General features: G+C 42.7%; 70 protein-coding genes, 1 tRNA gene, 2 pseudogenes and 2 CRISPR repeat arrays. Of the genes and pseudogenes, 36 read left to right on the forward strand and 37 right to left on the reverse strand.

What is annotated here, in order from left to right; all coding sequences use genetic code 11:
* Positions 1-98: 98 nt before the first annotated feature.
* Positions 99-1,026: direct repeats of the CRISPR family, unit length 28 nt; unit sequence TTTCTAAGCTGCCTGTGCGGCAGTGCAC.
* A gap of 679 nt (positions 1,027-1,705) precedes the next feature.
* The 4 genes from CKY02_RS09610 to CKY02_RS09625 form a co-directional block, all read right to left on the reverse strand.
* Positions 1,706-2,137, reverse strand: a complete 432-nt coding sequence (locus CKY02_RS09610; protein WP_112895125.1) for a hypothetical protein — start codon at positions 2,135-2,137, stop codon at positions 1,706-1,708.
* Between the two features lie 922 nt (positions 2,138-3,059).
* Complete coding sequence (locus CKY02_RS09615) at positions 3,060-3,956, reverse strand: phage tail protein (protein ID WP_112895126.1); 897 nt, start codon at positions 3,954-3,956, stop codon at positions 3,060-3,062.
* A 317-nt stretch (positions 3,957-4,273) separates the two neighbouring features.
* Entirely contained in the window at positions 4,274-4,414 is a 141-nt protein-coding gene (locus CKY02_RS25660; RefSeq protein WP_238399136.1) for a tail fiber assembly protein, read from the reverse strand.
* A 271-nt stretch (positions 4,415-4,685) separates the two neighbouring features.
* Positions 4,686-4,773, reverse strand: a tRNA-Ser gene (locus CKY02_RS09625).
* 184 nt (positions 4,774-4,957) lie between these two features.
* Here CKY02_RS09625 and tusE point away from each other — a divergent pair.
* Positions 4,958-5,287 (forward strand): sulfurtransferase TusE, encoded by a 330-nt coding sequence (gene tusE / locus CKY02_RS09630; RefSeq protein WP_036783230.1) that lies wholly within the window; start codon positions 4,958-4,960, stop codon positions 5,285-5,287.
* 13 nt (positions 5,288-5,300) lie between these two features.
* On the opposite strand, the gene yccX is transcribed toward tusE, so the two are convergent.
* Positions 5,301-5,579: an acylphosphatase gene (yccX, locus tag CKY02_RS09635; protein WP_112895127.1), complete on the reverse strand. Its 279-nt coding sequence runs from the start codon at positions 5,577-5,579 to the stop codon at positions 5,301-5,303.
* A gap of 222 nt (positions 5,580-5,801) precedes the next feature.
* On the opposite strand from yccX, the gene hspQ reads away from it, so the two are divergent.
* Positions 5,802-6,122, forward strand: coding sequence for a heat shock protein HspQ (gene hspQ / locus CKY02_RS09640; protein WP_011146062.1), 321 nt, complete (start codon positions 5,802-5,804; stop codon positions 6,120-6,122).
* Positions 6,123-6,159: 37 nt separating this feature from the next.
* Positions 6,160-7,808: direct repeats of the CRISPR family, unit length 28 nt; unit sequence TTTCTAAGCTGCCTGTACGGCAGTGCAC.
* A gap of 415 nt (positions 7,809-8,223) precedes the next feature.
* On the opposite strand, the gene CKY02_RS09645 is transcribed toward hspQ, so the two are convergent.
* Positions 8,224-8,637 carry a CoA-binding protein gene (locus CKY02_RS09645; protein ID WP_112895128.1) on the reverse strand — a complete coding sequence of 138 codons (414 nt, stop codon included), beginning with the start codon at positions 8,635-8,637 and terminating at the stop codon, positions 8,224-8,226.
* A 123-nt stretch (positions 8,638-8,760) separates the two neighbouring features.
* Between CKY02_RS09645 and mgsA the strand changes: the two genes are divergently transcribed.
* Positions 8,761-9,219, forward strand: coding sequence for a methylglyoxal synthase (gene mgsA, locus CKY02_RS09650; RefSeq protein WP_112895129.1), 459 nt, complete (start codon positions 8,761-8,763; stop codon positions 9,217-9,219).
* A 250-nt stretch (positions 9,220-9,469) separates the two neighbouring features.
* Here mgsA and helD read toward each other — a convergent pair whose 3' ends face one another.
* The gene (gene helD, locus CKY02_RS09655) at positions 9,470-11,524 is read right to left on the reverse strand and encodes a DNA helicase IV (protein ID WP_112895130.1); all 2,055 of its coding nucleotides are present in this window, start codon (positions 11,522-11,524) and stop codon (positions 9,470-9,472) included.
* 118 nt (positions 11,525-11,642) lie between these two features.
* On the opposite strand from helD, the gene yccS reads away from it, so the two are divergent.
* Positions 11,643-13,778: a YccS family putative transporter gene (yccS, locus tag CKY02_RS09660; protein ID WP_112895131.1), complete on the forward strand. Its 2,136-nt coding sequence runs from the start codon at positions 11,643-11,645 to the stop codon at positions 13,776-13,778.
* A gap of 65 nt (positions 13,779-13,843) precedes the next feature.
* Here yccS and CKY02_RS09665 read toward each other — a convergent pair whose 3' ends face one another.
* On the reverse strand, positions 13,844-14,446 hold the full coding sequence (locus CKY02_RS09665; protein WP_112877856.1) for a TfoX/Sxy family DNA transformation protein: 603 nt from the start codon (positions 14,444-14,446) through the stop codon (positions 13,844-13,846).
* A 247-nt stretch (positions 14,447-14,693) separates the two neighbouring features.
* Between CKY02_RS09665 and sulA the strand changes: the two genes are divergently transcribed.
* Positions 14,694-15,293, forward strand: coding sequence for an SOS-induced cell division inhibitor SulA (gene sulA, locus CKY02_RS09670; protein WP_112895132.1), 600 nt, complete (start codon positions 14,694-14,696; stop codon positions 15,291-15,293).
* A gap of 786 nt (positions 15,294-16,079) precedes the next feature.
* On the forward strand, positions 16,080-17,180 hold the full coding sequence (ompA, locus tag CKY02_RS09675; RefSeq protein ID WP_112895133.1) for a porin OmpA: 1,101 nt from the start codon (positions 16,080-16,082) through the stop codon (positions 17,178-17,180).
* A gap of 148 nt (positions 17,181-17,328) precedes the next feature.
* Here the strand turns inward: ompA and matP are convergent, their stop codons facing one another.
* Positions 17,329-17,784 (reverse strand): macrodomain Ter protein MatP, encoded by a 456-nt coding sequence (matP, locus tag CKY02_RS09680; protein ID WP_112876522.1) that lies wholly within the window; start codon positions 17,782-17,784, stop codon positions 17,329-17,331.
* A gap of 206 nt (positions 17,785-17,990) precedes the next feature.
* Between matP and CKY02_RS09685 the strand changes: the two genes are divergently transcribed.
* From CKY02_RS09685 to fabA, 3 genes are all read left to right on the forward strand, one after another.
* The gene (locus tag CKY02_RS09685; protein ID WP_112895178.1) at positions 17,991-19,721 is read left to right on the forward strand and encodes an AAA family ATPase; all 1,731 of its coding nucleotides are present in this window, start codon (positions 17,991-17,993) and stop codon (positions 19,719-19,721) included.
* 161 nt (positions 19,722-19,882) lie between these two features.
* Positions 19,883-21,052, forward strand: coding sequence for an RNA-guided endonuclease InsQ/TnpB family protein (locus tag CKY02_RS09690; protein WP_112895134.1), 1,170 nt, complete (start codon positions 19,883-19,885; stop codon positions 21,050-21,052).
* A 120-nt stretch (positions 21,053-21,172) separates the two neighbouring features.
* Complete coding sequence (gene fabA, locus CKY02_RS09695) at positions 21,173-21,691, forward strand: bifunctional 3-hydroxydecanoyl-ACP dehydratase/trans-2-decenoyl-ACP isomerase (RefSeq protein WP_112895135.1); 519 nt, start codon at positions 21,173-21,175, stop codon at positions 21,689-21,691.
* Positions 21,692-23,171: 1,480 nt separating this feature from the next.
* Here fabA and rmf read toward each other — a convergent pair.
* The 6 genes from rmf to rlmKL form a co-directional block, all read right to left on the reverse strand.
* Complete coding sequence (rmf, locus tag CKY02_RS09705) at positions 23,172-23,339, reverse strand: ribosome modulation factor (RefSeq protein ID WP_112876661.1); 168 nt, start codon at positions 23,337-23,339, stop codon at positions 23,172-23,174.
* 246 nt (positions 23,340-23,585) lie between these two features.
* Entirely contained in the window at positions 23,586-24,149 is a 564-nt protein-coding gene (gene pqiC / locus CKY02_RS09710; RefSeq protein WP_112895137.1) for a membrane integrity-associated transporter subunit PqiC, read from the reverse strand.
* On the reverse strand, positions 24,146-25,795 hold the full coding sequence (gene pqiB / locus CKY02_RS09715; protein ID WP_112895138.1) for an intermembrane transport protein PqiB: 1,650 nt from the start codon (positions 25,793-25,795) through the stop codon (positions 24,146-24,148). The genes pqiC and pqiB overlap by 4 nt, the downstream gene beginning before the upstream one ends.
* 20 nt (positions 25,796-25,815) lie before the next feature.
* Complete coding sequence (pqiA, locus tag CKY02_RS09720) at positions 25,816-27,063, reverse strand: membrane integrity-associated transporter subunit PqiA (protein ID WP_112895139.1); 1,248 nt, start codon at positions 27,061-27,063, stop codon at positions 25,816-25,818.
* Positions 27,064-27,146: 83 nt separating this feature from the next.
* Positions 27,147-29,063, reverse strand: a complete 1,917-nt coding sequence (locus CKY02_RS09725; RefSeq protein ID WP_112895140.1) for an ABC transporter ATP-binding protein — start codon at positions 29,061-29,063, stop codon at positions 27,147-27,149.
* A gap of 5 nt (positions 29,064-29,068) precedes the next feature.
* The gene (gene rlmKL, locus CKY02_RS09730) at positions 29,069-31,186 is read right to left on the reverse strand and encodes a bifunctional 23S rRNA (guanine(2069)-N(7))-methyltransferase RlmK/23S rRNA (guanine(2445)-N(2))-methyltransferase RlmL (protein WP_112895141.1); all 2,118 of its coding nucleotides are present in this window, start codon (positions 31,184-31,186) and stop codon (positions 29,069-29,071) included.
* 101 nt (positions 31,187-31,287) lie between these two features.
* On the opposite strand from rlmKL, the gene CKY02_RS09735 reads away from it, so the two are divergent.
* From CKY02_RS09735 to CKY02_RS09745, 3 genes are all read left to right on the forward strand, one after another.
* On the forward strand, positions 31,288-32,403 hold the full coding sequence (locus CKY02_RS09735; protein ID WP_112895142.1) for a YcbX family protein: 1,116 nt from the start codon (positions 31,288-31,290) through the stop codon (positions 32,401-32,403).
* Positions 32,404-32,678: 275 nt separating this feature from the next.
* Positions 32,679-33,977 carry a glycosyltransferase gene (locus CKY02_RS09740; protein ID WP_112895143.1) on the forward strand — a complete coding sequence of 433 codons (1,299 nt, stop codon included), beginning with the start codon at positions 32,679-32,681 and terminating at the stop codon, positions 33,975-33,977.
* 225 nt (positions 33,978-34,202) lie between these two features.
* Entirely contained in the window at positions 34,203-35,498 is a 1,296-nt protein-coding gene (locus CKY02_RS09745; RefSeq protein ID WP_112895144.1) for a glycosyltransferase, read from the forward strand.
* Positions 35,499-35,850: 352 nt separating this feature from the next.
* On the opposite strand, the gene CKY02_RS09750 is transcribed toward CKY02_RS09745, so the two are convergent.
* The 4 genes from CKY02_RS09750 to pepN all read right to left on the reverse strand — a co-directional run bounded on the left by CKY02_RS09750 (position 35,851) and on the right by pepN (position 41,074).
* Positions 35,851-36,396, reverse strand: coding sequence for a cell division protein ZapC (locus CKY02_RS09750; protein ID WP_112895145.1), 546 nt, complete (start codon positions 36,394-36,396; stop codon positions 35,851-35,853).
* 191 nt (positions 36,397-36,587) lie between these two features.
* A complete protein-coding gene (gene pyrD, locus CKY02_RS09755) occupies positions 36,588-37,598 on the reverse strand; it encodes a quinone-dependent dihydroorotate dehydrogenase (RefSeq protein WP_112895146.1) in 1,011 nt (336 codons plus the stop codon).
* 367 nt (positions 37,599-37,965) lie between these two features.
* On the reverse strand, positions 37,966-38,235 hold the full coding sequence (locus CKY02_RS09760; RefSeq protein WP_046396460.1) for a CCDC90 family protein: 270 nt from the start codon (positions 38,233-38,235) through the stop codon (positions 37,966-37,968).
* A gap of 226 nt (positions 38,236-38,461) precedes the next feature.
* Positions 38,462-41,074, reverse strand: a complete 2,613-nt coding sequence (gene pepN, locus CKY02_RS09765; RefSeq protein WP_112895147.1) for an aminopeptidase N — start codon at positions 41,072-41,074, stop codon at positions 38,462-38,464.
* Between the two features lie 346 nt (positions 41,075-41,420).
* Here pepN and pncB point away from each other — a divergent pair, with 346 nt between their 5' ends.
* The 6 genes and pseudogenes from pncB (at position 41,421) to CKY02_RS09795 (ending at position 49,243) form a co-directional block, all read left to right on the forward strand.
* Positions 41,421-42,635 carry a nicotinate phosphoribosyltransferase gene (pncB, locus tag CKY02_RS09770; RefSeq protein ID WP_112895148.1) on the forward strand — a complete coding sequence of 405 codons (1,215 nt, stop codon included), beginning with the start codon at positions 41,421-41,423 and terminating at the stop codon, positions 42,633-42,635.
* A gap of 204 nt (positions 42,636-42,839) precedes the next feature.
* The gene (asnS, locus tag CKY02_RS09775) at positions 42,840-44,240 is read left to right on the forward strand and encodes an asparagine--tRNA ligase (protein ID WP_112895149.1); all 1,401 of its coding nucleotides are present in this window, start codon (positions 42,840-42,842) and stop codon (positions 44,238-44,240) included.
* A gap of 337 nt (positions 44,241-44,577) precedes the next feature.
* A complete protein-coding gene (locus CKY02_RS09780) occupies positions 44,578-45,723 on the forward strand; it encodes a porin (protein WP_112895150.1) in 1,146 nt (381 codons plus the stop codon).
* 504 nt (positions 45,724-46,227) lie between these two features.
* Positions 46,228-47,382, forward strand: coding sequence for a porin OmpC (gene ompC, locus CKY02_RS09785; protein ID WP_274382168.1), 1,155 nt, complete (start codon positions 46,228-46,230; stop codon positions 47,380-47,382).
* 234 nt (positions 47,383-47,616) lie between these two features.
* A complete protein-coding gene (locus CKY02_RS09790) occupies positions 47,617-48,807 on the forward strand; it encodes an amino acid aminotransferase (protein ID WP_112895151.1) in 1,191 nt (396 codons plus the stop codon).
* A 109-nt stretch (positions 48,808-48,916) separates the two neighbouring features.
* A pseudogene (locus CKY02_RS09795) lies at positions 48,917-49,243 on the forward strand (VOC family protein).
* Between the two features lie 67 nt (positions 49,244-49,310).
* Here CKY02_RS09795 and CKY02_RS09800 read toward each other — a convergent pair.
* The gene (locus CKY02_RS09800) at positions 49,311-49,958 is read right to left on the reverse strand and encodes an MBL fold metallo-hydrolase (protein WP_112876539.1); all 648 of its coding nucleotides are present in this window, start codon (positions 49,956-49,958) and stop codon (positions 49,311-49,313) included.
* A 45-nt stretch (positions 49,959-50,003) separates the two neighbouring features.
* Positions 50,004-50,552 carry a peptidoglycan L,D-endopeptidase MepK gene (gene mepK, locus CKY02_RS09805; protein ID WP_112895152.1) on the reverse strand — a complete coding sequence of 183 codons (549 nt, stop codon included), beginning with the start codon at positions 50,550-50,552 and terminating at the stop codon, positions 50,004-50,006.
* On the opposite strand from mepK, the gene CKY02_RS26270 reads away from it, so the two are divergent.
* The gene (locus CKY02_RS26270) at positions 50,535-50,660 is read left to right on the forward strand and encodes a hypothetical protein (protein ID WP_275658210.1); all 126 of its coding nucleotides are present in this window, start codon (positions 50,535-50,537) and stop codon (positions 50,658-50,660) included. The two genes, mepK and CKY02_RS26270, sit on opposite strands and share 18 nt — an antisense overlap.
* A 19-nt stretch (positions 50,661-50,679) precedes the next feature.
* Here the strand turns inward: CKY02_RS26270 and ldtD are convergent, their stop codons facing one another.
* Together ldtD and CKY02_RS09815 are read right to left on the reverse strand one after the other, a co-directional pair.
* Complete coding sequence (gene ldtD, locus CKY02_RS09810; RefSeq protein ID WP_112895153.1) at positions 50,680-52,404, reverse strand: L,D-transpeptidase; 1,725 nt, start codon at positions 52,402-52,404, stop codon at positions 50,680-50,682.
* A gap of 316 nt (positions 52,405-52,720) precedes the next feature.
* Positions 52,721-53,395 (reverse strand): TetR/AcrR family transcriptional regulator, encoded by a 675-nt coding sequence (locus CKY02_RS09815; protein ID WP_112876542.1) that lies wholly within the window; start codon positions 53,393-53,395, stop codon positions 52,721-52,723.
* Positions 53,396-53,555: 160 nt separating this feature from the next.
* On the opposite strand from CKY02_RS09815, the gene CKY02_RS09820 reads away from it, so the two are divergent.
* Positions 53,556-54,869, forward strand: coding sequence for an FAD-dependent oxidoreductase (locus CKY02_RS09820; RefSeq protein WP_112895154.1), 1,314 nt, complete (start codon positions 53,556-53,558; stop codon positions 54,867-54,869).
* 679 nt (positions 54,870-55,548) lie between these two features.
* Here CKY02_RS09820 and CKY02_RS09825 read toward each other — a convergent pair.
* From CKY02_RS09825 to CKY02_RS26275, 14 genes and pseudogenes are all read right to left on the reverse strand, one after another.
* Positions 55,549-56,646, reverse strand: coding sequence for an ATPase, T2SS/T4P/T4SS family (locus tag CKY02_RS09825; RefSeq protein ID WP_112895155.1), 1,098 nt, complete (start codon positions 56,644-56,646; stop codon positions 55,549-55,551).
* Positions 56,647-56,661: 15 nt separating this feature from the next.
* Positions 56,662-57,753: a type II secretion system F family protein gene (locus tag CKY02_RS09830; RefSeq protein WP_240002033.1), complete on the reverse strand. Its 1,092-nt coding sequence runs from the start codon at positions 57,751-57,753 to the stop codon at positions 56,662-56,664.
* 12 nt (positions 57,754-57,765) lie between these two features.
* Positions 57,766-59,322, reverse strand: a complete 1,557-nt coding sequence (locus CKY02_RS09835; protein WP_112895157.1) for a GspE/PulE family protein — start codon at positions 59,320-59,322, stop codon at positions 57,766-57,768.
* Between the two features lie 22 nt (positions 59,323-59,344).
* On the reverse strand, positions 59,345-59,887 hold the full coding sequence (pilP, locus tag CKY02_RS09840) for a type IV pilus biogenesis protein PilP (RefSeq protein ID WP_112895158.1): 543 nt from the start codon (positions 59,885-59,887) through the stop codon (positions 59,345-59,347).
* Entirely contained in the window at positions 59,874-61,142 is a 1,269-nt protein-coding gene (gene pilO2, locus CKY02_RS09845; RefSeq protein ID WP_240002034.1) for a type 4b pilus protein PilO2, read from the reverse strand. The genes pilP and pilO2 overlap by 14 nt, the downstream gene beginning before the upstream one ends.
* 51 nt (positions 61,143-61,193) lie before the next feature.
* Positions 61,194-62,804 (reverse strand): PilN family type IVB pilus formation outer membrane protein, encoded by a 1,611-nt coding sequence (gene pilN / locus CKY02_RS09850; RefSeq protein WP_112895160.1) that lies wholly within the window; start codon positions 62,802-62,804, stop codon positions 61,194-61,196.
* 4 nt (positions 62,805-62,808) lie between these two features.
* A complete protein-coding gene (locus CKY02_RS09855) occupies positions 62,809-63,150 on the reverse strand; it encodes a toxin co-regulated pilus biosynthesis Q family protein (RefSeq protein WP_036778921.1) in 342 nt (113 codons plus the stop codon).
* A gap of 119 nt (positions 63,151-63,269) precedes the next feature.
* Positions 63,270-63,794 carry a hypothetical protein gene (locus CKY02_RS09860; protein WP_105395977.1) on the reverse strand — a complete coding sequence of 175 codons (525 nt, stop codon included), beginning with the start codon at positions 63,792-63,794 and terminating at the stop codon, positions 63,270-63,272.
* A 64-nt stretch (positions 63,795-63,858) separates the two neighbouring features.
* On the reverse strand, positions 63,859-65,445 hold the full coding sequence (locus CKY02_RS09865) for a prepilin-type N-terminal cleavage/methylation domain-containing protein (RefSeq protein ID WP_112895161.1): 1,587 nt from the start codon (positions 65,443-65,445) through the stop codon (positions 63,859-63,861).
* A 49-nt stretch (positions 65,446-65,494) separates the two neighbouring features.
* Positions 65,495-65,659 (reverse strand): hypothetical protein, encoded by a 165-nt coding sequence (locus CKY02_RS24495; protein ID WP_162120289.1) that lies wholly within the window; start codon positions 65,657-65,659, stop codon positions 65,495-65,497.
* Between the two features lie 8 nt (positions 65,660-65,667).
* Entirely contained in the window at positions 65,668-66,465 is a 798-nt protein-coding gene (locus CKY02_RS09870; RefSeq protein WP_112895162.1) for a prepilin peptidase, read from the reverse strand.
* 174 nt (positions 66,466-66,639) lie between these two features.
* Positions 66,640-67,206 carry a type 4 pilus major pilin gene (locus CKY02_RS09875; RefSeq protein ID WP_112895163.1) on the reverse strand — a complete coding sequence of 189 codons (567 nt, stop codon included), beginning with the start codon at positions 67,204-67,206 and terminating at the stop codon, positions 66,640-66,642.
* Positions 67,207-67,972: 766 nt separating this feature from the next.
* Positions 67,973-68,798, reverse strand: a pseudogene (locus tag CKY02_RS26870) (IS110 family RNA-guided transposase).
* 166 nt (positions 68,799-68,964) lie between these two features.
* Positions 68,965-69,087, reverse strand: coding sequence for a hypothetical protein (locus CKY02_RS26275; protein WP_275658211.1), 123 nt, complete (start codon positions 69,085-69,087; stop codon positions 68,965-68,967).
* A 40-nt stretch (positions 69,088-69,127) separates the two neighbouring features.
* Between CKY02_RS26275 and CKY02_RS09885 the strand changes: the two genes are divergently transcribed.
* The 16 genes from CKY02_RS09885 (at position 69,128) to CKY02_RS09955 (ending at position 86,807) form a co-directional block, all read left to right on the forward strand.
* The gene (locus CKY02_RS09885) at positions 69,128-70,054 is read left to right on the forward strand and encodes an Rpn family recombination-promoting nuclease/putative transposase (RefSeq protein WP_112895164.1); all 927 of its coding nucleotides are present in this window, start codon (positions 69,128-69,130) and stop codon (positions 70,052-70,054) included.
* Between the two features lie 24 nt (positions 70,055-70,078).
* Positions 70,079-70,255: a hypothetical protein gene (locus CKY02_RS24500; protein WP_162120288.1), complete on the forward strand. Its 177-nt coding sequence runs from the start codon at positions 70,079-70,081 to the stop codon at positions 70,253-70,255.
* A 455-nt stretch (positions 70,256-70,710) separates the two neighbouring features.
* Positions 70,711-71,160, forward strand: a complete 450-nt coding sequence (locus CKY02_RS09890) for a phage tail protein (RefSeq protein WP_112895165.1) — start codon at positions 70,711-70,713, stop codon at positions 71,158-71,160.
* 53 nt (positions 71,161-71,213) lie between these two features.
* Positions 71,214-72,293, forward strand: a complete 1,080-nt coding sequence (locus CKY02_RS09895; protein WP_112895166.1) for a phage tail sheath family protein — start codon at positions 71,214-71,216, stop codon at positions 72,291-72,293.
* 11 nt (positions 72,294-72,304) lie between these two features.
* Positions 72,305-73,786, forward strand: a complete 1,482-nt coding sequence (locus CKY02_RS09900; protein WP_112895167.1) for a phage tail sheath family protein — start codon at positions 72,305-72,307, stop codon at positions 73,784-73,786.
* A gap of 48 nt (positions 73,787-73,834) precedes the next feature.
* Positions 73,835-75,028, forward strand: coding sequence for a phage tail sheath C-terminal domain-containing protein (locus CKY02_RS09905; RefSeq protein ID WP_112895168.1), 1,194 nt, complete (start codon positions 73,835-73,837; stop codon positions 75,026-75,028).
* Positions 75,029-75,041: 13 nt separating this feature from the next.
* Positions 75,042-75,500 carry a phage tail protein gene (locus CKY02_RS09910; protein ID WP_112895169.1) on the forward strand — a complete coding sequence of 153 codons (459 nt, stop codon included), beginning with the start codon at positions 75,042-75,044 and terminating at the stop codon, positions 75,498-75,500.
* On the forward strand, positions 75,497-75,676 hold the full coding sequence (locus tag CKY02_RS09915) for a DUF5908 family protein (protein WP_112895170.1): 180 nt from the start codon (positions 75,497-75,499) through the stop codon (positions 75,674-75,676). The genes CKY02_RS09910 and CKY02_RS09915 overlap by 4 nt, the downstream gene beginning before the upstream one ends.
* Positions 75,663-76,346, forward strand: coding sequence for a CIS tube protein (locus tag CKY02_RS09920; protein WP_112895171.1), 684 nt, complete (start codon positions 75,663-75,665; stop codon positions 76,344-76,346). Before CKY02_RS09915 ends, CKY02_RS09920 begins: the two co-directional genes overlap by 14 nt.
* Positions 76,343-77,944, forward strand: coding sequence for a phage baseplate assembly protein V (locus CKY02_RS09925; protein ID WP_112895172.1), 1,602 nt, complete (start codon positions 76,343-76,345; stop codon positions 77,942-77,944). Before CKY02_RS09920 ends, CKY02_RS09925 begins: the two co-directional genes overlap by 4 nt.
* 12 nt (positions 77,945-77,956) lie before the next feature.
* On the forward strand, positions 77,957-78,448 hold the full coding sequence (locus tag CKY02_RS09930) for a GPW/gp25 family protein (protein ID WP_112895173.1): 492 nt from the start codon (positions 77,957-77,959) through the stop codon (positions 78,446-78,448).
* The gene (locus tag CKY02_RS09935; RefSeq protein WP_112895174.1) at positions 78,445-78,861 is read left to right on the forward strand and encodes a hypothetical protein; all 417 of its coding nucleotides are present in this window, start codon (positions 78,445-78,447) and stop codon (positions 78,859-78,861) included. The genes CKY02_RS09930 and CKY02_RS09935 overlap by 4 nt, the downstream gene beginning before the upstream one ends.
* Before the next feature lie 96 nt (positions 78,862-78,957).
* Positions 78,958-80,784 carry a hypothetical protein gene (locus tag CKY02_RS09940; RefSeq protein WP_112895175.1) on the forward strand — a complete coding sequence of 609 codons (1,827 nt, stop codon included), beginning with the start codon at positions 78,958-78,960 and terminating at the stop codon, positions 80,782-80,784.
* Positions 80,781-83,750 carry a hypothetical protein gene (locus CKY02_RS09945; RefSeq protein WP_112895176.1) on the forward strand — a complete coding sequence of 990 codons (2,970 nt, stop codon included), beginning with the start codon at positions 80,781-80,783 and terminating at the stop codon, positions 83,748-83,750. Before CKY02_RS09940 ends, CKY02_RS09945 begins: the two co-directional genes overlap by 4 nt.
* A 270-nt stretch (positions 83,751-84,020) precedes the next feature.
* On the forward strand, positions 84,021-85,322 hold the full coding sequence (locus CKY02_RS09950) for a tail fiber protein (protein WP_112895177.1): 1,302 nt from the start codon (positions 84,021-84,023) through the stop codon (positions 85,320-85,322).
* 63 nt (positions 85,323-85,385) lie between these two features.
* Entirely contained in the window at positions 85,386-86,807 is a 1,422-nt protein-coding gene (locus CKY02_RS09955; protein WP_240002035.1) for a contractile injection system tape measure protein, read from the forward strand.
* The last annotated feature ends 123 nt before the right edge of the window (positions 86,808-86,930 follow it).

The raw sequence follows: 86,930 nt of genomic DNA on the forward strand, positions 1-86,930 counted from the left end.
TTCACAGCATAGTGCCTTCCCAAAACAGGAATAATTATGCTCTAAGCTATCTGTATGGCAGCATACTCGATAGTTTAGAGAATAAAGAAAACTTTCTATTTTTAAACTGCCTGTGCGGCAGTGCACGCGGTAAATCTCCCCATGGGTCAATTTTACTGTTTCTAAGCTGCCTGTACGGCAGTGCACTTGAACTCATGATCACACAAACACTAAGTAATTTTCTAAGCTGCCTGTGCGGCAGTGCACGGCAGGTGTAAAACAGAGGATAAAAATTCATGTTTCTAAGCTGCCTGTGTGGCAGTGCACGCTCTGATGGCGGTAATGCGGTTGCCTGAGAATTTCTAAGCTGCCTGTGCGGCAGTGCACCCTTTGGCTTGCAACTGATCCTGGGGATGTCATTTCTAAGCTGCCTGTGCGGCAGTGCACTACTCATAACGTAAAGCAACACAACTGACAGCTTTCTAAGCTGCCTGTGCGGCAGTGCACAAGATAATCTGGAATTTCAGAAATAAAAGAACTTTCTAAGCTGCCTGTGCGGCAGTGCACCTTTTCCATCCTCAGTAAATACATGAAATACTTTTCTAAGCTGCCTGTGCGGCAGTGCACGTAATACCATGATTAATGTTGTCAGTTTTTCTTTTCTAAGCTGCCTGTGCGGCAGTGCACCGGGTGGCAAAGGAAGCTGCCAACAAGCAACTTTTCTAAGCTGCCTGTGCGGCAGTGCACCTTTCCGAATTGTTCCAACAGCCCCGCCAGCCTTTCTAAGCTGCCTGTGCGGCAGTGCACCGAAGATTACGGTAACCCTTTGATTTTCCCGTTTTCTAAGCTGCCTGTGCGGCAGTGCACGACTTTCTAATTCAGTTAAAAACAGATGTTTGTTTCTAAGCTGCCTGTGCGGCAGTGCACTTTACTTTTGTCAATGGGGGTAAATGCTGCATTTTCTAAGCTGCCTGTGCGGCAGTGCACCTTCAGCGCCTGAGCTATTTTGTGGTGCTGAATTTCTAAGCTGCCTGTGCGGCAGTGCACCGTTACATATTAACTTTAACATGCTGATTTTTAAATAGCATAGCTATTAAAAAGTGAAAAACCCTTTTTATAAGGCATAATTAATTTATCTATAAAATCAATCAATTACAACTCCCTTCAAAAAAAGGGTAAAAATAAGGTAGCAGCAAAAATACCATCACATACTTAAGTCGCCTGTCCTAAGCCTAAGATCTATGCAGTAAGTGAGAATTGTTGCCTGTAAAATGTTCAATGATGATGGAGCCATTCACTGATCTCTGTCATCAACAAAAATTATCACCTTTTATCTCACAGCCCTTTTCAATAATGACATCATTCAACACACCAACAGTTGCATTAATTTCACCATGCATTTAAATATTGAAAAGTTCAGTGTTATCCAATTTACCAAGTTTCCAATTCAATCAAATTCCTCTACTCATGAATTATTTTATTTTCATTCACCTGTTTTATTAACTAATAAGCCTATAATGACTCACTTCCAGAATATACCTCTATTATATCAATCATTGATATAAACCATTTCAGCAGCCATTCCCATCATTAAATAAAAATATTAGGTTATTTTCTCATGTATCTCACATTCCACTCTATCTGAACAATGGTGGATTATCTCTATAATTAAGAAAATGCCCTGAAAATATCAGAGCATTTTTTAAATTAAACGCATTGCTTGCTATTATCGCCGTAGTATGGTGTAAGAAAATATCATGTTACGAAGATAATCGTTGTCAATTTTATTATCAATGATTTCATCGGTCTCAAGAATCAATCGATGAGTTGGCTCTTTTGAGCAAAGAATCATAAGTCGCATTTTGTCTTTTATAAGCCAGCTATCATTGCTTGCCGGACTAAACCAGTAAGACTTAATCAAGATATTACCCTGACTATCACAAGGCATTTCATTAAATTTCACTGTCCAGTTAGCATCAACTTCCATTTCTTTATCGATAGGCCCGTTCTCACCTTTAATATCAACAGAACCATAAAATAGGAAATCACCATCAACAAGGTGAACTTTACCGTCACTCCATCTCGAATATCCTAACCCAATATTTTTAGGAATATTTACCAACGTTTGATATTGAACACCTTTAACTGAATACATCATGTTTCAATCCCCTTTGGTATAATTACTGTATGAAAATAGAATTCAACCACTCCGGATTTAACTAACAAATGCAATATTATTACTCTATGAATAAATAATTTCATATTCCTTTAAATAATTCATTAGTTTTTCCATTCCATATTTTATAGTCAATTATTTAACCTGATTATAAATAAATTTATCCATCAACAAAAAACTTTACTAAATCCTGATATTTTAAAAAGACAACTTTAAATCACTCATATTATTGCAAAAAAAATCATTTAAATAAATTAATTTTTCATATGAAATCAAATTAATCCTTTGCATTAAAAAACCTATAAACCATTATTTTTAATTCTAAAAAATCACATGCATTCCAATTAAAAATTAATTATAAAAATATTATTTGATATTTATCGCATATAAAAATGAATAGAATAAACAGTTATCAAACACCAATTTATCATTATTATTCATTATGAGGTAACTCAGCATTAACCACTTTTGTATACAACGTACATATTTCAATATTAAATTAAATTTTACAGATAAAATCGCTTGTAATCTATAGTACCAAATGACTGAAATAATAAGGAAAAAATAGAATAAAGCTTATATAAACCCTGACCAAGTTTTTGAAATTTAAAATAATAGTGAATTTAACACCCCTACCTTATCATTTCACTCCAATATAATTATAAAAATAAAACGGGCTAACAAAAACTTGAGTGAAATTATTATAAAAACCCATTCAGAGATTATAACCCACATTAATAAATAACAATTAAATTAATTCCAAAAATAAAACCATACACATCTCCACACATAAAAAAATATTATCATGAAATTACAACTATCTGAAAGAAAAAGGAGAAATTATTGAACAATGGGAAAGTAAGCTGCTATCACTGTGGTCAATAAGGGCCAAATGGCCCTATCATTATGCAGCCCTTACAATGTAGTTAAATGCGATATTACGAGGGCGATTCTCTGGGGCTACAGGAACAACCCTTGATGCCAGGAATCCAAAGCCATATGGAGTATCCGTGTCAGAAATATTTACTGATTTGAAACTGCCATCTGTGGCTATTCCAAGAACTTGACTAGCATAAATAGCCCCTCTTGTTGCCAAATGATAGTTTGGTGTTACCATGCCGGCGAATGAACCCTCAATATTTCTAATGGCATCCCCCTGAGAAGTTAAAATTCTACGGCCACTATCAACACCTCGTTTATCATCCCAACCTCGAATAAATTCCCCTCTTAAATCGGGCAATTTACCGTCAGGATAAGCTTCTGCTAACTTTGGGTACTGTAATTTATCGAAAGCTGAACCGTTACAAGTGAAATAGCCAACAGGTGGATTGGGCAATGGCCAGGGAATAGGAGAACCAACAGGAACTTCATTGACTGTTTTAATTCGATTATCTGTATATTCACGCAATGAATTTACTATTTCCTGAGCAAGCTTTTGTGTAACTACCAATGTGTCACTATCGCCAATCACATTTGTGAGCTGGGCAGCACCTTTTTGTGTTAATGAAGCACAAGGAATGTTTGTTGCAATTTTTTGTTCTAACGCTCGATTTAATTGTGCAGTAAGTTTGGCTATGCCCCCATTATCCAAAACATCAGCGCCAGATTGTTCCGCAATAAAATTAGCTACAACAGATGATATTATTGAAGATTGGCGTAATACCTTATTTAACACATGAGTAGAAACATTCTCTGGTGGAAACCCCGTCTGTAAACTCTGACTTTCTTCATATTTTTCTTGATTCACTATATTAGCATCATCACTAATAGAAAAAGCTTTAAAATCATTTCTTTGGTTCATATACCTTCCTTAAATTAAATAACATTATTTCACAATCAGTATACTTAAATCATTGTAAAAACAATCCCCTTGCAACTCATGCCAATCAAAGTCTAGTTTAGAAAAATAATAATGTGTTGTTCTTATTCCTTATAAGGTTAACTAATTTTGTATAATTGGTTACAATAAGCAATTCAATATCAAGCAGTTACTATTATCTCTCTTCTTTCATTTCTTACTATAATTTTTCTATTTCAGGTTATAGACTGAATCTCTTTTAATATCCTAATTCAAACATCAACAAAACCATTGTATGAACGACCTGTTTATTCAGGCTATTAGCTGTTCCAGCCACGGAACATCAGACAATTGCAGAACGTCAACACGAATAAAAGTAATAGCCGGTATTTTTTCCATTCGAATAGAGAAGCTTTCCCTGTTTCTGTGGCGATTTCTAAATCAACAGAGTGTTGTAGCAATGAGAGTGTTTCATTTGCTTGTTGTGTAACAATTCTGCTTGCTGTTGTTTTGCATCGTTGATTTGATGAGATTTCAAGAGGTCTTTATCTTGAGGTTTTATTGTTTCAACTTATCGAGCTGTTAGTTCCATATTTCTAGCATCCTTGCCCATCACAGCTATGGGGTACATTGAATAGATGCCAATAAACAATAATGGAGATTTTGGTCAGGGATCTTTCTTTGATTTTATTGGAAAAAGTAGAATTTATAAGACGTGATGAGAAGTAGAAGTGGCGGAGGAGGAGAGATTCGAACTCTCGGATGGTTTCCCATCGGCGGTTTTCAAGACCGCTGCCTTAAGCCGCTCGGCCACCCCTCCGCAATGGCGTGCACTATAAACAGCACCGAGAAAGATGTAAAGTATCCTTCTGTTCGATTGCCGTAAATTTACCCTTTTTCATGGTTGTTGGCTTATTTTATCCGCACATATGCATACCATCCTTGGGTATGGAAGTGATTTTTGCTAAATTACGGCTACTTTTCTTTAATGGTTATTAATGATTATGCTGGTATTCGAAGGTCAAGAAATCGAAACCGATGCGCAAGGTTATCTGAAAAACAGTAGTGACTGGCAGGAAGCAATAGCTTTACTCCTCGCCGAACAGGAAGAAATCACTTTGACTGAACAGCATTGGGAAGTCATTCGTTTTATCCGGGAATTTTATAAGGAGTTTAATACATCCCCGGCTATCCGTATGTTAGTAAAAGCGATCGCACAAAAGTATGGCGAAGAAAAAGGCAACAGCCGCTACCTTTATCGTCTGTTTCCCAAAGGGCCAGCAAAGCAGGCAACTAAGATTGCCGGTCTGCCAAAACCGGTAAAATGTATCTAATCAATAAACTAGCTCAGTGGCGGACTCTAAAATCCACAATATCCTCCACTGCGCAGGATTGAGATGAAAAGTTATCTATTCGTGCTCCCGGTGGACCACCCTGCTCCAACCAATGGGTTAATTTATTTAATTGTTCACTATCGCCATAAGCTACGATTTTGACACTACCGTCATGCAAATTACAGACATAACCTGTCAACCTATTAAGTTTCGCCCAACGAAAAGTTTGATAACGAAACCCAACTCCCTGAACCCGACCATAAACATAAATTGTTACCCCATATTTAATCATAATTACCCCCTAATCAACCACTCACCTTGCGGTATCGCTCACATATATAGTTAAGCACGCGACTCTTGGTTGTGTTTTATATTTACTACAGCTAACCTGAAATAGATGAAGTCACATTTGCAATTTAAAACAAAAAATGACTTCAACCACCGGGTACGGCTCTTGTAATTCACCTTACTGCCCTTATATCAATGTCAATACAAGACTTCTTTGGAGGTGACTATGATTATCGCCAGCAAATTCGGTATCGGCCAACAAGTACGTCACAAACTTCTGGGTTATTTGGGAGTCATCGTGGATATTGATGTGGAATACTCGCTGGAACAACCCCAAGAGGATGACATTGCATCCAATGCTACCCTGCGTTCCGCTCCCTGGTATCACGTTGTGATGGAAGACGACAATGGTCAACCTGTACATACTTATCTGGCCGAAGCACAATTAGCCTATGAAACATCCGATGAACATCCAGAGCAACCTTCTCTCGATGAGCTAGCAGAATCCATCCGCCATCAACTACTGGCCCCAAGACTGCGCAATTAATCCTCTATTTATACCAAACAACCTAGGCAGTTATCGTGTTTTAAGCTGCCTGTACGGCAGTGCACAAAGAATCAGTGTCTAAATTAAATGAATCCACTTTCTAAGCTGCCTGTACGGCAGTGCACTCAGTCCCTCACTGGACCAAATTTATAGCAACTTTCTAAGCTGCCTGTACGGCAGTGCACCATGACTGAGGGAAACCGTTGGTTGAGTCTCTTTTCTAAGCTGCCTGTACGGCAGTGCACTTACAGTCATACCCTTCGTAGTAGGCGTAGTATTTCTAAGCTGCCTGTACGGCAGTGCACGTGAGTTAATAAATAAAAGGTGATTGTTATGATTTCTAAGCTGCCTGTACGGCAGTGCACTCGCAGATTTGCGCCGGGCCATGCGTCTGGACATTTCTAAGCTGCCTGTACGGCAGTGCACAATGCCAGAGCGCCCCATGATTCTGTTTAAGCTTTCTAAGCTGCCTGTACGGCAGTGCACAGCATCAGTCGTCTTTGTTTTGCGCATGTCACTTTCTAAGCTGCCTGTACGGCAATGCACATTCAGAAAACAAAAAATACTCCAGCTAAATCTTTCTAAGCTGCCTGTACGGCAGTGCACTTTATTTGAAATATAAACTTTTGAGCCATTTGTTTCTAAGCTGCCTGTACGGCAGTGCACACTGGCAAGTGTCGTTTAATGAACCTGCGGATTTTCTAAGCTGCCTGTACGGCAGTGCACGGGGTTGCGATGTTCTCGGTCACCTTTGTGCCTTTCTAAGCTGCCTGTACGGCAGTGCACCTGCGGCATCAAAAATTTCCCAAAGCTCATACTTTCTAAGCTGCCTGTACGGCAGTGCAAAGAACGCAATATTGCATCTAGGAATTTATTGTTTTCTAAGCTGCCTGTACGGCAGTGCACTCATGCGAAGTTGCAAGGTATTTAATTTTCCGTTTCTAAGCTGCCTGTACGGCAGTGCACTCATAAAGTTAGATACGAATACTAAAACATCATTTCTAAGCTGCCTGTACGGCAGTGCACCACTTGACGGAGTACTCTATCCCGAAGTGACCTTTCTAAGCTGCCTGTACGGCAGTGCACCTGAATTTGGCTTCTCTTCTGCATTGCCTCCTTTTCTAAGCTGCCTGTACGGCAGTGCACTCGCCGGCATTCCTGTACCGATTGATCTGAATTTTCTAAGCTGCCTGTACGGCAGTGCACTCAGATATTACTAGTCGATTAGTTGCTGCGGCTTTCTAAGCTGCCTGTACGGCAGTGCACCCAATTTAAATGAATCGGTTACAACTACTGTGTTTCTAAGCTGCCTGTACGGCAGTGCACGTTAGCGTCCTCTTGCCTTCTGGCACGTAAGATTTCTAAGCTGCCTGTACGGCAGTGCACGATTCCAATCCACACTGTATGCGTGTTAACTGTTTCTAAGCTGCCTGTACGGCAGTGCACTTTTAAATGCATTTATGTCAGCCATGCACTCGTTTCTAAGCTGCCTGTACGGCAGTGCACATTGAAGTTCGAATCGGCTGAACACCTCACCGTTTCTAAGCTGCCTGTACGGCAGTGCACGTTCGTAAGTATCGAAAACGATCTAACGCAGTTTTCTAAGCTGCCTGTACGGCAGTGCACTTATTGGAAAGAGCGGACGGTGAAGATATTGATTTCTAAGCTGCCTGTACGGCAGTGCACTGTTACATATTAACCTTAAGTTGCTGACTGTTAAAGAATATAGTGATAAAAAATGAAAAAACCCTTTTTTCAGGAGATATTTTATTTTTCTTTTAAATCAATAGGTTGTTTTTTGATGATAAAAAAGGGTCAAAACTGGGGCACAACAAAAGCACCATATCTTATAGCAATAAAAGTGTAGATTCTGGCAAAATTTAACAGACATAAGAGCAACTAAACTTGCCTTAAGATATTGTAAAAATAGATTTTATAAGATGTCTAGAAAAGTAAACTCAATATCCAATTCAAACATTATTTTGAACACTTTGAACCCGGACACCGCTTCTCATCCAACGCCTTAAGTTTGTATTAGATATTGGTGTCAGGATCCCTTCATCTATTGATTAGAAACCAAATAACTACAAGCTGACAAATATTATTTTTCGAGTCCCAATCTTGGAATTTCAATTTTTGGGCAGCGATCCATAACAACATCCAGACCTGCTTCCTCTGCCAATATTTTTGCTTGCTCATTAATAACACCAAGTTGCAACCAGAGCACTTTTGCTTTGATATCTATAGCTTCTTGCGCAATGTCATATGCAGCGTCAGCATTACGGAATACATCAACCATATCAACAGCCTGTGGAATATCTGCCAGTTGTGCATACACTCGTTGCCCAAGCAGTGTTTGTCCGGCAAGCTTCGGGCTGACAGGAATCACCTGATAGCCTTGTTCCAGTAAATAAGCCATAACTTTATAACTTGGACGAGCAGTCTTTTCACTCGCACCTACCAACGCGATAGTTTTTACTCGTTTCAATATGTCCGCAATTTGCTGATCACTCATTTTTTACTCCTTAAAATCCGATATTTTCACTTTGTTTATTTATTGCAATGTATATGATAAACGTTGTTATCAATTGAGCTCACTACGATCGAAAACACAATAACGATTATCAAAGGTATCTTCATGGAATTAACAACCCGCACGCTGTTACCCTATAAAAATATAGCGCTTATTGCACATGACCACTGTAAAACTTCGCTGCTAGCCTGGTCCAAAAAACATAAAAGTTTACTCAAGAAACATCATTTATACGCTACCGGCACAACCGGTAATCTGATTCAGAACGAAACCGGATTATCTGTTACCAATATGCTTAGTGGTCCAATGGGTGGAGATCAACAAATTGGTTCTCTAATCTCAGAAGGGAAAATTGATGTGTTGATATTTTTCTGGGATCCACTTAATTCCGTGCCTCATGATCCTGATGTAAAAGCACTTCTACGCCTTGCTACAGTATGGAATATCCCTGTTGCAACTAATCTAGCGTCTGCGGATTTTATTGTTAGTTCTCCTCTATTTTCTGACTCAGTAGATATTCAAATGCCTGATTATCAACATTATCTGAATGAACGTCTGAAATAAGTCTTTATACCCGTCATCTTTCAAGTTGCCTCTTTGTTGGCTGCACTCACTCACCCCGGTCACATCGTTACCTATGCTCCCGGGGATTCGCTCCCTTGCCGTCGCGATCCATCTTGAAATCCATTGGGTATATAATATATATACCTGTAACTATGTGCTCTCTCCAAGTCAGATCCTTAGAAAAAACAGAGTGGGATTTCCAGGAAAGGTATCCCATGATGGCACTGAATATTTCAGCCAACGCAAAATCTCAAGGTTTACGTTGAACAGGCACACTTAACTGCTCTAACTGACGTACAAACACCGATGGATTCTTCTTGTCTTGCATCAGCCATACCTGCTTCTTCGCCCGTGTTAATGCAACATACAAAAGGCGACGCTCCTCCGCATCCGAAAAATCTTCTGGCTGTGGCAATAAAACCCACTCCATCACAGATTCTCTTACTGGTGCAGGAAAACCATCTTGCCCCTGATGCAAACCAAGAATAATCACATAATCCGCTTGTTGTCCTTTGGATGCATGGATAGCCATAAACTCTATTTTCAATTTAGGCCAGCGAGTTGCTGCTTTTTTCAATAATTCAGGTTTCAAATAGTGATAACGCGCCAGCAATAAAATCGTTTCCCGCTCAGTGATATAGCCACTCATTTTATTCAACAAAGGTTCAAGCTGGTCTTCTGGCAGGATAACAATTGATTTTTTATTACCTTTAGTCAAACCATTTAGTGACTTCCTTAACTGATTCGGATTTTGTTGCACAAACGCGTTAGCAATCTCACCAATCCTATCATTAAACCGATAAGAGATATCCAGTACACATTCAGCACCTTTGCCAAAATAATTAGCAAATGCGGTAGTCAACATCGGCTCCGCGCCACTGAAACGATAAATTGCCTGCCAGTCATCCCCTACGGCAAACAGACAGTTTCGGCTATTTTTGGTTCGCATTGCAGTGAGCAATTTGGCCCCTAATGGTGAGATATCCTGAAACTCATCGACCAGAATATGCTTCCACGGGCTGATAAATCGCCCTTTATCCAGAATATTCACTGCCTGATGGATTAACCCTGAGTAATCAACAGCACCTTCTGTTTTCAATTCAGATTTCCACGCTTTTAATAAAGGCCCCATCAGGCGAATACATTTTTGAAACCGATCCAGGTACTCTTCCTGAACTTGCTCTATCATTGCTTTCTGACTACCACCATGTATACGCATCAACCCCAACCAACGCTCAAGCCGATCTGACAAACGGTTAACAAGCTGTTTATCGTGCCAAAATTCACCTTCCGGCACTTCCCATTTCAACTCCTCTGTCAGCCATTCCCGCCAACCTTTGGCCTGTGCTTTCTTCTCGCTGCATTGTTGTTGCCAGTGCTTAATCAGAAAATCTTTTCTTTTTTGTCCATCTGTTTCCAACACGCTGATTTTTAGCGCTTTATTATTCCCTTGCTGAATGATATGCAACGCCAAAGTGTGAAACGTTTTTACTTTAATATCATTCACACCAAGACGAGTCTGAATCCTTTCATTCATCTCATTTACGGCTTGATGATTAAAGGCTAACAATAATATTTGTTCGGGAATCGCCTGTTGGAGAAGTAATAACCAACCCGCTCTCGCTACTAACACCGATGTTTTTCCACTACCCGCGCCAGCAAGAACCAGAACTGAATTTTCACCATTAATAACAGCCAGACTCTGAGAACGGTTTAAAGGAGATGTTTCTACCCGCTGAAAAAAGTCACGGTGTTGCTCCAATATACGTTCTGTCCATTGCAGATTGATTTTTTCAACGCACTTTTCGCCATTCTCAAGCCAACGCAAACAAATTTGATACCCATCACGGCAATGATCAAATTGTTCCAGACGTTGTAATGGCAACGGTAAAGCTTGAAATGTTGCTTTAATTTGTTGTTGTAATTGGAACAAATCAGCTTTTTTCAACCAGCGATTCTGTTGTCCAATTCTGTTGATTTCACTAACCTGAGCTGTCAGTACATTAGCACTAATATCACTCATTTCCTGGCTCCATTTCTGCCATTCACCAAGCAGATAATGGTAAAAACGCTGAGTTTGCTGCCATTCAGTACCATGAAGGCGAACCGCTTGTCCATCGGATAGTTCAAACTCTAACTCACCCCAGATGATACCCCGTTTACACTGAATATTAGTTAACTGGTTAAATGGGATCAGGTATTGATGCTTTTCACCACTGACTTCAATACCTGCATTCAGCAAGCGCACCCGATTATAAGGATGCTGAGCAAGGCGTTGGCCAATTTGTGTTGCTTTAAGTTCCATTATCGAGCGCCGTACCTAAAAAATAGTTGAATTATGTCTTATAAGAGTTTTTTATCACCAATAAACCTTTTATCATAATAGTTATTTATGGCCGTTATTATTACCTCAGAGGTATCTTGTGCTAACTGTTTTCTCCGGTCTGCGCCGTTTTCTTTATAACAGTCATTTTCTCTACTATAACCGTATCCTAATCGCCTTGGCTGGAACAACACTAGTGCCTTGGCTTCTGAATAAAGAGCCTAAAATAACTATCTCATTGACCTTGGGCGTTGTTGCCGCAGCACTCGCTGATCTTGATGATCGTCTAACTGGACGTTTACGTAATCTAGTGATCACGCTGATTTCTTTCTTTATCGCTTCAGCCTCTATTGAATTACTGTTCCCTTATCCTTGGCTTTTTACCATTGGACTGGCGTTATCCACTTGCAGTTTTATCTTACTGGGAGCCCTCGGACAACGTTATGCCACTATTGCATTTGGTGCGTTGCTGATCGCAATTTATACTATGCTTGGCTCGTCTATTTTCCCACTATGGTATCAACAACCCCTATTACTGCTGACAGGTGCAATCTGGTATAACCTGCTAACTCTAACGGGCCATTTACTGTTCCCTATTCGCCCATTACAAGACAATCTAGCACGTTGTTACCAACAACTCGCAGTTTACCTTGATGCTAAAGCTAATCTGTTTGATCCCGATATAATAGAAGAAGGATATCAGCAATCCGTCATTAATGTGGCAATGGCAAACAGTGTCTTAGTTAACACGCTAAATCAAGCCAAAACCTCCCTATTGACCCGTCTGAAAGGCGATAGCCGCCAACGCGGAACTCACCACACTCTGCATTATTACTTTGTTGCACAAGATATTCACGAACGGGCAAGTTCATCTCATGTGCAATATCAGAGCCTACTACATATTTTCCGTTACAGCGATATTCTGTTCCGTTTTCAACGTCTTCTCTCTGTGCAAGCCCGTGTATGTGAACAGATTGCTCAATCGATACTTTGGCACAAACCATACCAGCACAATCCACGTATCGAACGTGCATTTAACTATTTGGAAAGTTCCCTACAACAACTCAGTAAACAACAGAAACATAACCTCAAGATTACCGCCTTATATAATTTGCTGAAAAACCTGCGCGCGATTGATGCACAATTAGCAAGCATGAGTTCTGGACGATATAATCTTTCCAAAGACAGAGAAGATGAGACTCAACTATCTGACGAAACTTTGACTGGCTGGCGTGATATTTGTCTAAGACTCGACCGCCATCTAACCCCACAATCAGCCCTGTTCCGCCATGCAATCCGTATGTCTGTTCTGCTATGTAGTGGCTACACCATGATCCAGTTGTTGGATTTACAACATGGGTATTGGATTTTACTAACCAGTCTATTCGTTTGCCAACCCAACTACAGCGCTACTCACCGCCGTTTGACACTGAGAATAATAGGAACCGTTGCCGGGGTATTGATTGGCTTACCAATCCTTTACTTTGTGCCGTCTATTGAGGGGCAACTGGTGTTAATTGTCATTTCTGGTGTATTGTTCTTCGTCTTCCGTAACACCCAATATGCACATGCAACCCTGTTTATCACATTACTGGTATTATTATGCTTCAATTTGTTAGATGAAGGCTTTGAAGTCGCATTACCAAGAATTATTGACACATTAATCGGTTGTGGTAGCGCCTGGTTAGCCGTAAATTTCATTTGGCCAGACTGGAAATTCCGCCAGTTATCACAAGTGATAAACCGGACGATGAATACCAACTGTCGCTACCTTGATGCCATTTTAGTTCAATATTATCAGGGAAAAGATAATGGATTGACCTATCGAATTGCCCGCCGTGATGCCCATAATAGTGATGCAGAACTGGTATCCGTTATTTCAAACATGTCTGCCGAGCCGAAAAGTGACCAGACTTCTCAAGAAAAAGCATTCCGGCTATTGTGCCTAAATCACACTATGCTAAGTTACATCTCTGCGCTGGGAGCACATCGAGATAAATTGGATAATACAGCTATTTTGGATATTCTTAATGATGCTGTTTGTTATGTCGATACAGCATTAAAATCGATATTAATAGACGATGATAGAATTAAGCAAATACCTGTCAACATAGTGAAAAGAATTGAGCAAGCGCCGGCAGAAAGAAATAGTAAAGAACAGCTGGTATTGCAACAAATCAGTTTATTAATAGAATTGCTACCTAAAATCGCCAATATCATTAAAACAATTAATTAATTATAACCAGATTGACATACTGGGGCAGTTGACTGCCCCTTTCTTTAGCTGTTCACGATAAAGATCTAACAAGCCAATTCCTTGTGCCAGCGTAATAAATCATTACGAATCTGTACCGGTAAAACGGCTGAATGACATCCTTCAATCGCACCAGCCAAAGCAAGTAATAAACTAACATTAGAATTTCTTTTATATTGATGCAATTTTAAATAACTGGCTTTCGCACCTAACAACCGCAAATCTTCAACTTTACATATTCCGACTTTCCATAACTGACGTTCCAAAGACATTCCAAGATTAGGCAAATCCTTCAAACGCTCTGGCATCTTCTTTTTACCCGCCATTTCAATAAATGAGTAATGATAAGCCAAATACGCATATTGAGATAACAACTCTTGATCTTGCCAAAGTGACTCAACAACTTGATAATAACGCAAAGTTACAGGCACTCCTTTTTTCGAGTAAATATAGTTTTTCATTCCTCTGGCTTTAAATAATACTTCAGCATGGCCATTTCCTCTTAAATATAATTCTCCATCAGCAATAATAGCGAACATAATCCCATCAGCTAACAGGCTGTAACCACCAAACTGTGGCTTCCTTGTCAATGCCCCAAACGAAGAAAAACCATTTTTGAGTTGAGTAAAACGTACCTCAGACAAAAACATACAGATCACTCCATGAGTTTTGTGCAAATAAATCTCTTATCCATAGATTTGTCCCAATTATTAGTAAAATAAATAACAGGAACAAGCAATTAAAAACATACGCAATCCAATTTTATCTGCCAATGGTTAAATGAGTTTACAGCCATTTACAGTCAATATTTGCGAAGCTCTTTGAAAAAATAGACTTGATCTTAGCTTGGTATGAAGATACTGTATATTAATACAGTTAATTGTGGCGAGGTTCATTATGGGCATTCAATCACCCTGGGTTTACCCTTCTAAACATCAGTCAACCAAAAAACGGCTATCACCCTCTTCACCTGCACAAGATAATTCAGCCAAAAGAGAGGGTATAGCGAAAGAAGGTAAAGAAGGTAAAGAAGGTAAAGAAGGTAAAGAAGGTAAAGAAGGTATAGTGAGTGAATTGATTTATAGTGATAACCAATATAGCGATAACCAAGCGGTCATTAATCGTATATTGCTACCTTTGTTACGCCAATCAGGAAATGAAGCCCGCTGGTTGCTATGGGTTAGTCCTCATAAAAAACTGAGTCGCCAATGGTTAATTAACTCTGGATTACCTTTAGATAAGATTATCCAATTAAATCGCATTAGCTCCATTACAACGGTAGAGGCAATGGAAAGAGCATTAGCGAGTGGTAATTACAGCGTGGTACTTGGCTGGCTACCAAAGTTATCGGAAAAAGATACCGTAAGATTACAGGCTGCGGCACAAAAAGGTAATGCACTGGGCTTTATTATGCGCCCACAAGATGTAAGTAAAGAAACCAACCATGCTGAATCGCGATCAAATTTACTAAAAATCCACTCCATTCACTACCATTGACCAAAACCAAGCATTATCGCAATATTCATAACACAAAATAACCAATTCAGACCAAGAATCATTGATCACAATTAAAATCAATTAATTAAGGTAAGATTAGTTGTAAAGAATAGTAAAGTTTTTTTGAAATCATGCATTATCTTTTAAATTTTTTACTCTATTAATCAAGGGGCACTTGTAACTTTTTAACTTCGTTGTAGACTTTACACCATTAAAGGTTACTGCACTTAGTACCCTTGTATTGTTTTAGTCCATCGGTTTTATGAAAGTGCAGTATTCCTAACTGAGTTTTTTAATCAATATGGCTCAACAGCTTATCTTAGAGCCTATCCCAATAGACGTAATTGTTGCAGGCCGTACTTATAAATGAACAGTGAACACGGACAGCGCGGAAAAACTGGAGCGTACACGTAGTACATGAGGATGACTCGCTTCGCTCGCCCTTCGGGCCGCACTAAAGTGCGTTCAAAAGCTAATGCTTTTGTCTGAGCACTGCCCAGGTTCGCTCTTTATGGCAAAGAAGGGCAAATAAAATAGCGCTATTGGGATAGGTAGTTAGTAGATATTAAATTAGTGCAGGCCATTCTTACGGATAAATAGTGAACACGGAAATGCGTAAAATTCAAAGCGTACACACAATAACGGTACCGAAGAATTTGAACACAACTCAGTGTTCGCTTTTATTACAAAGAATGGCAAATGAAATAGCCTAATGGGGTAGGCAGTAAGTAAAAAGGCTCCCAAAGCCAATTGCCTATTGGGTGATGATAATAACGAGGCGTTAAAATGAAAAAGATAGCTATCGCGGTAGCAGTGGCAGTGGCCGCTTTCACAACTGCAACGCAAGCAGCTCCAAAAGACAACACTTGGTATACTGGTGGTAAGTTGGGTTGGTCCCAATACCATGACGTGAATTTCTACGGTAACGGTTATACCAGTGCAATCGGTAATGGCCCTACTCACAAAAACCAATTGGGTGCGGGTGCTTTCTTAGGTTATCAAGCCAATCCGTACCTAGGTTTTGAAATAGGTTACGACTGGTTAGGTCGTATGTCTTACAAAGGCAGCGTCAATAATGGTGCCTTCAAAGCCCACGGTTTCCAAATGGCAACCAAACTGAGCTATCCAATTATGGATGACTTGGATATCTATACTCGCCTGGGTGGTATGGTTTGGCGGGCAGACTCCAAAGCAACTTACAGCGCAACCAATACTCACCGGAAAAATCATGACACCGGTGTTTCTCCACTGGCAGCTATCGGTGTTGAGTATGCGATAACTAAAGACTGGGCTACTCGTCTGGATTACCAGTGGGTTAACAATGTCGGGGATGCAGGTTCAGTAGGTGCACGTCCTGATAACGGTCTGTTGAGCGTAGGTGTTTCTTACCGCTTCGGCCAAGATGAAGCAGCAGCCCCAATTGTTGCTCCAGCTCCGATTGTTGCTCCAACACCAGCTCCAGCACCCGTTGTTGAAAATAAACGTTTTACCCTGCGTTCTGATGTGCTGTTCGAATTTGCAAGTTCTGAGCTGAAAGCCGAAGGTAAGCACAATCTGGATCAACTCTATACTGAGTTAGCAAATATCGACCCAAATCAGGGCAAAGTACTGGTTTTAGGCTACACTGACCGTATCGGTAAAGATGTTTACAATCAGAAACTTTCTCAGAAACGCGCTCAAAGCGTAGTTGACTATCTGGTATCTAAAGGTATCCCTGCCGGCAGCATCAGCGCGGAAGGTCACGGTAAAGCAAACCCAGTCACTGGTTCTACTTGTGATAAAGTTCGCAAACCTAACCTAATCAACTGCCTGGCACCAGATCGTCGTGTAGAGATCGAAATTCAAGGTACTAAAGAGGTTGTTACTCAAGCACAATCTGCTCAATAATAGCCTTTCTTGGTTATAATTAATCATCAAAAGCTCAGAAAGCCCCATTGTCAGATGGGGTTTTCTTTTACCGATAGTGAAATTTTATATCAAACTTATTAAGGAGCTGGTTGCGATACCAACCTATACCAGCCTATCACAACTGAAATTACTCTTTCTTACCCAGAATAGCTTCCAAGTCGTGTTTCAAGCTGGACATCTGATTGGCATACTTTTCTTTCCGCTCAGCATCTTCAATTAACTGGATAATAGTTTCAGACAGTGTATTGCCCCGTCGCTGAGAAAGTGCAGATAAGCGATGCCACACAGGAAAATCTAAGTCGATGGATTTCTTGCGAGTATGCTGATGTTCCGCATTAAAATGCCGTTTACGCCGAGCGCGGATAGTTTGTTTCATCCGGTTGGATAAATCAGGATTCATATGCTGCTCAATCCATTTCAGTACCCTTACCGGTTCACTCTCAAGTTCAATGAGTTTATCAACGGCTGCATGAGCTGCACTGTTTTCAATATATTTAGTAATTGGCTCGCCTTCTTGATGTTTTTTCATCAGATAAGCCCACTTCCAGCCACATTCCAAATTTTCCAGTTGTTGATATTTCATCTTACTTTCTCAGTGACAGCGTAACTAAAAATAAGCATAACAACTATTTTAGTAAATTGCTTATAGCCAAATTGATTAATATCTGTTTTTTGAAAAAATTATTTTTTACATGAAGTGCCTACAATAGCAAACATTCAAGCATGTTGGTTTATATCTTAATCTTGTATAATCGACGCTTTCCTACTTTACAACATACAGCGATCACTTTGACCACTAACAAACTAGACTGGCAGGCATTACTGCCGAATTGCGTTCCTTATGATGCGCTTTTTCATTCTGCTTCCCAACAGGCGTCCGCCAGCATGGAAGCCGTTCAATCACGGCTACATAGTGGTTTACAGCTTTTTTGCCGGATGGATTCCCGCCAGCCTTTTATGCTATTGAAAGCCGAAGAATGTGATATTTATTTGTCAGCGTTAGCTGAGTTTATCCGTCCATTACTCACGAAAGAACTTCCCCAAATTGGTGGCAATTATCACATACAGCAACAGAAAATTAGCTGGCAACCATCAACAGCAGGCTATTTCACACCTGAGTTACGCGTCGCCTATCGTGAATGGATAGAAGCAGAGCAACTATTTGGCCGCTTCCATTCTCACAACGGAGAAATTCAATTACAACCCGGTCTGATTCATCAGGTAAATGGCGGTGTACTTATTCTACCGTTACGTACCCTACTGTCTCAGCCCTTAATGTGGGTTCGTCTGAAGCAGATGATTATTCAGCAACGCTTTGAATGGTTGTCTCCGGATGGCAGCAAACCGTTACCATTACCTATCCCTTCTATGCCATTAAAGCTACGTCTGATCCTGGTTGGAGATCGTCTAAGCCTTGAAGAGTTTCAGGCTACAGAACCTGAATTAGCAAAAAGCGCTCTATATGGCGAATTTGAGCTGGATATGCCATTTCATAATGAGCGGGATTTAAGCCTGTGGTGCAATTATATCAATGGGCTCATTCAACAATGGCAATTACCTCCATTGAGTCATAATGCTTGGCCTGAGCTTGTCCAACAAGCAATCCGCCATGTAGAAGATCAACACCACCTGCCTTTAGATATTCTCTGGCTACAACGGCAACTGACTACTGCGGCACTCTATCAGAAAGAAAATCAGATTACAGCTCAATCAATTAAACAAACAGAGGAAAATCGCCGCTGGCGTCACAATTATCTGCCTGAACGTGGTTTAGAGGAAATTCACACAGGCCAAATTCTTATCCGCACCCAAGGCATGGTCATTGGTCAAATTAATGGATTATCTGTGCTAGAGTATCCCGGCCATCCTGATCCAGTAGGAGAACCATCCCGTATCACTTGCGTGGCCCATATGGGAGATGGGGAATTTGTTGATGTTGAACGCAAAGTTGAGTTAGGTGGCAATATCCATGCGAAAGGCATGATGATTATGCAAGCATTTTTAATTTCCGAGCTAAAATTGGATCAACCACAACCTTTCTCTGCGTCTATTGTATTTGAACAGTCCTATGGTGAAGTTGACGGCGACAGCGCTTCTCTTGCCGAATTATGCGCATTGATAAGTGCTCTTTCCCTGCAACCCATTGATCAACAACTGGCCGTCACAGGTGCAGTAGATCAATTTGGTTATGTTCAACCCATCGGTGGTATTAACGAAAAAATCGAAGGTTTCTTTGAAGTATGCCACCGCAGAGGGCTAACTGGTCAACAGGGAGTCATCCTACCAGCAGCGAACATCCATCATTTATGTCTTAATCAAGCCATTGTAGATGCGGTAAAAGCGCAAAAATTTCATTTATGGTCAGTAAAACATGTTTCTGAAGCGCTGCCTTTATTGACAGGTATCCCTTATTATGATCAACAAGAAACACACTTGTTAGCTATGATACAAGAACGTATAACACAGGCGAATAATCAGGAACGACCTAAATTCCCGTGGTTTCTTCGCTGGTTGGGTTAATTTAGCAAAAACCGCCGTAAACCCTTGCCCAGTGCGGGCAGGGATATCAGGCGAAAAGCCCAAAGGGCTTTAGGGCTGGCTACTGCGACGTCTCCTGGCTGAATGGATATCTGCCTGTAAAACAGGCTAAAATGAATGCACTTTATCAATGAGCGCTGAATATGTTAAGAGCCACCAAAGTCCGCATCTACCCCACATCAGAGCAGGCGGAGTATCTTAACGCCCAGTTCGGTGCGGTCCGTTTCGCGTACAACAAGGCGCTGCACATCAAAAAACACGCTTATAAGCGTTACGGCGTAAATTTAAACCCGCGTAAAGACCTGAAGCCTTTGCTGGCAGTAGCAAAAAAATCCCGTCAATATGCCTGGCTTAAAGAATATGATTCTATCGCCTTGCAGCGGGCGGTGATTAACCTGAATACCGCGTTTGATAACTTCTTTAATCCGAAGTTGAAAGCGCGTTTCCCGGCATTTAAACGTAAGCACGGTAAGCAATCCAGCTATCATTGTGTTGGGGTAAAAGTGCTTGACGGTGCAATCAAAATACCGAAATTACCGCCGGTAGAAGCCCGGCTGCATCGTGAAATTAACGGGGAAGTGAAAAGCATCACAATCACTCGCACTGCGACAGGCAAGTATTACGCCTCAATACTCTGCAATGACGGCATGGAAGCGCCAGTAAAGCCATCTCTGGTAACCCGCGTAGCCGGGCTGGATATGGGGTTGTCTCACTATGCGATCAAATCCAGTGGGGATAAGATGGCTAATCCACGCCACCTTATCAATGCCAGCCGCAACCTGCGGCGTAAACAGAAGGCGTTATCCCGTAAGAACAAGGGGAGTGCCAATCGTCGCAAAGCGCGTATACAGCTTGCATGCGTACATGAACGGGTCGCCAATGCCCGTGCCGATTTTCAACACAAACTGTCTCGTTCAATTGTTGACGAAAACCAAGCAGTAATTGTGGAGACACTGAAATCGGCCAACATGATGAAAAATCACAAGCTGGCTCGCGCTATCGGTGATGCAGGCTGGCACGGATTCATCACGAAACTGGAATACAAAGCGGAAGCGGCAGGCATCCACCTGGTGAAACTGGATCAATGGTTCGCCAGTTCGAAAACCTGTCACTGCTGCCACCATAAAGTGCCGGAAATGCCGCTGAACAAGCGGATCTGGCAATGTCCTTGCTGTGGTGTCGAACATGATCGTGATATCAACGCGGCGATCAACATCCAGCACAAGGGCATACTGGAATTACAGGCGGCGGGACTCGTCGTTTCTGCCCACGGAGGCCAGCGTAAATCCGTTGCATCGACGGTGGCGGCCTGAGAAGTGGGAAGCCTCGCCGTTTTTACGGCGGGGAGCAGTCACAATGTCTGATCGGAGTTGTTCAGCGTACAAGTGTACTCTATTATTTACCCTACACTAAATATAAGGCTATCTGATAATATGGTTGATAAACGTAAATCCTACACAAAAGAAGATCTTATCGCATCTGGACGCAGTGAGCTGTTCGGAGAAAATGGGCCGCCATTGCCATCTGGTAATATGCTAATGATGGATCGCATCATTGAAATGACAGAAAACGGTGGTACCTACGATAAAGGTTACATAGAAGCCGAACTGGATATTACCCCTAATTTATGGTTTTTCGACTGCCATTTTATTGATGATCCGGTAATGCCCGGCTGCCTTGGCCTTGATGCCATGTGGCAATTGGTTGGATTCTTCCTTGGCTGGTTAGGTGGTAAAGGTAAAGGCCGTGCCCTTGGCGTTGGCGAAGTTAAGTTCACCGGCCAAGTATTACCAACGGCTAAAAAAGTCACTTACCGTATCAACTTTAAACGTGTCATTAACCGTAAATTGATTATGGGACTGGCTGATGGTGAAGTGTTAGTAGATGGAAAAATCATCTATACGGCAACGGATTTGAAAGTAGGCTTGTTTAAAGATACCAGCGCTTTCTAATCAATAATCAGTAACATATCGAAAAGGAAGGTGACTGGCTAATTGCTTTTCACCTTTTTTCACTAAAAGCCCACCACCAAGTAACCAATATCTTAAAAAAATACTTGGTGCTATTTTTGCTCGCTCAAAGGTAATTCCGGTTATATCTCAGAGTATAAGATTCAATATCTATACCCGTCATCTTTCAAGTTGCCTCTTTGTTGGCTGCACTCACTCACCCCGGTCACATAGTTACCTATGCTCCCGGGGATTCGCTCCCTTGCCGTCGCGATCCATCTTGAAATCCATTGGGTATATACCCGTCATCTTTCAAGTTGCCTCTTTGTTGACTGCACTCACTCACCCCGGTCACATCGTTATCTATGCTCCCGGGGATTCGCTCCCTTGCCGCCGCGATTCATCTTGAAATCCATAGGGTATATACAGAAAAAAATCAAATCAAGTTCTAACTTTGGCCTACCTCGACTAGGAATAACACAAATCCACACCTGGATATCCGCATGACAAACACCTAATTGTCGCTGACCAATCAGTATACAATTGGCAAATTGTGCTATGATCAAATTGACCTGATATATCAAACAAGCTCACCAAAGCATACTGATAACAGGTAAAAACATTAATAATAATTAAGATTGATGATTAATATTAACAAACACACCGAGGTAATATTATATGAACATCAGAAAAATACTGCTCATAATCATAACATTGACTCTTACACCAACTGCCATTGCAAAACTCGATAGGATTGACGGTACCGTCGAAATGCTAAAAGCGCCTAACACAAATGGAGATTGCTATGGAAAAATAGCGACTCCTACCCGTGTCCAAGGATTTAGGTGGGTATGTACGATTAATGGCGGATCGACGCTATTATCATTGCTTCAAACAGCCTATACAAGTCATGAAACTATAACCATATCAGTCGATGGGATTGAAGAATATAGCCGTCTCTTTTGGGTTGAATTACATCATAAATGTTTATCAAACCCATCTTACTGCAATTATTGAATTACAATCTTCTCTCGTATTTACCAAATAGATTACTTAATGGCCGCAATTTCAGTCGTCATGTTGAATAGGTTAAATAGGATATGTCACCTAGCGGCCACTCATTCACATGTTACCGAATTCTCAAATAACAGCACAACAACATGAAAGAATTGTAATCCTGACATTGCTAATGCTTACCGATTTATTACATGCGATACATCAAGGGTTTCATCACACGATGCTTTAATAATTTAACAAATAGTTGGTAAGCCATTGACGCTAGGAAAAACTTATTTTACACAGCACGGGCATTTTTACTTTAGTCACAACCAAAGGGAAATCTGGACAGAGAAAACTTACAGGATTCAATCTGACAGATATCTGTATAAACAATCAGTCACTGTCAGATTAAATTTGGGATATATATCACGTTGATAAGGAATGGAGGTCTTTCTCACCTAACCTATATCATCAGTTTGGCAGACTAAGCCATCATCGACCTGTCTTCCATCGCCTGACGCCATCCACCTAACCAATGAGAACGGGCATCTAATGAATAATAGGGACAATGCTCCCTTGGACGCCCCAAAATACCTGCATGGTACCCTCTCGACAATGCTCGTGCTAAACGATCTCGTTTCTGTCTCTTCATGCTTTTATTTACCTCATAAGCTAGATCAGTAGAAAGAAAACAGTGGTCATCATTCATCCAACCACAATTTAGAAATACCCCTATAAATTTTGAAAATCAAGTCAAGAAATTCATATTAATGTAATATTTGTTATATCAGTACAAAAAAAACAATAACGTATTAATAATAAAGAGAAATTTTTATCCTACTGATAATACCAATTTTCTCCGAGTGCAAAAGTTTTACACTCGGAGAATGACAGAGGGTTACGATTGGGAAATTAATTGACTGGCAATAGTTTGCGCCAACTGACTCCATCCTTTTGCCAATGTGCGGACTAAATCATCGTAACCATCTTCTTCCTGTTTTAGCGCCAGATTAAAGGGCTGTTTGACGACATTCTCCTGATGCGTTAATGTCCAGTAACCTTGCAAAATCACCTTACCATCATAACGACCATGAAAACTGGTGACTGTCACGTCTAGTGTATCTGGCTTATTAACCAATGGTTGAGCAGAAACTAAACGCTGAGGCAATGCCATAGTTAACTCAGCTACCAGCACTTGCTGTAACTGTTGTTCAAGTGGACTTGCCCACAAGTGATTCGCCGCACTGACATAACTAACATCACTACTTTGATACACCACACCGGAGGAGGACAGATAATCGGACAACATAACCCGTTGTACCCATAATTGGCGATCATGCTGCACAATAGCACTCTTTTGTGATGCTATTGCTACTACCGGCAATTGATAGTAAGTTTTTTCTGGCTGACGGCTACAAGCAGAAATAAAAATCACTAAAATTAATGCCAATCTTCTCATCATTTTTTAGCCTTTTTCGGTTCTGGATCTTCAATTGGCTTAGACTCAAAAACTAACGCATTGCTCTTATTATTCAACGTCCTCAGAACAGGTCGCAGTTCACTCAACACTTGATCTAATCGCTGCATATTATCCAACATCTTGTTATAAGCCGGTGAACCAGGCTGGAAACCTTGCATACTGCGGCTAAACTCCTGCAATGTTTTCTGTATATCTTTTGGCAGATCCTTGGTTTCAGGATTCGCCAGCACCTTATTCAATTCATCAAGGGTCTGTTGTGCTTTTCTGATCGCTTTCTGACTCTCTTCCAAAGTGCGAATAGCCTGATTAAACATTGGCTCAACCGGCATATTATTAATTTTGTCTAACGCTGCAATAACCTTATGTTGAATTTGAGCAAGGCCACCACTGATTGTCGGCAATAGCGGATAACCTGCAATTTCATACGGACCGGACCACCCTTTTTCATTTGGATAGAAATCCAAATCAATAAACAGTGCCCCTGTCAGCAAGTTACCTGACTTGAGGGACGCCCGCAGACCACGTTTAGTTATGCTATTCAGCTCTTTCTCAACATCAAACCCTTCTCCTAGCTCCTTCTGAAAGCGCTCCGGTTCAATGGAGATAAGTACTGGGATACGAAAATCGTTATCTAACCGCTGTCTCATTCCCTCTGAATAGAATGGTACTTTTGCCACAGTCCCCATACGGATACCACGGAACTCTACTGGCGCACCCGGCTGTAGCCCTCGAACAGAATCAGAGAAGAGCAACAGATAATCTTTATGTTCGGTATATAAAGAATCCTGAATGCTTCTTTGGTTGTCAAAAAGTTTGTAAGTGGCTTTTTCTTTAATTGGCTCACCCAATTCCCAACCCTTAGGCACATCAAAACTGACACCACCACCAAACAGCGTTGATAACGAAGCCATTTCAACACGTACCCCCTGAGAAGACATATCAAAGGTAATACCACTCTCTTTCCAAAAGCGGACATTGGTTGTCAACAAACCATCATAAGGTGCATTAATAAATAGCTGATATCTCATCAGATGAGATTTCGGTTCAAACTCGCTGGTTTCAACAGAACCAACCCGATAACCACGAAACAACACCGGATCACCCGGATTGAGCTGACCCGCTTTATCACTGACCAAGATGACACGAATACCTTTTGCATCAGGTGAAGCCAATGGTGGTGAATCCAACAAATTAAATTCATCTTCTTCATCACCATTCGTTCCCGGTTGAAGCTCAATAAAAGCCCCGGACAGAAGAGTACCAAGACCAGATATTCCATCACGGCCAATCTGCGGTTTCACTACCCAGAAAGCGCTGTCACTACACAATAGATTTTCCATGCCATCATTCAGCCGAGCCTTAATAATAACTTGACTAAGATCATCACTCAGCATGACCCTCTCAACCACGCCGACATCCACACTACGGCTTTTAATTTTAGTTTTTCCGGCTTCAATGCCCTCCGCGTTGAAGGTAATCAACGTCACTTCCGGCCCTTGGTGGTTGAAATGGTAAAACAATATCCAAGCACCTATAAGCACTGTCACAATCGGTACAATCCAGACTGGCGACCAACTTTTAATTTTATCGATTTTAGCCTGACTCTGGTCTTCAACTTTATCCGTCACCTTGACACCCCTTCATTGCCTTATAACGAATGTTTAACGTTGGCCCTATCCCAAATTAAACGCGGATCAAATGTCATTGCCGCAAACATAGTCAGGATCACAACTAAAGTAAAAATAACTGCCCCCATAGCAGGGTAGACACTCATCAATTTCCCCATACGTACCAGTGATGACAATATTGCGATAACAAATACATCAATCATTGACCAACGGCCAACAAATTCGACAACTTCATAAATAAAATGCATTCGGGCGGAATCCCGTTTACCGTGGCCTTTGGCATCCCAACACAACCAGCTAATTGCCAGCATTTTCAAGGATGGCACCATAATACTAGCAATAAAAATGACTAAAGCGACCGGGTACGAACCTACACTCCATAGTAATATCACTCCAGCCATAATAGTGGAGTCACTCCGATTACCTAACGATTCTGTCACCATCATTGGCATAATATTAGCAGGAATATACAGCATTAAAGCTGTCACTATCAGTGCCATTGTCCATTGTAGACTGTTGCGACGACGGGCATGCCCACGAGTATAACAACGTGTACATACCAATTGGTCTGCCGGTAAAATAGCCGTACAACACTGGCATAATCGAACACCCTGCACTAACCCCGATCTTCCTGCCTGTAACGGTATATTCACCCTAGGTGCGAGGGTTATCTGATTCCATAACCAGTGGCGATCCAGACATTGAAATGCTCTCACCTGGAGAAGACAGAACAGACAATATGGCAAAAAACTTAAACCTAACCCAATATCACCATAAGCCATTAACTTAACGAAGCTGACTAACACCCCTGCTAGAAAGATTTCAACCATACACCAGCTTTTCATCTGGAATAAAACCCTGGCCAACCAGACTTTTATCTTCTGAGAAGTAACAACACCCTGGCACAAGAGAATAACCGCTACCATACAAAACGCAGGCACCAGTTGAACACAGAGCAAAAAGAATGTTCCCACACTGACGTAATTTTCATTAAACATCACCTGAGGGATTTGAGATAAAGTAATTTCACTGCCAATTCCCGCCACACTCATGCTGACAAACGGAAACAGGCAAGCCATTAACAGCATAAATAATGCACTGACTGCATAACCTGTTGGCTGATGTTTAGGTTCTTTCCACCATGTGACTAATGTCGTCTTACAACGAGGACAAACTGCCTTCGTTCCCTGAACCCATTCTGGCAATGTCACCAGCAAATCACATTGAGGGCACAATACCATTTCATGATGATGGTTACCGGAACACAAGATCTTTCTCCCTGTTAAGGAAATCGGGAATATCCACAGAATCATACTCAGAAGAATTTCGCGGTATGATTCTGCTAATTATGTTAACTATTAACTGTTTTCAATGTTTCCAATTCCTGCCAGCGATCAAAAGCCGCTTCTAATGCTTGCTCTTTTTGAGACAGTTCAGTCAATATTTTTTGGGTTATTACATGAGGCTGATTAAAAAAGTCAGGATCACTCACTTGAGATTGTAACTGATCAAGCTCTTCTTCCAGTTTCTCCAACAATGATGGTAATTGCTCTAACTCTCGTAATAAATGGTAACTCATTTTGTTACGAGAATTTTTTGGCGGTTCCTTAATCTTTTCTACTTTAACTTCCGTTTGAAGTTTTTTCTTATTTTGCTGGCGCAACGATACAACCTGTTCGCGCTGTTGCTGAGCATCGTAATAACCACCAACATAATTATTGATCGCACCATTACCTTCAAAAATCCAACATTCTGTCACGGAGTTATCAACAAATTGACGATCATGACTCACCAGCAATACAGTACCTGTATAATTGTCTACCAGCTCCTCCAGCAACTCTAATGTTTCCACATCCAGATCGTTGGTTGGCTCATCAAGTACCAACAAATTACTGGGTTTCAGGAATAGACGCGCTAGTAACAATCGGTTCCTTTCACCACCAGAAAGCGCTTTAACAGGTGTCATTGCCCGTTTGGGATGAAACAGAAAATCCTGCAAATAACCCAGAACATGACGAGGACGACCATTCACCATCACTTCCTGTTTACCTTCAGCTAGGTTATCCATTACGGTTCTTTCCGGATCAAGTGCTATCCGATGCTGATCAAAATAAGCAATTTCTAGTTTAGTACCACAATGAACACGGCCACTATCAGATTGCAGCTCACCTAACATCAGTTTCAGTAAAGTTGTTTTGCCACAACCATTTGGTCCTACCAGTGCAATCTTATCCCCACGCTGAATTTGCACACTGAAATTATTGACCAGTTTCCTTTCACCAATTTGATAATTAACATTTTCCAGTTCAAAGACAATTTTGCCGGAACGACTCGCTTCTCCCATCTGTATTTTAGCGGTTCCCATTACTTCACGGCGTTGTGAACGCTCAATACGTAATGCCTTCAATGCCCTGACACGCCCTTCATTACGAGTACGACGCGCTTTAATCCCCTGGCGTATCCACACTTCTTCCTGAGCCAACTTACGATCAAATTCAGCATTTTGCATCTCTTCCACACGCAACGCGTCTTCTTTGCCTTCAAGAAACTTATCGTAATTACCCGGCCACGATACTAACTTACCCCGATCCAAATCGACGATACGGGTTGCCATATTGCGAATAAATGAACGGTCATGAGAAATGAAAACAAGGCTACCCTGAAAATCTTTCAGGAAATTCTCTAGCCATTCAATCGTATCAATATCCAAGTGGTTAGTTGGTTCATCAAGAAGCAAGACTTTTGGCAAACTAACCAACGCCCTTCCCAATGCTGCCTTACGCAACCAACCACCTGAAAGAGAAGAGAGCTTCGCTTCCGCAGGTAAAGAGAGCTGTTTCAATACGTCATTAATGCGGCTATCCAGTGACCATAACCCACGAATATCCAGCACCTCCTGCAATTCTGCCAGGCGGTTAAGGTTTTTCTCATTTGGATCCTGCTCCACCAAGCGGGAGACCAGATGAAAAGATTTAATATATTCGGCCTGCTCCTGAACGCCTTCGGCAACAAAATCAAAAACCGTCCCTTCTATATTACGGGGGGGATCCTGCTGTAAGCGGGCGACAACCAGATCCTGTTCGTAAATAACCTGACCATCATCCAACGGCTGCTCTTTTGCTAATACCCGTAACAAAGTAGATTTTCCAGCACCGTTACGGCCAACCAGACAAACCCTTTCATTTTCTTCTATATGCAATTCTGCATTATCAAGTAATGGTGCATCACTGAACGACAACCACGCACCAGATAAATTTATCAATGACATAGTAATTATTTTTCCTCACCAGCATGACGTAATAGCCAGCAGTTGTGAATCTGACGATTGCGGGCAAAATCCTGCGACTGGGTTTTACTGGTGATTTCTTCTGCCACCAAGCCAGCTTTTTCCAGCTCAGCAAAATCCATTTTAAAACCACGTTTATTATTAGAGAACATCAGCGTTCCTCCACGACGCAACAAGCGCTTAAGCTGTCTCATCAACATGATATGGTCGCGTTGTACATCAAATGTATCTTCCATCCGTTTAGAATTGGAAAAAGTCGGCGGATCAATAAAAATCAAATCAAACTGTTCATTGGCCCGTGCCAACCAAGTGAGACAATCTGCCTGAATCAACCGATGCTGACGCCCGGTTAATTCATTAGCCTGTAAGTTCCGTTCAGCCCATTCAAGATAAGTGCGAGACATATCAACCGTCGTTGTTGAACGCGCGCCTCCTAATCCAGCATGTACCGTCGCTGCTCCTGTATAGGCAAACAGATTCAGAAAATCTTTTCCTTCACTCATTTTACCTAGCATTTTTCGGGCAATACGATGATCAAGGAACAAGCCAGTGTCCAAATAGTCAGTTAAATTGACCCAGAATTTTGCGTCATACTCATTTACCAGAAAGAATTCCTGTTTTTCTGCCATTTTTTCATACTGGCTTTTGCCTTTCTGACGCTGACGAGTTTTAAGTACTAATTGATTTGATGAGAGTCCAAGAATTTGCATCGTTGCACTGATAGCATCAAATAAACGCTGACGCGCTTTATTAGCATCAACACTTTTTGGCGGAGCATATTCCTGAATCACTACTTTATCCGCATAACGGTCAACAGCCACATTGTATTCTGGCAAATCAGCATCATACAGACGATAACAATTAATCCCTTGCTGTTTTGCCCAGTGAGTTAATTTCTTTTCATTTTTGCGCAGGCGGTTGGCATAATCTTCCGCCACATTCACCTCTGATGAGTGCGGTTTATCTGACAACTGATAATTTTTCTGTACGCAATCCAGTGGACCATTTTTAGCTTTAAACTCACGTTCAGCCCGTAATTGCAAGCAGCTCAGCAATTCAGGTGACGCACTAAATAGAGACAGACGCCAGCTAGGGAAACGGCTTTTCATTATCCGCCCAAACAAACTGTGTAGTGCAATCAATGCCGGCTCACTTTCCAAACGCTCACCATAAGGTGGATTACTTAATACTGTTCCAGCTGGGCCTTCTGGTAACGGATTTTCCAGACGACTGGCATCACCTTGCTGGAACGTTATCAACTGCGCAACCCCGGCTCTACGAGCATTTGACCGAGCCATATCCAGCACTCTGCGATCAATATCAGAACCAACAAAACGGGAAGCTGTCTCCTGAAGACCTTTACAAAAGCGGATCTGCGCTTCTGTGATTACCTCACGCCAAATTTCTTCATCATGTTGCAACCAAGCAATAAAGCCCCAGTGGTTACGATGAAGCCCAGGAGCACGATCAGCCGCCATCATTGCGGCTTCAATCAATAATGTGCCAGAACCACACATAGGATCGACCATCGGAGTACCAATCCGCCAGCCTGAACGTAGAATAATCGCAGCAGCCAGATTTTCTTTCAGTGGGGCTTGACCAGCAAGATCGCGATAACCTCGGATATGCAAACCATCACCACTCAAATCCAATGCAACACTGGCTTTCTCTTTATTCAAAAAAACATTAATGCGAACATCCGGCTGTTGCTTTGCCACATTGGGGCGTTGATCCAACTTACGAGTAAAGCTATCGACAATGGCGTCTTTAACCTTGAGTGCGCCATATTGCGTGTTACGTATCTCTTCATTTGTGCCACTGAAATGCACAGAGAAAGTACTTTCTACAGAAAAAATCTGGCTCCAATCAATAGACTGAACTCCAAGATAGAGATCTAAATCGCTATAAACATTAAATTCGTTTAGCGGTAGCAAAATACGTGATGCCAGCCTGCTCCACATCAGACTTTTATACATCACTCTACCATCACCTTGAAAATGAACTCCGCCTTGCACAATTTTGCATGATTGCGCACCCAGCATTTCCAGTTCGTTCTTCAATAATTCTTCTAATCCACGCGCCGTGCTGGCAAACAGAGAGTTCATGTTACATATCACCAAGAAAGAAAATTGTTACGCATTATAGCTAATCTAAGTGACATGTCATAAAGTTGCGCATGTAAAAAATGTTTCATGGAGATTAACGGATGATAGCTCTGTCTCGCCTGTATACCCACCCGGTAAAGTCTATGCGTGGTTTGCAACTCTCCCATGCCTTAGTCAGTGAAAGCGGCCTTATATTTGATCGCAATTTTATGATCACAATGACAGACGGGACTTTTATTACCGCCCGTAAATATCCTCAGATGTTGTTATTTACTCCGGCTATGTTAAATAACGGTATTTATCTGCGTGCGCCCAACGGAGAAAATGCCACCGTACTTTACAGTGATTTCCTACCTGAACAACAACCTACGGAAGTATGGGGCAACCATTTTACGGCTCTCATTGCACCAGAAACCGTTAACCAATGGCTAAGTCGTTTCTTTGACATTCCGGTGCAATTACGCTGGTTAAGCCATGAATTAACCCGCAGAGTAAAAAAACACCCCGAAATTCCATTATCATTTGCGGATGGTTATCCATTTTTACTGATTAATGAATCCTCATTTCGTTTATTACAACAACGTTGCCCGGCCAGTATTAAATTAGAGCAATTTCGTCCAAATATTGTTATTACCGGTGCAGAAGCATTTGCAGAAGACAGTTGGCAATCAATTCAGATTGGCGAGGTTATTTTTGATTTACCCAAACCGTGTAGTCGCTGTATTCTGACAACCGTCAGCATTGATAAAGGCATTAAAAATCCTAACGGAGAGCCATTAGCGACATTGCAATCATTCCGTACAGCAGAAAATGGTGATGTCGATTTTGGTCAGAATCTCATTGCCCGTTCAAGTGGTATTATTAGAATCGGAGATAATGTCACTATATTAGCTAAAAAAGATCCGCGTAAATATGGCAGTAGCGAAAAAATCGAAAATATTGATTTACCAAAAATAAATGAGCAATCTGTCACTATTGAATATAACGGAAAAACCTTTACAGGTAATAATCAACAAATCATTTTAGAACAACTGGAACAACAAAAAATTAGAGTACCCTATTCATGTCGAGCGGGAATATGTGGATGCTGTAAAATATCTTTAGTTAAGGGAGAGGTTTCTCCTTTAAAAGCCACGGCGATTAAAAATGACGGCCATATTTTAGCTTGCTGTTGTGTTCCAAAGAGCAATCTTATTCTTAATAATAGCGAAGAATAGATCTTTAAATTAGAATCAAACTAACGTGCCATAAGTTGGCACGTTGAACTCCAATTTCTCTCCCCTTCCTTCCCATTTTGGCGCTAACACCGCTTAAAAGGGAGAAAAAATCAATAAATTTTATAAATAAATCACAATGGTGATTGTTATAACGAATTTATTATTACAATAATGAATTAATTATTACCATAATGAATTTATAACTACTGTCATAAAATGATTACACTCTAATCAGGAGCTTAAGTCACTCAGACAAAACACCAAAGGAGTAAGTCATGGCACGTATCATCATTGCAGCGCTCGCAACCCCTGGACATGTCTATCCAATGTTAAAGATCACTCAATCGCTAATAGCACAAGGACATCAGGTAACTGTGTTTACCGGTGCATTATTTCGCCAACAGGTAGAAGCTTTAAGCGCACAATTTGTTCCTTTTGATCAACAGGTAGATTTTGACTACCGCCATTTAGAACAGCATTTTCCCGACCGTGCTCAACTTCCTCCGGGAAATGTACAAATGGCACTAGCATTCAAGAATTTCTTCTCCACCCCAATCCCAGTTCTTGACCGCCAATTACGGCAAATTATCCGTGAACAACAAGCAGATCTACTTATAGCCGAGAACTGCTTTTATGGCATATTACCCCTGCTGCAAGAAGAAAAAACCCATCGTCTTCCAGTGATAGTCATTGGCATAACACCTCTGGCTTACTCTTCGAAAGATTCAATTTTCTGGGGGCCACGTATCCCACCTGCGGTATTACCACCAGAATTGACACATGAACAGCTCGTCGATAAAGCCAACCAACAACTCATAGCCGAAGTGCAGGATAGTTTCAATAATTCATTAGTCCAGTCAGGAGGCTCTGCATTAACCAGATTTTTCAACGATGAAGTCATCTTTGGTGCTGATCGCTTTTTGCAACTCTCAACTCTGGCATTTGAATATCCACGGGAAGGATTGCCTGATACCGTCCATTTTATTGGGCCACTTCCTAACCCTGCACCGACCACAACATCACCTCAATTATGGGAAGAAGATGATCCACGTCCATTGGTTATAGTTACTCAGGGTACTATTTCCAATACCGATTTAAATCAGTTGATTCTCCCTACATTGCGTGCACTGACTACATTACCGGTACGTATATTGGCAACCACCGGTGGCAGATCGGTAGAAACACTGAGTAAAGATCTACCTGAAAACGTGCGCGTCGAAGAATTTATTTCATTTGAACACTGGCTGCCGAAAGCTTCATTGCTGATATCCAACGGGGGCTACGGAACCATCAATTATGCTCTCAGCCACGGAACACCATTACTTATTGCCGATGCAGGAGAAGGCAAGCAGGAAGCAGCGTTTCGTGTTGTATGGGCTGGATGCGGTACTAATCTGGATACAGCACATCCCACTGAATCTCAACTTAAGCAAACAGTGGAAAATATGCTGAGTACAGACTTGTTTAAACAACGTGCGCAAATTGTCCAAAAAGATTACGCAAAACATGATGCATTAGCGGCAATATCCCGTCACGTAGAACAATTAATTCTCGAACAAAACCACATTAACTAAACCCTAGATACCTTCTTCTTTCCTCTCCGTTTTGGTGCTAACACAGACCGACAGGGAGAGGAAATCGGCATATTTCATTACATCATAAAAAATAAATCAAAGTTATTATTGTAATAATTAATTATTATTTCTGTAATTAATTTATAATAGTAGTCATAAAATAATCACCCCTGAGTCAGGAGCTAACTAGCGTAATTAAATCAAAACAGTACAAAGGAGCAAATTATGGCACGAATTGTCATTGCAGCGGTTGCAACACCCGGGCATGTCTATCCGATGTTAAAGGTAACTCAATCACTGATAACACAAGGGCATCAAGTAACTGTCTTCACTGGCGCATTATTTCGCCAACAAGTAGAGGCTTTAAACGCACAATTTATCCCTTTTGATGAGCAGATAGACTTTGATTACCGCCACTTAAAGCAACGTTTTCCTGACCGAGCGCACCTGCCGCCAGGAAATCTGCAAATGGCACTAGCGTTTAAAGATTTCTTCTGTAGCCCAATCCCATTCCTCGACCGCCAACTACAACAAATCATCCATGAGCAGCAAGCAGAATTACTGATAGCCGAGAATTGCTTTTATGGCATATTGCCACTACTGCAAAAAGAAAAAGCTCATCGCCTTCCCGTGATCATAATTGGCATAACGCCTCTGGCTTACTCTTCGAAAGATTCAATTTTCTGGGGGCCACGTATCCCACCCGCACTATTACCATCAGAATTGACACATGAACAACTCGTAGATGAGGAAACCCGACAACTCATAACCGAAGTACAGGATAGCTTTAATGATGCGTTAGCTCAGTCAGGATGCGCTACGTTAACCAGATTTTTCAACGATGAAGTCATTTTGGGTTCTGACCGCTTTTTGCAACTTTCAACCCTGGCATTTGAATACCCACGAGAAGGATTACCTAATACAGTCCATTTTATTGGCCCACTCCCCAACCCCGCACCGATAACAGAATCACCTCAATTATGGGAAGAAGGTGATCCACGCCCATTGGTTATAGTCACTCAAGGTACTATGTCTAATACCGATCTAAACCAGTTAGTTTTCCCCACATTGCGTGCACTGGCTACATTACCCGTGCGTGTATTAGCAACTACTGGTGGTAGATCAGTAGAAATACGGCCAGAGAACATCCCCGACAACGCACATATCGAAGAATTTATCTCATTTGAGCACTGGCTACCAAAAGCTTCATTGCTAATATCCAACGGAGGTTACGGAACCATTAATTATGCCCTTAACCACGGTACACCAGTGCTCATTGCCGATACAGGAGAAGGCAAACAGGAAACAGCATTTCGCGTCGTATGGGCTGGATGCGGTATTAATCTGGATACAGCACAACCTACTGAATCTCAGCTTAAGCAAACAGTGGAAAATATGCTACGTACAAACTTGTTTAAACAACGCGCACAAATCGTCCAAGACGATTACTCCAATCACGACGCATTAGCAGCAATATCCCATCACGCAGAACAATTAATCTTCGAAAATCGTGCTAATTAACTTCATTATCTCTCCTCCCCATCTCGGAACTAATGTTATCCAGAGGGGAGGAAATTATAAAAGCGCTTCTTATCTATTTTTCATGCCTGCTTCAAATGAGTGAGCTGTAGCTATTACATATAATAGGCAAATTTCTGTGATAATAGCCAACAGGAGATTTTAGAACACAAGACAAGAAAAGAGTGACTTACTCATAATCAGATGGGAAGATGTGAATGAGATAAAATTTCCTCAAATGATAAAGAACAATTTTCTTAATTAAAAACAGTGATTATCTTCTGACTTGTCGTTCTATTTTCAAAAAGTGTCTTTACTCTTGGAAATCACAGAACAATGGGATCTTAAACCCAAATCAAATCGCAGTGCCATAAATTGGCGTATAAATAGGTTCCACAAATGGCATCAATCGATCATTCATAATCTTAATTGGATCACAAAAATTCATTACCCGATCGGATAATTTTAATTGCGATTGAGCTAGCAGACAAAGGCTCGCACTATCCCCGGCCTCTACTACTAAGAATATAGCATCTGTCCCGCAATCCTGGAGCCGTACCTGAATCAGTTCTCCTTGTATCGGCTTCTCTATCATGGCAAAACGAGAAAAATACCAGCTTCTTGGCATTTGTGGCTTAATAAAGCGGAACGCCACTAATGCATTAAGAACTAATTCAGCCCTGGATTCATCTGAAATATTAATTCGGCGTGTCTGCTCTTCAAAACAATAATAAAGCGTCGCATCTTCTACAGAAAATGAAGTTTCTCCCATTGCATAGGGTATCAGCATCTTAGCAGGAAAACAGGAACGAAAAACCATACCATTAGACAGATCGAGCATTATACGGTCATGGTCAGCATCAAAATACCAGCGCCATTGATCATCAGGTTTAATGTTCATGAATTACCCTTTTATGCCAAGAAAGTTTACATCGTCAAACAGATTGTAAATAACTTGCCCGCTATTCAGTAAAATAAATCCTGCCATAATTAAAAGATATGCAAAGATACAGATAAAATTTAGGCGATCAGAGTGAATATAGACGAGTTGGGGGCAAAAATAAACCCCCAATGATAAATTAACAGAAAGATCTAGATATGATTGACGATATCTTTGATTAATTTTGGACCATGATAGATAAATCCAGAGAAAATCTGTATTAAAGAAGCCCCTGCCGCTATTTTTTCTCTGGCAGAGACAAGTGAATCTATTCCACCAACACCGATAACAGGAATTTTACCTCTTAATTCTTGAGAGAGCTGACGAATAACCTCTGTACTACGTAACTGAACCGGCCGACCACTTAGCCCACCAGCTTGTTGGCAATAGTTAAGCCCTTCAACTAATCTCTTGTCTAACGTTGTATTAGTTGCAATAGCACCATCGATATTATGACGAATTAAACTATCTGCAATTTGAATCAACTCTTCTTGAGAAAGATCTGGCGCGATTTTTACCGCAACAGGGACATATTTCTGGTATTTTTGTTGAAGTTCACTCTGTTTATTTTTAATCGCCGATAATAGATCATCCAACGCTTCGCCGTATTGAAGCGCTCTTAAGCCAGGTGTGTTAGGTGAAGAGATATTAATTGTGATATAGCCAGCATGAGGATAGACTTTATCCATGCAGATTAAATAATCATCTTTTCCATGCTCTACTGGCGTATCTTTATTTTTGCCAATATTGATCCCAATAACTCCGCCATATTTTGCCTTTTTGACATTTTCTACCAGGTTATCAACACCAAGATTATTGAAGCCCATACGGTTAATTAACCCTTCTGCTTCAACGATACGGAATAATCTCGGCTTATCATTTCCTGCCTGAGCGCGTGGGGTTACGGTGCCAATTTCAATAAAACCAAATCCCATTGCACCAAATGCATCAATACAATCGCCATCTTTATCAAGGCCCGCGGCCAGACCGAGGGGATTTTTAAATGACAGGCCCATACAAGTAACAGGCTTCGTCGCAACTGACTGGCGGATCAGAAACTCGAAAGGACTACCGGTAATACGCTTGAGCTGGCGGAAGGTTAATTCGTGTGCCCGTTCCGGATCAAGCTGGAACAACGCTTTCCTGACTAGTGGGTAGCACATAATTCTAAACCCATTAATTAATTTATAAACATTAAACTACACATGTCTCTATACACACTCAGATACCATTTGAAGATTTTTGAGCTAAAAAACACTCATTTTTAATCCCCAAAAATATTTCGGCAAGTAGAGTAACCGAATGACATGGGCTGAATCTACAGAAATATGCTAATTAGAAGCAAATCTCTCCCAGATGTTGCGCGTGAGAGTCGGGAAAATGCATTGGTATAACAATAATACACTAGTGACGACAATCGTTGACGTCTTTGCCCAAGATACTTTGCTTCCCTCGAACAACTCAAAGGAGAGCAAACCAATGAATGTTCTTTAATATCTTGAGCAATTTTCATACTATAGGTATCAAGCATCAACCAATAAAAATGTATTTCAATGCTGCAATAACAACAGCAATACCAACTGCTAATGTCAGTTTCTTAATCCAATCTAAATCTGTTTTTATAGTACCAATATCGGTTTTAATGCTCTCAGTAGCAACTGTTAGATCTGCTTTGGTGACAACGCTTATGTTTTGCAGTTCTGTAATAACTTCAACGATTTTTTCAGACTGCTCATCGTTAAAACCAGACGCTTTGAGTGCCTTAACTGCTGTATGTGTATCCATTGTAAGTAAAGCCATTCTTTTATCCTCTAAAGTTACTGGTTGACCACCCTTAAATTAACGATAATACCATAGAGACATAAAAATTAACCACATATCAGTTTTACCATAAGATACTGACCACTGCATTTTACTTCCAACCCAATGCTTGCAAGAAGAAATTTATTATCCAGAAGATAAATTGGAAAAAATATCGGGCTAAATAACCATTAGCCCGATAACTCGATAACCCAATAAATAGTTATCAGCTTTCTAATGCCTTGGTAATTTTTTCAAACAGATCACCAGATAGATTTTCCAATCCTTTTAACTGCTCCAACGCACTACGCATCATGTTTTGACGTTTTTCATCATAACGTTTCAGACGAATCAGCGGTTCAATTAAACGGGAAGCAATCTGTGGGTTACGGCTGTTAAGATCAGTCAAAATTTCCATCAAGAATTGATAACCACTGCCATTTTCAGCATGGAATGCAACCGGATTGTTAACAAATGCCCCAATCAGAGCACGCACCCGGTTTGGGTTACTCATACTAAATGAACGATGATTCAGAAGATGGCGTACATTAGCCAAAACATCTACCGCCGGGCTACTTGCCTGTAAGCTGAACCATTTATCCATCACCAGGCCGTCCTGATACCATCTACCATCAAATTCCGCCATGAGTTGATCACAGCAAGGCAACTCTGCCAGCACCGCGCCAGATAATGCCGCCAGTGCATCAGTCATATTGTCAGATTGATGATATTGATTTGATACCACTTTATCAGCCTGCTCTTGATGACCAAAAGCCAAATAATATAGACAGATATTACGCAGAGAGCGCTTAGCAATATCCTGATGAGCGACGCGATATGCACCGATCTTGATAGCGTTATAAACCACCGCAAATTCATCAGCCATTTCCTGAGCCAAAGTACGGGTGATGGTATCCAAAACTTCATGAATCGCTTTAGGATCAATAATCGTAAACAGTTCTGCTATCTCACTCTCTGATGGTAAAGCCAGAATATGAGCAGCCAGAGCCGGATCAATCTCTTTATCCAATAACACCGCGCGGAAAGCATCCACCACATGCATTGGCAGTTCGATCGGCTGCTTCTGTTGGTAACGGATAATATTCAGTTTGATATAGTTTGCCATCAACGACTGAGCCGCATCCCAACGTGAAAACGCATTGCGAGCGTGTTTCATCAAGAATGCCAATTGCTGATCACTGAATTTGTAATCCAGTTTCACTGGTGCTGAGAATTCCCGTAATAAAGAGGGAACCGGCAGTGATGGCACATCATCAAATACAAACGTCTGTTCTGCATTAGTCACATTCAATACATTGTGAACCGGTTGACCATCATAACGTAACGGAATCACATGACCTTTGCTGTCATAAAGTTCAATATCCAGGGGAATATGCAGAGGCTGCTTCTCTTTTTGATCGGCGGTAGTTGGTGTCATCTGGCTGACATGCAACTTATATTGCTGCTTTTCTGCATCATATTCATCGCGGACTGTTAATACTGGTGTACCAGACTGGCTATACCAGCGACGGAAAAGTGACAAATCCACATTTGATGCATCTTCCATTGCCTGAACAAAATCATCACATGTTGCGGCACTACCATCATGACGATGGATATAAAGCTGCATCCCTGCCTGGAATTGCTCTTCACCTAGCAGGGTATGAATCATACGGATAACTTCCGCGCCCTTTTCATACACAGTCAGGGTATAGAAATTATTCATCTCAATCACTTTATCCGGGCGAATTGGATGGGCCATTGGACTGGCATCTTCCGCAAACTGTGCCGAACGCATAACACGCACATTATTAATACGATTAACAGAACGAAAGCCAAGATCAGAGCTAAATTCCTGATCACGGAATACCGTCAATCCCTCTTTTAAACTCAGTTGGAACCAATCGCGACAAGTAATGCGATTCCCAGTCCAGTTATGGAAATATTCGTGGCCGATCACAGCTTCTATATTAAGGTAATCTTTATCCGTCGCAGTTTCAGATTTTGCCAGCACATATTTGGAGTTAAAGACATTCAGCCCTTTATTCTCCATAGCGCCCATATTAAAGAAATCCACCGCAACAATCATATAAATATCGAGGTCATACTCAAGGCCAAAACGGGTTTCATCCCACTTCATAGCATTTTTCAGGGAGGTCATTGCCCAATCAGCCCGATCGAGATTGCCACGATCAACAAACAGCTCCAATGCAACTTCACGGCCACTACGCGTCGTAAAAATATCGCGCAATACATCAAAATCACCTGCGACCAGAGCAAACAGATAACATGGTTTTGGGAATGGATCTTGCCATTTCACCCAATGACGTCCATCATCGGTTTCTCCCTGCTCAACCCGGTTACCGTTTGAAAGCAGATACGGATACTTGGCTTTATCGGCTGTGATACGTGTTGTAAAACGAGCCAATACATCAGGCCGATCGAGATAATAAGTAATGTGGCGAAACCCTTCTGCTTCACACTGAGTACAAAGTGCATCACCAGAAACATACAAGCCTTCCAGCGCCGTATTTTTCGATGGATGGATCTCATTGACAATTTTCAAAGTGAACTGAGCCGGCAACTGCTCAATGACTAGCGCCCCCTCCTGTTCACGGTAATGCGCCCACGGTTGACCATTCACATGAAGACTTTTCAGTATCAAGTCTTCACCATCCAACACTAATGGCGTTATTTCGTGACTCAGACGTTTTATCTGGCTGATTGCGGTGATTTCCGTGTTATCGGCATCAAGATTAAAATCGAGTTCAATATCAGAAATCGTATAGTCGGGAGCGCGATAATCCCGGCGGTACTTAGCTTGTCGCTGTTGTGTCATAAGAAACCTTTTTGTTTCATGCCTGATGGAATTAATTCAATACTAGGCCTTACGCTGCCATAGAAAGAGGTTGAATTTCAAGAGTGAATAACGCACCTTCTGGCGTTTAACATTCATTAAGAACGAGTATGATGTTATGTAAGGAATATGTTTACTCTTTGGTGCTTGTTATCACTTAATGATCAAATAACATGATAACATTTAACCAAAGACCCTTTTTAGCTTCGATATTTTGGTGAACTATATGACGTTATGTGACTTCAATAACAAAATAATCCCGGTATACTCTTCCAACTTTATCGATTTAGCTAATACGAATACGCTCCGTGAGGATGCATAACGCGCTATGACACTAGACGCTACCCCAATTATTAAATCACTGCTTGATACTGACGCTTATAAACTTCATATGCAACAAGCAGTGTACCACCGCTACAGCCACATTCCTGTTGTTGCAGAGTTTCGCTGCCGCGGCGACGAACTGCTAGGTGAATATGCCACAGAATTACGTCATCAAGTTAATATGATGGCTAATCTGGCATTAACCGATGCTGAATTTAATTACCTTTCCAGTCTGCCTTTTTTCAAGGCTGATTATCTGGGCTGGTTAAAAACCTTTCGTTTTAACCCACAGCAAGTCAATATTTCTGTTACAAATGGCGGCCAATTAGCTATCCATATTTCAGGATTATGGCATGAAGTGATTATGTGGGAAGTCCCATTACTGGCGTTAATCAGTGAATTAATTCATCGTCATCACTTACCAGATAACGCGGTGGAAAATGCAGTCAACCAGCTACACAAGTTAATCAAACTGTTCTATCAACATGCTGAAAATGAAGGAATCGATCTCTCCAGTTTTAAACTGATGGATTTCGGTACACGCCGTCGTTTCTCACACCGAGTTCAACACGCTGTCGTCAGTGAGCTGCAACAGCATTTCCCTTATCTGATTGGCACTAGCAATTACCAACTTGCACAACAGCTTGGGCTCCCTCCTGTTGGAACACAAGCGCATGAGTGGTTTCAAGCTCATCAGCAAATCAGCCCGGATCTGGCTAGCAGTCAACGAGAAGCATTACAGAGTTGGCTGAAAGAATATCCTAACCAATTAGGTATTGCCTTGACTGACTGCATTACAATGGACGCGTTTCTGCGGGACTTTGATGCCCAGTTTGCCAAAAATTATCAAGGCTTACGACATGATTCGGGTGATCCTGTTCAATGGGGTGAAAAAGCGATCGCCCACTATCAAAAACTGGGTATCGACCCAATGACGAAAACCCTCGTGTTCTCTGACAGCCTAGACTTCCAAAAAGCACTAGCGCTCTATCGTCATTTCCACAACAGAATAAACCTGATTTTCGGTATCGGTACACAGCTTACCTGCAATATCCCAGGGGTTAAGCCACTGAACATCGTCATCAAACTTGTCGAGTGTAATGGCAAACCAGTCGCAAAGCTTTCAGACAGCCCTGGCAAAACCATTTGTGAAGATAACGAGTTTGTTAACAGGCTACGCGCCGCTTTTGATATACCCCAGGTTAAACAAGCTTGTTAACTCAAGTTTCATTAAAAAATATCACTGTGCTGCTGGCAGATAAGGCAGCAGCACATCTGAAAAGTGCGCTTTCCCCTCTATTTCACCGTTTAAATTAATGATTTCCCCTTGTTTCCTGAAACAGGGCAAGTAACATAGAATAAGTTGCCCCTTGTGGGGATATTCATTTTCATAAACTTGAACTGATAAAGAAGAGAGAAATCTATGAGCGTAGCGCCTGTAGTCGACGTACTGCAAGGCCGGGTTGCGGTTGATAGTGAAGTCACCGTTCGCGGCTGGATACGTACAAGGAGAGATTCTAAAGCTGGCATCTCTTTCCTCGCCGTCTATGACGGTTCCTGCTTTAATCCATTACAGGCCGTCGTTAATAATAATTTGCCCAATTATCAGGATGAAGTTCTGCATTTAACTACCGGTTGTTCTGTCGAAGTAACAGGAACAGTCGTTGCTTCCCTTGGTCAAGGGCAGAACTTTGAACTGCAAGCGACGAAAATCGTCGTGATCGGTATGGTTGAAGATCCTGACACCTATCCCATGGCCGCTAAACGCCACAGCATTGAATACCTGCGCGAAGTGGCTCACCTGCGCCCACGTACCAACCTGATTGGTGCCGTTGCTCGTATGCGCCATACCCTTGCTCAAGCACTACACCGTTTCTTCCATGAAAATGGTTACTTCTGGGTTTCCACCCCATTGATAACGGCTGCTGATACAGAAGGTGCTGGCGAAATGTTCCGCGTTTCTACGCTGGATCTACAAAATCTGCCTTTAACTGACAAAGGTGAAGTGGATTTCAACCAAGATTTTTTCGGCCGCGAAGCTTTTCTGACCGTATCCGGACAATTGAACGGTGAAGCATACGCTTGTGCATTAAGCAAAGTTTACACATTCGGCCCGACTTTTCGTGCTGAAAACTCTAACACCAGCCGCCATCTGGCAGAATTCTGGATGCTTGAACCAGAAATCGCCTTCGCTAACCTCAATGATGCCGCCACATTAGCTGAAAATATGCTGAAATATGTTTTCAAAGCCGCATTGGCAGAGCGTGCTGATGATCTGCAATTCTTCGCTGAACGCGTAGATAAAGATGTTATCACCCGCCTGGAAAAATTTATCAATTCTGACTTTGCTCAGATTGATTACACCAGTGCCATTGAAATTCTGCAAAACTGCGGCCAGAAATTTGAAAATCCAGTCTTCTGGGGAGTTGACCTTTCTTCGGAACATGAACGTTATCTGGCAGAGAAACATTTCCAAGCTCCGGTCGTCGTGAAAAACTATCCAAAAGATATTAAAGCCTTCTATATGCGAATGAACGACGACGGTAAAACTGTCGCGGCAATGGATGTACTTGCACCAGGCATTGGCGAAATTATCGGTGGCTCACAGCGTGAAGAGCGTCTGGATATGCTGGATAAGCGTATGGAAGAGATGGAGCTTAATAAAGAAGATTACTGGTGGTACCGTGATCTGCGTCGTTATGGCACCGTACCTCACGCCGGGTTCGGGCTGGGCTTTGAACGCCTGGTTGCTTACGTGACTGGTGTATCAAATGTACGTGATGTCATCCCATTTCCACGGACACCAAGAAGCGCAAACTTCTAATGATTGCGTAAAACAAACATTAAAAAATCATTATGTATAAAGCCAGCAAAAGCTGGCTTTTTTTATGCTTCCAATTCAAGACACGATCAAAAATCCTATTTCATTTACATTTTGCAATATATTATTTTCACTTTATTACAAAAATCGTCACTTTGTATCAATTAAATGATAGATAAAATCCACAGCTAATGAAAAACTGTGCCCCGACTCGGACAGCACGATATTTTCATAAATAATTTCAACGAGTTTCTTAAAGGAATTATTTCTGTCAGTAACAGATGTCCGAATAACGCCAATGATGGTCATTAACAATAGTAATTAAATGAAGGTAACAATAATGAAGGGTAGTATCTTTTCCGTGGTCATCCCAGTGCTGTTGACTGCTGGTGTAGCAAATGCCGCTGAAATTTATAACAAAAACGGTAATAAACTGGATTTTTATGGCAAAGTTGATGTACGTCATCAATTCGCTAAAATTACCCAAAAATCAGATACATATCCTATATATAGTGAAGATGGTGATGCAAGCTACGTTCGTCTGGGTTTCAGGGGTGAAACCCAAATCAATGACCAACTGACTGGTTATGGCCGCTGGGAATACAATATTCAGGCTAACAAAGCCGAGGCAAACGATTCCGAAGGTAATCAAACCCGTCTGGGCTTTGCTGGTCTAAAATTGGCTAAATATGGTTCTCTAGACTACGGTCGTAATTATGGTGTTCTCTATGACGTCAATGCCTGGACCGATGTACTGCCAGTATTCGGTGCTGACTCCATGTCGCAGGCTGACACCTACATGACTAATCGTGCTACCGGTGTCCTGACTTACCGTAATACGGATTTCTTTGGCCTGGTTGATGGTCTGAACTTCGCCCTGCAATACCAAGGTAAGAACGACGAAGACAGTAAAAACGGCCGTAACTCACATCGTAAGCGCGGTGATATCACCAAGCCCAACGGTGGTAGTAACGGTGACGGTTTCGGCCTCTCCGCTACTTATGATATCGGTAATGGTATCAGCGTAGGAGGAGCCTACTCCAATTCTGACCGCCCTATTACACATGAAAGGCTCGTTACCTCTGTCGCTCGTGGTGAAAGGGCTGAGGCATGGAACGTTGGTGCCAAATATGATGCAAACAACCTATATCTGGCTGCCATGTATGGCGAAACTCACAATATGACCTCTTTCGGCTACCAAGATATTGTCTCTGCAAAAACTCGTAATATCGAATTAACTGCCCAATATCAGTTGGATTCTGGTCTGCGCCCATCTCTGGCATATGTTCAATCCAGGGGAACAACTTTTTTCACTCATCAAGACTGGGTAAAATATATCTCTATTGGTTCTTATTATAACTTTAACAAAAATTTGTCTGCCTATGTTGATTACAAAATCAACTTAGTACATGACACCCCTTTCACCAAATATCTCGATGTCAATACGAATAACGCTGTGGGTATAGGTTTGGTATATCAATTCTAACAGTCTGAAATAAATTAGGTAGATTAATAGAAAATCCAATTAACGTGCTATGGTGCTCACTTAAAGTGGGCACTACTTCTTCCAAGAAGAATCATTATCAGGCATCTGTTAAAAAATGATATGCAACACATCGACAAGCATATCAGTAAGTTACATATAAGAAATATGATTGATGAAATAAACACCACATTTTACTCTTTTTATTAAGATCAACAGGTAATTTTCTTCCGCCACTAACCGCGAGTCATTTTTCACTTTTTTGATCAACTGGACCAACCAGAGATTAAAAAACAATCTCTCATTTACATTTTGAAACACTTTATTTCACATTTTTACTAAATTTTCTTTTTTATAGCATTTTGTGAGTGGATAAAAATAACAACCAATGAAACACTTGACAGCGAAACAGACGACACTAAACTCTCACAAATAGTTCCGTAGATTTTTAAAGAATTATTTTTGGCAGTGGCAGGTGTCCGAATAACACCAATGAGGGTAATAATAATGATGAAACGCAATGTTCTTGCAGTAGTAATCCCAGCTCTGTTAGCTGCTGGCGCAGCAAATGCAGCTGAAGTTTATAATAAAGACGGCAACAAACTGGACCTATACGGTAAAGTTGAAGTCCAGCACAAATTCGCTAACAACAAAAGCGGCGAAGATGGCGATAACTCCTTCGCCCGTCTGGGTTTCAAAGGTGAAACTCAAGTTAATGACCAACTGACCGGTTTCGGCCGTTGGGAATACAATATCAAAGGCAACCGCGCAGAAGGTACTGACGAAGAAACCAAAACGCGTTTAGCTTTCGCTGGTTTGAAACTCTCTGACTACGGTTCACTGAACTATGGCCGTAACTACGGTGTGGTTTATGATGTCAACGCTTGGACCGATGTGTTGCCAGTATTTGGTGGCGACTCAATGGCGCAGACTGATAACTTCATGACTGGCCGTTCTACTGGTCTGTTGACTTACCGCAATACCGATTTCTTCGGTCTGGTTGATGGCCTGAACTTTGCTCTGCAATATCAGGGTGAAAATAGTGAAAACACGGCTAATGGCCGTATCAACCGTAAAGACAACGGTGATGGTTACGGTTTCGCTGCAACCTATGACGTAGGTTACGGTATCAGCGTCGGTGGTGCATACTCTAATTCTGCTCGTACTTCTGCGCAAAAAACTGCCTATGATATTGATAGCAACGAAGGTTCTGCTGCCTTAGGTGATCGCGCTGAAGCATGGAACATTGGTGCCAAGTACGATGCTAACAATATCTACCTGGCTGCTATGTACGGTGAAACCCGTAACATGACCCGTTTCGGTGGAAAAGTTGGTAGCGTGAATATGGAAAATGTCGCTAACAAAACCCAGAACATCGAATTGACCGCCCAATACCAGTTCGACTTCGGTTTACGTCCATCTCTGGCATACGTTCAATCCAGAGGTAAAAACCTGTTTGGTGACATTGATCATGATGGGAAAGAATCCGACAACCGCGATCTGGTAAAATATATCTCTGTTGGTAGTTACTACTACTTCAACAAAAACTTGACTACCTATGTTGATTACAAAATCAACCTGCTGGATAGCAATGAATTCACCAAAGCAACGGGTATCAGCACTGACAACGTTGTTGGCGTAGGTATGGTTTACCAATTCTAATTACCGTTGGTAAATTAGATTTAGCTGAACAAGTTAAGCATCATTAAGAGAAAGCAGCGCTTAGGTGCTGCTTTTTTAGTCTTATGTTTTCTCTCTACTATTCCAACTTTTTCTCACTCCGCAAACTGCCTCACAAGATTATCTTCTTTTTACGACAAATAGTTGGCAAACTGTTTTAGCAGCGTTAACCTGACTGCCCTTTTGGGCTTAACTCTGAGCTTTGGAATTACAAACATGTTTGAGAAAATCACAGCAGCGCCTGCCGACCCTATTCTTGGCTTAGCCGATAGTTTCCGTTCTGATCCTCGTACAAATAAAATCAACCTTGGTATCGGTGTCTATAAAGACGAAACAGGAAAAACCCCGGTTCTGACCAGTGTTAAAAAAGCTGAACAATATTTACTGGAAAACGAAACAACAAAGAATTATCTGCCGATTAGCGGTTTAGCCGAATTTGGCCGCGTAACTCAAGAATTACTGTTTGGCAAAGATCACCCAGTCGTCACAGATAAACGCGCCCGCACAGCACAAAGCCCTGGAGGTACAGGTGCTTTACGTATTGCTGCGGATTTTATTGCCAAACAGACTAATGCTAAACGCATTTGGATTAGCAACCCAACCTGGCCAAACCATAAAAACGTTTTTTCCGCCGCTGGCCTGGAAGTCTGTGAATATAAATACTATGACGCTGAAAAACACGCGCTGAATTTCGAAGACATGCTAGCAAGCCTGTCTGAAGCTCAGGCAGGTGATGTTGTTCTGTTCCACGGTTGCTGCCACAATCCGACAGGCATCGATCCAACCCCGGCACAATGGGCTAAGCTGGCAGAAATGTCTGCGGAGAAAGGCTGGTTGCCTATTTTTGATTTCGCTTATCAAGGATTTGCCAAGGGCCTGAACGAAGATGCAGAAGGCCTACGTATTTTTGCGAAAAATCATAATGAACTGATTGTTGCCAGCTCTTACTCCAAAAACTTTGGCCTATACAATGAACGTGTCGGTGCCTGTACTATTGTTGCTAGTGACAGTGATACAGCAGAAAAAGCATTTAGCCAAGCTAAAGCGATTATCCGTGCTAACTATTCCAACCCACCCGCTCATGGTGCATCTGTTGTCACTACCATTTTGTCAAATGAAGATCTGAAAGCAACTTGGGAACAGGAACTGACCACCATGCGCGAACGTATTCAGCGTATGCGTCAACTGTTTGTCAATACCTTGCAGGAAAAAGGGGCAAAACAGGATTTCAGCTTTATTATTAGCCAAAATGGTATGTTCTCATTCAGTGGCCTGACAAAAGAACAAGTAGAACGTCTGCGTGAGGAATTTGGTATATACGCTGTCAGTTCCGGTCGTATTAACGTCGCTGGTTTGACGTTGGAAAACATGGCTCCACTATGTGAAGCCATTGTTGCAGTACTCTAAGTTAACATTTACCTCACGATGAAAAGTCGCTGAATTTCAGCGACTTTTATCATTCAGAAGATTCGATGTCCGACACAATTGCGATATTAATCTTACTAGGTACATCAAAGTGAAAATAGAACGGCTTGATCATCTGGTGTTGACAATTAAAGACCTTGAAACCAGTAGCCACTTTTATCAACGCGTTCTTGGCATGTCGATTTCTACATGAATATGGGCATGAATTTGAACCTAAAGCTCAACCGCCACTGCCCGGTTCTGCTGATTTATGTTTTATCAGCTATCATCTATGGATAAAATTATTCAACATCTGCAACAACATAAAGTTGAAATCCTTGAAGGGCCGGTTAAACGTACCAGAGCAAACGGAGCTATTATGTCCATTTATTTCCGTGATCCGGATCAAAATCTAATTGAAGTCTCCAATCAGTTATAGTTGCCATCAAACAACTATCAGCCAGCCCTCAGATTGACACTATATTGAATATAAACGCTACGCCACATCACCAACCTGGTACTTCATCCTGTAAAAATGGATTAGTCTGCCGCTCATGACCTAGCGTCGACATTGGCCCGTGCCCCGGAATAAATTCATAATCATCACCAAGTGGCAGAAGTTTATCTTTAATTGAGTTAATTAACTGCCGGTGATTACCGCGTGGAAAGTCACTACGCCCAACCCCTCCTTTAAATAGAACATCTCCCATATAAATCAGCTTATCTACATGATTCACAAACACAACATGCCCTGGTGTATGTCCCGGACAGTGCAATACAGATAAATCAACGCCCCCCACCCGCAGCTCATCACCTTCATTTAACCAGCGATCAGGTTCAAATGATGGACATTCTTCAATGCCAAACATCCGGCTTTGAGCTTGCAAGCCTTCGATCCAGAAAGCATCTTCCTGCTGTGGCCCGTAGACCGGCACATTAAAATGTTCAGCGACCTCCGCTGTTGCACCAACATGGTCAAAATGACCATGAGTCAATAAAATCTGAGTCAATTTCAGACCACGACGTTCTATCTCGGCGATCAGTTTTTCTGCTTCACCACCCGGATCAACAATTGCCGCTTCCTTACTCTCTTCATTCCAAATAAGGGTACAATTCTGCATAAAAGCAGTAACAGGAATAATTTGGTATTTCATTATTTCATTTACTCCATAGTCAAAACAAAATAGTTACTCACCAGATTACCACGTCCTGACGGGACCTGTATCAATATGAACGAAATTACTATGTGGATAGTATCCTACCCCTCCCGCTTTCATTTTCAGAGCAGCCTTGCAGATACGACTAAGCTCAATACCTTCAATATGAAAATCCATCGCCCGCCCGCGAGTATGGTAACTCTGTTTAGCCACGCCTTTACTTTGCTTGCGCAACTGATTGTTGGTTACCAGTGAACGGTAACCAGAAATGAGTTGTACAGGCTTATTAACCCCTATCATCATTTGCAGCAAATAAATCTGATCAAATAATTTAGGATCAATAGTCTTAACTCTATTTTGACGGTAATCTCGAAACAGATGATCCAAACGGGCCAGCTCTTCTTTGTTGTAACGATAACCGTCAAAAAATTCAGCTTTAATCGTTTCACCCGTATGTAAGTTATCAAAACGTAAAATTCGTGGGCGTGGAGTGGCCAGAGTCGCAAAAGTATGCCCCGGCAACAAACTCAAGCCTAAAGCAGCGGCTCCCGCACTAAGCCACTTGCGGCGATTATGATCGATTATATCCATGAAGAAACATCTACCCAAATTATAGAAAAAATAGGCCAACTGGTCACTGGTCACTGGTCACTGGTCACTGGTCACTGGTCACTGGTCACTGGTCACTATGACAATTAATAACAAAAATTAGTTGCATTTAGTTTTGTAAAGGTAACAACTTTGACAAAAACTGGGCACCTTGTCTCACACTATTGTCGTAGTCATAAATATCGGTACGGTACTGAGGTACCCCCTGCTCATCTACCCAAGCAGTTAAATAATGCAAATAAACTGGAATACGCTGTGGGATGTTAACATAAACGGTATTACCCTGTTTCAGGGTATTATTCACTTTACTCTGATGCCAACCTACATCTTCCAATAACATACTTGCTAATTCTGAAGCCTTGTTAACCCGCACACAACCAGAGCTGATCGCTCTAATGTCTTTGTTAAACAGGTTATGGTTCGGCGTATCATGCAAATAGATAGCATCAGAATTTGGCATATTAAATTTATAACGGCCTAATGAGTTAGTCGGCCCCGGAGCTTGCCATATTCGATAAGGAAAGTTAGCAGGCGTAATCACGTTCCAATCAATAGTGTAAGGGTCGATGACACTGGCATCAGCACGCCAATTTGAAAAGATAACGTATCCTCGCCGTTGAAAATATCCGGGATCATCAACCGCCCGTGGTGCAATATCTTTTCTTGCCAGGCTAGTTGGCACACTCCAGGGAGGATTAATCACCACACTATTCAACACACTACTCATAATGGGTGTCTTACGGCTTGGGCGACCAACGATCACTTTCGAGTCCAATACTTCCTGATCATTAAGATAATAACGCAATGAATAATCGGGAATATTGACCATAATTCCTGTGGACACATATCCTGGGATAATACGTAAACGCTGGATATTAAGCGCCATCAATCCTGCTCTGGTTTGAGGCGAAGTATTTAGCCAATCTCTTGTGCGTTTACCGATTACACCATCCGGTGCCAACCCTTGCCAATGCTGGAAATTTCTTACCGCAGTCACCAGTTCAGGATCGTAGATATTATCTGATTGAGTTGTCAGTTCGCTCAACATACCAAGACGAATAAGTATTTCCTTCAACACAGCGACATCAGCGCTACTCTGTCCCGGTTTTAGCGCACTTTTGTCAGAAAGCTGTGGCCACGGTTTACTATCAGCCAGTTGTTTCATCATCTCCTTGCGCATATTTTCATATTGAGGATGGTGTGGTGCCAGTGCTGCGACATAAGCGGCCACATTGTGATCGATAATAGCTTGCTGCCACTGATCTATAACGACTGGTGAAGGTAATACAATTTTGTATGGTATTTTGTATGGTATAGTGCGATAGAGCCAGCTTTGGCCCTGATAGCCGACATCTGAGACAAATTGTAAATAACCTAGCATAGCATCCGATAAGATGAGATCACGTCCCATCTGACTCAATTGAGCATCATTGAGTTCAATCAGCCATTGACCAAATTGCGGCTGAAACCCAGCCAAAGCCAGTTCTGAAAGTTGTTGTTCAAAGCGCTGAACCGCGAGTTTATCTTGCCACAAAGGTTGCATCTGGTTAGAGGAGTACAAACTAACCAATCGATCAAAGAAAACGGGCTTAATTTGTGCTGGTATCCAACTTCGCAGCATCTCACGGCGTTCTGTTTCTGAAATTGTAGCAGTTTGAATTTGTATTTGTTCAGGTGTTGTTGTCTCAGATATCTTTTCAATCTGCATTTTTGGCAGATTTTGAATATCACCTTCAATAAGCCTATTCTGATGATTAGCTAAAGCATATCCAGCTATTATCGATGTGCTACAAATAACCGAAATACACAGTGGCTTTATCGCTCTTTTTACCATATCAACATACCCACCTTCATAACATTCTCATGAGTTAATTTTAATTATGACAAATTCAAACTCTAATCAAAGAAAAACAACAAGTTATTTACATTGTAAACTATTTACTTACAAAGGGAATACAATAAGCCATCACCAACCAAGCCAAAAAGACGCCAAAGCGTTTCGTCTATATCCAAGGCATTCAAACCGCTTTCTTAATCCAGCAGAAAGACCTACCTGATAACAGGCAGGCCCTTAATTCAACGTTATTCCTATGATAATTTCTGAACGATAATTTCTGATTTACTACATCTGGTTTACTACAGCGCGACTATCATGATGAAGAAGTGCTATCACATGAGGAAGTACCATATGCAGCGAGAAATGACTGAACAGCGATGGCAATTCGCTGAGATTGCTCCTCTGGAGTAGGTAAACCAATGCCCAAAGTAGCCTTAAGCCTTGGCGTTCCAATGATGCCATCGATAAACACCTCTGCGGAGATTTTCGGGTCTACTATGTTCAATTTTCCCTCCTTCATCTTTCGCACCAGATATTCGACAAGAAAATCTACTATCTTTTTGACACCCTTTTCATAATAGATTTTACCTAATTGCGGAAAACGTTGGGCCTCCAGAGTGACCACCCGGTAATTTGCAATCATTGTTTCTGAAAGAATTACCGTGAAAATTTCCTCTGCAAAAATGGTTAACGCTTTCCCAATATCGGGTTCGGGATTCATGGTCTTGTCAAGACCGCCTTCAACTTCTTCTATTCTCTGCTTAACAACAGCGACTAACAGCTCTTCTTTAGAAGGAAATCGACTATAATAGGTTCCCTTCGAAGCATTAGCACGTTTCGCCATCTCATTGATACTGGCACCATCAAAACCCCGTTCTGCAAATACCTGAGCAGCAATCTTTAACAGCTCGTTAACTCGTTCTCCTGAAATTCTAGAGTACGAACGGGTTCTTTTGTGATCTGTTTGGGCTTTAGGTGTATTTGTCATGTAAAAAACCTAAATTTTTATTGGTACCGAACGGTACGGTATACTATTATTAAGACTATAGCAGTAACACAACCGATGGCTGTGATCAAATGGTCCTGGCCAGCTACAGTCACCATGATTCTTTCAGAATCACATCGTACTACTTATGGAGAAAAAAGAAATGAACGTTGGAATAATTGGTTCAGGGATTGGTGGAGCATGCCTGGCACATGGCTTGCGCAAAAACGGAATAAAAGTGAAAGTCTATGAACGAGGCTCTGCTACATCATCCATACTTCCCGGTTATGGAATTTACGTCGATACATTCGGCCAGCAAGCAATGCAGGAATGCCTCCCAGAAACCAACTGGCTAACCTTTAAAAAGATTTCAAAACCTGTTGGTGGACAGACAAGATTCTATGATGAACATCTACGTCTTCTTCTCTCAGCTCAGAGAGATATTCATCAGGAGGATGGACAGATCATTACCGAAGATCGGATGTCAATCAGCAGATCTGAACTTATAGAAGTACTAAACGAGGGGCTCTCAGATACCGTTCAATGGAACAAAACGTTCGAGCGTTATGAACACATGCAAAACGGTAAAGTCAGGCTTTTTTTCACTGATGGAAGTCACGAAGATGTTGATGTTCTTATTGGTGCAGATGGAAGCAATTCAAAAGTACGCAAGCAGTACCTCCCCACGATAAAAAGGCTTGATATTGGTGTCACCCTCATCGTTGGCCGTGTACGCCTTACCCCGGCTCTCGCGGCCTCATTGCCACAATATTTGCTAGATGGATCACCCAACAATATCGTGCCTAAAAGCCCTGGAGGATTGTTTGTCTCCCTATGGCGTGCTCCGATCAATACTCAAGTAAAGGCCACATCGACAGAAATTGGTGATTTTGTCATGTGGGCCTATGCAACAGCAACGAATAGCTATCCGAATGCGATTACTGATTTTCCTGCTGAATCTCTGTGTAATCTGATCCGCTCCCATATTGCTTCATGGGATCCAAACCTGCATACCCTGATTAAGCAGAGTGATATGGAAAACATCTCTGTGATTCCGTTACGCAGTATGGAGCATCTCTTACCCTGGCGTTCCAGTGCTGTCACTCTACTTGGCGACGCTATTCACAACATGACGCCAATGGTAGGAATGGGAGCAAACATAGCGCTTCGAGACGCACTTTTACTCACACAGACGCTAACTCGCGTAGCATCTGGTCATGAAGACTTAATCAAGGCGATTTCAGATTATGAACAACAAATGCGGACATATGCTAATGAGGCCGTTGAGATTTCGTTACGTGCCGCGCTAAATGCAGCCGATCGCTCAATGATCAAGCGAATACTGTTTCGAACTGTACTTCGGGTTGCACAAACTTTACCGCCAATAAAGCGAGTGCTATTCCCGATAACAAAATCTGCGCAACACCAGGGAAAAATAAAATTAGGTACTACACATTCTCTTAGTAGTACGCAATAAAGAGGCTTTCACTTTACCTCCAGATAATTTAAATGAACGATTAGCAAAGAATTTGCGGTAATATTGCGTCGGCTCAAGAATAGAGTCTGGTTTTGGTAAACCGGTGAGAACTTCTTTTTGAAAAATAAAGACTTAATCAGGGAGATACGATTATTTTCTATCGAATCGACCGTAAGATTTTTGTCTAAAAAAATAATAAAAATCCATGCCCGGATTATTTGGCAGATTTTTGCCAAATTTACATAGCCTTAACTCTGTATTATCCGGGCTACAAAATATTAAGGGAATTATGTGTTTTTTAACCTATTAATTCTGTCATTTATAATATCCAGATAATTCATTAGCAATTAATAAAAACAATTAAAATCATACAATAAAATGTAAGTAAATTATTTTAACCAATAAAACAGAACAGAAACCCTTATTAGTTTCATTTCATTACATTTAATTCTCTGAGAGTCTGTACATAATTCACAGTATTTTTACACTTAAAATTCAATTATCATCCTTAGCCACAAACATCAATATTCAACAGCATTTAATTATTTAACCTGGAATATCATCATCTTAAAAATAACGAACATTCAATTAATAGAAGAAAATAATGAATTATAAATAGATTTGTTATCATTATTATATTCTCATCATCATTTCCAGAATTATTTATAACATCACACCTTTAAATACGTGGTTTGAATTCACAATATCCATTACTTTGTAAGCACAAAACATTCATATTGTAACGACCATTCATAAACCCGGAAACTTCACAAATTTCTGTCACCATTCTTCCCGGTTCCATTGCGATCTTTTCTATTACCACCACCAAATTCACACTTTTGGCGATCATCCAACCGATAGTATCAGGAGTAAAACCCTGTGCAGTCTCATCTTCATAAATGTAATGCGCCAGTTTTTGTAGCCCCTCTTCAGATGAATTAGCATGCATGGTTGTTACCCCTCCAGGGTGGCCGGAATTCCAGCTCTTGAGCAAAGTATAAGCTTCACCGCCGCGAATCTCCCCCACTACAATACGATCTGGACGCAAACGCATCGTAGTCCGCAACAAACGACGCATATCCACATCCTTACTAGTGCGTAACAGCGCTCGGTTAGCATTGTTAAGCTGTAATTCCATCGTATCCTCAATCGCCACGATACGGTCATGCGGGCATTGCAGACTAATCTCGTACAAAATAGTATTAGCTAGCGTCGTCTTCCCACTGCTGGTACCCCCAACGATTAGAATATTCTTACGCATAACCACGGCTTCGCGAATTGCTTCAATGGGATGTTCAAAACTGCGTTTATAGCTCGCTATCCCGGATACCAACCGCATGGCGGTAATGCCTATCGGTTTAATAATCCCGCTTTTGCGGTAATCAGACAGCGATAATACCACCGGAGAGTGTTTACGAATGGCAATAGTCGGAGCATTTGCCAACGGAGGCAAGACACCGGCAATACGAGCACTCCCCAACGGAAATTCCCCTTCAATGAGGCCCATATCAGTCCCAATATCCGATTTTTGCAGTGCTACCGAAATCAGTAAAATCCGCTCTGTCGCCTCTGCCGGAAAATCAGATTGTGCTTCACTCATGCCTTGGTTATACGATTCAATCCACAGTTTTCCATCAGGATTAATCATTATTTCCACCACATCCTTGTCATCAAGTGCTTGGAGGATAATCGGTCCGCACGCTGTTCTCAGTTCATCCAGCACTTTCTCGCGACATGTATCACGAGTTTCAGTTTCCATGTCTTGGCGGATTTTCATCAGTTAGCCTCGACATTAAATAGAAGGCAGAGAGAGCGACTGCTCAATGGCATTCTCAATGCCAGACACCGCGGTAACCACCAGCATCAACATACCACCGATCATGAGGATCGAAACGAACAGGAACCCACGCGTCACGATCTGGACTTTAGTGATCGTTTCATCCAGCCAGTGCCGTGCGAACTTTGCCATTGACTGATCAAATCCCTGTAACCGCGACAACAGCCGCAGATAATTGATCGCCTCGTTATCAGGAAAACGGTAACCGGTATCGCGCAACGCCTCACCAAAACCGGCTCCCATTGAGATGTGTTCAAGCGTGGCAGCGATACGCACATACAGCCAGCGTGAACCCGCCTGTTCCAGCAGCAATTCCAGCGCAGATTGCAACATCATCCCTGAGCGGATCAACAACGATACATTCAGTATAAACATACTGCCATGAATGGTTCGGTACAGTGACCACGGTGGAAACCGGTCAAGTCCCGTTCGCAATCGCCCCCCAAGAAAAGGTAACGATAATGCCACTAACATGAGCAATATCACCAGGAATATCAGTGAATACAGCCCATAGTCATTAACAAATATTCCCATCAAATATAGGGTATAAGCCGCCCCATCCCATGTTTCCGGCTTAGAAACAGCAGCCAGTTTGGGCACCAAACTACCTGCCACAATATGCAGCAATACACATATCATCCCAATAAGTATAAGTGGATAAATAGATGTACCAATCACAGCATTGCGGATCTTGCTGCCCGCCTCGATCATGGCGATCGCATCCATAAAAGCGCTACGTATGTCACCGGAGCGCTCACCCGCAGCAATCACCGCGACTTCATTGGGACCAATCCATCGCTGTAAACTCTCCGCCAAAGTACTGCCCTGACTGACAGATTCATAGCAACTACTCAATACCAATGCACAACCATTGTTGGGTTTATGGCCTTCGTTGCTGGCAATATTATACATTTCACGTAATGCATCAATCAGCATGATACGATTTTCCAGCATCATGATCAGATGCCCGTAAAAACGAATCCGTGCTTTCTTACCAAACTGGATCTTCGCTAATCGATAGTTCAGTCTTTCAACAAAATCGGTCATGGACATAGCGTTTCACTCTATTTGATGGATCGCAGGAATAATCGGCCCCATCACACGTTCTGCGGCACGGGGATCGATTATTCCGTCATTTATTTTGCGAATAAGTGCGTCGATCTTACTTAATCCCGCCATCTCGGAGATCCAATATCGAGTCGCTTCGTGATGGTGGCCCATTCGATAAGCTTGCATTAAGCCAGGGGAAGTACGTATCACTTCAGCGACTACTGTTCGGCCCAAGGTGCCGCACTGTTTGCAATGGTCACAACCTTCCCCCTGTAGATAAACCGACTCCGGCTGACAATAAAGATTTAGTCGTTTCAACAGACGCCCGGAGACTTCTTGCTCATGCCCTCGCAGGGGAACTTTACAATGAGGACATAACACCTGAATCAGCGCCTGGCTAACCAAACCAATCACCAGCCGCGAATCCATTAATAGCGACTCCATCACAGCCTCATCCTGCAAGCGGGGCAAGATCGCTAAAGCATCGTTTGCATGTATCGTGGTCCAAATAAGATGGCCGGTCATTGCTGCACGAAATGCCATCTTTGCAGTCACTGCGTCGCGTATCTCACCGACCATAATCACATCAGGATCGAGTCGCATTGCATCAGCAATTGCCATCGCCCATTCCTGTTCGACAATGATGCTATCACCTCGATCTCCGGTGATGGGTGATTGATTAGCGCCTTCAATTTCATATTCGGGTGGATCTTCAAGCGTGAGCAGATGGATGCCAGCTTGCTCAGCTATCATCTTCTGCATCACCACTTTCAAAGTAGTGCTCTTTCCGCTACCGGTCGCACCAGACAAAAGAACCACACCGGCCCGATGCTCCATAAGCTCTTCCAGTATCTGACACTGTTCCGGCAAATAGCCGAGATCGCTTAAGGTGCACACCGTACCGCGGCTGTCCGCATACAACAATCGCAGTACCATCAACATGCCACGATCGAGTGGACGAGTATTAATACGCGCCCCGGAAAGTCCGCATTCGGTCAGAAACTCATCTTTCATTCGCGCACGCTGCGCCTGCATCGGTTTAAAAGTTGGCTCTGCCACGTCACACATACTTTGATAGATAGTCGCGCATAATCGTAACCCTTCTTCTGGCCGCAGTTGTCCTATAGACCGCAAATAACCATTAATACGGCAACGGATTTCACAATAATTACGGCGAGCAACGATATGCAAATCTGACGCACGCTCCTCAGTCGCTTCGCCGATTAAGTGAATGATATAACGCTGAACATCCGATTCAGTCCCTCCCAGTCCATGACTCTCGCTCTTACTGAGACGGTACAACTCCAATATGCTCCCCATGCCACAAGTGACAATCTGATAGATAAGACCATGCCTTTTAACCGTCTCTTCATAGGCCAGCACATGGGGATCAAGCCGATGGGAGGCAGACACGGCAAGTACGCATTGCCCCTTCTGCTGAGGTAACTCAACAAGACATATCAAACTGCGGTTAGCTAACTCTATTTCAAGTGCACCGCTCAAGGCAGATAAAACTTTTGCCCCCTGCCTGACCATACACAACAGATCGGAGCATGTTATTTCCATAAATATCTTCACCCATCAGTCATTAACGGCTTAACGGCAGCGGCGGTGCAACCATCAAGTCAAGGCTATCCAGCAACGATGCATCATTAGTGGCCGTAAGACCTACCTCATAGAATCTCCCCTGTTTGGAGAAAGTCACTCCCCCGGTATCAATGCGGACCACTTTATAACCATTCGGTAACTGTTCACTTGCTTTCACATCCATGATACCGCCTGAACGAAGCCGGAGCGTAGCGGTCAGAGTCCCATTGCGCCCGAAGATTGACTTAACTAGAGGCAGACCATTATTAACGGCATCTCTTTTGTTCACCATTCTGGAAATTTTATCGAATTCAGCCTGAGCATTTGCCCTTGCGGTTTCAGCTTTAAGTAACATCAAATCCGTCTGTAACTTTTCCAGTTGCGCAGCAACGCTGTCAGTCGTTGCCGCTGGCAATGCAGGCTTCTGTGCAACATGGCGCTTCGCCTGAGCTGCCGGTAACTCAGTAGGTGATGTTTGCGCATATGTCGGGGAAAATACCGACACTACAAATAGACTGATTATAAGCTGGCTAATTTTTTGCATAGAAAACTCCACTCAGCTTCCACTCAGGAAAACCATCAGATAACACAATTCTGGCGCTGGTCACTCTCAATCCGGGGAGCGGCTTACCTGAAAACAGTGCATCTGGCGCTAATTGAGAAGTCAGTGTCCAGTTATAAGTCTGCCAATCAGGATTGGCCCACATGCGTGTTTCGCCTTCCGGCAAAGGGGGCGGAGGCGGCGGTAAAATGGAAGCTCCCTCAGTCAACGTTGGCGGTGGCAAACCTAGCGCCTGAAAATAAGACATCAGCTCAACCAGCGCCTGATCCGACGACTGCAACACATCGTCGTTGTTTTCCTGATCATGACTCTGCGACTGCTCAAACGGTATCAATACCTGTGCCTGCTCCCCACCATTGGAAATCACCGGGCCAGCCCGGAAAATATTAATAGCAGCAACCTGGAAGACATTGATCGGCATCCCATCATGACGCTGATAACTCACAGAAACCGCATTAGCATCCAGCATAATGACTTCAATCTGCCAACCCGCGAGCGATAAGGGAACCTTGGCTAAAGCTTTATTCCATGCAGAAAACTGCCATTCCATTGTTGGCTGTGCCAGCCACGGATGCGGCGGTGGAATTTCCACCACCTCATTGGATAAATCCGGTACCCTTATTTCTGTATTCTGCTTATAGATGTGCCACATCCACCAACCACCAGCTAATAAGAACGCAGTACCTGCGGTTATGGCAAAGACCTTAATCTGGTACTTCGACATTTCGCCGGTTAAACTCTCAAGCTGACCAACCGATTTTCTCAATGCGGACTGCGGTAACAGTTGCGCCAATGGTACCTCCAACCACGGCGATTCAAACTCCTTCGGCGCATAAATCGCATTCCACATCCCATTGGCGCTCTCGACCAACTGCACCGTATCACGCAATTTCGCTTCGATCTCTTCACGAGTGCCGATCAAATCACGTCCAGCCATTATCGCGCCCTGATGTACCGCTACCAATGCATAATGTCCATCAGGCAAATGAAACGCACCTATCCAGTTAGGTTTATCCACCGCTTTAGCCAGAACGGCCGCCAATGAATAACAACCCGGTACTCCTGACTCCTTTGGTACATACCCGACCTGTATACTTCGTCCAACACGATGCCGGACAGCCAAGGTAAACCCTGCGGCAATCCCATTTCTGCGTATGTGAGAACGTGTTAACACAGTGACAGGCGGTCGCCAGATGATGCCTGCGACCAACGTCTTACCATATAGTTTGATTTGCATAGCGCGCTCCGCGCCCGTTTCAGTCTGGGTCATTTTTCAATCTACCACCATTCAATCTACCACTATAGGAGTAATCATGACTACGATCACATTATGGTTTCTTTTGCCCTGACGGCTTCCACCCAAGAATTGATTATCCGGGCTACCCAAACCACTACGATCACTGTTATCTGACTGCTGTTCAAATCCTGATAGCACCAGTGTTTCACCTGAATGCAGTCTCACCTTCTGACTGAATGCGCGTAAATCTATTGTCGGCAACTGCACCTGACCGGTCGCTTTCTCGCCAAATTTCTCCAGCCTCTTTAAATCGCTCAAACTAATGTTGTACTGCAACAATATTTGCTTGTCGGCCATTGCATAAGGCAGCATCAACATATTAAAACCCGTCGTCACTGTCGCTGGTTCGATTCCTACTGAAATGCCAACTTGTGGCGTTGAAGTACTAGAAGTTGATGAAACATAACCAGTCTGCGTTGCAACCTGCATCGGTACCGCTTGCAAATTCAGTGTAGTCACCGAAGGTTGAGTCACTATAGAGACTTTACCTTGGGTCGATAATGCCTTTATCAGTAAATTACTGTCACTAAATGGCCCCTTAAGAATATGAATATTGGTACTGATATCACTCCCCTCGGTAACACCGCTGCCCGCACCACCCACTCCGATATGAGCGTCTTTATAGGCCAGTGACCAATCAACGCCATACTGATCAGCCCGATCGAACGTCAGGTTAAGGATCTTGACATTAAGCACCACCTGCGTTGTCAATAATTTGTTCTGCTGATCAATATAATCCTTAATTCTATCAAGTACTTCGGGTGAATCAGTTACCACCAATGATGCCGTCGCCATCGACAAAGTTAACTTACCTTCGCCAGGCGTTAGCATATTTGCCACTGCTTTTTGGATCTCATCCATAACCGAACGGGTCAAAGAAGTCGCGAGAGTTTGGGAACTACCGCTGTTGCCGTTACCGCTATCACTTCCATTTAAGCCCCCGCCGAACGTGGCATTGGTCGTCGCTGTCACGCTGGAAGATAATGCATCCGTACCGGGCAATGCATATATTTGAAACACTCGCGTCTCTGTTTTGAAAATATGCACTGCTCCATTGTGTACTTTCCAATGCAATCCTGATGACAAAATGACCGAATCAAGCAAACCTGCCAAGGAGCCATGCCAATGCACGTTTATTTTCATCTCTTCTGGTTGACCGCCCTCAGATACTGACTGCACGTTCGAATTGACAACAACCTCCTCCTGACCACTTTCTTTCACCTCCGATGCCGAACCGGGTGGAGACACTGTAAATCGTGCATCAGCACTGATCAGCACCGGCACGCCACAGATACGCTTGATCTTTTCCGCAAACTGACTCAGCGTCATCGGCTCAGCTTCCTCCAGAGTCAACATGCAGGAAACAGTCTCCCCCTCCTTCCTTGATGGAATCTCCTTAGTTGATACCCAATAACCATGCTCGTGAACATGCACCGCCGTCATGGCAGCGGTATTGCGTAACTCCTTAATGACAGTGGTAGCATTCGCCATCTCAGCATCTGCCTGCCGATCAACATTAGAGATTGCCGCACAACTTGCCAGGCCAGTCGCTATACAGGGCAACAATATCAATCTGGAAAACGTCAAAAACTGGATATGCATGTTATTACCCCTGAGCCTGTACATGAACAAGCCGCTGTTCCTGATAAATATCGACAACGAAAGGACGATTCGCCATCGTATAGGCTTCGAACAGCTCGCTTACCGCATGGATAAACGTGCCATTAAAACGCAGACCCGCTCGGATAGGGAAATCATAGGAAGCATCCCATACCACTTGGTAGCCAGACCTACTCGCCCATTCTTGTGTAACATCGCGCAGAGTTTGCCCCGGAGTTGCTGTCCACACCGTCGCTACAGGAACGGGTGTACGCATCGGTGCTGCATAAACGGCGACACTTGACATACAGACAAGTACCGTAAAAACATATGTGATTATTTTGTTCATCGATCTTTCCAAAAAGAAAAAAAGTAAGCCAAACAACCTATTAACCAAGACTAGCGACCCAAAGAAAGCCCGCTTGCGAAACAACAGCTAGTATTTCCAACAACTAATATTTCCAACAACTACAGTATTTCCACCAGCGCACCGTCAGATACAAACTTCCGAACATCATCCGGTAATCGTCTGGCAAGCAGACTCTCTACCCGTTTTCCTCTACCGTCGATGAGTCTGGAACCCTGCTTAAAACCAATCTGATCGGGTTCAGCGCTCCATTTAAGTAATTCTCCGAAAGCGCCATGCAACAACCCATTGTCCCCGGAGAGGATATTTTTGCGGAAAATATAGACATGAGTCCCTGAAATAAATCCCCCCCAGAGACACTGACTGGCAACGTTGTCACACCAGGCATCGGTATTCACCCACGTCATATGTAGAGTGGTCAATGCCTGCTGCATCTTGCGACTCTTAATCACGCCGACGGAATGATGATTAAGCAATTGCACACCGGCTGAAGCATAGCTACGAAACAGCGCGGCTACATCAGTCTTGGCGCGCACTGACTGCACACGCACTTCATACAACAACTCACCAAAAATCAGTTGCATGATAAATACGACGGCAATCCCAACAATCGCTAATGGCCACATTTATGTTCTCCTATTACTCTAGATTGATTAACGCCAAATCATCAGATGCACAAGATGCTGCTTATCAGTTATGAATTTTCAAAATATGGGTACTGTTTTTAGAAGAATGGAACACGCTGGCAATGTTATATTTGCGATGTGGTCCAGCAATGAACGACACTATGCAAGTTCTTGTATTCTTTAGATTTACCTTGGAATTCTCTTCTGGATAATCTCCCAGTTCAGATCGTTGAAAAACAAGCGGTAAATCAGATTCTTGGTTGTTGCCATTTTTATCCGCTTCATACACAGCCAACACGCAACGCATACGATGGTTATTAGCAATCGGAGGTGTAGAGACGGTGACTAACACAGGGGCATTTGAATTGTTAAAAAAAGGCTGACGCCGACTGTTTACTTTACCGTCACCGCTAACATAATAGGCATCTCTCTTACTTGTTATTACTGACGACATTCCCGATGCAAGCCAATAACCACTGCTGATTACCGCCTGATTTGCCAATAACCGTCTGCTTCCACTTGCATCTCGCCATTCCAAATCTGATTTATCGACATTAATCCCCTGACACACCAACAGTTCACCCTGCTTGCTCATGGAGAGGTTACCTAACTCAGGGCACTTGCCACCGACAAGATTTCCAGTTTTAGTGTTGATCACTAAATTATTGCCAACAACGACGTTATTATCTGCATGAATATCACCGGCAGCCAAAGTCCCTTTGCTACCGGGATTGGCATTACCATCAAGGATAAACAACGTGCCATGTTCTGGATTGACAACCACTTCACCGTCGCTATTTTGTTCAATATAGGAGGGTTTTCCCTGAGAGCGGGCAGAAAAGGCGATCTTATTCACACCATTAACCATACCGGGGCCTTGCATCGACAGAGTATTCACCTGCTCAAGACTATGACCGCCCATGTTGATGCTGGTTTCCATCCTATTCCACTCTGGATGCCCGCCTATTTTTTGTCGATGAAGCAAGTCGCCCGCCAATGTTCCCGGGCCATAGATTGACGCATCCCGCATGAACGGAGCATAAAAAATACGGCCAATTTCCTTGGGTTGATCATTAAAAAAACCAGAAAAAGATCCAGGCGCATTGACCTGACCATAACTATTCCAATAAGTGGCCGGATTACGATGATCCCGATTTCTATAATCCAGATACAGGCCGCCAACCCCAATCAATTGCGCAATCTTCATCGAATGTTTAGCAACATCGGGCTGTTTTCCATTAGCCATTACCGGAACGCTATAAATCAACGGATCAATGCGTTTTTTGCCATTAGGCAACATGACAACTCGTAATACGCCATCATATTTCTGACCAAGCGGATTAACCGTATTCTGGTCAAGCCCCGGAGGTAAATAGGGAATCAACTCTGCCCAATTAATTGGTGCCGGAGTGGGTCCACGACTTAGAGCGACATAATTATCATTAACATAATCCACCACCGCATCGCCAAGATGTTGGATCTGCCCGGCGACAACCTGATTCACCAGCATGTCACTCTGTCTGTTGAGGTAAACCACGCCAACCACCATCATTGATGCCAGTACTATCAGTGCGACAGTCACTTCCAGCAAAGTGAAACCTGCATCATGGCGGCTTATCATCAATATAGATACAGACTCATCATCATGCATAAATAGTCCTTCTTAATAGTAAGTAAGAAAATCAACTCCATCCGATAAACTATTTATACCCGTCATCTTTCAAGTTGCCTCTTTGTTGGCTGCACTCACTCACCCCGGTCACATAGTTATCTATGCTCCCGGGGATTCGCTCCCTTGCCGCCGCGATGCATCTTGAAATCCATAGGGTATATCCCCATAGCGATCCCGCCCAAGGGAACGACACTGCACTAGCTACCTATTGAAAAGCGCCACAATCAATCCCGCGACTGCCAGACCCGGGCCGAAAGGTATCTGTGGCGCCGTTTTCATGCTGCATAGTCGCCAAATCACCAGATAACTTATTAATGTGAAACTTGCTGCCAGCAAAATCATGAATGGAAGCGCTTCCACCCCCAACCAGGCGCCAAGCGCCGCCAGAAATTTAGCATCTCCCATTCCCAACGCATCACGCTGGACCCATTGCCGGGCAATCCACGCCACCAGCCTGAAAAACAGATATCCACAAACCGCGCCACTGACGGCCAAAGGTAATGCCACAAATCCGGCAGAATGCAGATTGAACAACAACCCTAGCCACAGTAAAGAAAGCGTCAGTTGATCGGGCAGCAGCATATGTTCGAAATCAATGATCGCCAGTGCGATCAACATCGAACTCAACACCAATAACCCCAGCAACCCGTAACTCCACCCCAGATCCAAAGCTAGTAAAGAAAAAAGTAGCGCTACCGCACCTTCAACCAGTGGATAGCGTATAGAAATCGTACCGTTACAATATCGACAAAGCCCTTTCTGGTACAAATAGCTCAACAGGGGAATATTATCGCGGGCCGCTAACACGTGGCTGCAACGTGGACAATGGGAACGGGGAAAACAGAGATTAAAGTCGGCAGCCTCGCTATTGATTTCGGAGAAAATCATCATCGGCAAGCGGCAGATCACCACATTAAGAAAACTTCCGACACACAACCCTAGCAACCCGGATGCCAGAACCAAGCACCCGGTAGAAGATTGCAACCACCCTATCATCATGATGATCTCCCGGCAGATTCAGCACACAACGAACCGCATTGGATAAGAGAACAACAACAAAACCAGCGAAACCAGCTTGTTTCCATCACTAAGAAAATGCAGCTTGAGAAGCCTTCACCAAGCCTGCCAAGCCACATATCACATCAAAACAATCAATGTCTTAAAATCAATGTCCTAACTGGCAGAAACAAGCGTCACGGTATTTGCATCATTGGCATTACATGCTGATTCAATTTGCGCCAAAGTCGAATCTGGTTTAATTTCTATGCCAGATTGTTGTCCTTTCCCACTCCCAACGGTCATTTTCGACCAACCTGCAACCCGCAATTTCAGCGAAAGTTGCTGGCAAGCCTCATCAGGCACATTTTGATACTCAATCTTAAAGGTTTGAGCGGTGGCATCGCCCGGAGAAATGGTTACCTTGCCATTCCAACTATTAAAAATAATCCCGGTCTTACCATCCTGAGTCATATTGGCGGGAACGACTTTGTAATTAATGGCGATCTTATTATCCAAACTGTCATAGCCTTTGGCGCCATTTTTAATTGACTTCAAATTTGCGGCCATCTGAGTAATATTCGACGATTCAGTTGAGATTTCCGAAGCCCGAAACAACTTACCAATCCCGGCTGCGGCTGCGGCCAATATCACAATGCCAACAATCATCACAACCAATGCTTCAATTAGCGTAAAACCCGATTGACACCTGGCGCCACGCAGTACATTGACTTTCTTATTCATGCTAATCACTCCAAAATCAAAATAAGAGACGCATTACCACTCACATACTCACCAAATGAAATAAAACATTAACACAATAATAACATACATAAAAATATTTAAAACATTTTAGTGTTTCATGTTGAAATTAATTCTATAAATTACAATTTTAAAAATAAAATTGTTTAAAACGTTCAAAAATCACACAAACGATCGTTAAAAACTATCAAATATTTTAATTTCAATCGTGAATATCGATTAAAATTGATAATATAGCCTATTAAAAAATCAATGAATTTTATTCTGTCAATTAGCTGCAAGTGACAATAAATAAATATTTTTTATATATTAAATTAATTTGTTGTTAAGACTTACTGTTGTACCGAGCCTGTCACAGATCACATTTTTGTAAAAATGGGGTATGCAACAGTGCTTCTTGCTAAAGAAAAACACCTTTCATTAACCAAGGTTTTTTAAATGCCGACAGAGAATTTTTGCTCGCTATTTATTGAGAAAGGAATAGGTGAGAAAAGAATAGGGAATTAAATACTCAATTAAATACTTATATGGATACCGACTCAATTCAAATGGGTGAGTAAATTTTTCTGACAACGTAGTCGCAAACATATATTCGGCTTCAATGAGTCCTGATGAAAATCCGCACTCTCTGCCCTCATTATTTCAACAGTCTCGATAGACTGGGTTATTTACCAGGTTCACAGAGAGTCGGTTCTACCTGTCAGTACATCAACTTATGGACTTCTACATCATTTACATCATGGGTAACTCATCGTGGTTCATAACTCGATTGTTGGCTAACCAGAGCCAAGCTATTCGGGCATTTTTATTTGCCAGGGCAACTGCCGCTTTATTGAGCCTGCTGCGGGCTATCACGCCTTTTAACCCGCGTTGTAATCCATTACATGGTTCGTCAGGGATTTTTTGCACCCGATAAACAACTGAACGGACACCATGAATCAGTATTCCTCGCAAATAGCCATCCCCGCGTTTCGTGATACCCAATAACCTGACTTTGCCACCACTACCGTGCTCTCTTGGAACCCGCCCCAGATAACTGGCAAAATGGCGGCCATTTTTGAAATCCGTACTCTCTCCCAGCGCTATCATCAAAGCGGGTGCCCCCAGTGGACCAATACCCGGTAGCGTCAGTAGACGGCGAATATCTTCCTCTTGTGCATTCAAATGATGAGGCGTTTATCCAGCACTTTCAGACACTGCTGTTGTTCTTTGAGTTCAAGCAGGAGTTCCTGAAATAATTCACGGCTCATCGGGGTCAGGTCATTTTCCGCGTTCTCCAGATGCTCAGGCAAACATTGCTCAACCTTTTTATCATTCTTGCTGCCCATTCTGAATGGGGCGACATATTGGGGGCTGATTTGCTTCACCTCATGACCAAAGCGTTTAAATTGTCGGCTCCAGTAATTTGCGCTGCCACAAGCCTCCATCACTATTTTGGAAGGGGGTTGTTGAGCAATGAATGTCGTCAGTTTATCGCGCGTTACCACAGTATTTTTAATCATTTTTCCGAGCGGAGACGCAATATGTAATTGAAACACTCGCTTTGCCAGATCAATGCCGATAACTTGTTCCATTGGATACCTCTTCATATTTTTGCTGATGTATTCAGCATGGCTCACTGAATCCGTTTTGGGGAGGTGTCCATTTCATTATTTCAAAATAATAGATCATCTGGAGGGAACTCAGTCCAATTTTTGCGATCTGAACATTCAAGATTAACGGAAATATACCCTATGGATTTCAAGATGCATCGCGGCGGCAAGGGAGCGAATCCCCGGGAGCATAGAGAACTATGTGACCGGGGTGAGTGAGTGCAGCCAACAAAGAGGCAACTTGAAGGATGACAGGTATATACCTTGGCAATGAGTGGTAATGACTAACAGATAAGACAGAGAAACAGATTGTGGCAAAGAAAGAAAAACGGCCTCACCATGACGCGTTATTCAAGCATTTTTTAACGCAGCCTGAAACGGCTAGGGAATTTCTATCCCTTTATCTGCCCGAAGAGATCCAGCTGTTGTGTGATTTAGCCACATTGAAACTGGAGCCCGGCAGTTTTGTGGATCGGCATTTACGTCAACTGCACAGTGATGTGCTCTACTCGGTTAAAACGGCTCGGGGGCAAGGCTATATCTACTGTCTGATTGAACATCAGTCCACCCCTGACCCGTTGATGGCCTGGCGGTTGATGTATTACGCCATGTCAGCGATGGCGGCTCACCTGAAAAAAGGCCATACTGAACTCCCCTTGGTGGTGCCTCTGCTGTTTTATCATGGTGAGGTTCGTCCTTATCCTTACTCAAACCGGTGGCTGGATTGTTTTACGCTCCCTGAACAGGCGGCTCGCTTATACCGCCAGGCGTTTCCGTTGGTGGACGTCAGTGTGCTCAGCGATGAAGAGATCCTGACGCATAAAGGGGTTGCCCTGATGGAGCTGGTGCAAAAACACATCCGCTGCCGGGATATGCAGGAATGGCTCCTCCAATTGGTGGAACTCCTGAATGCAGGGTATAATACAACCGAGCAGCGCAATGTGGTGTTACGCTATATTTTACTGAATGGACATACGCTGGATCTCTCACACTTTGTCCATCAACTGATTGAACAATCTCCGGAGCATGAAACGATGTTGATGACTATTGCAGAACAGCTTGAACAAAAAGGGCTTGAGCGTGGTATTGAACTAGGCCGAGAGGAAGGTATTGAACTAGGCCGAGAGAAAGGTAAAGTGGAAACGGCTCGTGCCTTATTACGGCATGGCGTGAGTTTGGACATTATTGTCACCAGTACCGGGTTGAGCCGGGATAAAATTGAAGCGTTAAAGCATTAAATTAATCTTCTCTTTTACAGTAAAATGCCGATATTCAAGATCGGCATTTTTGTTCTTATTTATACCCTATGGATTTCAAGACGCATCGCGGCAGCAAGAGCGCGAATCCCCGGGAGCATAGATAACTCTGCGACCGGGGTGAGTGAGTACAGCCAACAAAGAGGCAACCTGAAAGATAACGGGTATAAATCCTTGAATTAATGAAGGCCTTATGGTTGCTCCCCTTGTGTTTCATTTATCCTTCAAAAAAGCAAACCATAGGCTCAACACGATCCTCTCTATTCACCCCTTTGATCATCAATTGATCGATGAAAGAAAAATAGCCAAATAACCTCATCCCTGATATTCCTAAAGCTAAATAAAACCGCGTGAATACCCAAAATGAGTAACCAATGCCATACCAATTAATAATTATCACTCACTATTAATTAATATTCCCTCTAAAGATTCATTACTTATAATCATGCCGCTTTATTAAATGCGAGATAAATAATCGCGAAGTAAATTTTTTCAGTATAAATAATAACCCATATGTCAGGTTGCTGCGGTAGCTATACCCATAGCTCAGTGCTAACCAAAACATCAGTACTAACCAAAACAAAGCAATAACACTTTGTTTATCTTTTAAACGTAAATAACCAATAAGGAAAAAAATTATGTCTACAACTCCAGAACAAATCGCTGTTGAATATCCTATTCCTACTTACCGCTTCGTTGTCTCAATCGGTGATGAAAAAGTCCCCTTTAACAGCGTTTCCGGCCTCGATATTTCTCATGACGTCATCGAATATAAAGACGGCACAGGCAATTATTATAAAATGCCCGGTCAACGTCAGGCGATCAATATTACCCTGCGTAGAGGTGTCTTCTCCGGTGATACTAAACTTTTTGATTGGCTTAATTCTATTCAACTTAATCGGGTCGAGAAAAAAGATATTTCAATTAGCCTGACTAACGAAGCCGGTACTGAAATTTTAATGACCTGGAGCGTGGCAAATGCTTTCCCAACTTCATTAACCGCTCCTGCTTTTGATGCCACCAGCAACGAAGTTGCTGTTCAGGAAATTAGCCTGACCGCAGATCGAGTCACCATTCAAGCAGCTTAAGACGCATTTATAAAGCGGTTTACTCAGAATATTGCATAATAATTGGAGGCTACATGCCAACGGTACCAACATATCCCGGCGTTTATATTGAAGAGGACGCTTCACCCGCACTCTCCATTCGTTCCAGTGCAACAGCAGTGCCGATCTTTGCTGTTGCAAACAACGGTTCATCAATATCAGATAAATCCTATATTCGTGTTAGTAGTTGGATGAACTATTTGACACTAAAAGGCGAACCATTTAATCCCAAAAATATCCTTGACGTTTCACTACGTGCCTATTTTATTAACGGCGGTGGATATTGCTATCTCGTCAAAACTAAAGACTTAGAAACACAAGTGCCAAAACTTGACGATGTGACATTACTGGTTGCCGCCGGCGAAGAAATTAAAGATGCCGTAAGTACACTTTGCCAGCCGGGCAAAGGATTATTTGCCATTTTTGATGGCCCACAAAGTGATACCGATATAAAAGAACCAGAAAAAGTCCTCAAATCTTATTCCCCTACTCCTTATGGCGCAGTTTACTACCCTTGGCTAACCGCTGAATGGGGAGAAAATAAAGCCGCCGTTGATATTCCACCCAGTGCAGTGATGGCCGGTATTTATGCCAGTGTCGATAACAACCGGGGGGTCTGGAAAGCGCCTGCTAACGTTCCTATTCAGGGAGGATTACAACCTAAATACCCGGTAACCGACGACCTGCAAACGAAATATAACCAAGGCAGGGCACTGAATATGATCCGTACCTTTCCTAAGAGCGGCACGCTGGTTTGGGGGGCTCGTACACTTGAGGACAACGATAACTGGCGTTATATCCCGGTTCGCCGTCTGTTTAACAGTGCAGAGAAAAATATTAAAAATGCCATGAGTGCCATGGTATTTGAACCCAACAGCCAACCCACCTGGAAAGCGGTTCACCGCGCTATCGATAACTATCTCCATACCCTGTGGCAGCAAGGCGGCTTAATGGGTAACAAAGCCGAACAGGCTTACTTCGTCCAAATCGGTAAAGGTCTCACCATGACCGATGACGATATCAAGCAGGGCAAAATGATTGTCAAAGTGGGTCTGGCGGCAGTTCGTCCAGCCGAATTTATTATCTTGCAATTTACGCAGAATATCGCTCAATAATCGGAGGCAACATGCCAACAACACCAACTTATCCTGGCGTCTATATTGAAGAAGATGCATCACTGGCTCTCTCCGTTAGCCAAGGGAATACGGCAATCCCGGTTTTTATTGGCCGTTTCTCACCGAAAAAAATCAGCGCAACACCACAAATAACACGCGTGAGTAGCTGGTTGGATTTCACTAATCTGTTCAATGTGGGTTGTATTACGTCGGTAACCGTCAAATCAACTGAGTCTACTCCCCCCCCTTCCCTTTCTGTTCCTAAGAAAAGCGAAGGTAATGCAGATACCAAACACAATGTAGAAGACAAACATAATGTAGAAGACAAAAGCAATGCAAAAACCAAACACATTGCAGAAACTAAAGCTAATGCGGAAGTCCAAGACTATGCAGCAGTTGTCCCTGTAACACAGCCTACTCACGTAGACGGTAAAAGCCCCCATTACATTCATCAGATGATTACCGTAACCTACACGACAAGCAGTGATGCTTTAAAACTTTATTTCCAAAATGGTGGCGGTCCCTGCTATATCCTACCAATTGCTGATACCAAAGATATTACGCTGGCATTAATCCCTGAGTTAATTAAGCAGGCTTTAGAAATTACCTTAATCGTCTGCCCTGAACAAGATTCTAATTACCAGAGCAAAATATATAACAATCTGACATCTTCATTATTAAATGAAGGCTATTTCCTTATCGCTGATAATCAGGATAAAGAAACCGCACTCAATGTTATCCCGCAATCACAAACCGCGACTTATTATCCTGCGGTTAAAGTCTCACAACTTATTCAGATGGAGGAGAGTAGCGTCACGGTTTCAGGTTATCAGGATGCAAAAGTTACCAATCTGGCAGAACTCAAACAGCAAAACTCAGGACTCTATAAGCAAGTTATCGAGGCAATAAAACAAAAAATTGCAGAGAACAAAAACCTCATTCCTGCCAGTGCAGTCATGGCTGGTGTCTATTGCGCCACTGACGCCAGCCGCGGCGTCTGGAAAGCACCGGCGAATGTTGTTCTCAGCGGAATTAGTGATGTAGCGGATCGGCTCAGCGACAATGAACAAAGCACCATAAATCAAAAAGGCATCAATGCTATCCGTTATTTCAGTAACAAAGGATTTGTCGTCTGGGGCGCTCGTACTCTGCAAGATGATGACAACTGGCGCTACATTCCGGTTCGGCGTTTATTTAATGCGGCAGAACGGGATATCAAGCAAGCCATGCGATTTGCCGTTTTTGAACCCAATAGCCAACCTACTTGGGAACGCGTTCGGTCAGCCATTGATAACTATCTGCATCAACTCTGGCAACAAGGAGCGCTGGCCGGTAATAGCCCGCAGGAAGCCTATTTTGTCCAGATTGGTCAAGGTGTCACCATGTCCGACACTGACATTAAACAAGGCAAAATGGTGGTCAAGGTTGGCATGGCGGCGGTCCGTCCGGCTGAATTTATCATCCTGCAATTTTCGCAAAATGTAACACAGTAACCGTACTGAGGCGCGGTTCGCCGCGCCTGTTCTATTGAGGAACCGAGAATGGAAATCACACAGCCCGGCGTCACCATCACGGAAAACCTGATATCCCAGCAACAAGATGAGGCGTTTATCGGTGTACCGGTTTTTATTGGTTACACCGCAAAAAGTCCAGACAACCAAACCGCCGTCAAGTTAAATAGCCTGACCGACTTTACCCTGTCATTTGGTGAATCAGGATTAACGTACTATTCCGTGCGTCACTTTTTTGACAACGGGGGTCAACAAGCCTATGTACTGTCGTTAGGATCTGATGAACCACGCGGCAATTTTCAATCATTGAGCTCTACCCTACAACAAGATTGGGTTAAACAAGCAATTGCGGCACAGAGTGCTATCACGCTGATTGTGGTCCCCGATATTGTCTATCTGAATCAGATGGATGCTCCCGATTCAGAAATCGATCAATACGACAAGATTCAGTTCTGGCTACAATTTTGGCAATCAGTACTTAACCTCTGCCAGTGCCGACGCGGCATCATGGGATTGCTGGATGCCCCCGATGATCCCGCACTGGCCGCGGAATGTTTAACGCAGCTCTCTTCCAGTTATCGGCAATGGGGCGCCGTATACTGGCCAAGATTGAACAGTGCCTATCAGGAACAAGATCGGTCTGTTGTTCTTTCGCCGACTGCGGCGGTGGCCGCCATCATTCAGCGTAACGATAACCAAATGGCGGTCTGGCACGCACCCGCGAACGTCGCATTAGCCAAGGTGATAAGCCCAATACGCTCTCACATTGAAGCCGATGCCCTGTTTAATCAGGATGGCCCTTCGTTGAATCTGGTTCGCAGCTTCCCCGGCAAAGGGATAAAGATCTGGGGATGCCGCACGCTGGACAACACCCCCGACTCCCCTTGGCGCTATATACAAACTCGCCGTCTGGTTTCTTATATCGAAGCCCATATGACTCAACTGGGCCGGGCCTTTGTGTTCGAACCTAACAACGCCATCACCTGGATGAAGTTTAAAGGTCAGGCTTACAACTGGTTACGTCAGTTATGGCTAAACGGCGGACTGCGCGGTACGCAGGAAGATCAAGCTTTCGAGGTGTTACTGGGGGTTGACGAATCAATGAGCGAAGCGGATCTGCGGGCCGGGAAAATGATCATGAAGATCAGGCTGGCGCTGTTAATTCCGGCGGAATTTATCGAGTTGAATCTGACATTTGATACCCGTACCGGGATCACCCATTAAACAGGGGCAAAATATGAACAATTTATACACCCCGTCGGTGTCACACCGTTTTATCGCCAGTTTTCTGTTTAACAATATCCCCAGCCCACTCGACATTGCTTTCCAACGGATATCGGGTTTGAGCCGTGAACTGCAAACCACCCAACACAGTCAGGGCGGAGAAAATGCCAGAAATGTTTGGCTAGCCGAGAAGATCCAGCATGGCAGTTTGGTTCTGGAACGCGGCGTGATGACCGTGACACCGCTGACTTGGGTGTTTGATCGCGTCCTGCGCGGCGAGAAAGCGGTGTATGCCGATGTGGTCATCATGCTACTGAATGAACATTCAGTTCCCGTAGCAAGCTGGACATTAAGTAACGCCCTGCCGGTTCGCTGGTCTACCGGCGACCTTGATGCCAATAGCAATACGGTTTTGGTGAATGCACTGGAATTACGTTATCAGGATATGCGCTGGTTAGGAGTGAAAGTATGACTGTTGAAATTAAAGAGTTGATTATTCAGGCTAAAGTGACCGACTCAGCGAGTCACTCCGTCGCGCCACAAACACTGGCGCAGGAAGCGCTGGACAATGCCCACCTGATTGAAAAGGTGAAACAAGCCGTGTTAGATGCATTGCGTGAAACAGGAGGTCATTATGAGCTTAATTGAACGCAGCCTGTCCAAACTCACCCTCACTGCTTTCAAGGACCGCGAGGGGAAAACCTCGGTAGGCAGTTTACAGGCAATGTATAACCCCGATGCCATCCAGCTCGATTATCAAACCCGTTATCAGCAGGATGAAAGCGTTAACAGTGCCAACCAAAGCAGCCGCTATGTGTTATCCCAACCGGCTGGCCTGTCATTAGTCCTGCTATTTGATGCCACCATGCCCGGTAACAACACCCCGGTAGAAACCCAACTGGCAACGCTAAAAGCCCTGTGTGCCGTGGATGCCAGTACTCACGTCCCCCACTTTCTTAAAATTAAATGGGGCAAAATGCGTTGGGAAAACAAAGGCTATTTTGCTTGCCGTGCCAGCGGCCTTAGCATCAGTTACACCCTGTTTGACCGGGACGCCACACCGTTGCGGGCCAGCGCTACCTTATCTCTGGTAGCAGATGAAAGCTTTGTGATTCAAGCCACCGAGCAGCAGTTAAAATCGCCCCCGGCTACTGCGGTTAACGTCACGGATATGCTCTCCCTGCCCTTGATCGCCTTAAGCGCCGGAGCATCCTTGGCGGGGGGTATTGATTATCTCTCGCTGGCCTGGCAAAACGGCCTGGATAATCTTGATGACTTTACCCCCGGGCAAACACTGCAAGCCAAGGGGGATGCATGAAGATACCTGCGATAACGCTCAAAATAGGCGTCAAAACCCTCAACCACTTTACGGTTATCAGCCTGACAGTAAACCATCATATCAATGGCATCCCTTCGGCTAACATCACCTTAGGTATTGCCGGTGATGCAAATCATATCTTTGATGCCAAGGCGCAAGCTGAACTGGCAAGCTGCCATCCGAATCATGAGCTTAGCGTGCAGATTGAAAAAACCGTGGTGTTTAAGGGGAACATTGTTCGGCAAACATTGGGGCTTAAAGGTCAGGACAGCATCATTACTCTGACCGCCAAACATTCGCTGCAAAAATTAACTCACAACTTCCACTCACAACTGTTCAACAAACAGAGTGATGAGGCGATTATCAAGAAGTTGTTTAGCCAAGCGGGTATCCCTGTCACGATAAAACAAGCGCCTCAGCTTAAAACGGTGCATGAGCAAATGGTACAGTTTCGCTGTAATGACTGGACTTTTCTAAAAAGTCGGCTGTTCGCGACCCACAGCTGGCTACTGCCCGGTAACGATAGCGTGACGCTGGTTTCCCCGGAATCACTGAATCGGTCAACCGTACATACCATCCACCAGCGGGCTAACCATCAGGATGCGGTGTTATTTGAAGCTAATCTGCAATGGGATAATCAACGTAGCCCCAAAACCGTGAGTGTACAGTCCTGGGATATCGCCCAACAAAAACTGTCTCAAGCCCATCAGGCAAAAAGCAGCGGACTGGGTCGCAATCAACTCGCCACAGATAACCTGACATCATTGACCAACCAAGCATGGCAATGGGTTTTCAGCTATCCATTGGACAATGAACAGGCCAAACAGCTTGCTCAAGGTATCCTGAATAACCGCCGAAGTCATAACGTCTCCGGTAGTTTTGAGGTTGAAGGCGATAACCGTTATCAAGCCGGCGATATTCTGGCGTTAAGCGGCTTTGGTCAAGGGATGGATGGTCAGGCGATTATCACTGGTGTCAGTCAGACCATCAATCAACGGCAAGGCTGGCGCACTCGGCTAACGCTGGGGCTACTGCCGGAAACAGAGCAAGTTGTACCGCAGGCGAAAGAGTTGCATGTCGGGATCGTGGAAAAATATCAGCGAGATAGCCAGTCACTGGGGCGTATTCCGGTCAAAATCCCGGCGTTAAACTTAACCAATGGCATCCTTTTTGCCCGCTTAGGTAAGCCTTACGCCAGCCATGAAAGCGGTTTCTGCTTTTACCCGGAACCGGGGGATGAAGTGATTATCGGCTTCTTTGAATGTGATCCGCGCTTCCCGGTGATATTAGGCTCGATGCACAACCCGAAAAATAAATCACCAGTAGAACCCAGTGAAAAGAATCCGGTGAAAACCTTAGTGATTAAACAAGGGGAAAATCAGCAGGCATTACTCTTTAATCATAAAGATAAAACACTCGCATTGAATAGCGGAAAAAACACCTTATCTCTGCAACAGGATAAAGATATCACGCTTAATTCCGCTAAGAATCTTATTACCCAAGCTCAGGAAATTAAAATAGAGGCGAAAAAATCTCTATCCGCCTCAGGTAAATCCGGCGTAGATATTAAAGGTGCGAAGATTAATCTAACCCAATAATAAGGTCATGAGATGACAAACAAAGCATTAGCCAATAAAGCATCAGCCGATAAAGTATTAGCCGATATTTACGGTCAGGGTTGGGCCTTTCCGCTGCAATTTTCTATTAAAGATGGTACGTATAAAGATAGCACGCATCCTGAAATAGCAACCGGCGTCACCATGGCGGAAGGGGCCGAAAATGTCCGCCAAAATATGAAAATTCTTTTTCTCACCGAACCCGGCGAACGAATTATGCGAGAGAATTATGGTTGCGGCCTGAATGATTATCTGTTTGCCAATATTCGTGACGAAATGATGGCAGAAATTCAAACCCGGATTGAAGAACGGGTATTACGTTATGAACCCCGCGCCGATATCAGCGAGATCCAGGTGAACCAGAGAACCGACCTGCCCAATACCTTGCATATTCAGGTCACCTACACACTGAGAGGCAGCGAAATCAGCCAGCAAATTGAAGGTGCCCTCGAAGTGAATGAAGGCCGGGTACAGGTGAGTTTATGAGTAAACAACTGGTGGTGGATGGCGACACCTTGCTGTTCGAGCCGTTATTTGGCAACCGACAAGTCACCATTCTGGGGCCGGCAACCATCCGCGGTAGCGGACACCCCCAAATTCAGGGCAAAAAGATCGTTATGGTCGGTGATGAAAAAAAGGTGCAACTTCAAGCGCAATATATCACTCCAAGCCACCCGGTTCCCGGCATGGGGATGGTCACCATTGCTCAATTGGATGCCAGCCAGCAGGTAAACTTCTGCCGCAGCCCTGCCACGGTAATTGTCGTCGGGCAACAATTTATCGCCCGATTTACCCCGACACAGCCAGCCAATAATCCATCGAGCGGCCCGGATGTGACCGCCCCCAGTATGGGCAAAGGCCGGTTTATTGCCAGCCAATATGTAGTCACTGCCGGATAAATAATCTCTTTAACTTTATTTTAAATAACAATATTTTCAAATAATCACGATCCCTGAAAATTTATCGGGAATAATTACATAATAGGTGGTAAAAATATGGGAAAAGCCGAGTTAGAAAATAAACTCTCTGCTATTGTGCCGGATACTGTATTTAAACTTGATGAAAGAAGTACGCTAGATATTTTAAATTGGCTTAAAGCTTACGCTAAAGAAATCCCTTTCGATCAAGAGAAAAAACAGTTCTGGGATAGTTTTTACTTTATTCAAGAAAATAATCCTCAACAACTAGCGGATATTTACCAAAATGTGAATAAAGCCGATGGTCGATTACCCGCTCATCAAGCTTTTGTTTTGGCTTTTTTAACGTTATTAGAAACAACTAATCGATTATTAAATACCTTTCCGGCCCGGCACCGTGATCTTTATTACCGGGAATTATTGGGGCTCAAACCTAAAAAAGCCCAAGCGGATAAAGTTGCTATCGAAATTACGCTGAATACTGACAACCCAGAATTTCTGGTAGCCCAAGGAACACTGTTTGATGCGGGGCAAGACAATACCGGTAATCCGTTACAATATGCATCTGATACGGATTTACTGGCGAATCAGGGAAAGTTAACCGATCTGCGTTGGTATCGGAAAGTTGGTAATGCCTGGAAATCAGCAATACTATTAAGCGACTCAGACAACATTGAATTCCCCAAAAACGGTATTCAACTTTTTAGCGAAACATCCAATGCTCTTAAAGTTCAATCTGACCACCTGAATTGGGGCGAAGCAAATATATCGTCATTAACCCATGACACATTCTACTTAGGTTTTACCAATGTATCACCGGGACAAACTCTATCTCTCTATTGGCAATTAGCAGGCATTAAATCGCTCGCGTTATCTTGGTCTTATCTCAACAACAGCAATAGCTGGAGCAAATTAGACAAATTAGTTGACGACCAAACCCATAACCTGTTTGACCGGGGTATCTGGCGCACTTTATTGCCACAGGATGCTGCAAATCAGGCCGCTTTGATGCCGACGGGACGCTACTGGCTGAAAGCCGAGATAACTCATCAGACCGATCCTCAAGATTACCCACGTATTAAGGGCTTGTTGTATAACGCTACCACGGCGACATTAGTCAATGGAGAAACCGTTGAACAGGATCACTTTATCAACGGATTAGCCGCCGACAGCATTAAACAGCCGGTCAATGCATCCCCTGCAATCAGTGGCGTCACTCAACCTTGGGCCTCTTGGGATGGTCATCCGAAAGAAACAGAACAAGCCTTTCTGACGCGGCTCCCGGCTCGGTTATCTCACCGTAACCGGGCGCTGAGTTGGGGCAACATTGTCACCTTATTAAAAGAGCAATTCATCAGCCTTTTTGATGTCAAATACCCTTCTGCCAGTGAATTAACCAAAATCCCGGCACCGGAAAAACAGCAACTGATTGTGATCCCTGACAGCCGTTACAAAGATAACGATGATGCGCTGCGTCCAAAATTAAACCCCGCTCGGCTGGCAGAAATGGTCGAATGGATCAAACAACTCAGCAGCCCTTGGGCAACCCTTGAGATCAGCAATCCCACTTACGTTGACGTTAATGTGAACTACCAAGTGACCTTTATCGCAGGTGTTAACCCCGACTACGGATATCATCAGCTACAACAGGAGTTAAGCCGCAAATATATGCCGTGGGGCGAAAATGCCGCTATCGGCGTGACAGTCGGTAATCGCATTGATTATTACCAGTTATTAGCCACGATCCAGCAATCTCCTCTGGTGGAACGCGTCACCGATTTAAGCGTAACCATCGCTAACCGAGTCACCGGTGCCGTGGGTAAAAGTATCGAAGCCGCCGATGATGAAGTGCTGATTTTAGTCTGGCCAGAGCCGCGCCCCTTAAACCAAGGAGTTAACCAATGAATCATCAGGATGCCCTGTTTCCCATCGTCAAAGACGATATTACCTTCGATGCCTTACTTGCTCAGGCAAAAACCGTCATTGAACAACAATCCGGCCAATGCTGGAGCAATACCAGTGAAAATGATCCCGGTATCACCTTATTGGAAGCCTGTTGTTATGGCGCGTCTGATCTGGCTTACCGCCACACATTACCACTCAAAGATCTGCTTACTCCAAAACCAGAGGAACAGACTCTTGGCGACGGTATTTTCCCCCAAGAATTTGGCCCACAACAAACGCTGACCTGTGGACCTATTACTGCGGAAGATTATCGCCGGGCTTTATTGGATTTACATAGCAGCGACACCGTTAATGAAACAAACGAAGGTTACTTTTTCTTTAATGATGTCCAATTAATTCGTGAACCTGAAAATCAACGTTATCAGTATTGGTATAACAAAGAAAAACGTGAATATAGCTTTAAAAACTCCGGATCAGATAGCCAATTAGCACTAAGAGGAAATTATTGGCTCTATTTACTCCCTAGTCGGGAAACTGAAACTAATAAAACACTGGCTGAGGAGAGGCTGAAAACTTTCCTAAAAGATAACCGTAATCTGGGAGAATTCATCAGTAAAATTATCTGGCTGCAACCTGCCGATCTCCCCTTGCAGATTGATATTGAACTTGAAGATAACGTCATCGATTTTGCTGATATCTTCGCCCAAATTTATATGACGGCGGAACAGATGGTGCTGGCAAAACCCGAACGTTATACCACTCAGGCCATGAAAGATCAGGGTCACTGTCATGAAGAGATCTTTTCCGGCCCTTATTTACATCACGGCTGGATACCGACATTACCTCAAGCCAAAAATTACACCGGCGCTACGATATTAAATCTAAGTCATTTGGTTAACCGATTATTAGCGATTAAAGGTATTCAGAGTGTAACCCGACTGGCATTAGCTCATCACGACACAACTATTACGCCATTGTCGGACGATAATTGGTCTTGGAAAATCGCTCAAGGATATTACCCCAGATTATGGGGTAACGATCCACTGGCATTAATTACCTCAATTACCTCAGCAAACAACCCGCTTACCATTATTGCCAAAGGGGGCGTTAAAATTGGCGTTTCCAAACAAGATGTAGAGAAACAGCTTATTACAGAACCACTGATTAATACACAACCTGAATTACTGCATTGGGGTAAATATCGTAAAGTTCTGGATTACTATCCGGTGAGCAATAAATTACCAACTTGCTATGGATTGCAGACCAACAAACCTACGTCACAGCAAGTGCAATTACACCAATTTATGCTACCGTTTGAACAAATGCTGGCTAACGGCTGTGCCGAACTCGCCCTTTTACCGAAATTACTGGCCTTTAAACAACGGGGAGAAACAATACACGGTATGCAATGGCCTTTTAAAACGGGTACAGTCAGCCATCGTGTTCACCAACAAGTCATTCCTGATTTAACCGAAAAACTAAGCCGCGATTCACAAATCTATATTGATAACCATATTCAGAAGTCAAACTATATAAAAGAGGCGACAATTCTGAATTATCTGTTGGGCTATTTTGGTGCTCAACTTGCCGCCAGACCACTTACATCGAACTCACTACTGGGTTTCAAAGACTTTCTGTCTACACAGCAAGGTTATCTGGCTCAACAACCAGAACTGACCTATCAACGTAATAATATTCGTATTGATAAAGTGTCGGCACTGCAAAAACGAATTGCGGCCCGCTTGGGTTTGGGCGGAGAGTGTTTCAGTGATACGCCTAATCTGGATGGCCTGCCTTTTTATTTAATTGAACATCGTCAACTTTTGCCGATAAAACCCGACAAAAAATTCGACGATAAACATAAACCTGACGATCTAAAGATAATTGCAGAGAATTCAGACTCTAAAAATCATCAACTCATCATCACACAGCAAGGTATTGCAGGTCGGTTATTACAAGGTCAGGTAATTAACCTGATTATTATTGAAGGTGATAGAGAGTTTATATTACGGAGCCAAATGATCACCGCAGTAACAGGAAATACCTTTTCCCTTAGTACACGTAACAGCACGGATCTGGAGTACAATCTGCACAAGGTGCAACAGGCATTTAATGATGGTAAATTGCATTGGCAAAATAGCCCAGTGTGGCTGGAGGATATGGATTATCAATTGGTTTATGCCAATGAGACGTATCGAAATGCTACCGAAGATGAACGTTGGATTACTTCCAGTGCTCAAAGCCCCTTCCCGGCCATGATTGAAGAAAATGACGAAATCACCCTGAAATATGTGATTACCCCATCCGGACCAACCCCAAAAATATCAGCTCGTACAGTTCTCGCTGAACCACCTGAATATGAACTTAAAGCACGGGTGGTTAAATTTAATCGTATTCAAGGCAAGATATTAATTAAACGCAACCAAGACTCACCGAATAAAAACTTTCCAAAAGAGGCCGAAGCATGGCGTTATCGCTGGTACTTCTCCAATGAAAAATATGCCTTGGCCGACCGCTTTTCATTTGTGGTCAGTGTGGTGGTGAATCGTCAGTTAATTGAGAATGATAAAGTTGATCCTTATAAGTTGGAAGCTTGGGTGAAAACAGAAATATTAGCTGAATTCCCCGCACATATTTCAATGATTATTCACTGGTTATCACCGGAACATTTTGGAGATTTTGCCAACACCTATAAACGCTGGCAAAACAATGACGCACCTTTAGGAGACGAGGCATACCATATTTTAGAGACCTTAACCTTGGGGCGCCTGCCTTCTAATGCCACCGGTATTGGTAATATGCGAATTGCTACTGAACAACAGCGTATTGAGGTCATTGGTAAGTCTGGAGATCAATGGAACGAAGAAGTCATAAAAAGTGATCAATTATTATATGTGCCTTATACCGGAGGCATGGCTAAACTCAATGAAATTATTAATAAGGATAATAACAAAAATATAAATTAATTTATCTATACCCAATAGATTTCAAGTTGCAGTGCGGCGGCAAGAGAACGCATCCCCAGGAGCATAGATAACTATGTGACTGGGGTAAGTGAACGCAGCCAACAAAGCAGCAGCTTGAAAGATGAAGGGTATAATGTAAAAACGAATTAATATAGCATTACAAAAGACTTATTTTAAAATCAAATATCTTTTCCTGTTTAATTATACAGAAACATCTACAAGATATTTAAATATCAATAATTTAATACCATACAATATAGGATGATAAAAATGGAAAGAAAATCTAATCTATCTAATGCAAAATCCAATATGGAAAATACCAAATCAAATGGCCCATCAGCAGATAATTTAAAAAGACGCTTTAAAGAAGGCAGTATTCCATTACAGACCGATTATGCCGATCTGATTAATATTGCTGATATAGGTCGCCGGGCTGTTGGTAAAGCTCCCAGTCAGACGGATAATCCAAATTCAGCGCTGAAACTGGATGATACCGGTGCACTAGCGGTAAAACTTAACGACAACGGCGGTTTAAAGTCAGATAAAGATGGATTAAGTGTCAAAATTAAGGATAAAAGCTTATTGGCTGATAATAACGGATTAGCAGTCAATACCGGCAGAGGATTGAGAATTAACAACGACAAGCTTGAGGTCAATAATCATCACGGTATCGAAATAGTTAATGAAGGGGTAAAGGTTAAAGCTGGTGAGGGGATTAAGGTAGACGATAAGGGTGTCAGTTTGAAAATGGGGGAAATTATCAGTAGTGACTATTCTCCATTAATATCAGAACCAGAAAATAATGTTTTATCTGTAAAGATGGGCAATGGTCTGTGTCATAGAGACAAGGGAATATCAGTTGTCCCAGGTGATGGCATTAAAGTAGATTATTTTTCTGTATCTGTCAAAGCAGGTAATGGTATTACTGTTGATGGTAGTGGTATTTCAGTTAAAGCCGGTAACGGTATCACAGTTAATTCAAGCGGAGTGAGCATTGATCCCAATAAAGTACTCCCCAGAGGAATGATTGTGATGTTTTCTGGTGATAGCGCTCCTACAGGTTGGGCTTTCTGTGATGGTAATAATGGAACCCCAGACTTAAGAAATCGTTTTGTGATGTGTGGAAATGATTTTTCTGATAAAGGAAAAAGCTATTATTGTGCCGGAGGTAGAGGTGATGAAAAAAAATATTTCCAAAATACAACACCAACTGCGGTTTCTGTCACTGTTAATGTGCAAAATACAACATTAACAGAAGCACAAATACCTAGTCATAACCATATGGGAAGTATACCTTATTGTGATACTAATGGAATGGAAACCAATTATCTCAATGATTTCAATGTCAATAAAAATAACTATATAATAGATAATAGCAGTACAAGCTCAATATGGATGAAATATTCAACAAACTTTAATAATCAAATAATTAATTATCCCTACACATTTAACACAGGAAGAGGGCAAGGACATAATCACCAGGCAACAGCAACTGTAAATCCCTCGTCACATAATCATAGCGTTGATGTAGTTCCTCCTTATTACTTATTAGCTTTTATTATGAAACTTTAATTCTATTCTACAAATACAAATTTGAATTACCTATTATTTACTTATTACCAAGGGAATATCAATATGACTTCGGAGCCAAATCTGTTAAATCGGATTACCATTACTATTTCAGCTAATAATCAACAGGTAGCTAAAAAAGTATTGCATGGCTCCGTGCTTAATCAGGCCAATATAAATCAATTACTTAATTCATACTTTGATGAATATAACATTTATCAGGATATCTCTTTAGAAAAATTAACTCTGGACCTTGGTGAAATAAATTTTCATGAATTTAATTCATTATTCCCTGCTCGCCTCAAGGAGGAGCTGAATAAAGCATTTAGCCAATATCAGATAAACGATCATAAAGAAGAAATTCTACTGGATAAATCAATATCCAGTAAATTTATCAATAAGCCATCTTCGTCTGGCGATAATAATTCCATTAATGCAGAGAATTTCATTCATTCTTTATATCAACAAGATGCCCAACCTAATACAATGGAGGCTATAAAGCACAATAAAGACATTATTAATAAACTTATTGATCAATTAACACAGATAGAGAACAAATGGATATTGCTACTGGCAAAAAGCTGTCTATCTGAACATGGTATACAACGACTTTTGGCTATCAAACAACCCGCTTTATTCATTGCCATCAATCGTAGAATATCCGAAAAAGTAAACAAACCACAACATCAGGAGGAGCTTGTCTCCTCCGCACAACTAATACTCAATGCACTGGAATATCTACAGCGGCATAATATTCAGGAAATACCTAAACCCAACGCGAAAATCATTTCACGTATTACCACTGAACTTAATAATGGTGTGATTAATGCTGCACCTATTATTAGATTATTTCGCCAGACTATTAACCACAACCTTCCATTAAATAGTTGGCTGAAACAACTCTGGCAAACCGTTTCTGTTTCACGGCTTTGCCAAAAGCATCTGTCGGTTGAGGAATACCAATACCTATTGGAATACTTTATGCCAAACCGCATAGATAAAAATACACCCGATAAGAAATTAGTCACGAATAATGTTAATTTTTCAGACGTTCAGCAACATCAACATCTGGTAAATCAGAAGGTCATGACAGAAGATCAGAAAATACTATCAGCATCAGATAATACATATATTGCAGGCAATATCCGCAATCAACTTCAAACTATCAACAAGCTACAATCTGAATCGGTTTTATTACCAGAAAAAACCGTTCCGTATCAAATCAGTAATACCGGAATATTAATTCTCTGGCCGATGCTACCCACGTTGTTTAATCAACTTGGCCTACTTGAGGAGAAAAAATTTATCCATCGTCAAGCCCAATTTAGTGCTGTTAATTTCCTTGACTATCTGATTTGGGGAACCGAAGAGAGGCCCGCAGAAAGAAAAGCTCTGAATTACGTTCTGTGTGGGCTAATGGTCGATAAAGATATTAAATCAATCACTATCGAACCAGAAAAACAATTAATAACCTCGCAATGGCTCTGAGGAATCCCCAGAAAATAGACAGGCATAGCGTTGTGTGATCTACTGATTGTTCCACCAAGTCAATAAGGTCACTGCTATGCCTGTACGTGAAGTATGTCATAACTTCTTTAAAGATGCTTTATC

Source organism: Photorhabdus bodei (genome assembly GCF_003287735.1).
GTDB classification, from domain to species: domain Bacteria; phylum Pseudomonadota; class Gammaproteobacteria; order Enterobacterales; family Enterobacteriaceae; genus Photorhabdus; species Photorhabdus kayaii.

Coding starts and splice junctions, on each gene's coding strand:
- CKY02_RS09610 (WP_112895125.1), bottom strand. CDS start 2,137: ATGATGTATTCAGTTAAAGGTGTTCAATATCAAACGTTGGTAAATATT.
- CKY02_RS09615 (WP_112895126.1), bottom strand. CDS start 3,956: ATGAACCAAAGAAATGATTTTAAAGCTTTTTCTATTAGTGATGATGCT.
- tusE (WP_036783230.1), top strand. CDS start 4,958: ATGCTGGTATTCGAAGGTCAAGAAATCGAAACCGATGCGCAAGGTTAT.
- yccX (WP_112895127.1), bottom strand. CDS start 5,579: ATGATTAAATATGGGGTAACAATTTATGTTTATGGTCGGGTTCAGGGA.
- hspQ (WP_011146062.1), top strand. CDS start 5,802: ATGATTATCGCCAGCAAATTCGGTATCGGCCAACAAGTACGTCACAAA.
- CKY02_RS09645 (WP_112895128.1), bottom strand. CDS start 8,637: ATGAGTGATCAGCAAATTGCGGACATATTGAAACGAGTAAAAACTATC.
- mgsA (WP_112895129.1), top strand. CDS start 8,761: ATGGAATTAACAACCCGCACGCTGTTACCCTATAAAAATATAGCGCTT.
- helD (WP_112895130.1), bottom strand. CDS start 11,524: ATGGAACTTAAAGCAACACAAATTGGCCAACGCCTTGCTCAGCATCCT.
- CKY02_RS09665 (WP_112877856.1), bottom strand. CDS start 14,446: ATGTTTTTGTCTGAGGTACGTTTTACTCAACTCAAAAATGGTTTTTCT.
- sulA (WP_112895132.1), top strand. CDS start 14,694: ATGGGCATTCAATCACCCTGGGTTTACCCTTCTAAACATCAGTCAACC.
- ompA (WP_112895133.1), top strand. CDS start 16,080: ATGAAAAAGATAGCTATCGCGGTAGCAGTGGCAGTGGCCGCTTTCACA.
- matP (WP_112876522.1), bottom strand. CDS start 17,784: ATGAAATATCAACAACTGGAAAATTTGGAATGTGGCTGGAAGTGGGCT.
- CKY02_RS09690 (WP_112895134.1), top strand. CDS start 19,883: ATGTTAAGAGCCACCAAAGTCCGCATCTACCCCACATCAGAGCAGGCG.
- fabA (WP_112895135.1), top strand. CDS start 21,173: ATGGTTGATAAACGTAAATCCTACACAAAAGAAGATCTTATCGCATCT.
- rmf (WP_112876661.1), bottom strand. CDS start 23,339: ATGAAGAGACAGAAACGAGATCGTTTAGCACGAGCATTGTCGAGAGGG.
- pqiC (WP_112895137.1), bottom strand. CDS start 24,149: ATGATGAGAAGATTGGCATTAATTTTAGTGATTTTTATTTCTGCTTGT.
- CKY02_RS09725 (WP_112895140.1), bottom strand. CDS start 29,063: ATGTCATTGATAAATTTATCTGGTGCGTGGTTGTCGTTCAGTGATGCA.
- rlmKL (WP_112895141.1), bottom strand. CDS start 31,186: ATGAACTCTCTGTTTGCCAGCACGGCGCGTGGATTAGAAGAATTATTG.
- CKY02_RS09735 (WP_112895142.1), top strand. CDS start 31,288: ATGATAGCTCTGTCTCGCCTGTATACCCACCCGGTAAAGTCTATGCGT.
- CKY02_RS09740 (WP_112895143.1), top strand. CDS start 32,679: ATGGCACGTATCATCATTGCAGCGCTCGCAACCCCTGGACATGTCTAT.
- CKY02_RS09745 (WP_112895144.1), top strand. CDS start 34,203: ATGGCACGAATTGTCATTGCAGCGGTTGCAACACCCGGGCATGTCTAT.
- CKY02_RS09750 (WP_112895145.1), bottom strand. CDS start 36,396: ATGAACATTAAACCTGATGATCAATGGCGCTGGTATTTTGATGCTGAC.
- pyrD (WP_112895146.1), bottom strand. CDS start 37,598: ATGTGCTACCCACTAGTCAGGAAAGCGTTGTTCCAGCTTGATCCGGAA.
- CKY02_RS09760 (WP_046396460.1), bottom strand. CDS start 38,235: ATGGCTTTACTTACAATGGATACACATACAGCAGTTAAGGCACTCAAA.
- pepN (WP_112895147.1), bottom strand. CDS start 41,074: ATGACACAACAGCGACAAGCTAAGTACCGCCGGGATTATCGCGCTCCC.
- pncB (WP_112895148.1), top strand. CDS start 41,421: ATGACACTAGACGCTACCCCAATTATTAAATCACTGCTTGATACTGAC.
- asnS (WP_112895149.1), top strand. CDS start 42,840: ATGAGCGTAGCGCCTGTAGTCGACGTACTGCAAGGCCGGGTTGCGGTT.
- CKY02_RS09780 (WP_112895150.1), top strand. CDS start 44,578: ATGAAGGGTAGTATCTTTTCCGTGGTCATCCCAGTGCTGTTGACTGCT.
- ompC (WP_274382168.1), top strand. CDS start 46,228: ATGATGAAACGCAATGTTCTTGCAGTAGTAATCCCAGCTCTGTTAGCT.
- CKY02_RS09790 (WP_112895151.1), top strand. CDS start 47,617: ATGTTTGAGAAAATCACAGCAGCGCCTGCCGACCCTATTCTTGGCTTA.
- CKY02_RS09800 (WP_112876539.1), bottom strand. CDS start 49,958: ATGAAATACCAAATTATTCCTGTTACTGCTTTTATGCAGAATTGTACC.
- CKY02_RS26270 (WP_275658210.1), top strand. CDS start 50,535: ATGATCGATTATATCCATGAAGAAACATCTACCCAAATTATAGAAAAA.
- mepK (WP_112895152.1), bottom strand. CDS start 50,552: ATGGATATAATCGATCATAATCGCCGCAAGTGGCTTAGTGCGGGAGCC.
- ldtD (WP_112895153.1), bottom strand. CDS start 52,404: ATGGTAAAAAGAGCGATAAAGCCACTGTGTATTTCGGTTATTTGTAGC.
- CKY02_RS09815 (WP_112876542.1), bottom strand. CDS start 53,395: ATGACAAATACACCTAAAGCCCAAACAGATCACAAAAGAACCCGTTCG.
- CKY02_RS09820 (WP_112895154.1), top strand. CDS start 53,556: ATGAACGTTGGAATAATTGGTTCAGGGATTGGTGGAGCATGCCTGGCA.
- CKY02_RS09825 (WP_112895155.1), bottom strand. CDS start 56,646: ATGAAAATCCGCCAAGACATGGAAACTGAAACTCGTGATACATGTCGC.
- CKY02_RS09830 (WP_240002033.1), bottom strand. CDS start 57,753: ATGACCGATTTTGTTGAAAGACTGAACTATCGATTAGCGAAGATCCAG.
- CKY02_RS09835 (WP_112895157.1), bottom strand. CDS start 59,322: ATGGAAATAACATGCTCCGATCTGTTGTGTATGGTCAGGCAGGGGGCA.
- pilP (WP_112895158.1), bottom strand. CDS start 59,887: ATGCAAAAAATTAGCCAGCTTATAATCAGTCTATTTGTAGTGTCGGTA.
- pilO2 (WP_240002034.1), bottom strand. CDS start 61,142: ATGCAAATCAAACTATATGGTAAGACGTTGGTCGCAGGCATCATCTGG.
- pilN (WP_112895160.1), bottom strand. CDS start 62,804: ATGCATATCCAGTTTTTGACGTTTTCCAGATTGATATTGTTGCCCTGT.
- CKY02_RS09855 (WP_036778921.1), bottom strand. CDS start 63,150: ATGAACAAAATAATCACATATGTTTTTACGGTACTTGTCTGTATGTCA.
- CKY02_RS09860 (WP_105395977.1), bottom strand. CDS start 63,794: ATGTGGCCATTAGCGATTGTTGGGATTGCCGTCGTATTTATCATGCAA.
- CKY02_RS09865 (WP_112895161.1), bottom strand. CDS start 65,445: ATGCATGATGATGAGTCTGTATCTATATTGATGATAAGCCGCCATGAT.
- CKY02_RS09870 (WP_112895162.1), bottom strand. CDS start 66,465: ATGATGATAGGGTGGTTGCAATCTTCTACCGGGTGCTTGGTTCTGGCA.
- CKY02_RS09875 (WP_112895163.1), bottom strand. CDS start 67,206: ATGAATAAGAAAGTCAATGTACTGCGTGGCGCCAGGTGTCAATCGGGT.
- CKY02_RS24500 (WP_162120288.1), top strand. CDS start 70,079: ATGCCGATATTCAAGATCGGCATTTTTGTTCTTATTTATACCCTATGG.
- CKY02_RS09890 (WP_112895165.1), top strand. CDS start 70,711: ATGTCTACAACTCCAGAACAAATCGCTGTTGAATATCCTATTCCTACT.
- CKY02_RS09895 (WP_112895166.1), top strand. CDS start 71,214: ATGCCAACGGTACCAACATATCCCGGCGTTTATATTGAAGAGGACGCT.
- CKY02_RS09900 (WP_112895167.1), top strand. CDS start 72,305: ATGCCAACAACACCAACTTATCCTGGCGTCTATATTGAAGAAGATGCA.
- CKY02_RS09905 (WP_112895168.1), top strand. CDS start 73,835: ATGGAAATCACACAGCCCGGCGTCACCATCACGGAAAACCTGATATCC.
- CKY02_RS09910 (WP_112895169.1), top strand. CDS start 75,042: ATGAACAATTTATACACCCCGTCGGTGTCACACCGTTTTATCGCCAGT.
- CKY02_RS09915 (WP_112895170.1), top strand. CDS start 75,497: ATGACTGTTGAAATTAAAGAGTTGATTATTCAGGCTAAAGTGACCGAC.
- CKY02_RS09920 (WP_112895171.1), top strand. CDS start 75,663: ATGAGCTTAATTGAACGCAGCCTGTCCAAACTCACCCTCACTGCTTTC.
- CKY02_RS09925 (WP_112895172.1), top strand. CDS start 76,343: ATGAAGATACCTGCGATAACGCTCAAAATAGGCGTCAAAACCCTCAAC.
- CKY02_RS09930 (WP_112895173.1), top strand. CDS start 77,957: ATGACAAACAAAGCATTAGCCAATAAAGCATCAGCCGATAAAGTATTA.
- CKY02_RS09935 (WP_112895174.1), top strand. CDS start 78,445: ATGAGTAAACAACTGGTGGTGGATGGCGACACCTTGCTGTTCGAGCCG.
- CKY02_RS09940 (WP_112895175.1), top strand. CDS start 78,958: ATGGGAAAAGCCGAGTTAGAAAATAAACTCTCTGCTATTGTGCCGGAT.
- CKY02_RS09945 (WP_112895176.1), top strand. CDS start 80,781: ATGAATCATCAGGATGCCCTGTTTCCCATCGTCAAAGACGATATTACC.
- CKY02_RS09950 (WP_112895177.1), top strand. CDS start 84,021: ATGGAAAGAAAATCTAATCTATCTAATGCAAAATCCAATATGGAAAAT.
- CKY02_RS09955 (WP_240002035.1), top strand. CDS start 85,386: ATGACTTCGGAGCCAAATCTGTTAAATCGGATTACCATTACTATTTCA.